Origin of the sequence: Aestuariimicrobium sp. G57, from assembly GCF_050110855.1 — a bacterium.
Lineage (GTDB): Bacteria > Actinomycetota > Actinomycetes > Propionibacteriales > Propionibacteriaceae > Aestuariimicrobium.
The window spans coordinates 358375-472129 of the sequence record NZ_JBNINW010000003.1; the positions used below are offsets into that span (position 1 = coordinate 358375).

Annotated in this window: 113 protein-coding genes (2 of these 113 running past the window's edge); 49 read left to right on the plus strand and 64 right to left on the minus strand. The window is 68.9% G+C overall.

Annotated elements, in window-relative coordinates; translation table 11 throughout:
- Nucleotides 1-377, plus strand: partial view of a neutral zinc metallopeptidase gene (locus ACQCX5_RS08740; RefSeq protein WP_434541643.1) — the end only. Its footprint begins 1027 nt before the window's first position; only the last 377 of its 1404 coding nucleotides appear in the window; its start codon lies beyond the left edge, outside the window; it ends in the stop codon at nucleotides 375-377.
- 20 nt (nucleotides 378-397) lie between these two features.
- On the opposite strand, the gene ispF is transcribed toward ACQCX5_RS08740, so the two are convergent.
- The 3 genes from ispF to ACQCX5_RS08755 all read right to left on the minus strand — a co-directional run bounded on the left by ispF (nucleotide 398) and on the right by ACQCX5_RS08755 (nucleotide 2304).
- On the minus strand, nucleotides 398-874 hold the full coding sequence (gene ispF / locus ACQCX5_RS08745; RefSeq protein WP_434541897.1) for a 2-C-methyl-D-erythritol 2,4-cyclodiphosphate synthase: 477 nt from the start codon (nucleotides 872-874) through the stop codon (nucleotides 398-400).
- Nucleotides 875-879: 5 nt separating this feature from the next.
- Nucleotides 880-1638, minus strand: coding sequence for a 2-C-methyl-D-erythritol 4-phosphate cytidylyltransferase (gene ispD, locus ACQCX5_RS08750; RefSeq protein WP_434541644.1), 759 nt, complete (start codon nucleotides 1636-1638; stop codon nucleotides 880-882).
- 180 nt (nucleotides 1639-1818) lie between these two features.
- Nucleotides 1819-2304 (minus strand): CarD family transcriptional regulator, encoded by a 486-nt coding sequence (locus ACQCX5_RS08755; RefSeq protein WP_434541645.1) that lies wholly within the window; start codon nucleotides 2302-2304, stop codon nucleotides 1819-1821.
- A 249-nt stretch (nucleotides 2305-2553) separates the two neighbouring features.
- Here ACQCX5_RS08755 and ACQCX5_RS08760 point away from each other — a divergent pair, with 249 nt between their 5' ends.
- Nucleotides 2554-3036 (plus strand): hypothetical protein, encoded by a 483-nt coding sequence (locus tag ACQCX5_RS08760; protein ID WP_434541646.1) that lies wholly within the window; start codon nucleotides 2554-2556, stop codon nucleotides 3034-3036.
- A 24-nt stretch (nucleotides 3037-3060) separates the two neighbouring features.
- On the opposite strand, the gene ACQCX5_RS08765 is transcribed toward ACQCX5_RS08760, so the two are convergent.
- Together ACQCX5_RS08765 and ACQCX5_RS08770 are read right to left on the minus strand one after the other, a co-directional pair.
- Entirely contained in the window at nucleotides 3061-3738 is a 678-nt protein-coding gene (locus ACQCX5_RS08765; protein ID WP_434541647.1) for a response regulator transcription factor, read from the minus strand.
- 20 nt (nucleotides 3739-3758) lie between these two features.
- A complete protein-coding gene (locus ACQCX5_RS08770; protein ID WP_434541648.1) occupies nucleotides 3759-4925 on the minus strand; it encodes a sensor histidine kinase in 1167 nt (388 codons plus the stop codon).
- Between the two features lie 289 nt (nucleotides 4926-5214).
- On the opposite strand from ACQCX5_RS08770, the gene phoU reads away from it, so the two are divergent.
- Nucleotides 5215-5883, plus strand: coding sequence for a phosphate signaling complex protein PhoU (phoU, locus tag ACQCX5_RS08775; protein WP_434541898.1), 669 nt, complete (start codon nucleotides 5215-5217; stop codon nucleotides 5881-5883).
- Nucleotides 5884-5956: 73 nt separating this feature from the next.
- On the opposite strand, the gene ACQCX5_RS08780 is transcribed toward phoU, so the two are convergent.
- Nucleotides 5957-6706 (minus strand): phosphoglyceromutase, encoded by a 750-nt coding sequence (locus ACQCX5_RS08780; protein WP_434541649.1) that lies wholly within the window; start codon nucleotides 6704-6706, stop codon nucleotides 5957-5959.
- 63 nt (nucleotides 6707-6769) lie between these two features.
- Here ACQCX5_RS08780 and ACQCX5_RS08785 point away from each other — a divergent pair, with 63 nt between their 5' ends.
- Both ACQCX5_RS08785 and ACQCX5_RS08790 read left to right on the plus strand, forming a co-directional pair.
- Complete coding sequence (locus ACQCX5_RS08785) at nucleotides 6770-8449, plus strand: sensor histidine kinase (protein WP_434541650.1); 1680 nt, start codon at nucleotides 6770-6772, stop codon at nucleotides 8447-8449.
- Complete coding sequence (locus tag ACQCX5_RS08790; RefSeq protein WP_434541899.1) at nucleotides 8370-8984, plus strand: response regulator transcription factor; 615 nt, start codon at nucleotides 8370-8372, stop codon at nucleotides 8982-8984. The genes ACQCX5_RS08785 and ACQCX5_RS08790 overlap by 80 nt, the downstream gene beginning before the upstream one ends.
- A 15-nt stretch (nucleotides 8985-8999) precedes the next feature.
- Here ACQCX5_RS08790 and ACQCX5_RS08795 read toward each other — a convergent pair whose 3' ends face one another.
- Complete coding sequence (locus ACQCX5_RS08795) at nucleotides 9000-9428, minus strand: hypothetical protein (RefSeq protein ID WP_434541651.1); 429 nt, start codon at nucleotides 9426-9428, stop codon at nucleotides 9000-9002.
- 186 nt (nucleotides 9429-9614) lie between these two features.
- Between ACQCX5_RS08795 and ACQCX5_RS08800 the strand changes: the two genes are divergently transcribed.
- Both ACQCX5_RS08800 and ACQCX5_RS08805 read left to right on the plus strand, forming a co-directional pair.
- Nucleotides 9615-10355, plus strand: coding sequence for an SDR family NAD(P)-dependent oxidoreductase (locus ACQCX5_RS08800; protein WP_434541900.1), 741 nt, complete (start codon nucleotides 9615-9617; stop codon nucleotides 10353-10355).
- A complete protein-coding gene (locus tag ACQCX5_RS08805; protein ID WP_434541652.1) occupies nucleotides 10352-11215 on the plus strand; it encodes a CPBP family intramembrane glutamic endopeptidase in 864 nt (287 codons plus the stop codon). The genes ACQCX5_RS08800 and ACQCX5_RS08805 overlap by 4 nt, the downstream gene beginning before the upstream one ends.
- Nucleotides 11216-11290: 75 nt before the next feature.
- Here ACQCX5_RS08805 and ACQCX5_RS08810 read toward each other — a convergent pair whose 3' ends face one another.
- From ACQCX5_RS08810 to ACQCX5_RS08830, 5 genes are all read right to left on the minus strand, one after another.
- Nucleotides 11291-11656, minus strand: coding sequence for a biotin/lipoyl-containing protein (locus tag ACQCX5_RS08810; protein WP_434541653.1), 366 nt, complete (start codon nucleotides 11654-11656; stop codon nucleotides 11291-11293).
- A 16-nt stretch (nucleotides 11657-11672) separates the two neighbouring features.
- The gene (locus ACQCX5_RS08815; protein ID WP_434541654.1) at nucleotides 11673-11936 is read right to left on the minus strand and encodes a hypothetical protein; all 264 of its coding nucleotides are present in this window, start codon (nucleotides 11934-11936) and stop codon (nucleotides 11673-11675) included.
- An 11-nt stretch (nucleotides 11937-11947) separates the two neighbouring features.
- Nucleotides 11948-13507: an acyl-CoA carboxylase subunit beta gene (locus tag ACQCX5_RS08820; protein WP_434541655.1), complete on the minus strand. Its 1560-nt coding sequence runs from the start codon at nucleotides 13505-13507 to the stop codon at nucleotides 11948-11950.
- Nucleotides 13508-13535: 28 nt separating this feature from the next.
- Nucleotides 13536-15029 (minus strand): methylmalonyl-CoA carboxytransferase subunit 5S, encoded by a 1494-nt coding sequence (locus tag ACQCX5_RS08825; protein ID WP_434541656.1) that lies wholly within the window; start codon nucleotides 15027-15029, stop codon nucleotides 13536-13538.
- Between the two features lie 145 nt (nucleotides 15030-15174).
- Nucleotides 15175-15738: a hypothetical protein gene (locus ACQCX5_RS08830; protein ID WP_434541657.1), complete on the minus strand. Its 564-nt coding sequence runs from the start codon at nucleotides 15736-15738 to the stop codon at nucleotides 15175-15177.
- A 147-nt stretch (nucleotides 15739-15885) separates the two neighbouring features.
- Between ACQCX5_RS08830 and ACQCX5_RS08835 the strand changes: the two genes are divergently transcribed.
- The 7 genes from ACQCX5_RS08835 to ACQCX5_RS08865 all read left to right on the plus strand — a co-directional run bounded on the left by ACQCX5_RS08835 (nucleotide 15886) and on the right by ACQCX5_RS08865 (nucleotide 23744).
- Nucleotides 15886-16740 (plus strand): D-hexose-6-phosphate mutarotase, encoded by an 855-nt coding sequence (locus ACQCX5_RS08835; RefSeq protein ID WP_434541658.1) that lies wholly within the window; start codon nucleotides 15886-15888, stop codon nucleotides 16738-16740.
- Nucleotides 16741-16825: 85 nt separating this feature from the next.
- Nucleotides 16826-18208 (plus strand): gluconate permease GntP, encoded by a 1383-nt coding sequence (gene gntP, locus ACQCX5_RS08840; protein ID WP_434541659.1) that lies wholly within the window; start codon nucleotides 16826-16828, stop codon nucleotides 18206-18208.
- Nucleotides 18209-18286: 78 nt separating this feature from the next.
- Nucleotides 18287-18505, plus strand: coding sequence for a hypothetical protein (locus ACQCX5_RS08845; RefSeq protein ID WP_434541660.1), 219 nt, complete (start codon nucleotides 18287-18289; stop codon nucleotides 18503-18505).
- Between the two features lie 138 nt (nucleotides 18506-18643).
- Entirely contained in the window at nucleotides 18644-20194 is a 1551-nt protein-coding gene (locus ACQCX5_RS08850; RefSeq protein ID WP_434541661.1) for a S8 family serine peptidase, read from the plus strand.
- Nucleotides 20191-20790: an RNA polymerase sigma factor gene (locus ACQCX5_RS08855; RefSeq protein WP_434541662.1), complete on the plus strand. Its 600-nt coding sequence runs from the start codon at nucleotides 20191-20193 to the stop codon at nucleotides 20788-20790. Before ACQCX5_RS08850 ends, ACQCX5_RS08855 begins: the two co-directional genes overlap by 4 nt.
- Nucleotides 20787-21284, plus strand: coding sequence for a hypothetical protein (locus ACQCX5_RS08860; protein ID WP_434541663.1), 498 nt, complete (start codon nucleotides 20787-20789; stop codon nucleotides 21282-21284). The genes ACQCX5_RS08855 and ACQCX5_RS08860 overlap by 4 nt, the downstream gene beginning before the upstream one ends.
- Nucleotides 21285-23744 carry a CHAT domain-containing protein gene (locus tag ACQCX5_RS08865; protein ID WP_434541664.1) on the plus strand — a complete coding sequence of 820 codons (2460 nt, stop codon included), beginning with the start codon at nucleotides 21285-21287 and terminating at the stop codon, nucleotides 23742-23744.
- Nucleotides 23745-23857: 113 nt separating this feature from the next.
- Here the strand turns inward: ACQCX5_RS08865 and fbaA are convergent, their stop codons facing one another.
- From fbaA to ACQCX5_RS08910, 9 genes are all read right to left on the minus strand, one after another.
- Nucleotides 23858-24892: a class II fructose-bisphosphate aldolase gene (gene fbaA / locus ACQCX5_RS08870; protein WP_434541665.1), complete on the minus strand. Its 1035-nt coding sequence runs from the start codon at nucleotides 24890-24892 to the stop codon at nucleotides 23858-23860.
- A 126-nt stretch (nucleotides 24893-25018) separates the two neighbouring features.
- The gene (locus ACQCX5_RS08875; protein WP_434541666.1) at nucleotides 25019-25600 is read right to left on the minus strand and encodes a maltokinase N-terminal cap-like domain-containing protein; all 582 of its coding nucleotides are present in this window, start codon (nucleotides 25598-25600) and stop codon (nucleotides 25019-25021) included.
- A gap of 17 nt (nucleotides 25601-25617) precedes the next feature.
- A complete protein-coding gene (locus ACQCX5_RS08880) occupies nucleotides 25618-26187 on the minus strand; it encodes a hypothetical protein (RefSeq protein ID WP_434541667.1) in 570 nt (189 codons plus the stop codon).
- A gap of 10 nt (nucleotides 26188-26197) precedes the next feature.
- A complete protein-coding gene (locus ACQCX5_RS08885; RefSeq protein ID WP_434541901.1) occupies nucleotides 26198-26776 on the minus strand; it encodes a TrmH family RNA methyltransferase in 579 nt (192 codons plus the stop codon).
- A 164-nt stretch (nucleotides 26777-26940) separates the two neighbouring features.
- On the minus strand, nucleotides 26941-28035 hold the full coding sequence (locus ACQCX5_RS08890) for a LemA family protein (protein ID WP_434541668.1): 1095 nt from the start codon (nucleotides 28033-28035) through the stop codon (nucleotides 26941-26943).
- A 118-nt stretch (nucleotides 28036-28153) separates the two neighbouring features.
- Nucleotides 28154-28699, minus strand: coding sequence for an orotate phosphoribosyltransferase (pyrE, locus tag ACQCX5_RS08895; protein ID WP_434541669.1), 546 nt, complete (start codon nucleotides 28697-28699; stop codon nucleotides 28154-28156).
- Nucleotides 28700-28728: 29 nt separating this feature from the next.
- Nucleotides 28729-29349: a sortase domain-containing protein gene (locus ACQCX5_RS08900; protein WP_434541670.1), complete on the minus strand. Its 621-nt coding sequence runs from the start codon at nucleotides 29347-29349 to the stop codon at nucleotides 28729-28731.
- 115 nt (nucleotides 29350-29464) lie between these two features.
- Entirely contained in the window at nucleotides 29465-30349 is an 885-nt protein-coding gene (locus ACQCX5_RS08905; RefSeq protein WP_434541671.1) for a class I SAM-dependent methyltransferase, read from the minus strand.
- 9 nt (nucleotides 30350-30358) lie between these two features.
- Nucleotides 30359-31174, minus strand: coding sequence for a spermidine synthase (locus ACQCX5_RS08910; protein ID WP_434541672.1), 816 nt, complete (start codon nucleotides 31172-31174; stop codon nucleotides 30359-30361).
- 88 nt (nucleotides 31175-31262) lie between these two features.
- Here ACQCX5_RS08910 and ACQCX5_RS08915 point away from each other — a divergent pair, with 88 nt between their 5' ends.
- Entirely contained in the window at nucleotides 31263-32462 is a 1200-nt protein-coding gene (locus ACQCX5_RS08915; protein WP_434541673.1) for an alpha/beta hydrolase, read from the plus strand.
- 48 nt (nucleotides 32463-32510) lie between these two features.
- Here the strand turns inward: ACQCX5_RS08915 and clpB are convergent, their stop codons facing one another.
- Nucleotides 32511-35057: an ATP-dependent chaperone ClpB gene (gene clpB / locus ACQCX5_RS08920; protein WP_434541902.1), complete on the minus strand. Its 2547-nt coding sequence runs from the start codon at nucleotides 35055-35057 to the stop codon at nucleotides 32511-32513.
- 201 nt (nucleotides 35058-35258) lie between these two features.
- Between clpB and ACQCX5_RS08925 the strand changes: the two genes are divergently transcribed.
- Nucleotides 35259-37394, plus strand: a complete 2136-nt coding sequence (locus ACQCX5_RS08925; RefSeq protein WP_434541674.1) for an MMPL family transporter — start codon at nucleotides 35259-35261, stop codon at nucleotides 37392-37394.
- Nucleotides 37395-37458: 64 nt separating this feature from the next.
- Here ACQCX5_RS08925 and ACQCX5_RS08930 read toward each other — a convergent pair whose 3' ends face one another.
- The 4 genes from ACQCX5_RS08930 to ACQCX5_RS08945 form a co-directional block, all read right to left on the minus strand.
- Nucleotides 37459-37659 (minus strand): helix-turn-helix transcriptional regulator, encoded by a 201-nt coding sequence (locus ACQCX5_RS08930; protein ID WP_434541675.1) that lies wholly within the window; start codon nucleotides 37657-37659, stop codon nucleotides 37459-37461.
- Nucleotides 37656-38177: a hypothetical protein gene (locus ACQCX5_RS08935; protein ID WP_434541676.1), complete on the minus strand. Its 522-nt coding sequence runs from the start codon at nucleotides 38175-38177 to the stop codon at nucleotides 37656-37658. Before ACQCX5_RS08935 ends, ACQCX5_RS08930 begins: the two co-directional genes overlap by 4 nt.
- 98 nt (nucleotides 38178-38275) lie before the next feature.
- A complete protein-coding gene (locus tag ACQCX5_RS08940) occupies nucleotides 38276-38911 on the minus strand; it encodes a response regulator transcription factor (RefSeq protein WP_434541677.1) in 636 nt (211 codons plus the stop codon).
- Nucleotides 38899-40803 (minus strand): sensor histidine kinase, encoded by a 1905-nt coding sequence (locus tag ACQCX5_RS08945; protein WP_434541678.1) that lies wholly within the window; start codon nucleotides 40801-40803, stop codon nucleotides 38899-38901. Before ACQCX5_RS08945 ends, ACQCX5_RS08940 begins: the two co-directional genes overlap by 13 nt.
- Before the next feature lie 132 nt (nucleotides 40804-40935).
- On the opposite strand from ACQCX5_RS08945, the gene ACQCX5_RS08950 reads away from it, so the two are divergent.
- Entirely contained in the window at nucleotides 40936-41739 is an 804-nt protein-coding gene (locus ACQCX5_RS08950; RefSeq protein WP_434541679.1) for a hypothetical protein, read from the plus strand.
- Between the two features lie 81 nt (nucleotides 41740-41820).
- Here ACQCX5_RS08950 and ACQCX5_RS08955 read toward each other — a convergent pair whose 3' ends face one another.
- The 10 genes from ACQCX5_RS08955 to ACQCX5_RS09000 all read right to left on the minus strand — a co-directional run bounded on the left by ACQCX5_RS08955 (nucleotide 41821) and on the right by ACQCX5_RS09000 (nucleotide 51906).
- On the minus strand, nucleotides 41821-42594 hold the full coding sequence (locus ACQCX5_RS08955; protein ID WP_434541680.1) for a VOC family protein: 774 nt from the start codon (nucleotides 42592-42594) through the stop codon (nucleotides 41821-41823).
- Nucleotides 42595-42678: 84 nt separating this feature from the next.
- Nucleotides 42679-42906 carry an RNA-binding S4 domain-containing protein gene (locus ACQCX5_RS08960; RefSeq protein WP_434541681.1) on the minus strand — a complete coding sequence of 76 codons (228 nt, stop codon included), beginning with the start codon at nucleotides 42904-42906 and terminating at the stop codon, nucleotides 42679-42681.
- Between the two features lie 22 nt (nucleotides 42907-42928).
- Entirely contained in the window at nucleotides 42929-44179 is a 1251-nt protein-coding gene (locus ACQCX5_RS08965) for an ATP-binding protein (protein ID WP_434541682.1), read from the minus strand.
- A gap of 99 nt (nucleotides 44180-44278) precedes the next feature.
- A complete protein-coding gene (locus tag ACQCX5_RS08970) occupies nucleotides 44279-45484 on the minus strand; it encodes an XdhC family protein (protein ID WP_434541683.1) in 1206 nt (401 codons plus the stop codon).
- A complete protein-coding gene (locus ACQCX5_RS08975) occupies nucleotides 45477-46595 on the minus strand; it encodes a vWA domain-containing protein (RefSeq protein WP_434541684.1) in 1119 nt (372 codons plus the stop codon). Before ACQCX5_RS08975 ends, ACQCX5_RS08970 begins: the two co-directional genes overlap by 8 nt.
- Nucleotides 46595-47479: an AAA family ATPase gene (locus ACQCX5_RS08980; protein WP_434541685.1), complete on the minus strand. Its 885-nt coding sequence runs from the start codon at nucleotides 47477-47479 to the stop codon at nucleotides 46595-46597. The genes ACQCX5_RS08975 and ACQCX5_RS08980 overlap by 1 nt, the downstream gene beginning before the upstream one ends.
- On the minus strand, nucleotides 47479-48072 hold the full coding sequence (locus tag ACQCX5_RS08985; RefSeq protein ID WP_434541686.1) for a nucleotidyltransferase family protein: 594 nt from the start codon (nucleotides 48070-48072) through the stop codon (nucleotides 47479-47481). Before ACQCX5_RS08985 ends, ACQCX5_RS08980 begins: the two co-directional genes overlap by 1 nt.
- 9 nt (nucleotides 48073-48081) lie before the next feature.
- Complete coding sequence (locus ACQCX5_RS08990) at nucleotides 48082-49497, minus strand: DUF1116 domain-containing protein (RefSeq protein WP_434541687.1); 1416 nt, start codon at nucleotides 49495-49497, stop codon at nucleotides 48082-48084.
- Nucleotides 49494-50996, minus strand: a complete 1503-nt coding sequence (locus ACQCX5_RS08995; protein ID WP_434541688.1) for an FdrA family protein — start codon at nucleotides 50994-50996, stop codon at nucleotides 49494-49496. Before ACQCX5_RS08995 ends, ACQCX5_RS08990 begins: the two co-directional genes overlap by 4 nt.
- A gap of 46 nt (nucleotides 50997-51042) precedes the next feature.
- Nucleotides 51043-51906, minus strand: coding sequence for an oxamate carbamoyltransferase subunit AllH family protein (locus tag ACQCX5_RS09000; RefSeq protein WP_434541689.1), 864 nt, complete (start codon nucleotides 51904-51906; stop codon nucleotides 51043-51045).
- A gap of 36 nt (nucleotides 51907-51942) precedes the next feature.
- Here ACQCX5_RS09000 and ACQCX5_RS09005 point away from each other — a divergent pair, with 36 nt between their 5' ends.
- The 19 genes from ACQCX5_RS09005 (at nucleotide 51943) to ACQCX5_RS09095 (ending at nucleotide 73386) form a co-directional block, all read left to right on the plus strand.
- Complete coding sequence (locus tag ACQCX5_RS09005) at nucleotides 51943-53685, plus strand: PucR family transcriptional regulator (protein ID WP_434541690.1); 1743 nt, start codon at nucleotides 51943-51945, stop codon at nucleotides 53683-53685.
- A 302-nt stretch (nucleotides 53686-53987) separates the two neighbouring features.
- Nucleotides 53988-55487 (plus strand): uracil-xanthine permease family protein, encoded by a 1500-nt coding sequence (locus ACQCX5_RS09010; protein WP_434541691.1) that lies wholly within the window; start codon nucleotides 53988-53990, stop codon nucleotides 55485-55487.
- Nucleotides 55488-55528: 41 nt separating this feature from the next.
- A complete protein-coding gene (locus tag ACQCX5_RS09015) occupies nucleotides 55529-56449 on the plus strand; it encodes an FAD binding domain-containing protein (RefSeq protein WP_434541692.1) in 921 nt (306 codons plus the stop codon).
- Nucleotides 56446-57012, plus strand: coding sequence for a (2Fe-2S)-binding protein (locus ACQCX5_RS09020; protein WP_434541693.1), 567 nt, complete (start codon nucleotides 56446-56448; stop codon nucleotides 57010-57012). Before ACQCX5_RS09015 ends, ACQCX5_RS09020 begins: the two co-directional genes overlap by 4 nt.
- Nucleotides 57009-59507 carry an aerobic carbon-monoxide dehydrogenase large subunit gene (cutA, locus tag ACQCX5_RS09025; protein WP_434541694.1) on the plus strand — a complete coding sequence of 833 codons (2499 nt, stop codon included), beginning with the start codon at nucleotides 57009-57011 and terminating at the stop codon, nucleotides 59505-59507. Before ACQCX5_RS09020 ends, cutA begins: the two co-directional genes overlap by 4 nt.
- A 3-nt stretch (nucleotides 59508-59510) precedes the next feature.
- Complete coding sequence (locus ACQCX5_RS09030; RefSeq protein ID WP_434541695.1) at nucleotides 59511-60209, plus strand: SRPBCC family protein; 699 nt, start codon at nucleotides 59511-59513, stop codon at nucleotides 60207-60209.
- Nucleotides 60210-60211: 2 nt separating this feature from the next.
- Nucleotides 60212-61129 carry a carbon-nitrogen hydrolase family protein gene (locus ACQCX5_RS09035; protein ID WP_434541696.1) on the plus strand — a complete coding sequence of 306 codons (918 nt, stop codon included), beginning with the start codon at nucleotides 60212-60214 and terminating at the stop codon, nucleotides 61127-61129.
- A gap of 63 nt (nucleotides 61130-61192) precedes the next feature.
- Nucleotides 61193-62326 (plus strand): ring-opening amidohydrolase, encoded by a 1134-nt coding sequence (locus ACQCX5_RS09040; protein ID WP_434541697.1) that lies wholly within the window; start codon nucleotides 61193-61195, stop codon nucleotides 62324-62326.
- Nucleotides 62327-62468: 142 nt separating this feature from the next.
- Nucleotides 62469-62954, plus strand: a complete 486-nt coding sequence (locus ACQCX5_RS09045) for a hypothetical protein (RefSeq protein ID WP_434541698.1) — start codon at nucleotides 62469-62471, stop codon at nucleotides 62952-62954.
- Nucleotides 62955-62958: 4 nt separating this feature from the next.
- Nucleotides 62959-63363: a hypothetical protein gene (locus ACQCX5_RS09050; protein ID WP_434541699.1), complete on the plus strand. Its 405-nt coding sequence runs from the start codon at nucleotides 62959-62961 to the stop codon at nucleotides 63361-63363.
- On the plus strand, nucleotides 63360-63707 hold the full coding sequence (locus ACQCX5_RS09055; RefSeq protein ID WP_434541700.1) for a hypothetical protein: 348 nt from the start codon (nucleotides 63360-63362) through the stop codon (nucleotides 63705-63707). Before ACQCX5_RS09050 ends, ACQCX5_RS09055 begins: the two co-directional genes overlap by 4 nt.
- The gene (locus ACQCX5_RS09060; RefSeq protein ID WP_434541701.1) at nucleotides 63704-64636 is read left to right on the plus strand and encodes a hypothetical protein; all 933 of its coding nucleotides are present in this window, start codon (nucleotides 63704-63706) and stop codon (nucleotides 64634-64636) included. Before ACQCX5_RS09055 ends, ACQCX5_RS09060 begins: the two co-directional genes overlap by 4 nt.
- Before the next feature lie 893 nt (nucleotides 64637-65529).
- Entirely contained in the window at nucleotides 65530-67650 is a 2121-nt protein-coding gene (locus tag ACQCX5_RS09065; protein WP_434541702.1) for a hydantoinase/oxoprolinase family protein, read from the plus strand.
- On the plus strand, nucleotides 67647-69665 hold the full coding sequence (locus ACQCX5_RS09070) for a hydantoinase B/oxoprolinase family protein (protein WP_434541703.1): 2019 nt from the start codon (nucleotides 67647-67649) through the stop codon (nucleotides 69663-69665). Before ACQCX5_RS09065 ends, ACQCX5_RS09070 begins: the two co-directional genes overlap by 4 nt.
- Before the next feature lie 27 nt (nucleotides 69666-69692).
- Nucleotides 69693-70571 (plus strand): SDR family oxidoreductase, encoded by an 879-nt coding sequence (locus tag ACQCX5_RS09075; protein ID WP_434541704.1) that lies wholly within the window; start codon nucleotides 69693-69695, stop codon nucleotides 70569-70571.
- 2 nt (nucleotides 70572-70573) lie between these two features.
- Nucleotides 70574-71509, plus strand: coding sequence for a carbamate kinase (locus ACQCX5_RS09080; RefSeq protein WP_434541705.1), 936 nt, complete (start codon nucleotides 70574-70576; stop codon nucleotides 71507-71509).
- A gap of 148 nt (nucleotides 71510-71657) precedes the next feature.
- A complete protein-coding gene (locus ACQCX5_RS09085; protein WP_434541706.1) occupies nucleotides 71658-71861 on the plus strand; it encodes a CopG family transcriptional regulator in 204 nt (67 codons plus the stop codon).
- A gap of 6 nt (nucleotides 71862-71867) precedes the next feature.
- A complete protein-coding gene (locus tag ACQCX5_RS09090) occupies nucleotides 71868-72230 on the plus strand; it encodes a type II toxin-antitoxin system death-on-curing family toxin (protein WP_434541707.1) in 363 nt (120 codons plus the stop codon).
- A 247-nt stretch (nucleotides 72231-72477) separates the two neighbouring features.
- Complete coding sequence (locus ACQCX5_RS09095) at nucleotides 72478-73386, plus strand: diacylglycerol/lipid kinase family protein (RefSeq protein WP_434541708.1); 909 nt, start codon at nucleotides 72478-72480, stop codon at nucleotides 73384-73386.
- A 111-nt stretch (nucleotides 73387-73497) separates the two neighbouring features.
- Here the strand turns inward: ACQCX5_RS09095 and ACQCX5_RS09100 are convergent, their stop codons facing one another.
- The 5 genes from ACQCX5_RS09100 to ACQCX5_RS09120 all read right to left on the minus strand — a co-directional run bounded on the left by ACQCX5_RS09100 (nucleotide 73498) and on the right by ACQCX5_RS09120 (nucleotide 77942).
- A complete protein-coding gene (locus ACQCX5_RS09100) occupies nucleotides 73498-74202 on the minus strand; it encodes a winged helix-turn-helix transcriptional regulator (RefSeq protein WP_434541709.1) in 705 nt (234 codons plus the stop codon).
- Nucleotides 74203-74637, minus strand: coding sequence for a VOC family protein (locus ACQCX5_RS09105; protein ID WP_434541710.1), 435 nt, complete (start codon nucleotides 74635-74637; stop codon nucleotides 74203-74205).
- Nucleotides 74638-74795: 158 nt separating this feature from the next.
- Complete coding sequence (locus ACQCX5_RS09110; protein WP_434541711.1) at nucleotides 74796-75710, minus strand: carbohydrate kinase family protein; 915 nt, start codon at nucleotides 75708-75710, stop codon at nucleotides 74796-74798.
- Between the two features lie 45 nt (nucleotides 75711-75755).
- Entirely contained in the window at nucleotides 75756-77090 is a 1335-nt protein-coding gene (locus tag ACQCX5_RS09115; RefSeq protein WP_434541712.1) for an MATE family efflux transporter, read from the minus strand.
- Nucleotides 77091-77099: 9 nt separating this feature from the next.
- Nucleotides 77100-77942, minus strand: coding sequence for a FadR/GntR family transcriptional regulator (locus ACQCX5_RS09120; protein ID WP_434541713.1), 843 nt, complete (start codon nucleotides 77940-77942; stop codon nucleotides 77100-77102).
- 77 nt (nucleotides 77943-78019) lie between these two features.
- Between ACQCX5_RS09120 and ACQCX5_RS09125 the strand changes: the two genes are divergently transcribed.
- The 6 genes from ACQCX5_RS09125 (at nucleotide 78020) to ACQCX5_RS09150 (ending at nucleotide 83920) form a co-directional block, all read left to right on the plus strand.
- Nucleotides 78020-79327, plus strand: a complete 1308-nt coding sequence (locus ACQCX5_RS09125; protein WP_434541714.1) for an ABC transporter substrate-binding protein — start codon at nucleotides 78020-78022, stop codon at nucleotides 79325-79327.
- A gap of 139 nt (nucleotides 79328-79466) precedes the next feature.
- On the plus strand, nucleotides 79467-80399 hold the full coding sequence (locus tag ACQCX5_RS09130; RefSeq protein WP_434541715.1) for a carbohydrate ABC transporter permease: 933 nt from the start codon (nucleotides 79467-79469) through the stop codon (nucleotides 80397-80399).
- Nucleotide 80400: 1 nt separating this feature from the next.
- The gene (locus tag ACQCX5_RS09135) at nucleotides 80401-81213 is read left to right on the plus strand and encodes a carbohydrate ABC transporter permease (protein WP_434541716.1); all 813 of its coding nucleotides are present in this window, start codon (nucleotides 80401-80403) and stop codon (nucleotides 81211-81213) included.
- 4 nt (nucleotides 81214-81217) lie between these two features.
- A complete protein-coding gene (gene dgoD, locus ACQCX5_RS09140) occupies nucleotides 81218-82369 on the plus strand; it encodes a galactonate dehydratase (RefSeq protein WP_434541717.1) in 1152 nt (383 codons plus the stop codon).
- A gap of 5 nt (nucleotides 82370-82374) precedes the next feature.
- Nucleotides 82375-83007: a bifunctional 4-hydroxy-2-oxoglutarate aldolase/2-dehydro-3-deoxy-phosphogluconate aldolase gene (locus ACQCX5_RS09145; RefSeq protein WP_434541718.1), complete on the plus strand. Its 633-nt coding sequence runs from the start codon at nucleotides 82375-82377 to the stop codon at nucleotides 83005-83007.
- Complete coding sequence (locus tag ACQCX5_RS09150) at nucleotides 83000-83920, plus strand: sugar kinase (RefSeq protein WP_434541719.1); 921 nt, start codon at nucleotides 83000-83002, stop codon at nucleotides 83918-83920. The genes ACQCX5_RS09145 and ACQCX5_RS09150 overlap by 8 nt, the downstream gene beginning before the upstream one ends.
- Nucleotides 83921-84007: 87 nt before the next feature.
- On the opposite strand, the gene ACQCX5_RS09155 is transcribed toward ACQCX5_RS09150, so the two are convergent.
- The 19 genes from ACQCX5_RS09155 to ACQCX5_RS09245 form a co-directional block, all read right to left on the minus strand.
- Nucleotides 84008-84964: an FG-GAP repeat domain-containing protein gene (locus tag ACQCX5_RS09155; protein WP_434541720.1), complete on the minus strand. Its 957-nt coding sequence runs from the start codon at nucleotides 84962-84964 to the stop codon at nucleotides 84008-84010.
- A 47-nt stretch (nucleotides 84965-85011) separates the two neighbouring features.
- Nucleotides 85012-85737 carry a response regulator gene (locus ACQCX5_RS09160; protein ID WP_434541721.1) on the minus strand — a complete coding sequence of 242 codons (726 nt, stop codon included), beginning with the start codon at nucleotides 85735-85737 and terminating at the stop codon, nucleotides 85012-85014.
- Complete coding sequence (locus ACQCX5_RS09165) at nucleotides 85737-87449, minus strand: sensor histidine kinase (RefSeq protein ID WP_434541722.1); 1713 nt, start codon at nucleotides 87447-87449, stop codon at nucleotides 85737-85739. The genes ACQCX5_RS09160 and ACQCX5_RS09165 overlap by 1 nt, the downstream gene beginning before the upstream one ends.
- Before the next feature lie 78 nt (nucleotides 87450-87527).
- Nucleotides 87528-87944 (minus strand): heat shock protein transcriptional repressor HspR, encoded by a 417-nt coding sequence (locus tag ACQCX5_RS09170; RefSeq protein WP_434541723.1) that lies wholly within the window; start codon nucleotides 87942-87944, stop codon nucleotides 87528-87530.
- Between the two features lie 2 nt (nucleotides 87945-87946).
- Nucleotides 87947-89104 (minus strand): molecular chaperone DnaJ, encoded by a 1158-nt coding sequence (gene dnaJ, locus ACQCX5_RS09175; RefSeq protein ID WP_434541724.1) that lies wholly within the window; start codon nucleotides 89102-89104, stop codon nucleotides 87947-87949.
- A gap of 49 nt (nucleotides 89105-89153) precedes the next feature.
- A complete protein-coding gene (locus tag ACQCX5_RS09180; RefSeq protein ID WP_434541725.1) occupies nucleotides 89154-89705 on the minus strand; it encodes a nucleotide exchange factor GrpE in 552 nt (183 codons plus the stop codon).
- Between the two features lie 124 nt (nucleotides 89706-89829).
- The gene (gene dnaK, locus ACQCX5_RS09185; protein WP_434541726.1) at nucleotides 89830-91695 is read right to left on the minus strand and encodes a molecular chaperone DnaK; all 1866 of its coding nucleotides are present in this window, start codon (nucleotides 91693-91695) and stop codon (nucleotides 89830-89832) included.
- A gap of 196 nt (nucleotides 91696-91891) precedes the next feature.
- Complete coding sequence (locus tag ACQCX5_RS09190) at nucleotides 91892-92596, minus strand: DUF6518 family protein (protein WP_434541727.1); 705 nt, start codon at nucleotides 92594-92596, stop codon at nucleotides 91892-91894.
- Nucleotides 92597-92671: 75 nt separating this feature from the next.
- A complete protein-coding gene (locus ACQCX5_RS09195; protein ID WP_434541728.1) occupies nucleotides 92672-93568 on the minus strand; it encodes a metallophosphoesterase in 897 nt (298 codons plus the stop codon).
- Between the two features lies 1 nt (nucleotide 93569).
- On the minus strand, nucleotides 93570-94598 hold the full coding sequence (locus tag ACQCX5_RS09200) for a LacI family DNA-binding transcriptional regulator (RefSeq protein WP_434541729.1): 1029 nt from the start codon (nucleotides 94596-94598) through the stop codon (nucleotides 93570-93572).
- Nucleotides 94599-95414, minus strand: a complete 816-nt coding sequence (locus ACQCX5_RS09205; protein WP_434541730.1) for a glycerophosphodiester phosphodiesterase family protein — start codon at nucleotides 95412-95414, stop codon at nucleotides 94599-94601.
- Complete coding sequence (locus ACQCX5_RS09210; protein ID WP_434541731.1) at nucleotides 95411-97177, minus strand: ABC transporter permease; 1767 nt, start codon at nucleotides 97175-97177, stop codon at nucleotides 95411-95413. The genes ACQCX5_RS09205 and ACQCX5_RS09210 overlap by 4 nt, the downstream gene beginning before the upstream one ends.
- On the minus strand, nucleotides 97174-98184 hold the full coding sequence (locus ACQCX5_RS09215) for an ABC transporter ATP-binding protein (protein WP_434541732.1): 1011 nt from the start codon (nucleotides 98182-98184) through the stop codon (nucleotides 97174-97176). The genes ACQCX5_RS09210 and ACQCX5_RS09215 overlap by 4 nt, the downstream gene beginning before the upstream one ends.
- Before the next feature lie 87 nt (nucleotides 98185-98271).
- Complete coding sequence (locus tag ACQCX5_RS09220) at nucleotides 98272-99357, minus strand: extracellular solute-binding protein (protein ID WP_434541733.1); 1086 nt, start codon at nucleotides 99355-99357, stop codon at nucleotides 98272-98274.
- Between the two features lie 235 nt (nucleotides 99358-99592).
- Nucleotides 99593-99742, minus strand: a complete 150-nt coding sequence (locus tag ACQCX5_RS09225; RefSeq protein WP_434541616.1) for a hypothetical protein — start codon at nucleotides 99740-99742, stop codon at nucleotides 99593-99595.
- A 126-nt stretch (nucleotides 99743-99868) separates the two neighbouring features.
- The gene (locus ACQCX5_RS09230) at nucleotides 99869-100444 is read right to left on the minus strand and encodes a hypothetical protein (protein ID WP_434541734.1); all 576 of its coding nucleotides are present in this window, start codon (nucleotides 100442-100444) and stop codon (nucleotides 99869-99871) included.
- Nucleotides 100435-100917 carry a hypothetical protein gene (locus tag ACQCX5_RS09235; protein ID WP_434541735.1) on the minus strand — a complete coding sequence of 161 codons (483 nt, stop codon included), beginning with the start codon at nucleotides 100915-100917 and terminating at the stop codon, nucleotides 100435-100437. Before ACQCX5_RS09235 ends, ACQCX5_RS09230 begins: the two co-directional genes overlap by 10 nt.
- Before the next feature lie 254 nt (nucleotides 100918-101171).
- Complete coding sequence (locus ACQCX5_RS09240) at nucleotides 101172-102245, minus strand: SGNH/GDSL hydrolase family protein (RefSeq protein ID WP_434541736.1); 1074 nt, start codon at nucleotides 102243-102245, stop codon at nucleotides 101172-101174.
- Nucleotides 102246-102285: 40 nt separating this feature from the next.
- Nucleotides 102286-102846 carry a hypothetical protein gene (locus ACQCX5_RS09245; protein ID WP_434541737.1) on the minus strand — a complete coding sequence of 187 codons (561 nt, stop codon included), beginning with the start codon at nucleotides 102844-102846 and terminating at the stop codon, nucleotides 102286-102288.
- Here ACQCX5_RS09245 and hrpB point away from each other — a divergent pair.
- From hrpB to ACQCX5_RS09260, 3 genes are all read left to right on the plus strand, one after another.
- The gene (gene hrpB / locus ACQCX5_RS09250; RefSeq protein ID WP_434541903.1) at nucleotides 102839-105394 is read left to right on the plus strand and encodes an ATP-dependent helicase HrpB; all 2556 of its coding nucleotides are present in this window, start codon (nucleotides 102839-102841) and stop codon (nucleotides 105392-105394) included. The genes ACQCX5_RS09245 and hrpB overlap by 8 nt on opposite strands.
- 26 nt (nucleotides 105395-105420) lie before the next feature.
- Nucleotides 105421-105891 carry a hypothetical protein gene (locus tag ACQCX5_RS09255; RefSeq protein WP_434541738.1) on the plus strand — a complete coding sequence of 157 codons (471 nt, stop codon included), beginning with the start codon at nucleotides 105421-105423 and terminating at the stop codon, nucleotides 105889-105891.
- 114 nt (nucleotides 105892-106005) lie between these two features.
- Nucleotides 106006-106596, plus strand: coding sequence for a DUF664 domain-containing protein (locus ACQCX5_RS09260; protein WP_434541739.1), 591 nt, complete (start codon nucleotides 106006-106008; stop codon nucleotides 106594-106596).
- 10 nt (nucleotides 106597-106606) lie between these two features.
- Here ACQCX5_RS09260 and ACQCX5_RS09265 read toward each other — a convergent pair whose 3' ends face one another.
- From ACQCX5_RS09265 to ACQCX5_RS09275, 3 genes are read right to left on the minus strand one after another with little or no spacing between them, the layout of a single operon-like run.
- The gene (locus ACQCX5_RS09265) at nucleotides 106607-107452 is read right to left on the minus strand and encodes an SDR family oxidoreductase (RefSeq protein WP_434541740.1); all 846 of its coding nucleotides are present in this window, start codon (nucleotides 107450-107452) and stop codon (nucleotides 106607-106609) included.
- Between the two features lie 59 nt (nucleotides 107453-107511).
- The gene (locus tag ACQCX5_RS09270) at nucleotides 107512-108669 is read right to left on the minus strand and encodes a protein kinase domain-containing protein (RefSeq protein WP_434541741.1); all 1158 of its coding nucleotides are present in this window, start codon (nucleotides 108667-108669) and stop codon (nucleotides 107512-107514) included.
- A 44-nt stretch (nucleotides 108670-108713) separates the two neighbouring features.
- The gene (locus ACQCX5_RS09275) at nucleotides 108714-109454 is read right to left on the minus strand and encodes a YaaA family protein (protein WP_434541742.1); all 741 of its coding nucleotides are present in this window, start codon (nucleotides 109452-109454) and stop codon (nucleotides 108714-108716) included.
- A gap of 84 nt (nucleotides 109455-109538) precedes the next feature.
- Here ACQCX5_RS09275 and ACQCX5_RS09280 point away from each other — a divergent pair, with 84 nt between their 5' ends.
- From ACQCX5_RS09280 to ACQCX5_RS09290, 3 genes are all read left to right on the plus strand, one after another.
- Nucleotides 109539-110006 (plus strand): DoxX family protein, encoded by a 468-nt coding sequence (locus ACQCX5_RS09280; protein ID WP_434541743.1) that lies wholly within the window; start codon nucleotides 109539-109541, stop codon nucleotides 110004-110006.
- 66 nt (nucleotides 110007-110072) lie between these two features.
- On the plus strand, nucleotides 110073-110798 hold the full coding sequence (locus ACQCX5_RS09285; protein WP_434541744.1) for a response regulator transcription factor: 726 nt from the start codon (nucleotides 110073-110075) through the stop codon (nucleotides 110796-110798).
- Between the two features lie 10 nt (nucleotides 110799-110808).
- Nucleotides 110809-112251 carry a sensor histidine kinase gene (locus ACQCX5_RS09290; protein WP_434541745.1) on the plus strand — a complete coding sequence of 481 codons (1443 nt, stop codon included), beginning with the start codon at nucleotides 110809-110811 and terminating at the stop codon, nucleotides 112249-112251.
- Here ACQCX5_RS09290 and ACQCX5_RS09295 read toward each other — a convergent pair.
- On the minus strand, nucleotides 112228-113592 hold the full coding sequence (locus tag ACQCX5_RS09295) for a hypothetical protein (RefSeq protein ID WP_434541746.1): 1365 nt from the start codon (nucleotides 113590-113592) through the stop codon (nucleotides 112228-112230). The genes ACQCX5_RS09290 and ACQCX5_RS09295 overlap by 24 nt on opposite strands.
- Before the next feature lie 107 nt (nucleotides 113593-113699).
- Between ACQCX5_RS09295 and ACQCX5_RS09300 the strand changes: the two genes are divergently transcribed.
- A protein-coding gene (locus ACQCX5_RS09300) for a glucosaminidase domain-containing protein (protein ID WP_434541747.1) crosses the window boundary here: on the plus strand, nucleotides 113700-113755 show its 5' end (the start). It continues 880 nt past the right edge of the window; 56 of the gene's 936 nt are visible here — the first part of the coding sequence; it begins with the start codon at nucleotides 113700-113702; its stop codon lies off the right edge, out of view.

A 113755-nucleotide genomic window follows, 5' to 3' on the forward strand; every position in this document is an offset into this window, starting at 1 on the left:
TCGAATCGGTGATGGCCCATGAATTCGGCCACGCCATCCAGGGGCGCACGGGCATCATCCCGGCGCGCAATGCCGCCGTGAAGCCGCTGAAGGAAAAGGCGGACGCCTACCGCTACGTGCGCCGCAACGAGGCCCAGGCCGACTGCCTCGCCACGATGTTCTGGAACGCCACCCAGCAGTCAATCGGGCTCACCGATGACGACAAGAGCACCATCGTGCGCAGCTTCGAGGCGATCGGCTCTGACCGCGACGGCAAGGACCGGCTCAGCACCCATCCCAAGATGGCGACCCGCAAGAACTGGGCGCAGACCGGTCTGGCCCACACCACCGTCGGGTCGTGCAACTCCTACACCGTGCCCGACGACCAGGTGGCGTGATCACCCCCTCGTCCTGATCCTCAGCCTGCCAGCGGCACGACCAGCGCAGACGCCACCGCCGCCACACCCTCGCCCCGGCCGGTGAGCCCGAGCGCGTCGGTCGTGGTGGCGGACACGCTCACGGGGCAGCCCAACGCCTCGGCCATCACCTGCTGCGCTTCGTCCCTGCGACCCGCCATGCGGGGGCGGTTGCCGATCACCTGCACCGACACATTGCCGAGTTCGAACCCCGCTGCGCGCACGCGCCGGGCGGTCTCGGCCAGGAAAGCCACCCCTGCCGCGCCGGACCATTCCGGGTTCGAGGTGCCGAAGTTGCTGCCCAGGTCACCCAACCCGGACGCCGCCAGCAATGCATCACAGGCGGCATGACAGGCGACGTCGCCGTCCGAATGGCCCGACAGGCCGGCAGGTTCGTCCGGGAAGAACAGGCCAGCACAGTGCATGGGCACGCCGGGTTCCAGCCGGTGCACGTCGACCCCGATGCCGGTGCGGGGCAGCCCGGTCACCGGTCGCGCTTCCACAGCCGCTGGATGCGCTTGCCCGAGTGGTGCCCGAACGAGGCCCGTACTTTCCACAGCGCCTTGGCCACGGTGAAATCTGCTGGCTCGGTGATCTTCATGCCCATGTGTGACCCGGGCACGATCACCACCGTGTGGCCCAGGGCCTCGACGATCGAGGCGTCGTCGGTGAAGGGCTCACCGCTGCCGGCAGCGTGGTTGTGGGCCTTCGCGACGATGTCGAGCGCGAAGCCCTGCGGGGTCTGGACGGCGCGCAGTCGCTCACGGTCGACCACGGTGCTCGACTGCTCGTCCTCACTGATCATCCGGATCGTGTCGCGCACCGGCACGGCCGGCAGCACCGCTGCCGCGCCACCGCGCACGTGGTTGATGACGTCCTCGACCACATAGGCGGGCACCATCGGGCGCACGGCATCGTGGATCAGCACGACCCCTGCCCGGCCCAGCACCGGGTCGGCCTGCACCGCCTTGAGCCCGTTGTGCACCGATTGCTGTCGGTTGGCCCCACCCGTGGTGATCGTGATGGGGATCGGGGAGCCCGCCAGGTGGGCCCGCACCTGCCCTTCGAGGTCAGGCTTGACCACCACCACGGCATGGGTGCAGCCACCGGCCGCCATCGCCTCGACCGACATGTAGATCACGGCCCGGTTGGTGAGCTTGAGCATGGTCTTCGGGGTCGGGCCGCCGTAACGGGTGCCCAGCCCGGCGGCCACGATGATGGCGACAACGGGTTCTTTCTGCACGCGCCGATTATTCCACCGGACGACGCCCGCGCGGGCATGGCAGCGCCACGGGGACGCGTGGCGGCGCCACCGGACCCGGGTGGCGGCAGTGAAGAACCCGCCCCGCTCGCGATCTGCGAGGCGGGACGGGTTCGTAGAATTCCAGCTATTGGTGTGCGAACCGCTGCCAGGAGTACCTGGTCAGGAGGCGAGCACCTCGTCGAGCAGCACTTCTGCGCGCTCTTCCTCAACCTTCTCGGCGAGTGCGAGTTCCGAGACGAGGATCTGGCGAGCCTTCGCCAGCATCCGCTTCTCACCCGCGGACAGCCCGCGGTCCTTCTCACGCCGCCAGAGGTCGCGGACGACCTCAGCCACCTTGAGCACGTTGCCCGAGTGCAGCTTCTCGAGATTTGCCTTGTACCGACGCGACCAGTTGGTCGGTTCCTCCGCATGGGGCGCACGAAGCACGCTGAACACGCGCTCGAGACCTTGTGCATCAACGACGTCGCGGACACCCACGAGGTCGAGGTTGCAAGCGGGGACACGCACCACCAGGTCGTTCTGACCGATGATCCTCAGTACAAGGTAGAGCTTGTCCTCCCCCTTGATCTGGCGGGTTTCAATGTCTTCGATGACTGCCGCCCCATGATTGGGATAGACCACCGTTTCGCCGACCGTGAACGTCATGAGCTAATACCCCTTTCGGGTGCCAATTCTAGCACGACTCGCCGGAGTAGTCCCATCTGTTCGCGCTAGCCAGACGCCACTGGCACCCTTGACACGGCCGCACTTGTGTGCCCCCGCCCAGACCCGCAAACCGTCCACCTGAGTGCCGGGCGTGCCCAAGCAGCGGTGTTTTCGCTAGTCTACCCGTGACGCGGCGTCGCCGGTCGCTGCCCCTGCGCGAGCGGGGCACCGCACGAGAGGGAGTTGCACATGGTCACCACACGTATCCGCACCGTCGCGGCTGCGGCGAGCCTGGCTGCGGTCGTCGCCCTGGGTGGCTGCGTCAGCACCTTCACGGCCCAGCCGTACACCCCCGGGGTGGGTGTGAATGCCGACGCCGGCCAGGTGAAGGCCCGCGCCCTGGTGCTGGTGCTCGACGGCCAGAGTGCCCACCTGACGGGTTCGATCGTCAGCACCGAGGCCGACACGCTCACCTCGGTCAAGGGCACGGCGCAGGATTCGTCCTTCAACGACCTCGGCGCGCTGACCTTCCCTGACGCGCGGGTGGCGATCCCGTCGAACAAGCTGGTGCCGCTCACGCCGCAGAACCTCGTGGCCACCTCGCCCGACCTGAAGGCTGGACTCACCGCCAAGCTCACCCTGACGTTCGACAAGAGCGGCACCACGACCGTGGTCGTGCCGATCGTCTCAAACGAGAACCCCGACTACACCCCGCAGCCGACCAACTCCTGAGCTGGTCGGCACCCCCCTTGGGCCTCAGCCCTCGAACTTGTAGCCCAACCCCCGCACGGTGACCACGAGCACCGGGTTGGCCGGGTCATCCTCGATCTTTGAGCGCAGCCGCTTGATGTGCACGTCGAGGGTCTTGGTGTCACCGACGTAGTCGGCCCCCCAGATGCGATCAATGAGTTGGCCGCGGGTCATCACGCGTCCGGCATTGCGCAGCAGCAGTTCGAGCAGTTCGAACTCCTTCAGCGCCAGGCGCACCGGCGAGCCGTTGACCGACACCTCGTGGCGTTCCACGTCGACGCGCACACCGTTGCCCTCGACGACATCCGGGGCCAGGTCGGAATCGGTGCCGCGGCGCAGCACCGCACGGATGCGGGCCACCAGCTCGCGGTGGCTGAACGGCTTGGTGACGTAGTCATCGGCGCCGAGTTCGAGACCCACGACCTTGTCGACCTCGGAGTCGCGGGCGGTGACCATGATCACGGCGACGTTGCGTCGTTGGCGCAGCAACCTGCACACCTCGGTGCCCGGCATACCGGGCATCATCAGGTCGAGCAGCACCAGGTCGGCGCCGTTGCGGTCGAACTCCGCGAGGCCGGTGGCACCATCCTCGGCCTCGGCCACCTCGAAGCCCTCACGCCTCAGCATGAAGGCGGTCGCCTCGCGGTACGACTGCTCGTCCTCGATGATCAGGATCCTGGCCATTCCTTCTCCCCTTGCCGCGCTCAACCGCGGGGCGCCACGGTGGCGCCCCGGCGTTCGTCGGCCTCTGCGGTGACATACGGCAGCCGCAACGTGAACGTGGAGCCCTGCCCCGGCAGGCTCCAGACGTTCACGGTACCGCCATGGATCGCCGCGATGTGCTTCACGATGGACAATCCGAGGCCCGTGCCGCCGCTACGGCGCGACCGGGCGTAGTCGACGCGGTAGAACCGCTCGAAGATGCGCTGCTGTTCCTCGGGCTTGATACCGATGCCGTTGTCAGCGACCGCGATCTCGACGTAGTCGTCGCCCGAATCGCTGACCTTGCGGTAGCTGATGGCCACCCGACTGCCCTCATCGGAATACACGATGCCGTTCTGCAACAGGTTGGCCACGGCATCGGTGATGCGCACAGGATCGCACTCGACCTCGAGTTCCACGTCGCCGGTGGTCGCGATGCTCACGTGGCGCTGCACCGCCAGTTCGCGGGAACGGTCAATCGCGGCCTCGACAATGTCTGCCACGGGCACCAGGTCGCGCCCGATCTGCGGGTCGCTCGACTGCAGCCGCGACAACTCGATGATCTGGCTGACCAGGTCGGCAAGGCGGTTCGACTCCTTCGACAGTCGCGCAGCAAAGTGCTGCACCGCCTCGGGATCGTCGGCGGCCTCGCCCACGGCCTCGGCCAGCAGCGCGATCGCGCCAATGGGCGTCTTGAGCTCGTGCGAGACATTGGCCACGAAGTCGCGACGGGTTTCATCGACGCGCAGCAGTGGCGTGCGGTCCTCGATCAGCACGACCACGACTCCCCCACCCAACGGCGCCACGCGCACGGTCAGGTGCAGCACCGGGGCACCGGCACCCCGGCTGAGTTCGAGGTCGGTGGTCGCCGCAGTTGCGGACGCACGGCAGGCACGCACCAGTTCGAGCACCTGGGGCTGGGCGATGCGGTCGCCCTTCACCAGCCCGTTCGAGCGCGCCGCGGCATTGGACTGGATGACCTCGTCATGCGGCCCCACCGCCATGCCGCCGGACTTGAGCATGCCGATCATGGCGATGAGTTGTGGGTGCACTTCGCCATAGCGGGCCACAGTCGCCCGCCGGGCCCTGCTGCGCCGTACCCCTGCGACGATGGCCCAGGTGCCGAAGCCCACGATGAGTCCGATGCCGAGCCCGAGCCAGAAGTTCACGGGCACAGTGTATTGCCGAAGACCCACTGCGCGGACCGACTGATTCCGTCCGGGTCGCCGGCCACGAGCACGGCGCACGCGCCCACAGCCCACTGATTCAGGTGTTGTTCACCATCCGTTCACCGTGGCAGCACCACGGCGACGCCGGACCCCCATAGGTTTGGCCACAGTCTGCCCCTGCGTCCCCTGGGGCCGACTGGCCACGATGTAGCATGAACTGTTCGGCGACGTTGCCTCGTCGCCCGTGACACTGAGCGAAGGAATGCTGATGAGCAGCGAACAGAAGCCGATGCGGGAGAACTACCGCGAAGAGCTGGACTCCGTCATCACCTCTCTGGTCGACATGACCGACCTGGTTCAGACCGCCCTCAAGGACGCCACCCGTGCGCTGCTGGGGGCCGACCTCACCGTGGCCGAGCAGGTGATCTCGAACGATGCCAGGATCGATGCGATGCACGACGACGTCGAGCACCGTGCCTTCGTGCTGCTGGCCCGTCAGGCTCCTGTCGCCGGCGAGCTGCGCACCGTCGTCGCGGCCATGCGCATGACGTTCGAGCTGGCCCGCATGGGCGACCTGGCCGCGCACGTCGCCAAGATCGCCCGCCTGCGCTACCCCGAGCACACCGTTCCCGAAGAGCTGGTGCCGAACTTCGAGCGGATGGCCGAACTGGGCGGCGAGATGATTGCCACTGCGAGCGCCACCCTGTCGGAGCGCAACACGGCCGGCGCCCTGAAGCTGGCCGACGAGGACGAAGAGATGGACCAGCTGCGCCGCGACCAGTTCAAGGTGCTGCTGGGCGACGGCTGGGCCCATGGCGTCGAGGCCGCCGTCGACGTGGCCCTGCTGGGCCGCTACTACGAGCGCATCGCCGACCACGCCGTCGCGCTGGGCCGCCGCATCGTGCTGGTGCTCACCGGCGAGGCCCCCGAGGGCGCCAACTGGCCCAACACCTTCTGAGCCGTCCCCACACGCACAAGACCCCCGCAGCAGCGCTGCGGGGGTCTTGTGCGTGTGCGTCAGGCGCCGAGGCTCACTTCTTGCCCTGGTTCTTGACGGCCTCGATCGAGGCGGCAGCGGCCTCGGGGTCGAGGTAGCGTCCGCCCGGGGTCACGGGGGCGAAGTTGTCGTCCAGCTCGTAGTACAGCGGCACACCCGTCGGGATGTTCAGCCCGGCGATGTCGTCGTCACTGATGCCGTCCAGGTGCTTCACCAGCGCACGCAGCGAGTTGCCGTGGGCGGCCACCAGCACCACCTTGCCGTCAGACAGGTCGGGCTTCACGTCCGATTCCCAGTACGGCAGCATGCGGGCCACGACGTCCTTGAGGCATTCGGTCAGCGGGCGCTCGTCGGCCGGGATGTCGGCATAGCGGGCGTCGTTGTACTGCGAGAACTCGTTGTCGACGTCGATCGGCGGCGGCGGCACGTCGTAGCTGCGGCGCCACTGCATGAACTGCTCCTCGCCGAACTGCTCACGGATTTCGGTCTTGTTCAGGCCCTGCAGCTTGCCGTAGTGGCGCTCGTTCAGGCGCCAGCTGCGCTTGACGGGAATCCAGTGCCGGTCGCAGCCGTCGAGGGCGATGTAGGCGGTGTGGATGGCGCGACGCAGCAGCGAGGTGTGCACCACATCGGGCAGCAGACCCTCGGCCTTCAGCAGCTCGGCTGCCTTCTCGGCCTCGCCGGCACCCTTCTCGTTGATGTCGACGTCCACCCAGCCGGTGAACAGGTTCTTGGCGTTCCATTCGCTCTCGCCGTGGCGGAGCAGGATCAACTTCGAGGTCATGGCGGGAGTCTATCGAGCCCATCCCCGGCGCGCGGACACAGGCTGGGACATAGGCTGGCAGGCATGCCCGACCGTCCCGAGCGCAGCCGAGCAACCATCCGCAGCCGCATCATCACCGTGGTGATCCTGCTGACGGCGTTCGCACTGGCCGTGTCGGGATTCACGCTGTTCGCCCTGCAGCAGTCCCAGGCCGTGAGCCGCGTCGACAGCTACCTCACCCGTGTCGAGCAGGAGCTGAAGATCCTTGCACAGACGGGCATCGACCCCGCCACCGGCGAACGGTTCACGGGTCCGTCCGAGGTGCTGCGCACCTTTCTGGAACGCAACGTGCTGGGTCCTGCCGAGGGGCAGGTCGCCGTGGTCGAGGGGCAGGTGCGCTGGGTGTCGCGTGAGGGGGTGCCGCTGCGCCCCGAGGACGATGCCGAACTCATGGACGCGTTGCTGCCGTTGGCGGGCCGTGAGGTCGTCAGCCGGGGCCGGTTGCAGACCGGCCGGGGCACCTTCGCCTACCTGGTGGTGCCGGTCAGGTTCACCGGCGTGAACCAGCAGACCGCCAGCGAGGGTGCGCTGATCCATGTGCACGACCTGAGCCAGGAACAGCAACAGATCGACCAGATGTTGCGCCAGTATGCGGCCGTCGCCCTCGGGGCGCTCGCCCTGGTCTCGGTGTTGATCTGGCTGTTCGTGGGCCGCCTGCTGCGTCCCATCGAACAACTGCGCAAGACCACCACAGCCATCGGCGAGGACGACCTAACCACACGAATCCCCGTGCTGACGAGGGACGACCTGGGTGGGCTCACCGCCAGCATCAACGGCATGCTCGACCGGGTGCAGCGCTCGGTCGACGGGCAACGCAAGCTGCTCGACGACGTCGGCCACGAGCTGCGCACGCCCATCACCATCGTGCGCGGGCACCTCGAACTGGTCGATGCGGCCGACCCGGACGACGTGGCCAGCACCAGGTCGTTGGCCCTCGACGAGCTCGACCGCATGGGCCAGTTGGTCGACGACCTGCTGCTGCTGGCCAGGGCTGACCGTCCTGACTTCATCCAGCCCGGCTGGACCGACCTCGCCATGCTGCTTGATTCGACGTTCGAGAAGGCCCGGGCCCTGGGTGCCCGCACGTGGCGGATCGAGGGCATGGCGCCGGGTGAGTTCTGGCTCGACCAGGTGCGCATCACCCAGGCCTGGCTGCAGCTGGCCGCCAATGCGGTCAAGTACTCCGAGCCCGGTTCAGCGATCGGGCTGGGCACCGCCGTCACGCGGGGCGAACTGCGGTTGTGGGTGCACGACGAGGGCGTCGGCATCGCCGCGGACGAACTCGACCTCGTGCGGCAGCGGTTCGCACGGGGCAGCGGCGCTGCGCGACGGGCTGAGGGCGTCGGCCTCGGGCTCAGTATCGTGGAGTCCATCGCGGCCGGGCACCATGGCCAGCTGCGCATTGACAGCACCGAGGGCGTCGGGTCGACCTTCACGATCGCGCTGCCCGCCGGGGCCGGCCCCGCGCAGTCCGACGACGAAGAACCTGACGATGAAGAACCTGGCGATGAAGAACCTGGCGATGAAGACCCTGGCGATGCCGGCCCGGACGAGGAGAGGACCCATGAGCACGATCCTGATCATCGAGGACGAGGCGCGGATCGCGAGCTTCATCGCGAAGGGGCTGACGGCCGCCGGGTTCACCAGCCATTCCACAACCTCTGGCCTGGAGGGCGTCGCCCTCGCGGTGCACGGAAACTTTGACCTGGTCATCCTCGACGTCGGCCTGCCGGATGTTGACGGGTTCGAGGTGCTCGAGAAGCTGCGCGGCCAGGGGGTGGCGGCGCCCGTGATCATGCTGACGGCGCGCAGCTCGGTAACCGACCGGGTGGCCGGCCTCGAGGGCGGGGCCGACGACTACATGTCCAAACCGTTCAGCTTCGAAGAGCTGCTGGCTCGCGTGAAGTTGCGGCTGCGCAGCTCGTCCGGATCGTCAACTGCAGACGCCGCCAGCGCGACGACGCTCAGCCACAACGGGCTGACCCTCGACTACCGCACCCGTCGCGCCGACGTCGACGGTCGCACGGTCGACCTGTCGGCCCGCGAGTTCGCGCTCGCCGAGACGTTCCTGCGGCACCCGAACCAGGTGTTCAGCCGCGAGCAGTTGCTCTCGAACGTGTGGGGTTACGACTTCGACCCCAGCTCGAACGTGGTCGACGTATACGTGCGCTACCTGCGCAAGAAGCTGGGCGCCGAGCGGTTCGAGACCGTGCGCGGCATGGGTTACCGACTGGTCTGAGACCCTTTCAGGAGTTCAGTCGTCGTCGTCCGGCTCTTCGGCCTCGTCGTCATCATCATCGTCGTCGTCAGCGGTGTAGACGGGCTTGGGGGGTGCCTGGGTGACCTTGCGGGCGGTGGTGCGGGTGGCCTTCGGGCGGGGTGCCTGGGTGGTGTGCTGGGCCGTCGTCTGGTGGGTGGTCGTCTGCTGGGTGGTCGTCTGCTGGGCGGTCGTGCTGGACGGGTCGCTGCTCGTGGCCGCCGGGGTGCTGGCGCCCGGGGAGGGGTCAGTGCTGCCGTCGTCCGGGGCCACGGTGATGGCCGGTCGCGGCGTCGCGCCACCCACGGTGATGGCCGGGTTGTTCGGCTGCTGGTTGTTGCCCGAGGCGGCCGCGAGCCAGACACCGCTGCCGACCACCACCAGTCCCGCCACCAGTGCTGCGATCCAGCCCCACGACCTGGTCATGTCCCACACCCCGTCCCATCGGCGCTGTTCGTCAGCGCTCCACTGGCTCCATTCGAGCAGCCGTGGATGAGGCCTTCAGGACCAGCAGATGAGAGCTCTCTCATCTGGCACTGTCGTCCCCGGTTGGCTGTCCTAGGAGTTGGCTGTCCTAGGATCGGTGCCATGAGCAACGATGTCACCGCGTCCGTGCAGCCCATCGCCCTCGTGACCGGGGCCTCGTCCGGTATCGGTGCCGCCACGGCCCGTTGGCTGGCAGGCCACGGCTACCGGGTCATCGTCACCGCACGCCGCCGCGAGCAACTGCAACACCTGGCCGATGAGTTGGGCGCGCAGGTGGTCGTCGCCGACCTCACCAGCCCGGACGACGTGAGCCGGCTCACCGCCGAGGTGGGGCCGCGACTCGATGTGCTGGTCAACAACGCGGGTGGCGCCTTCGGGCAGGACCCCCTGGCGACGACCGACCTGGCTGACTGGCAGCGCATGTTCGAGCTCAATGTCATCGCCACCGCCCGCGTCACCCAGCAACTGCTCGACCCGCTCGAAGCCGCCCGGGGCTGCATCATCTTCGTGACGTCGACCGCAGCCGATGCCGCCTATGAGGGTGGCGGCGGCTACAACGGCGCCAAGGCGGCCGAACGCATGATGACCGGCGCCCTGCGTCTCGAAATTGTCGACCGGCCCATCCGGGTGTGCGAGGTCAGCCCCGGCATGGTGCGCACCGATGAGTTCTCGCTCACCCGGTTCGAGGGCGACCAGTCGCGCGCCGACGCCGTCTATGCCGGGGTCGACGAACCGCTGGTCGCCGAGGACATCGCCGAATGCATCGGCTGGATCGCCACCCGGCCGGCGCATGTGAACATCGACCGCATGGTCGTGCGGCCCCGTGCCCAGGCCGCGAACCACAAGGTCCACCGGCGTCCGTCATGAGCGCCGCGGCCCCCGAACTTGCCGACCGGCACGCCAGCATCACAGACCCTCATGGCATCACCGCGCGTCGTCCGGGTTGGTCGGTCTCGCTGGTGCCGGCGCTGCTGGTCTCGCTGTCGGGGTTCTTGCTGTTCGCGCTCGAATGGTCGGTCGCCGGGTACGTGGCCATGGCGCTCGGCATCGGGCTGTGCATCTGGCTCGACCGGGTGCTGCTGCGTGACCTGCTGCTGATCTGTGTCGGGCTCGTCATCGTCTCGACCGTCTCGGTGCGGGCGAACGTCGCGTGGGGCAATGTCGTGCTGCTGGGCACGGTGCTGACGATGGCGGTGGCAGTCCCCTACCTGATGTCGCGGTTCGGTTACGGCGACCATGCGGTGCGGTTCCAGTGGCTCTCGGGCGAGCGGTGGAACCGGCGCATGATTGCCTACCTGGTCGCGGTGCCGGTGATCGGCTGGTTCGCGCTGCCGGCCTATTTCGTGCGCAGCGGCACCTATCTGAACTGGCCGCCGCTTGCTGACTGGACCGAGGTCGTCCGGTTCTTCGTGGGCGTGAACTACATGGGTTCGTGGGACGAGTTCTTCTTCATCTGCACGATCTTTGCCCTGCTGTCGCGCCACTTCTCGTTCTGGCATGCCAACGTGTTGCAGGCGATCATCTTCGTCAGCTTTCTGTGGGAGCTCGGCTACCAGTCCTGGGGGCCACTGCTCACGGCACCCTTCGCGCTGCTGCAGGCCTACCTGTTCATGAAGACGCGCTCGCTGCTCTATGTGTTGTGCGTGCACCTGCTGTTCGATGCGGTGGTCTTCCTGGCCATCGTCCACGCCCGTTACCCCGACCGACTGCCCATCTTCTGGTACTAGCAGCGCCCGCACGCCGCTGCGGGCGCCCCCTTGTCCGGGGACGCCCGCAGCGGACTTCGTTGCAGCAGCCGGGGTTCAGTTCAGCTCGATGAGCGCCTGCCCACCCTGAACAGCCTGACCCGGCTTCACCAGGATCGCACCCACCGTGCCCTCGTGCGGGGCAGTGATCTCGGTCTCCATCTTCATGGCCTCGAGCACCAGCAGCACGGCGCCGGCGTCGAAGGCGTCGCCCTCTTTCACCAGGATGCGCGCCACCGACCCGGCCAGCGGTGCGACCACGGCGTTGGCGCTCGCAGCGGGCATCGACGCAGTGGTCGGCGCCGCCACATTGCTGGTGGCACCACCACCGATGATGATGGCCCCGGGACGCTGGCGTTCCTCTTCGGCGACCTCGACCTCGACCTCGTACTCGGTGCCGTTGACGGTCAATTTCAGTTGCATGACTTCCTCTTCTCGATCACCGGACGTGCAGGACTTGGCGGTTGTGGACCCGTTCGCGGCCTTCCTGGGTCCAGGCGCTGGACTGGCGGAAACGGACGGCCTTCACCGTGGCCTTGTGGCCCAGGTAGGCCGCCACGGCGGCGGCGATGACGATGATGTCCTCCTCGGGAATGCGCTGGTTCTTCTTGAGCGCCCGCACCTGGCTCTCGAGGTCGGCGATCCTGGCCGTGAGGCCGTCCAGCTTCTCGCCCAGTTGCAGCAGCAGCTCGTTGTCTGACATGTCAGCTCCGATCACGCAGGGCCGAGGCCGTGCTTCTTGGACGGCCGCAGCTCACGCTTGCTGGCGAGCAGTTCGAGGGCAGTGGCGATCTCACGGCGTGTGTCGGCGGGGTCGATGATGTCGTCGACCAGGCCGCGGGAGGCCGCGACATACGGCGTCGAGAACGTCTCGCGGTATTCCTCGACGAGCTCGGCACGGCGGACCTCAGGATCGTCCGCGTTCTGGATCTCGCGCTTGAACACGACACCTGCGGCACCCTCGGCACCCATCACGGCGATCTCGGCCGTCGGCCAGGCGAACACCTTGTCAGCGCCAAGGTCCTTCGAGCACATCGCCAGGTAGGCGCCGCCGTAGGCCTTGCGCATCACCACAGTGATCTTCGGCACGGTGGCGGCCGAATAGGCGTACAGCATCTTGGCGCCGTGGCGGATGATGCCGTTGTGTTCCTGGGCGACACCGGGCAGGAATCCGGGGACGTCGACCAGGTTCACCACCGGGATGTTGAAGGCATTGCAGAACCGCACGAACTTGCTGGCCTTGTCAGAGGAGTCGATGTCGAGCACGCCCGACATCACCGAGGGCTGGTTGGCGATGATGCCGACCGTGCGGCCCACCACTCGTCCAAAGCCCACCACGATGTTCATGGCCCAGCCGGCCTGCACCTCGAGGAAGTCACCGCGGTCGACGATTTCGGCGATCACGTCGCGCACGTCGTAGCCCTTGCGACCGTCGGTGGGCAGGATCTCGCGGACCTTCTCGTTCGGCGCCACGTCGTAGTCGGGGTCGACAATCGGCGCGTCCTCGGTGTTGTTCTGCGGCAGGAAGCTCAGCAGCTTCTGCGCGATCAGCAGTGCCTGGTCATCATCGTCGGCGACGAAGTGGACGACGCCCGAGCGCTGCATGTGGGCGTCGGCACCGCCGAGGTCCTCGGCCGTGACCTCTTCACCCGTGACCTGCTTGATCACGCCCGGGCCGGTGATGAACATCTGGGCCTTGCGGGTCTGGATGATGAAGTCGGTCAGCGCCGGGGAGTACGCGGCACCACCGGCGCACGGGCCGGCGATGATCGAGATCTGCGGCACCGAGCCCGACAGCAGCACGTTCTGGTAGAAGACCTTGCCATAGCCGGACAGGGAGTCAATGCCCTCTTGCACGCGGGCGCCGCCCGAGTCGTTGATGAAGACGAACGGTGTGCCGGTCTTCTGGGCCGAAGCCATGGTCTCGGCGACCTTCACCGAATGGGCCTCGCCGGCCGAGCCACCCACGACCGTGAAATCCTGGCTGGCCAGGTGGACGGGGCGGCCGAACACAGCGCCGGTGCCCGTCACGACACCGTCGGCTGGCATGTCCGCCTTGTCCATGCCGAACGTGGTGGTGCGATTGCGCCGGAACGCGCCGGTTTCCTGGAAGGTGCCCTCGTCCAGGAAGACGTCAATGCGCTCACGCGCGGTCATCTTGCCCTGGGCTCGTTGCTTGTCGAGCTTCGCCTCTCCGCCGCCGAGTTCGATCTTCTCGCGGGTTTCACGCAGTGTGTCCAGGCGTTCTTCCATGGTGTGGACGATGTCTGCCATGGTGGTCCTTTCTCGATCTTGGTGACGGTCAGGCGGGCTCAACCTTGACGGAGTGGGTACGTCCGCCGAGGGTGATGTCGTAATTGATGGGGCCGCGCACGGCCTGGGAATTCGCGGTGGCGGCGGCCTTCTCGGCCTCGAGCTGGGCGGCGGTCTTGCCGACATTCTTCGGGCCGTCGGCGCGGGTCTCGAAGAACTTCGGTGCCACGCCCGGGAACATGGCGTTGGTCAGCACGTCCTCGTCGGTGCCGTCGAAGCCCTCGAGCGCCCTGGCATCCTCGGTCAGCTTGTCCCATTCGGGTTCGAGCAGGTCGGCCGGGCGCACCTCGATCGGGTCCTTCTTCGACTGTGCCCTGGCGATGTCGACGACCTCGGGGGTGCGTTCGCCCGGGCATTCGCCGTAGTAGCCGAGCATCAGGTCGGCGAATTCACCGGTCATCACCTTGTAGCGGCCCATCAGCACGTTGAACACGGCCTGGGTGCCCACGATCTGGCTCGACGGGGTGACCAGCGGCGGGTAACCGGCATCCTTGCGCACGCGCGGCACCTCTTCCATCACCTCACGGATCCGGTCGCCGGCGCCCTGGTTGCGCAACTGCGATTCCATGTTCGACAGCATGCCGCCGGGGATCTGGGAGTCGAAGATGTCGGTGTCGATCAAGGTGGCCGACTCGAACTCCTTGTACTTCGGTCGCACACCGGCGAAGTGGTCACGGATCCGGTGCAGGCGGTCCTTGTCGAGACCGGTGGTGTAGTCGGTGCCCTCGAGCATCTCGACGAGCGCCTCGGTCGGGTTGTGGCCGGGGCCGAGCGACATCGACGAAATGGCGGTGTCGACCACGTCGGCGCCCGCCTCGATCGCCTTCATCAGGCTGACCAGGGTGACACCGGTCGTCGAGTGGCAGTGGACGTTGATCTGGGTGCCGGGGTAGGTCTCTTTGATCGCCTTGATCACGTCATAGGCGGGCTGCGGCTTGAGCAGCGCCGCCATGTCCTTCAGCGCGAGCGACTGCGCACCCATGTCGATCAGGCGACCGGCCAGCTTCACGTAGCCCTCGACGTCATGCAGCGGGCTGATCGTGTAGCAGATCGTGCCCTGGGCGTGCTTGCCCGTGCGGGTCACCGCGGCCATCGCGTGCTCGAGGTTGCGGGGGTCGTTGAGTGCGTCGAAGACACGGAACACGTCCATGCCGTTCTCGGCCGACTTCTCGACGAAGCGGTCGACCACCCCGTCTTCGTAATGGCGGTAGCCGAGCAGGTTCTGACCACGCAGCAGCATCTGCAGTCGGGAGTTGGGCATCAACTCGCGGAAGGTCCGCAGGCGCTCCCACGGGTCCTCGTTGAGGAAGCGGATGCACGAGTCGAACGTGGCACCGCCCCAGCATTCCACCGACCAGTAACCGGCGGCGTCGATGTCGGCGCAGGCCTCGACCATGTCCTCCATGGCCATCCGGGTGGCCATCAGGCTCTGGTGGGCGTCGCGCAGGGCTACTTCGGTCACACCAATCTGTCGCTGAGTCATGACAAAACCCTATCCAGCGGCCCTGTCGCCACACAGGTCGGATGCCGTAATTCCGTACACACTGTGACAATTCCCAGTGCAGTTGTGATGCCTGCCACATTGGCGGACCGTGAACCCCTCGTGGGCGGCGACCAGCGGTGCTGTCCTAGCGCAGCACGATGCTGCGGGCGACGCGGCGCAGGTCCTGTTCAGGGGGCCTGGCATCCCAGTCCAGGCGGCGCCAGGCCAGCGTCAGGACCGACCGCCCGGGCTGCGGCGGGCGGTCGAACGTGACGAACGCGAAGTACCAGGCGTAGTCAGACCTCGAGTTCGTGTATTCCGAGTACAGCTGGCGGCCATAGGTGATGCGGGGGCCGTCGTCCCAGGCGAGGCGCTCCCCCGTCGGCAACTGGTCGAACGTGCGGTAGTGCGGTGAGGCGCCGTTGATGGGCACCTGGGTCTCGGCCTCGAAGTCGTCGGCGAACAACATCAGCCGACTGCCATCGGTGAACGCTGCCTGTGGCCACCCGCCCGGGGCGTCGGTGTTCTCGAGTGCCGCACAGGCCTCGCCGCGCACCCCCAGCGTCGGCGCGTCGAAGGCCGTCGGTTCGCAGGCGGGACCGTCGTCCCCGCCCAGCAGTTGGCAACCGGACAGCAGCACGGCACCACCGAGCGCCGCGGTCAGGCGACCACCCCGCAGCAGCAGTTCGCGTCGATTTGTGGGGTCCACCACTCAATCATCACCCGAACAGGTTCTGTCACCACCGATTCGTGCAACCTTCGGCAACTAGTGCGCACTGGTCGTAACACGCCCTTAGCGTCTTCTCAAGGTTCCTCCCCTCCTCCCAGCGGTTCCTCCCCACAGAAACGAGTGACCATGCAACTCATCGACTCACCGCTCGCCGGTGTCGTGGCCGACCAGGATGGTCGCCAGGCCGGCGTCTATGACCACGGTGCCCATGTCTTCAGCTGGCAACCCCGCGGTGCCGAGCACCCCGTGCTCTGGATGAGCGCCGCGAGCATGTTCGCCCCCGGCCAGCCCATCCGCGGCGGTGTCCCGGTCTGCTTCCCGTGGTTCGGCCCCGGACGCACCGGCGACCTGGCCCCGGGTCACGGCTTTGCGCGGCTCGCCAGCTGGACGCGCACCCAGCTGCTCGACGAGGACGACCGGCTGCTGGTGACCTACCGCCTGGACGAGTCGCAGGTCGGCGACCAGCCGAACTTTCCGCACGCCTTCACCGCCGAACTGACGGTCGAGTTCACCGAAAAGCATGTCGACCTGGCCCTCGAGGTCACCAACACCGGCGATGAGCAGTTCAGTTACGAAGAGGCACTGCACACCTACCTGGCGGTCGGTGACTCCCGTGAGATCAGCATCACCGGACTCGAGGGCGCCAGCTACCTGGACAAGGTCGCCGGCACCACCGAGAACACCCAGCAGGGCGCCATCCGCATCGAGGCCGAGACCGACCGGGTCTATGACTCGACCGTCGACGTGACCCTCGATGACCCCGTCTGGGCGCGCCGGCTGGTGGTCAGCAAGACCAACTCGGCCAACACTGTCGTCTGGAACCCCTGGGTGGCCAAGTCGGCCGCGATGCCTGACTTCGGCGACGACGAGTGGCCCCACATGGTCTGCATCGAGGCGGCCAATGCCCTGGACGAGGCCATCACACTGACCCCCGGCCAGAGCCACCTGATGAGCCAGCGCATCACCCTGCTGGACGCCTGAACCACCCACATCCCCCCGGCCTGCCCTGACGCAGGCCTGCCCCACACCTCACACCTGTGAGACCCTCGACTGAAAGGTGATCGCCATGGGCTGGATTCACGTCCTGATCGTGGCGCTCGGCATCGGATTGATGCTGTTGCTCAACATGAAGTGGAAGATCAACGCGATGCTGGCGCTGCTGCTCGGCGCGTTGACCATCGGCTTCCTCGAAATGCTCGGAACCGGCACCGGCCTGCTGCCGCCGGCAGAAGTACCCATGAGCGCCCAGGGCGTGCTCAAGACCATCACCAATGGTTTCGGCTCAACCCTCGGCTCACTGGCCATCATCGTCGTCTTCGGTGCGGTGATCGGCCGACTGATGGTCGAATCAGGTGCTGCGGCGCAGATCGCCCACACCATGATCCAGAAGTTCGGCATCGGCAAGGTCAAGATCGCCATGGTGCTCACCGGCACCGTGTTCGGCCTGGCCATGTTCTATGAGGTCGCCTTCATCATCATGGCCCCGCTGATCGTGGCGGTGGCCGTCGAGGCCAAGATGCCGTTCATGAAGCTGGCCATCCCCGCGGTGGCAGCCACCACGACGGCCCACTCCCTGTTCGTTCCCCAGCCCGGCCCGGTCGCCCTGGTCGATGCCTTCAACGCCGACACCGGCATGGTCTACATCATCGGCATCATCGTGGCCATCCCCACGGTCTACGTCACCGGCTGGATCCTGCCGAAGTTCCTGGGCAACCTCGACTATGCGACGCCCATGAACCTGAAGCCCGAGGACGAACTGCCTGAAGACCAGCGTCCCTCGTTCGGCATCTCGCTGTTCGTGCCGCTGATCCCCGCCATCATCATGATCGCTGCGACCGTCGCGAACATCTGGCTGGACGAAGACGGCAAGATCTACGACTGGGTCAACTTCATCGGGTCGTCGCCCGTCGCCATCACGATCGCCATGATCGCCGCTTTCTACTTCTTCGGCATCCGTCCCGGACGCAGCATTGACTGGGTCATGACCGAGTTCGAGCACGCCGTCAAGGCCATCGCCATGGTCGTGCTGATCATCGGTGCCGGCGGTGCCCTGAAGCAGACCATCATCGACACCGGCATCGGCGACTACATCGGCGAGATCATGTCGGCCGGCAGCCTGAGCCCGTACCTGATGGCCTGGCTCATCACCGTGCTGATCCGTCTTGCCACCGGCCAGGGCGTCGTCTCGGCCATGACCGCTGCCGGCATCATCGGCTCGGCCGTGATGACCAACTGTGTCATGGACCCGGGTGTCAACGCTGCCCTGCTGGTGATCGCCACCGCTGCCGGTTCGAACACCCTGACGCACATCAACGATGCCTCGTTCTGGCTGTTCAAGGGCTACTTCGACCTGTCGGTCAAGGACACGCTGAAGACCTGGGGCCTGCTCGAGCTCAGCAACTCGCTGGTCGGTCTGGCCGTGGTGATGCTGCTCAGCATCTTCATCTAGCCTGCAACCTGTGGGCCCCCGCCATGGGCGGGGGCCCACTGTTGTTCACGGACAGCCACCCGTGCCAGACTCGCTGCCATGGCACGTGAACTGGCCTCGGGCGACTGCCGGGGCGAATGCAACTGGACCGGCACCAACGACCAGATCGACGACCTGCAGGTGTTCGCCTGCGGCGCCTGCGGCAGTGAATGGATCCCCACCGAGTCGTGGACGCCGCGCAATGCCGACGGTGAGATCGACCCGGGTGTCGCCGCCGCCCGCGCCGCCCATCCGGTGGCGCCGTCCAGCCCCTGGTGAGCCAGACCCCCTGACCGGGGCGTCGCCTGGCACAGACCCTGTACATCCGGACGCTTCGATGATGGAATCGGCGGTATCAGGACGCCGTTGCGAGCCCTCCTCACGCGCAAAGGCCCTGCTCAACCGGAGGTTCCGCTCGTGCCACCGTCACTGCTGCGTGTGCTTGACCCCCTGACCGCCGAGCCACTGCCCAATGGGCTTGCGCCACGCCCGGTCATGTACGTCGGGGACGAGTTGATCGTGGGCAGCGCATCGCGCCGCGACGCCGGACGCAAACACGAGACGTTCGAACCACCCCTTGCCCTGCTGGCCAGGGCGGTCGAGGCGCTGGACGCCGAGCTCGTGCCCCCGGGTCACAGTGGAACGACGTCGACGATGCGGTTCGCTGCCACCACCCCACGCCCGTCCGCCCCCATGACCACGGCCGTGCGGGTGCTGCCGAGGGGCAACCGTGCCCGTCCGGTCGACGCGTGGACGGTGCTGGCGCAGGCGCACGAGTTGAACCATGAATCGGCCCGCGGGCTGCACTTGAACCACGTGCTGCAACTGGCCGGACCGGGATGGCACGGCATGCCCTACTACGCCTCGATGCCCTATTACGCATCCATGCCCTATTACGCATCCATGCCGTACTACGCATCCATGCCCTACTACGCGTCGATGCCTGCGGGCGGCTCGCCGTCCGCCGAGTACGGACGACCCGGCTCGGGCGGGCGCACGCCGGTGCAGCTCGTGCTGCCCGACCCTGCGCGGCGCGCCCGAACGCTCGACCGCCCGCCGCTGGTGGTGGTGCCGGACACCGCCCTTGGCCAGCATCCGTGGTTCGCCGACCCGGCCACCGCCACCGACGAGGTCACCGTGATGGGCCAGCGACTCGGCATCACCCCCAGCCCCCACGATGGGACCCCCCTCGACGGCCGCATCGCGCCCTACGCCGGCCACGCCACCTTCATCGCGGGGCTCGTCCGGCAGTTGTGCCCCGAGGCGCGCATCGAGGTGATCCCGGTGCTCGACGACGCGGGCACCATGCCCGAGGGTGTGCTGATCCACGTGCTGACCCAACTGCTCGAGCGCCAGCGCCGCGCGTTTGCCGGCGACGGGCCCGCCAGCGACATCATCGACGTGCTCTCACTGTCGCTCGGTTATTACCACGAAGACCCTGACGACCCCCTCGAGGACGCCCCGCTGCGGCTGCTGCTCGATGACCTCGGACGGGCCGGTGTCGCCGTGGTCGCCTCTGCGGGCAACCAGTCGACCACCGACCCGCTGTTCCCTGCCGCATTCGCGCCGCTGCCGGGCACGACCCACGAACCCGGTCGGGTGCCGCTGGTCAGCGTCGGCGCGCGCAACCCTGATGGCACCATCGCCTATTTCAGCAATGCCGGGCAGTGGATCTCGTGCCACCGTCCAGGTGCAGCCCTGGTCAGCACCGTGCCGACCGACCTCAACGGCGAACTGCAGGCGGTGGCCGGGCTGGCCAGCACTGCCGGCCCCCGCGCCACCATCGACCCCGAGAACTTCTCGAGCGGGTTCGCGACCTGGTCGGGCACCTCATTCGCCGCGCCCGTGCTCGCGGGCCAGCTGGCAGCACAGATCTGCGACCACCCACTGGTGGCCAACACCGACCGCGACTCCGCACTGACCCGGGCCTGGGCCGCGATCACCGAAGAACTTGGATGGACGCCATGACCTCGCAGGAACCCGGCACGACATTACCGCGCAGCACCTCGCTGCCGGACGTCGCTGCCGCCGCATTCGCCGACTACCGATCTGGGCAGACGGGCCGCATGAGTGACTTGGTGCGATTGGTCTCACCGGCGCTGTGGGCGCTCGCCAGGTCGCAGGGGTTGGCATCGGCCCAGGCCGAGGATGTCGTGCAGACCGTGTGGGTGCGACTGGTGCAGAAGTCAGAGACCATCCGCGACGGCCAGGCCGTGCTGGCGTGGCTGCTGACCACCACCCGCCGCGAGGCATGGCGGACTGCCCAGCACCAGGCGCCCAGTGCCCCGAGCGACATCCTCGTCCAGGTGGTGAGTGACGAACCCACCCCCGAGTCCGTCGTCGCCGAACGCGACACCAATGCCCGACTGTGGTGGCACGTGCAGCGACTGAGCCCACGGTGCCAGGCGCTGCTGCGCGTGATCGCCTTCGCCGCAGTGCCCGACTACGCCGGCATTTCCGAGGCCCTCGGCATGCCCGTCGGTTCGATCGGCCCGACCCGCGGCCGCTGCCTCGCCACCCTGCGCAAGACCCTCGCCAATGACCCGCATTGGAGCCCAGCATGACCAACCCAGCGTTCCCGGCAGCCGATGACCCGCTCACGGCTGATGACCTGTCCCTGGTCGCGGCCATCGGCAATGCCCAGCAGACCTTCGACCCGATGCCCACCGGCATGGTCGACAGGGTGCTGTTCGCCCTCTCGCTCGAACTGATGGAAGCCGAACTGGCCATCATGGCCGACGAGCAACTCGCGACCGCCCGCAGCAGCCATGCGCCGCAGGTGCAGGCCGACACCATCACGTTCACGTCGTCGAGCACGAGTCTGATGGTCGTGCTCACTGACGACAGCGATGACGACGAGACCGTGCGCATCGACGGCTGGGTCACGGGTGGCGGCATCAAGGTCACCGCACAGGCAGGTGCGCACATGCTCGAACAGGTCTCGGACGCCACCGGCCGCTTGGTCTGGCTCAACGTGCGGCACGGCCCAGTCCGGTTCCTCATCGAGTCCGACCGCCCCGGTTCACGACCGGTCGTGACGCCCACGGTCGAGGTGTAGGTGTCGCAGGCCGCACGTGAGCTGTACGACCGCGCCCGGACGATGCTGCTGGAGCACCGGCCGGACAGGGCCGACGTGTTGCTGCGTGAGGCCGAGGCCGCCTGCGGGGCGGACGACGACGAGCTGAGGCTGCGCATCGCCATTTCGGCGACCTGGGTCACCTTCGACCGCGATGGGCTGGCCCCGGCCATCGCGCAGGTCGCAGCCGCACGTCTGGCCGCCCGGCGGGCAGGTCTTGATGAGGTGGCGGCGCTGGCGGCCGTCCAGACAGGCACGTTGTACGCGAGGGTGGGCGACCTGCCGCAGGCGTGGCGCGAACTCAGCCGCGTCAACGAGGACGCGCTGCCGCCGCGCGACCTGACCGCACTGCTGCTGAACCGTGGCACCATCGCCGCCCAGGTGCAGCGGCTGGATGCGGCAGCCGGTGACCTGCGCCGGGCCGCCGAACTGGCCGCCGACAGCGGGGCTGGACAGTTGGCCTTCATGGCCCAGCACAACCTGGGCTGGGCACAGTTCCTGCGCGGGGACCTGCCCGCGGCGCTGCGCGAAATGCACGCCGCCGACGACATGGACATCTCGCTCGACCGGTCAGAGGCTCGCCTCGACCGGGCGCGGGTGCTGCTCGAAGCGGGCCTTCCCGCCGACGCGCAGCGGTTGCTGCTGCAGGTGCGCGACGCACGTCTGCCTGCCCACCAGGCGGCCGAGGTCGACCTGTCACTGGCGCGCTGTGCGCTGTTGCTCGGCGACACCCGCACCGCCCGGGAGCGTGCGGGCGCGGCAGCACGGGTGTTCAAGCGCCGCAATGAACCGGGCTGGGAGCGTCAGGCCGCGGTGATCCGGGTGCAGGCCGGCCCCCGCACCACTGCGGCACGCAGCCTGTGGGCACAGGCCCATGCGGCCGGCGACCGCTGGGTGGCGGCGCGCGCGGCCGCGTTGGCGCTGATGGCCGCGGCACACCCGGGCTCGGCCCGGCACGCCGACCTGGTGCGCGATGCCACCGCCCTGACCCGTTCGCCCACGGTCTCGCTGCGCCTGTCGGGCCTGGTCGCACTGGCCCGTACTGCCGCCGACTCCGGTGATGCGGCGAAGGCGCGCCGGTTGTTGCGACGTGCCAGCGATGTGCTGCAGCGCGCCCAGCTGGGCATCGCCAGCCTCGACCTGCGCGCCGCGGCCGCGCTGCACGGACTCGCGGCCGGCGATCTCGACCTCGAGCTGGCCGCACCGCTCGGCCCCCAGGCGATGGTCGACACCATGGAACGCTGGCGGGCCGCCACCCGGCCCGTGCCGCGGCTGACCCCACCCCCCGACGACCGGGTCGCCGACGCCGCGTCGCGGCTGCGCCAGCTGCGCGCCGAGTTCGTGCCGGATGCCCCCGACGCCCATGCCCGGCGCCGCGCCATCGACGAGGCCGAGCAGCACCTGCGGGCGCTGACCTGGGGTGCCAGCACCGAGCTGCCGCCCACCGCCCAGGTGGTGGGGGTGAAGGCGCTGAAACGGGCGGCCGTGGCCCGCCGCGCCACCCTGGTGGTGACGTTCGCGCTGCGCGATGAGTTCTCGGGCGTCGTGGACGTCTCGGCCATCGTGCTCGGCGACCACCCCACCCGCATGGTGCGCCTGGGAACCGCGGCAGCGCTCACCCGCGCCGTCGATGCCGTGCATGCCGACCTGACCGCCAGCGCCAATGTCTCGCGGGCGCACCCGCTGTCGGGCGCGGTGCGTGCTTCATTGCGCGTGAGCCTGCAGGCGTTGTCCGACCTACTGATCGCCCCGCTGGGCCCACTCGCGGAGCAGCTGGTGGTCGTGCCCACCGCAGTGCTGTCGGCGGTGCCCTGGCAGGCGCTACCCGCGCTGCGCGGCGTCCCGGTCATGGCGAGCCCCACCGCGTCGAGCTGGGTCACCGCGGCCAGCGTCGTGCCCGCGCCGCTCGTGGCGGTGCTCACCGGGCCGGAACTGCCGTTCGCCGCGCAGGAATCGGCCGGCGTTGCCAAGCACTGGGCCACGGTGGGCACCGCCGGACTCGCCGACGCCCTCGAACAGGCCGACCTGGTGCACGTCATCGCGCATGGTCGCCACCGTTCTGACAACCCGCTGTTCTCGAACCTGCTGCTCGACGGCGGCATGGTGGTGGCGCATGAGCTCGAACGGGTCAGCCTGCGGGCCAGCCACCTGGTGATGTCGGCCTGTGAGGTCGGACGATCCACGCACCGACCGGGTGAGCAACCACTGGGCCTGACGGCGCTGGCACTCTCGGGCGGCGTGGCGAACGTGGTCTCGCCGGTGGCCCGGGTGAACGACGAGCTGGCCGCCACGGTGATGGGCGCCTACCACGCCGAGCTCGCCACCGGCGCTGATGCGGCGGTGGCATTGTGCGCCGCCGTCGACTCCGACGCGGTGGACGGCGACCCGGCGGCCGGGGCCTTCGTCAGCTTCGGGGCGCCGTGGCGGGCAGTCCGGGCCTGACCGCCCCTGTGCCCGTGGCTTGCTGAAACCCCCTGACTCCTGAAACCCAGCGGGGCGACCCCGAAGGATCGCCCCGCCGTGAACTCGTCCAGGGATCTGAACTCGTCCCGAAATCACTCAGCCTTGGCGCTCACCGAGGTGCCGGCCGAACGCAGGTTCTGGCAGGCCTCGACGACACGCTGGGCCATGCCGGCCTCGGCCAGCTTGCCCCACGCACGCGGGTCGTAGGCCTTCTTGTTGCCGACCTCGCCGTCGATCTTGAGCACGCCGTCGTAGTTCTTGAACATGTGCTCGACCACGGGACGGGTGTAGGCGTACTGGGTGTCGGTGTCGACGTTCATCTTGATGACGCCGTAGTCGACCGCCGCGGCGATCTCTTCAGCGGTCGAGCCCGAACCGCCGTGGAAGACCAGGTCGAACGGCGATTCCTTGCCGTACTTGGCGCCGACGGCGTCCTGGATTTCCTTGAGCACCTCAGGACGAAGCTTCACCGCGCCCGGCTTGTACACGCCGTGCACGTTGCCGAAGGTCAGGGCGGTGATGTAGCGGCCCTTCTCGCCCAGGCCGAGCACCTCGATGGTGCGCATGCCGTCCTCAACGGTGGTGTACAGCTTGTCGTTGATCTCGTTCGAGACGCCATCCTCTTCACCGCCGACGACGCCCACCTCGATCTCGAGGATCATGCCCAGCTTGCTGGTGCGGGCCAGCAGCTCATCAGCGATCTGCAGGTTCTCTTCGAGCGGCACAGCCGAGCCGTCCCACATGTGCGAGTTGAACAGCGGGGCCTCGCCGTTCTTGACGCGCTGCTCCGAGATCTCGAGCAGCGGGCGCACGTAGCCGTCCAGCTTCTCTTTGGGGCAGTGGTCGGTGTGCAGTGCGATGTTCACGGGGTAGTTCTTGGCGACCTCACGCGCGTAGGCGGCGAGCGCGGTGGCACCGGTGATCATGTCCTTGATGGTGGCGCCCGAGCCGTACTCGGCACCGCCGGTCGAGATCTGGATGATGCCGTCCGAGCCGGCCTCGGCGAAACCCTGGATGGCGGCGGTGATGGTCGAGGACGACGTGATGTTGATCGCGGGGTAGGCGAACTTGCCTGCCTTCGCGCGGTCGATCATCTCGCCGTAGACCTCGGGAGTTGCGATGGGCATGTCGTTTTGCCCCTTTCTGGCTCATGGCCTCATGTGGTGGCCGCTCATTGCGCAGCCCCAGTCTTTCAAACTGCAGTCAGGTTTCCCAGACCGGGTCCCGGGTTGAGAATCGGTCCGGGCGCGGGCTCAGCGCAGCACGGCGAGGACGACCTCGCGGCGCTCGGCGCCCTCACCCAGCACGGCGACCAGTCGGCCCGCGGCGTCCTCGTACGGCTCGTCGGTGACCAGACCGACCACCTCGAGTTCACCGACGGGGTCGTGGCCCTCGAGCACGCCGGTGCCCCTCACGTCGATCGAGGGTGGGATCACCTCGTCGCTGCCATGGGCCTGCTTGTCGGCAGAGGTGTCTGCGTCGCGGATCACCCGCTCGAGTTCCGCCAGGAAGACGGGGTCGGTCATGCCGTCATAGACCCAGCGGGTGCCGAGCACGGAATGGTCGATCAGGCCGACGAGGTCGTCGCCGTCCGCATCGTCGCGTGGGGCACCGCGATAGGTCAGCGGCACCTGGAAGATGTCATCGCCGACGGTGAGCAACATCACCTCAAGCCCGACCTCGCCCTCGGGGTCGACGAACCGGAACCGCTCGAGCACGTCGAGGTCTGCCACATCGGTGGTGAACCATTCCTGCTGCGGCAGCCACTGCTTCAGCAGTTCGACCTTGGACGGCTTCAGGACGGCGGAGGGGTGGATGACGGAAACACGGGTCATGGGGGAAGTCTGCCAGTTCAGTCGCCGAAGATGGAGTCCATGCCGGACATGTCCAGCCCCTGCCGGCCGCCGGAATAGGCCCGCACGGCTGAGTCGATCGTGCCGGGAAGGGTGTCCAGGTAGCTGATGGGCACCTTCCAGGTCTGGTGGCCACCACCGTTGGGGAAGGTGCCGTTGACGATCAGGTCGGGCCCGGCCCCGATCTTGCGTCCGGCGACCGCGATGTCGCTCATGGCGGGCCACTCGAACCAGATCGGGTCGGACGTGCCGTCACCCACCCGGACGCCGCGGTGGTCGATGCGCACGGCCTCACCGGCGGGCACTCGTCCGAGGGACTTGCGGGCCGCACGCAGTTCGACCCACCGCCAGATCACAAATGCGAGCACCAGCGCCGCCGACGGGATGCCGCCCAGCAGCACCTGCCACAGTGACAGCTGGTCGCGCAGCCACCAGTACAGCCCCGCGGTGATCACGATGTAGATCACCACCGACAACCCGGCGCGGCGCATCAGCGACTCGGCCCGGGCGACCCGGCCTGCGGCGGGCACGGGGCTGTAGCCGACGACAAACGCTTCCGGAGTCTGCATGGGGCCTACGTTAGTGGTCGGCGGACGCATCGCCGCCCCACGCCGCGGCCGATGGGGTTGCCGCATGCTGCAGGGCCCAGTGGTACAGCGTGATCGCGGTGGCCGCGCCAGCATTGATTGACCGTGTCGAACCGTACTGGGTGATGGCCACGAGCCGCTCGCAGGCGGCGACCATGACGTCGGTCAGGCCCGGCCCCTCCGAACCGAAGACGAGGCACACGCTGCGCGGCAGCCGTGTGGTTTCGAGCGGCACCGACCCGGGCAGGTTGTCGACGCCCACCAGCGGGATGCCCCGCTGGGCGAGCCAGTCGACCAGCGAGGCCTCGTCCGGGTGGTGGTGCACGTGCAGGTAGCGGTCGGTGACCATGGCGCCGCGGCGGTTCCAGCGGCGGCGGCCGACGATGTGCACACCAGCCACGTTGAACGCGTTCGCGGTGCGCACCATCGAGCCGATGTTGAAGTCGTGTTCCCAGTTCTGGATGGCGACGTGCACGCCGTGGCGATGGGTGTCGAGGTCGGCGACGATCGCGGGCAGGCTCCAGTAGCGGTAGCGGTCGACGACATTGCGCCGGTCGCCATGTTCGAGCAGTTCGGGATCGAGGCGGGGGTCGTCCGGCCAGGGCTGTGGGTGCGGTCCGACGCCGACAGTCTCGTCGGCGCGCCAGCCGAGGCTGGGCTCGTCGGGGCCGGGCCCGCCGGGGGAATGGCTCGGGGCCCCGCTCTCACGGGGCCCCGGGCCGGTGGATTCGTCGCTCACTGCTGCGGCGGGTTGCCCTGCGGCGCCTGGTAGCCACCCTGGTTCGGCTGCTGGCCGTACTGGGGCTGCTGGCCGTACTGGGGCTGCTGTCCGTACTGGGGCTGCTGTCCGTACTGGGCCTGGTCGCCGTACTGGGCCTGGTCGCCGTACTGGGCCTGGTCACCGTAGTTCTGCGGCGGCTGGGCCCGGGGAGCCTGGTAGGTCGGGCTCTGCTGGTTCTGGGTCGGCGGGTTCTGTGCCGGCTGGTTCTGTGCCGGCTGGTTCTGTGGCTGCCACTGGTTCGCGGACGGCTGCGGCGCCGGGCTCTGCTGGTAGGCCTGCTGCTGCGGGTAGGCCTGCTGCGGTGCCTGGTACTGCTGCTGACCGGGCTGGGCGTATTGCTGCTGCGGGTAGGCCTGCTGCTGTGGTGCCTGCTGCTGGCCGAACTGGTTCTGCTGGTTGAACTGGTCGCTGCTGCCGATCGCCGGGGTGCCCTGCGACTTCTCGGGCTCGGGCCCGCGGTAGCTGATCTCGCCGAAGTTGACGTCCGGGGCCTGGCGCACGGCGGCGTCATTGACCTCGAAATAGGTCGCCTTCTCGAACTTGAACATGTTCGCGACCAGGTTCGAGGGGAACTGCTCGACCTTGGTGTTGTAGGCGCGCACATTCGCGTTGTAGAACCGGCGACCGGCGGCGATGCGGTCTTCGGTGTCGGTCAGCTCGCGCTGCAGTTCCAGGAAGTTCTGGTTCGACTTCAGGTCGGGGTAGGCCTCGACGGTCACCAGCAGGTTGCGCACGGCACCCGACAGCTGCGCCTCGACGTCTGAGCGGGCATCGCTCGGGGCGTTGCCGCCGGCCATCGACTGGGCCTGGTTGCGCAGCCGGGTGATCTCTTCGAGGGTGTTGCGCTCGTGGGCGGCATAGGCGCGCACCGTCTCGACCAGGTTCGGGATCAGCTCGTAGCGCCGGTTGAGCTCGACGTCAATCTGGCGCCACGACTCCTGGATCGTGTTGCGCAGCTTCACGAAATTGTTGTACGGACCGATGAAGAAGATGCCGGCTACGGCGGCCAGCACCAGAAGAATCACGATCAGAACGATGATGGCGTCCATGAATTTCTCCTGCTAGATGTCACCTGTCCGCGCCGCGGACGAGGGCCCTGCGAGACAGGGACACCGCCAATCTACAAGGCCACCCGGCTCAATGGGAGTGCCCCGGCCGCTGGATGGCTCAGGACAGGCCGAGGTCGTCCAGCCCGACGGCGTAGCGGTAGTCGAGGCCGAAGTCACGGATGGCCTCTTCGGCCCCCGACGCGCGGTCGACGATGACGGCGACCCCGACGACCTCGGCACCGGCCTCACGCAGCGCCGCGACGGCCTGCAGCGGCGACCCGCCCGTCGTCGAGGTGTCCTCGACCACCAGCACACGTCGTCCAGCAACGTCGGTGCCCTCGATCAGTCGCTGCATGCCGTGGGCCTTGGTGGCCTTGCGGACGACAAACGCGTCGAGACGGGCGCCGGCGGCAGCGGCGGCGTGCAGCATCGACGTGGCGACCGGGTCGGCGCCCAGCGTCAGCCCACCGACGGCGTCGAAGTCCCAGTCGGCCACCAGTTCGCGCATGACGCGACCCACGACCGGGGCGGCGGCCCCGTCGAGGGTGACGCGGCGCATGTCGACGTAGTAGTCGGCCTCACGACCCGAGGCCAGGGTGACCCGGCCATGCACGATGGCCAGATTCTTGATGTGGTCGATGAGCGCGTCGCGGTCGGTCGTCATGGGCCGAAGACTAGTGGATCAGCTGTGGATCAGCGGTTGGAGACGAGTTCAGCGAAGACCACGGCACGGCTGCCGGTCGCGACCAGGTCGGCAGCGGTGGTCAGGGTGAGCACCCCGGTGGTGGGCACCCGGTTGTCGCCGGGCACGGGGTCGAGCACCCAGGCACCGGACGGGCCGGCGTCGACATGCGCGGCAGCAGCGCGGGTGCGATAGGTGAACGTCTGTGCAGCGGTCTCAATGACGATGACCGAGCCGACGGGCAGGTCGAGCAGCTTGCTGAACGGTGCGCCGTGGGTGACCCGGTAGCCGGCCAGCGCGGTGTTGCCGGGTTGGCCGGGCAGGCCGGTGCTGGGGTACCAGCCCACGGCATGGTCGAGCTGGTCGGGGGCGACTCCCACGACCACGGGCCATTCGATGCCGAGGTCAGCCGAGCGGATGATGGCGATGACGTCCCCCTCGGCCGGCGCGGCAGCCGGGGCGCGGCCGGCGGCCCAGTCGGCGCGGGTGCTGGCGACCAGGTCGTCGGCCCGGCGGCGGCTGAGCGCATCGGTGCCGATGGTGGCCCAGCCGAGCGCGGCGGCCGCAGCAACCAGCGCCAGCAGGATCACGCCGATCGTGATGGCCAGGGCGGTGGGGCGGCGACGGGGCATGGGTCACATTGTGTCAGGTGCCCGCCCTCAGACCGGCCCCAGCCCTCGAGAGGTCACCATCTGCAGAACCCGTCGATGGGTTCTGCAGATGTCGACCTTTCGGCGGCCCGCACCCTCAGGCCGGCTTGCGTGCCACCAGCGTGAAGCTCGCCGGCAGCCGCTCGGGGCGGTCGGCCAGCCGCCACTCCCCCGCCTCGTCCTCGACCATGACGCCGGGCAGGTGTTCCCAGGGCACCGAATCGTGTTCCTCGAGCAGTTCGAGCTGCAGGCCCGCCCCCAGCACGGCCATGACCGTCTCGGCCAGGCCGTGGTTCCACTCATGTGAGTCGGGGCTGTCCAGAGTCGCCACGCCGCTGTAGGACTGCTCGGTGCGCCAGACCAGACCCTCGTCGTTCTGCCAGTAGGGCAGTTCGAGCGCCAGGGTCGACCCACCCGGGCCGGTGATCCACGGCTGCTCGTCGCGGTCCGGGTGGTGGTCGCGGACGACCATGCCGATGACCGAGTTGAGCACCGGGTGGGCGTCCCGCACGAACAACCGGCCGCCGGGCCGCAGCAGGGACGCCACCACCCGCGCCCAGTGGTCGATGTCGGGCAACCAGCACAGGGCACCGATGCCCGTGTAGACGAGGTCGAAGTCGCGCCCGGCCAGCGCATCGGGCGCCGAATACACATCGGCGTGCACGTAATCGACCTCGGCCCCTGCCCGTCCGGCCAGTGCACGGGCATGCTCGAGCGACCGGGCGGAAAGGTCGAGCCCGGTCATGCGGGCCCCCAGCCGGGCGAGGCTCAGGGTGTCGGTGCCGAGGTGGCACTGCAGGTGCAGCCCGTCGAGGCCGCGGACGTCGCCGAGCCGCGGCAGGTCGAAGCGGACGACGTCCGAGAGCCAGTCGGGGTCGTCAACCTGCTCGACGTCATAGCCGCCCTCGCCGACATGGGCATCGGCACGGGCGTCCCAGTTGGCGGCGTTCATCGTCAGGTAGTCCGAATGTGACTCTTGCATCGCTGCCTCTCAGCCGAACCAGTACGCATTGTCGGCGGGGTTGTGGGGTGAATCCTGGGCGGTGGCGTCGTGCATCGGCTGGGCGCCGCCGATCATCGAGTCGAGCACGTCACCGGACATGAGCCGGTAGCTGAACACCGCCCGCGAGGCCTCGCGGGCCAGGTCGTCGACCGGCAGTGGCGCCGTCGACCCGGCGATCACCAGGTTGCCCTTGCGCCGCCCGCGCAGCGTCGAGGGCTCGGCCGACATCGTCCGGTGCGGAAAGTACAGCCGCAGGGCGGCGAGCACCCGGCGGGTCCAGTCGAAGGGCAGCTTGTCGGTGACGTTCAGGACGACGGTGCCGCCGGTGTGCAGCACCCGGCGGTACTCGGCGAAGGCCTCGACCGAGACCAGGCCCGCGGGCACCACCATGCCCACGAAGGCATCGACGATGATGAGGTCGGCGTAGTCGTCGGGCATCGCCGCCAGCCCCGTCCGGCCGTCGACGGGGCGCACCTTGACGCCGGAGTTCCTGGGCAGCGGCGCCCGCTCCCGCACGGCGGCGGTGAGCTGCTCGTCCGGCTCGCACACGATCTGCGGCGACGTGGGACGGGTATGGGCCACGTAGCGGGCAAGCGTCATGCCCGCGCCACCAATGTGGACGACGCGCAGCCGCTCACCGGCCGGGGCATGGGCATCGACGTGCGCGGCGATGCGCTGCACGTAGTCGAACTCGAGCCGCGTCGGGTCGGCCGGGTCGAGCCAGGACTGGTCGGCACCGCCAACGCGCACGACGAACGCGCCGGGCACGTCGGGGTCGGGGATGATGCCGTTGTTCTGGTCCACGGGGGAAGGCTAGCCCGTGCAGCCGGACCGCCTGCACACCTTCTGCCGAAGCCCGGGCGGGGCCCCTGCGACGACGTAGCGTCGAATGATGTCCGGCATCGTGTTCACGAGTATTACCGCGCTGATCCTGGTGGTCGTGCTGGCGTCGCCGCGCGGCCCGGGGTGGCTGCGGCAGGCCGACATGGTGCTGGCCGCGGCCTACAACGAGGTGCCCTTCCTGTTCATGGTCCTGACCTTCGTCACTCTCGCGACCATGGTCAGCAACGGGGATGTGTTCACACCCCTGGGGTATGTGAGCCTCGTCCTGGCGGTGTTCATCCTGGTGACGCTGGCCTGGATTGCGTGGGCGCAGACCCGCGACCGTCCGGTGTTGCGACGGGCATTGGACGACGGCCTGGGCGTCGGCTGGCGCGACCGCGCGGCGGGCGCGGGGCTGGCCCAGGAGCTGGCCAACCTCGACGGCGGCACCCGCTGGGGCCGGGCGGTGTTCGCGCCGTTCAGCTGGCGACCGCGAACGGTGGCGCGGGTGGCGAACCTGTCCTACGGCCCCGCCGGACGCTCCAACACCCTCGACCTATACCACCGTCGCGACCGTCCCGCCGGGGCCCCGGTGCTCATCTATCTGCATGGCGGCGGCTATCACTCGGGCACCAAGAGCCGGGAGTCACGCGAACTGTTGTTCCGGCTGGCAGTGCAGGGATGGGTGACGATCTCGGCGAACTACCGCCTGCGGCCGCGGGCGAGTTTCGCCGAGCACCTGGCCGACGCCAAGCGGGTGCTGGCCTGGGTGCATGAGCACGTCACTGACTATGGCGGTGATGCCGACGTGCTGGTCATGACGGGCGGGTCGGCGGGTGCCCACCTGGCCACCATCTGCGGGCTCAGCCAGAACGACGCGCAGTGGCAACCGGGGTTCGAGGCGGCCGACACGTCGCTGTCGGCAGTGGTCGGGTGCTACGGCTGGTACGGCGGCTACTACGGCATCGGTGGTGCCGATTCGTGGGCCGGCCCGTTGGGACACCCCGCACAGGCGGCACCGCCGACCATGATCATCCATGGACGCAGGGATCCCGTGGCCGCCGTCGGGGATGCCCGCCGGTTGGTCGACCACCTGCGGGCCGGCTCGTCCGAGCCCGTGGTGTACGCCGAACTGCCTGCGGCCCACCACAGCTTCGACCTGTTCCATTCGGTGCGGGCCGAAGCGGCCCTGGACGCCGTCCAGGCGTTCACCGCCTGGTTGCGGACGCGCGCATCGTCCGGCATTACCGTGCAGAACCCCCGGTCGTGACCGGGGTATCTGCACATTGACTTCTATGTGATCCGCGAAGCAGTGCCGTCAGACGATCCGCAACTGGTCGTCGACCACGTCGAACGTCACCGTCGCGCCATCGCCGACCTCACCGGCGAGCACCTTGCGGGCCACCTGGTCCTCGATGGTGGTCTGCACCAGTCGACGCAACGGACGAGCACCGTAGACCGGGTCGAAGCCCGTGCCGGCCAACCAGGCCTTGCCCTCGTCGGTCACCGCGATGGTGATGCGACGCTCGGCCAGGCGCTTGTTGAGCTTCGCCAGCGTGGTGTCGACGATCCTGACCAGGTCGTCCTGCGACAGCGGGTCGAACATCACGATGTCGTCGAGCCGGTTCAGGAACTCCGGCCGGAATGATTTGCGCACCACACCCATGACCGCTGCATGCTTCGCGTCCTCGGACAGCGCCGGGTCGGCCAGGAACTGCGATCCCAGGTTGCTGGTCAGGATGAGGATGGTGTTGCGGAAGTCGACCGTGCGCCCCTGCCCATCGGTCAGGCGCCCATCGTCGAGCACCTGCAGCAGGATGTTGAACAGGTCCGGGTGCGCCTTCTCAACCTCGTCGAGCAGCACCACCGAGTACGGGCGTCGCCGGACGGCCTCGGTCAGCTGGCCACCCTCTTCGTAGCCGACGTAGCCCGGAGGGGCACCGACGAGCCGCGAGACCGAGTGCTTCTCGGAGTATTCCGACATGTCGATGCGCACCATGGCCGACTCGTCGTCGAACAGGAAGTCGGCGAGCGACTTGGCCAGCTCGGTCTTGCCGACACCCGTGGGGCCGAGGAACAGGAACGAACCAGTGGGCCGGTTCGGGTCGCTGATACCGGCCCGGGAGCGGCGCACCGCATCCGAGACGGTCTTCACGGCCTCGGTCTGGCCGATCAGGCGCTCGCCAATGATGTGTTCCATCTCGAGCAGCTTCTCGGACTCGCCCTGCAGCATCTTGCCGACCGGGATACCGGTCCAGGCAGAGACCACCTCGGCGATGTCGTTGGCGTCGACCTCTTCGCTGACCATGCGCTGTGGCGCGGCCTCGGCCTCGTCGGCAGCCTCAAGTTGTTTCTCGAGTTCGGGGATGCGGCCGTACTGGATCTCGGCGGCCTCCCCCAGGCGCCCCTCGCGAATGAGCTTGTCGGCCTCGGTACGCAGCTTGTCGATCTGCTCCTTGAGGTCACCGACCTGGTTCAGGGACGATTTCTCGGCCTCCCAGCGCGCCTCGAGGGCCCGCAGCTGTTCCTGGGCGTCGGCGAGGTCGGACTGCAACCGGGACAGCCGCGCCTTCGAGCCGGCGTCCTCCTCCTTTTCGAGCGCGAACACCTCCATGCTCATGCGGTCGGTCTGGCGACGCAGCACGTCGATCTCTTCAGGGGACGAGTCGATCTCCATCCGCAGTCGCGACGCGGCCTCGTCGATCAGGTCGATGGCCTTGTCGGGCAGCTGCCGGCTGGTGATGTAGCGGTTCGACAGTGACGCGGCCGCGACCAGTGCCTGGTCGGTGATGCGCACCTTGTGGTGGGCCTCGTAGCGTTCACGCAGGCCACGCAGGATCGCGATGGTGTCCTCGACCGAGGGCTCGCCGACGTAGACCTGCTGGAAGCGTCGTTCCAGCGCCGGGTCCTTCTCGATGCGTTCGCGGTACTCGTCGAGGGTGGTGGCACCGATCATGCGCAGCTCGCCGCGCGCCAGCATCGGCTTGAGCATGTTGCCGGCGTCCATGGCGCCCTCGCCCGAGGCGCCCGCACCGACCACGGTGTGCAGCTCATCGATGAAGGTGATGACCTGGCCCTGGGCGTCACGAATCTCGTTCAGCACCGCCTTCAGCCGTTCCTCGAACTCACCGCGGTACTTCGCACCCGCGACCATCGACGCAAGGTCGAGCGAGACGACGCGTCGTCCCTTCAATGAGTCGGGCACGTCACCGGCAACGACGCGCTGCGCGAGCCCCTCGACGACGGCGGTCTTGCCGACGCCGGGCTCACCGATGAGCACGGGGTTGTTCTTGGTGCGGCGGGCCAGCACCTGGACGACGCGGCGGATCTCGGCGTCACGGCCGATCACGGGGTCGAGCCGGCCTTCGCGGGCCTTCTCGGTCAGGTCGACGGAGTACTTGTCGAGCGCCTTCTCGCCGCCCTCGTCCTCGGCCGAGGTGACGCGGCGGTCGCCGCGGGTCTCGTTGAAGACCGACTCGATCTGCTCGGCCGTCATGCCGAGCTGGCTGAGGATCTTCTGCGCATCCGATGGGACGGCCGCCAGCGCGATCAGCAGGTGCTCGGTGGCGACAAAGGCGTCGCCGAGCTTGTCAGCGCGGGTTTCTGCGTCGGCGAGCACCCGGGCGAAGGGGCCCGACAGCGTGGGCTGGCTGACGGACGAGCCCGAGGTGCTCGGCAACTTCGAAATGGCGCCCTGGGCCGCCGACGAGACCAGTTCGGGGTCGACCCCGAGCGTCTTCAGCAACGGCCCGACAGTGTTGTCGGGCGTGAGCAGCAGGCCGTGCAGCAGGTGGCTCGGCTCGGCCGAGGGGTTGCCGTGGGTCAGGGCGCTGCGCAACGCCGCCGAGACGGCATCGCGGCTCATCGTGGTCAGCTTGTCAGTGTTCAAGGCATCGCTCCTGCGAGATGTGGGTTCAAAGTTGAGCTTACCCGACTCAACCTTGATTCACCGGGTTTTGTTCCCCCGGACAGCGCCCGTACCACCCATCACCACCCCAGTACGCTGAACCCGCGGCCGGCTGCGGTTGCGCTCGTCGTCCACGCGTTCTGCCACACGGAGGTTCCCATGTCGCCCTGGGCCCGATTCCTGGGATCTCGCCCCCTCGCCGTGCTGATCGGTTGCCTGGTCATCGGCGCGCTCGCGGCAGTGTGGGGTTCGGGCGTGTTCGGCCAGCTGAGCAACGGCGGGTTCGAAGACCCCACCAGCGAGTCCTACAAGGTGAACTCCCTCGTCAAGGAACACTTCGGGCAAGTCGACCCCGACCTGGTGGTGATCTATCACACCGACTCGGGCACCATCAACGACCCGGCGACGATCGCCAAGGTCACCGACAAGCTGAAGTCGCTGCCCTCGAGCGCTGTCGCGCAGACCATCCCGTGGTTCGCCGACGAGTCGGGTCGACTCGTCGGGGATGACGGCCGCGCCGGCATGGTGCTGGTCAACCTCTCCGGCGACCAGTCGAGCAAGCTCGACTCATACAACGAGATCAAGGACGACCTGGCCATCGACGGCCTCGAAGTGCTCAACAACGGCGCCTACCCGATGTTCAACGAGATCAACCGGCTGGCCTATGACTCGATCGTCACCGCCGAGACCATCGCCCTGCCAATCGTGTTCCTGTTGTCGGTGCTGGTGTTCGGCTCGGTGGTGGCGGCGATCATGCCGACGCTGGTGGGTGGCGCTGCCATCATCGGCGGCTTCGCGCTGCTGCGCACCGTTGGCCTGTTCGAGGACGTCAACTCGTTCGCGGTGCAGGTCGTCACGCTGCTGGGCATGGGCCTGGCCATCGACTATGCGCTGTTCGTCGTCACCCGCTTTCGCGAAGAACTCGCCAAACAAGCAGGGCATGGACGAGTTCAATCCGCGGCGGCCATCAAGGTCACCATGGCCACCGCCGGGCGCACCGTGCTCTTCTCGGGGCTGACGGTGGCGATCTCGATCGCGACGCTGCTGCTGTTCCCCATCCCCTACCTGGCCTCGCTCGGCTGGGGTGGCCTCGCCGCGGTGCTGGTCGCGATGGCGGCGTCGCTGACGCTGCTACCGGCGGTGCTGGTGCTGCTGGGGCCGAACATCAACAAGGCCGGCATCCCGGTCATCAACCGCATGCAGGCCCGGGCCGAAGAGCGGGGCGGCTGGGCCAAACTCGCGCAGGCGGTGATGGCCAGGCCACTGGCATTCATCGTCCCCATCGTCGTGGCACTGGTGGTGCTGGCCACCCCGCTGCTGCACGTCAGCTGGGGCCAGATCGATGCGGCGATGCTGCCGAAGTCGTCGCCGGTCTCGCAGTCGCTGCAGAAGCAGACCGACTGGTTCGGCGACACCGGCGGCAGCGCCGAGGTGCTGGTGACCGGCAGCGGGGCAACCGACCAGGCGGGCATCGCCGAATACACGAAGCGGCTGTCAGCAGTCGAGGGCGTGGCCGACGTCCAGGTGGCGCGGCAGTCTGCGAGCGGCGCGGCACCGGCGACGCTGATCAGGGTCACCTGGCCCGGCCTCAGCCAGTCGGAGCATTCACAGGACCTCGCCCAATCATTGCGCGACGTCCCCGGTCCGGGCGGCGCCGAGGTGCTGATCGGCGGGCCCAGCGCCTCAACCGTCGACGTGCTCAAGACCATCGGCGACATCCTGCCGCTGATGCTGACCGTGATCGTCGTGGCCATGTTCGTGCTGCTGTTCCTGGCGTTCGGGTCGGTGGTGCTGCCCCTCAAGGCTTTGCTCATGAACGTGCTCTCACTGGGCGCGGCGTTCGGCATCGTCACCTGGATCTTCGCCGACGGCCACCTCGAGGGCCTGTTGCGCTTCGATTCGCCCGGCTACCTCGACCCGACGATCCCGCTGCTGATGGTGGCGGTGCTGTTCGGCCTGTCGATGGACTACGAGGTCTTCCTGCTCAGCCGCGTCAAAGAGGAGTACGACCTCACCAGTGACAACACCGCCGCGGTCTCGCACGGGCTGCAGAAGACGGGCCGGCTGATCACCAGCGCGGCAGCACTGTTGTGCGTGGTCATCGCGGGGTTCGCGGCCAGCGAGCTGTTCTTCATGAAGATGGTCGGCTACGGCATGCTTGTGGCGATCATCCTGGACGCGACAGTGGTGCGGGCCTTGTTGGTGCCGGCGACCATGCGCCTGCTGGGCAGGTGGAACTGGTGGTCGCCGAAGTTCCTGCGGGGCATCACCGACCGGATCTCGTTCACGCATTGAGCAGCGGCGACAGTGAGTGGTTTGACGTCGGATCTGACGTCAAACCACTCAGCGTCGCCCGCCGTCAGCCGGCCTCGGGTGTGAACAGGTCCTCAATCCGGCACCCGAACGCCGCCGCCAGTCGAAACGCCAGCGGCAACGAGGGGTCGTAGCGGCCCTTCTCGATCGAGATCACCGTCTGTCGCGAGACGCCCAGCTCATCGGCCAGCCTCTGCTGCGACCAACCCGCGCGCTCGCGATGGTCCTTCAGCGAGTTCTCCATCATGCGTCCGCCCGTCGTGCCACGGCATAGGCGATCGCGAAGACGGCGACCATGAGCACCGCCACCCCCATCAGCAGCAGCCCGGCATCGGCCCGCCAGCGGGTGATTGAGGCGACCGCGGCCCCGAGGCCCACGACCGGCAGCATCACGTGGAACGTCGCCTGCGCAGCCCGGTCGTACCAGCGGTTCTCGATCGAGTCTTCGGGACGCACGGTCGCCCCGCGCACGCTCGAGCGATCCACCAGCAGCGCCCACGCGCCCATGGCCAGCACCGGCGCCGCCAGGACGAAGAAGACCAGCGGGAAGAGCAACGCCCAGGTCGTCGACAGGCCATCCGACGTGGCCTGCGCGAGCGCCGTGGCCCCGGCGGCCAGGATCGAGGCGCCGGCGACCCCCATCAGGATGCTGACCGCGACCAGCCGCCCGCTGCCGCCTCCCAGCCGGGCGGATCGACCCCACCTGGTGGGCGGCGCCTGCTGCGGATCGCGGGGCGCGGTGTGGGGTGTGGACGTGAGTTCCATGGTGCCTCTCCTGCTGACTGGTCGGTGCGGCCGATTACCACTCCGCCGATGTGCAGCAAGCTTGACAGTAAAGCTAGTTTGACGTCAAGCCCCTTTGACTACCGGGCCTCGAGATAGGCCAGGATCGCCCGCACGCGGCGGTTCTCGTCCACCGATTCGGGCAGGCCGAGCTTGGCGAAGATGCTGCTGGTGTGGGTCTCGATGGTGCGCGCCGACAGGAACATCCGGGCAGCGATCGCAGCGTTCGACCACCCCTCGGCCATGAATGCCAGCACCTGCAACTCGCGGACCGTCAGCGCATCAAGCACCGACCCGCTGCGAGCGGCGCCGACCAGGTGCGCGACCACCTCGGGGTCGAGCGCCGTGCCGCCACCGGCCACGCGGGCCAGTGCCGCCAGGAAGTCCTCGGTGTCCAGCACGCGATCCTTCAACAAGTAGCCGAATGCACCCGCCGTCACCAGTTCGAGCGTGCGCCGGGTTTCGATGTGCTGCGAGAGCAGCAGCACCGGGGTGCTTGGCTGCCAGTCCCTGATCTCGCGTGCCGCGCCGATGCCCTCGTCGTCGTTGGGCATGCGCACGTCCAGCACCACGATGTCCGGACGATGGGCGCGCACCTGGGCGACGGCCGTGGCAGCAGTGGCGGCACGGCCGACCACGACATGCCCCGACACCTCGAGCAATGCCGCCAGCCCCTCTCGGAACAGCGTCGAGTCCTCCCCGATCACGACCCGCACGGCAGCACCGCCTCGACGGTCGTGCCGCCCCGCTCCGGCGAGCGCAGCCGCAGGGTGCCACCCAGCGCCGTCACCCGGTCGGCCAGTCCGGCGATGCCACCGCGGGCCCGGGCGTGCGCCCCGCCACCGCCGTCATCGGCCACCAGCACGCGCACCTGGCCGGCATCGTCGTCCACCCGCACCGTGATGCTGCTCGCCCCCGCATGGCGCAGGGCGTTCGTCACCGATTCGGCGACGACGAAATATGCCGTCGTCGCCGTGTCGTCGGCCAGTGCCGGCAGGTCGGCGATGTGCAGGTCGAGTCGCACGTCTGCCGGCACCGTCGCCGCCAGGTCGTGCAGGGCTGCCGCCAACCCGTCGTCCAGCGCACGCGGGCGCACCCCCTGGGCAAGCAGGCGCAGTTCACCCACCGCGGTGCCGACCTGGGCGACGGCGGCGTCCAGGCCGGCTGCCGCGGCGCGGTCGACCCCGGACGAGCGCTGCAACACCCGCAGTTGCATGCCCAACGCCACCAGCCGCTGCTGGGCACCGTCATGCAGGTCCCGTTCCAGCCGACGGCGCTCCTCGTATCCGGCGCGCAGGATGCGTTCGCGGGAGGCCTCGACCTCAGCCCGCGCAGCAGCCAGGCTCGTCTGCACCCGCGCGGCGCTGACCAGTGGGGCTGCCGCGGTGACCACCGAGGCGGCGGGTGGCATCGTCCGGGCTGCCGAGCAGGCCACCACGCCCACCTGCTCGCCGTGGTGGCTGACGATGCTGCGCGGACCCGGCCGGACGCCCCGCATGGCCTCGTCGAGGGGTGCACCCGTGGCCGTGCGCAGGGTGGGATCGACCAGCCCCCGGTAGGCCACCACCAGGTCCGGGTCGGCAAGGCACGAGCGCAGCACCGCCTCGACGTCCGTGGGAACCGCCCGACCCGACTCGACGAGGGCAGCCAGGTTGGCGAGCGCCCGCCCGGCGCGCGCCCGTTCCGGATAGACGAGCAGCCCCAGTCGTGTCGTCCCGAGGCGGAAGCAAACGACGCCCACGATCGTGACAGCGGCGCTCGCGGCGACCAGGGCCTGCACCGGCCAGGCGTCGAGCGTCTGGCCCGTCGCCAGTCGCAGCACGGTCAGCCCGGCCAGCACCACCACAGCGGCCAGGCAGGCCGAGACGGCGCTCACCACCGCGCGGTCCACGTCGGCCCACGTGGGGTGCAGCAGCGCCATCGTCACCGCGATGGGCACGCCGATGTACATGGCGGCCAGCCCGAACACCACCAGGTCGACGGTGCCGAGCACCAGCAGGCTCACCCAGCAGAGCAGCAGGGTGCCGGGCACCAGGCAGGCCGCGAGCAGGTACCACCGCAGCCCCAACCGGGTCGCCTCGTCAGCCCGGCGGTAGCGACGCAGCGGGGCCACTGCGCTGGCCACCAGTCCCGCCATCAACGACACCACCAGCACCCAGCCCACGACGTCACCGGCCAGGGGGTGCGCGGCACCAAGGTCGGGACGCAGCGCCCCCACGACGGCGACCACCTGGAAGACCAGGACCACGGCCGGCAGGCCCCACGCCACGACCCGCCACCCCGGCGACGGAAGTCGTCCATCGGGGGCGGTGAGCAGCAGCAGCGCGAACGGCAGGTAGAGCAGCATCCAGGCGCCCTGCATCAAGGGACCCGAGTACATCGCAGTATCGGCGGCGACCGCCGCGGCGGCAATGAGGACGGCGGCGACCTGGCCGGGACGCCTGCGGGCGATCAGCGATGCGAGCACCAGGCAGACGACGCCCGCGCCGAGGTACAGCGCCGGCGCGGGCCACGGATGACCCACTTCGCGGGCGCGCACCAGCACCGGCAGGGCCAGCCCCACGAAGGCGCCCCAGCAACCCACCACGGCGAGCGTCGTCGCGCGCATGTCAGCAGGATAGGCCAGGCGATCCACGCGGCGGTATCCGTGCTGGCACGCAATTTCCGGCCCGTGCCGACCCCGCCCAGAAGTGCGGTCGGCACGGATGCCCGCGCGACGAGCACGGAGCACGCTCAGGGCATGACCATTACCCCTTCTGTTCCCCTCACCGGGCTCCACGACCACGAGCCCCAGGACGCCGCCGCGGTGCCCCACGACGCCGAGGCGCCCCACGACGCCGCGCCCCACGATCCCACTGCCCGATTCCGGCGCATCGCCTCGGCGGTGGCGTTGCCGCTGGGCTTCGTCGCGCAGGCCATGACGAATGTGACCTACGCGTGGGTGACCCTCGACGGCAGCAGTGATGCGACCACGGCCGAGGCGCTGGCGCTCTCCCGCGCCCACGGGGGCACCATGATCTGGGCCAGCACCTTCGCCCTGATCGGCTGCCTGCTCATCGTGGCCGGCATCCCCACAGCCCTGCGGGTGTTGCGCTGGGCCAGCCCCCGGCTGTCACTGCTGGCGGGGGTGCTGATGATCGCGGGCTATGTGTGCTATTTCGGCGTCGTGTTCACGAGCTTCGACCAGATCGCACTGGCCCGCCACAACGTCCCGGAGTCGGCCTTCGACGGCTCGCCGGCCATGACCGCCGGTCTCTGGGTCTTCCTGGTGTTCGTGGCCGGCAACCTGGTGGGCACGCTGCTGCTGGGCCTTGCCGTCATCGTGGGACGCCGTCGCCTGGCTGGGCTGGTGCCCTACTGGGCGGGGCTGCTGATCATCGGCTGGCCGGTCGGGCACGTGACCAACCTCGTGCTGAACAACGAGTGGTTCGCCGTGGCGGGCGGGCTGCTCGAGGTGGCGGGCCTGGCCTTCGTGGCCCGGGCGGCGATCCGGATGACCCGGGAGCAGAGCATGACCAGGCCCGAGTGGGTGCTGCGCGGGTAGAGGGCCGCCCGACACTGAGTGGTTTGACGTCGGATCCGACGTCAAACCACTCAGCGTCGAACCAGGTCACCGTCGAACCAGTCACTGCACCGGCGGCTGCAACACCTGGAAGCCCGCGCCCTGGTCATCGACCAGCGTCGCCACCCGGCCGAACTCGCTGTCGGTCGGGCCATCCAGCAGGTGGCCGCCCATCGCCACCGCCTGCTCGGCCGCGGCATCGGCGTCGTCCACCTGGAAGTAGACGCGCCAGTAGCCCTGCACCCCGTCGGGCAGCCACTCCCCCGCATTGCACAGGCCGGCAGCCGCCTCGGCGCCGCCGCCGTTGGTGGCGTAGCCGATCTCGCCGTCCTGCTCGGCCATGGGCACGATGTGCCAGTCGAAGACCTCTTCATAGAACTGGCCCGCGGTCTCGAAGTTGCGGGTGAACAGCTCGAACCACACCGGTGCGCCGTGGCCGTCGTGCGCCTCGTAGCCCACCCGCGTGCCGGGCTGCCACACCCCGACCGCCGATCCCGCGGCATCGACCATGAACCCCATCACGCCCTGGTCACCCACGGCCATCGTCGGCACGAGCACCGTGCCGCCCGCGGCGGTGGCCCGTTCCAGCGCCTCGGCGGCATTGGGGGCGTCGAGGTAGACCACGAACGTGTCCGTGGCATCAGGGCCCATGCGTTCGCGGTCGATCTGCATCGCCCCGCCCACCGACTTACCGCCCACCGACACGATGTGGTAGTTGCCGTAGTCAGGCCCGCTGTCGGTGAAGGTCCAGCCCAGCAGCTCACCATAGAACTTCTTCGCCTTCGCCAGGTCGGTGGTGGTCAGTTCCACCCAGTTGGGTGCTCCGTTGACGGTCATGGCTCGCTCCTTGCACGCGCTCCGCTTCTTGTGGACGAGCCTACGCGTGCGTCCGGTGGCGGGCCAGAGGGGCCGGTGGCCTGCTCAGGCGAAGGGGTCGTACTCCTCGCCCACGACCGCCTCGCGCACCGAGCCGTCGGGCATCGTGACGCCGACCCGCATGCCGTCGGCGAGCTGTCGTCCGCGGCGGGTCTCGACCTCACCGTCGACGGTGACCAGCCCGGCCTGGATCCACTCGCGGGCCTCACCGCCGGTGTCGGCCAGGCCGGTGTACTTCAAGAACTGGCCGAGCCGGATCGGGTCATCACTCATGCGCCCATCCTAGGGCGGCGCCTCACGGCCCGAGCAACGCCAAGGGCACGACCGCCACCCCGTCGCGTCTTCGATACGCGTGCACTCCAGTCGTCAGCACCACCAAGTCGACCACCTGCTCGGGTAACTGGTCACGCAGCCACAGCAGATGCTTGACGTCCGCGTCGCCAATGCTCGCTGACATCTTCACCTCAAATGCAACAATCTGGGCCTCCGGGCCTTCGACGATCAGGTCCACCTCGTGGTCGCCATTACGGGTACGCAGATGTCCGACCGTGGCTTCGGCCGCCTGGGCTGCAACCCTGACAGTCAACGTGGCCAGGGACTCGAAGAACGGCCCCGCGAGGTGCGCACCCGATGGTGAGAGCAGTGTTCTGGCCGACAGGCCCAAGGCCCGAGCGGCGAGACCTGGATCAGCTAGCTGGTGTTTGGGTGCCTGCTGCAGCCGGGTTAGAGGACTTCTGCTCGGACTCCACCCAGGAACTGGATCAAGCAACCACAGCTGCGTCAAGTGGTCGCGGTACGCGATCGTAGTGCTCTTCGCGGGTTGCGACCCATCCCCGCCACTCGCAGCATCGAGCAGCCGACTGTACGACGTCGTCGTGGACGATGCCGCAGCATAGGCATTCAGCCACCGCCGCAAGGTCTCGGGACGCCTGACGGACACGCCCAGCTCCGGAAGGTCACGGTCAACAATCCGCCGCAGGTATCCGTCGAGCAGGGCTCGGCGAAGCCTTGGGTGGGCTGTGCGGATCCCTGGAAAGCCACTCTCCTCGATCGCCGCGAAATAGTCGTGCACAGCCCAGTCTGTGGATCCCCCGACGTCTGCCTGCGCAGCATCGAGCAGTCGGGCCAAGCTCACCGTCGGACGCGCCGTCCCACGTTCGTGGATGGCCATCGGCCGCATGCGCAATGACAGGATCCGACCTGCGCCGCTGTGGGTGCCTTGCGCAGAAGCAGGCGTTGCGCTTCCTGTGAGCAGGAACCTGCCTGCCGGGGCACCCGCGTCGACCGCACGTCGCACGACGTCCCACACTTCAGGGAATCGCTGCCACTCATCGAGCAACACGGTCCCCGAAGAAACCCGTGCCATCACAGGATCCGCCTGCCAGAGCGCAGCATGATCCGGATCGTCGAAGAGGAATCGGATCGAGGCCCGACGCGAGGCGGTGTCGGTTTTGCCGACACCCTTGGGGCCGTCGATGGCCACAGCCGGGGCCAACGCCAGAAGATCGTCCAGCTCGTCATCCACGGTACGCCGCAGGTACTCCACGCCCGTCAGACTACCACGAGCACCCGACATAGACTACCTTTAGCAGACCCTATACGCTACCTTTAGCAGACTTTCTACGCTACCTTTAGCAGGGCTGCCTCACCCCAGCCCCACCCGGCCCAGCGGCTGCTCGGGTTCGCATTCGACCGGGGCATGCTCCCCAACCTGCCGGTGGATCGACTCGTCCCCGCCGACCAATGAACCACCCGGCGCCCCACTGCGTGCGGCAATCACCTGCGCCATGATCGAGACCGCCGTCTCTTCGGGCGTCTCGGCGCTGATGTCGAGGCCCACGGGGGCATGCAGCTGCGCCAGTTCGTCATCGGTCACGCCCTCGGCCCGCAGCGCCGCCTCGCGGTCGCGGGTGGTCTTGCGTGAGCCGAGCGCCCCGACGAATGCCGCCCCGCAGCGCAGCGCGACCTTCAGCGCCGGGATGTCGAACTTCGGGTCATGGGTCAACACCAGGATCACCGTGGTGCGGCTGATCCGTCCGGCCTCGACCTCGGCCGCCAGCCACCGGTGCGGCCACGCGACCACCAGCTCGTCCGCCTCGGGGAACCGTTCGGCCGTCGCGAACACCGGGCGCGCGTCGACCACGCTCACCCGGTAGTCCAGGAACTTGCCCATCCGCACCACGGCCCGCGCGAAGTCGATGGCCCCGAACACCACCAGCCGCGGCGGCGGGGCCCAGGCCCGCACCAGCAACTCCGGCTCGTCCTGTGCCACCGGCGGCTCATCGAGCGACTGCCCCGTCGTGCCGAACACTCCCCGGGCCACCACCAGCGCCCGCGCATCAACCCCGGACGACCCCAGCGACCCCACCAGCCCGTCGCCGTGCGGGGCGTCCGGCCCCACATAGGTCACCCAGCGCCCCAGCGCCGCATCACCCTCGCTGCCCGGCCGGGTGTCGACCCGCTGGATGAACACCGCCGCGCGCTGCTCGTCCAATGCCTGTTTGAGCACCCGCAGCGGCTCGGCCACGGCCTCGTCCCCCGGGTCGACCCGCGAGATCGTCACGTCGATCTCACCGCCGCAGGTCAGCCCGACGCGCAACGCGTCCTGCCCCGTCACGCCGTAATGCGTCGCGACCGCGCCACCGTCGGCGATCACCTGGGTGGCAGTCTCATAGACCGCGCCCTCGATGCAGCCGCCCGACAGGCTGCCGATGGCGGCACCGTCGCCGGTCACGGCCATGAACGTGCCCGCCGGACGCGGCGACGAGCGCCACGTGCGGGCGATGATCGCCATCGCGAACGGGTCGCTGCCTGCCAGCAGCGGGCCCAGTTCCCCTGCAATCTCACGCACCTGCCATCACCCTTCCCCCCGGACGCGCGATCGCGCGACCCACCAGGGCCAGTTCAGCCACACTGCCACCGGCCACCAATTCGTCAGTCAAAGGCAAGGCGGCGACCAGCGCCCGGGTGGCCGGCTGCCACCCTTCGACGCCCGCCCGCGGATGCACCCAGACCACCTTGTGCGCCAGCCGCGCCACCCTCGCCATCGCCGCCGCGACCTCGTGAGGTTCGCCGGTGTCCAGCCCGTCCGACATCAGCACCAGCACCGCGCCGCGCAGCGGCCCGCGCCGTCCCCAGTCGTCCACCAGGTGGTTCAGCCCGGCCGCCAGCCGGGTGCCGCCCGTCCAGTCGGGCACGCACGCACCGGCCGCGGCGATGGACGCCCCGACATCGCGCCCCGAGAGTTCGGCTGTGACCCGGGTCAGCCGGGTGGCAAGGGTGAACACCTCGGCCGCGTGGGTGCGGCGCAGCGCATGGGCGAAGCGCAGGTTCACCTCGGCCCATTGCTTCATCGACCCCGACACGTCGACCAGCACCACCACGCGGCGCGGTCGCAGCGCCCGCTCACGGTGGCGCACGTCGACCACCTCGCCGCCCCGGCGCAGCATCGCCCGGGTGGTCGCGCGCGGGTCGATGCGGTGGCCGCCGTTGGCGCGTCGCCGCACGCGGCGCACCGGACGATCAAGCTGCAGCGCCGCCACCATCGCCAGCGCCTCGTCGCGTTCGGCAGCCGCCAGATCGCGCAGGGGGCGCGTCCGCAGCCGCTCACCGCGGTGGGCGACCTCACGCGGTGGCCCGGGTTCGGCCGGCCCGACACCCTCACCGCCGTCATCGGGCACCCGCGCCTCGACCTCCACAGCCGTCGCCGGCCAGCGCAACTGTGGCACGGCGCTGAAGTATTCGGCGAAGATGCGGTCGTGGGTGGCCACGTCGTCCGGCGAACAGCACAGCGTCGCCCGGGTGGCCCCGGCGACCATGTCGCGGTCGAGCAGGTCGACCAGCCCGACGGCGCGCAGCATGGTCACCACCCGGTCGGTGGGCACGACCAGCCCCGCCTCGCGCAGGCGCTGCACGAAGCCCAGCAGCACCTCGTCGAGGCCGTGCACCTCGGGCCCGGCCACTAGTCGCCGCCTGCCCCGACCAGTGCGGCGCGTGCCGGCGCCAGGTCGTCCGCATGCTTGACCACCGCGGGCAGTGAGCGTTCGACCAGCCCGTCGTCCAGCCCGTCGGCGCCCAGCAGCACCAGCGCCCGTACCCAGTCGATCGTCTCGGCGAGGCCCGGGGGCTTGACCAGGTCGAGCGCGCGCAGCCGGGTGACCGCGTCGAGCACCTGGGCGAGCATGCCGTCACGCGCCTCGGGAACGTGGTGGCGCACGATGGCGAGTTCCTGGTCGCGGCGCGGCAGGTCGATCCAGTGGTACAGGCAACGCCGCTTCAGCGCGTCGTGCACATCGCGGGTGCGGTTCGAGGTGACCACGACGAACGGCGGCACCTCGGCGGCCACCCGCCCCAGCTCGGGGATCGTGATCGCCCAGTCCGAGAGCACCTCGAGCAGCAGGGCATCGAACTCGTCGTCGGCGCGGTCGACCTCGTCAACCAGCAACACGGCGCGGGCCCCGTTCGTGGACGCGCGCAGCGCCGCCAGCACCGGACGCTCGAGCAGGTAGCGCTCGTCCCAGACCCCGCCCGGCAGCCCCTCGCGGGCGTGCAGCAGCTGACGCGGGAAGTCCCATTCGTACAGCGCCTGCCCGACCTCGATGCCCTCATAGCACTGCAGCCGCAGCAGCGGCCCACCGAGCGCGCCGGCCATGCCCGCAGCCAGCGCGGTCTTGCCGACCCCGGGCACGCCTTCGCAGAAGAGCGGGCGTTCCATCGACAGGGCCAGCCACGCCGAGGTCGCCAGTCGCTCATCGGCCAGGTAGCCGTGGGCGGCCAGGGCCTGCTGCAGCTGCTGGGGCTCGGCAAGGTCAACAGCGTTGCCCAAGTCAGCCGGGTCGTCGTGCATCATCCATCCTTCACATCCACGTCCTGACCACCGGCCAGGTCACCGCATTCGACCAGCGCCACCTCGCGGGCGGCGAGCCAGTCCCGTGCGCCACGGTCCCCGTGCAGCGTTGCGGCCAGGTCATCCCAGTGTGCCCGCCCGACCACCACGGGGTGCCCGGGCACGCCCGCATAGGCCGCCCGGACGACGACCTCGCGCGCATTCGTCCGGTCTTCGACGGCTGCCAGCACCCGCGCCACCACGGACGGACCAATGTCGGGCAGGTCGACAAGCATCAGCACCAGCACGTCGGCGGCCAGGTCCCCAGCAACCCCGCCATCAGCGACAGCGGCCATCCCTGCCGCCATCGACGCCCCCATGCCCTGGTCCCAGTCATCGGCGACGACCACGCCCGCCCCCGCAGCCCGGGCCAGCGGTGCCACCTGGTCGGCGGCAGCCCCGGCGACCACGGTCACCGCGGTGCAGCCGCCCTCGCGCAGCACCCGTACCGTGCGGGCCACCCAGGGCTCACCGTCGGTGCCGGGCACCAGGGCCTTGGGCATTCCCATGCGGCGGCCGGCACCGGCCGCCAGCACGAGGGCGTGGGATCGCATGCCCGCAGCCTAGGCCCGCACCGCCCGGGCGGCGAGGGCCTTGATCGCCTGGGTGAAGCATTCTGCGGGCGGTGTGACCAGGCCTGCGCCGACCTGGCCCGTGCCGGCGACCGCCCCGGCCATGCCAGTGTTGATCTGCGGCAAAATGCCCGTGCGGGCCACGAGCGTGGCGTCGATGCCGTTCGGCACGCCGCGGAACTCGAGGATCGGCAGCTGCCACATCGGGTGTTCAGACTGCGTGATCTCGTACATCGTGCGCGAGGCGGTCAACGCGAACGGCACGTCACCGCCGACGAGCTTGACGATGGCCGGCGCCGCGGCCATCGCGAAGCCGCCGATGCCGGCCGTCTCGGTGATGGCTGAGTCGCCGATGTCGGGATTGGCATCGTCCGGGCCGTACGAGCCCAGGAACAGGCCCTCGGGCTTGTTGGCCGGCCCGGTGAACCATTCGTCCCCGGTGCCCGCGGTCTGGATGCCGAAGTCGGTGCCGTTGCGGGCCATCGTCACCACCACGCTCGACCCGGGGATGTTCTTGGCCGCCATCATCGCCAGCTTGCACGTGGGCATGACCAGGTTGAGCGCGAAGTGGTCGTTGGCGCCGATGAACCGGGCGACCTCGGCGACGTCGGCGGGGTCGAGGCCGCAGTTGGCCAGGTCGGGCAGCACGTCACGCAGGAACATCAGCGTGCCCGACCTGTTGCGGTTGTGGCCCTCGTCGCCCATCTGCAGCATCTGCGCGACCATCGCCAACGTGTCGATGGGCCCATGCTGGGCCACCGCCTTCGCCAGGGCCGGGCCGAGCACGCGGGCCATCCAGCCGAGTCGGTCCTGCACCTCCTGGTTGTAGGCGCCGTAACGCAGCACCTTGCCCAGACCTTCGTTCAGCGAGCAGTACGAGGTGTTGCCGTGCACGGGGTCACGCAGTTCGAACATCCACATCGACGGCGAGACCACGCCGGCCATCGGCCCGACCGCGTCGCGGTGGTGGCAGGGTTCGAGGGTGGCCCTGCCCGCTGCCAGCGCGGCCTCGGCTTCTTCGGGGGACGAGGCCAGGCCCTCGAAGATCATCGCCCCGATCAGGGCGCCCTTCATGGGGCCCGATGCCCGCTCCCATTCCAGCGGCGGGCCGGCGTGCAGGAACTGGCCCTTCTCGAGGCCGAAGACCTCGCTCGCGGGGCGCAGGCCCACGAGTTCGGCCCCTGCCGACTGGATGCGTTCGATGGCGAGCTTGTTCGCGTCCTCGCGGCGGGGGTCGGCCATGACGGCGGCCAGGTCGGCGGGGTCGATGCCGTCCATCGGCGGTCGCCAGTCGACCTCGCGCACCTCGACGCCCTGGTCGCGCAGCGAGGTGGCGAACAGCCCGGCGCCCGAGGTGACGGCGGCGGCCGGGGCCTCGAGCAGGTTGTTGAGGGTCGACTGGCTCATGCGTGGTTCCCTTCGGTGAGCAGGCTGATGGCGTGGCGGGTGGCCTGGGCGTTAGAGGTGAAGACCGACGCGCCGGCGGCGGCGAGCGCCTCGGCGGTGCGGGCCATGCCCTGGGGGTCGGATTCGGTGGCGATCAGGCTGACCACCACCGGCAGTTCGCGGCCGTCGGCTGCAGCGGCGGCACGGGCCTCGCGGATGGCCGCGGCGTGGTCGGTGGCCGGGTCGGCATGGGCTCCGTGGCCCAGCAGCAGGTCGAGCAGCAGCACACCACAGGTGGCGTCGCGGCCCTCGGCGCGCAGCCGGTCGAGGCGCAGCGACGGGTCGATCATCGGATGCGGGCGACCGCGGGTCATCTCGTCGTCGCCGAAGTCGAGCACGGCGTGCTGGTCGGTCGTCGCCGAGGCCGACATCGCGAGTGCGGGGTCGTCAGTGAGGTTCGACTGGATCGGACCCAGCGCTTCTTCGGCGATGAACATGGCCTCATCAGCCAGGGTGCCGCCGCAGAACAGGCCGCGCAGTTTGCCGGGCACGGGATGGGCGGGATCGGCGCCGGTCCAGTGCGGCCAGGTGGGCACGTCATGGCCGCCTGCCCGCAGGGCGTCCTCGGCCTGGGTGGTCAGGTCGGGCAACCCGCGGCCGAGCGTGGCCCAGGTGAGCTGCTTGCCCGACCCGGCAGCCTCGGCCTCGAGCCGCGCCAGCACCGCGGGGTCGGCGGGCTTGCTGACCACGACGATCTGGTCGGTCGACCCGTCGGCGGCCAGCGCCGCGAGGGCCTGGCTGGCCGAGCGGCCGTTGACGGTGGCGCTGAGGTCGCGCCCGCCCAGGCCCAGGCAGTGGCTGATGCCGACGCCGGCCAGGTCGAACAGGCACATCACCTGCTGGGCGCCGGTGCCCGATGCGGCCACCATGCCGATGGGGCCGCGGCGCACCACGTTCGCAAAGCCGAGTGCGGTGCCGTTGACCACGGCGGTGCCGCAGTCGGGGCCCATCACCAGCACACCCTTGCGGGCGGCGGCGTCCTTCAGCACCACCTCGTGCTCGACGCTGACATTGTCGCTGAACAGCATCACCGACAGGCCGTGGTCAACGGCGTCCATGGCCTCGGTGAAGGCGTGGGCACCGGGCACCGAGATGACGGTGTAGGCGGCCCCGGGCAGGTGGTCGGCGGCCGAACCGGTGGTGCGCGAGGGCACGTTGTCGGCCCCGGTGCCGGCGTTGCGGGCCTGTGCCCGCAGTGCTGCGAGGGCGGCGTCGAGGGCCTGCAGCCCAGAGGCGATGGCGTCGTCCGAGGCGGCGCGCAGCGCCACGACCACATCGTTCGGGGTCGCACCCTCGGGAATCACGTAGCCCGACTGCTCGAGCAGCGCCACATTCAGGTCGGTGGCCATGCCGATCTGGGCGTCATCGACTCCCCCGGCGACCTTCACCTGCTGCGAGATCTGCATCAGGCTCACCGAGTCGTAATAGGCGCCGCGGCGCAGTTCAACGTGCACGGTCATGGACGATCCCTTCGTGGGTGCAACTGGACGGGTACATGGGTGGGGCTCATCGGGTCGGGCTCCTGGGGTCGGACAGGTGGTCGAGCGCGCCGGCGAGCCCGGCGCACAGGTCGCGCCCCGAGCTGTGCCCGATGGCGTGGACGGCGGCGATGGTGGCGGCACCGGGGGTGGCGACATCGAAGCTGGCATCAAAGCTGGCGTCGACGAGCCGGACGACCTGGGGCACGCCCAACCCGGCGGCGGCGCAGCGCAGCAGACGGGCCGACAGGCTGGTGGTGCGGTGCAGCTGGTTGGCCAGCAGGCCCTCGGCCTCGTCGGTGCGCAGCCGCCCGGCGGCCACGAGGGCGAGCAGCACCCCGCAGACCAGGTCATCGCCCGACGGGGTGAGGCCCCGGCCCCAGCCGATCAGGGCGGCGAGCTGCTCGTGGGCCGCGCGGTGGTCAGGGGCTCCCCGCAGCTCTCGCTGCAGCTGCTGTGCGGTGATGGCTGCGGCGAGCTGACGCGCCCGGGCCCGCAGCACCGGGTCGGCTCCCAGCCGGGCGGCGATGCCTCGCGCCGGTACGACGCCGGTGACGCGCACGCGTACCCCGATGGGCCGGTGCCTGCCTGACAGCCCGACATCGAGGGCACCGATGCGCAGCCGCCCTGCAGCCACCTCGCCGACAGCACCCACGTCGACCAGGTGGCGCAGGTCGGGGGTGTGGCCCGGCAACCGCACGCCGATCGGCAGCTGCAGCGCCCCGGGGCGCAGCAGCGCGACGACGGCATCGTGGCGGTGATCGAACAGCAGGTAGGCGGCATGCTCGAAGACCGCGAGCACGCGGCAGACCCCGGCGAGGTCGGGCACGGCCTGCGCCGCCACCGACCCCTGCAGGCGCACCAGGCCAGGCACGCTCGTCGTCGAGATCATGCCTTGCAGGCTAGGGCGTGTGACTACTCTTCGTTCATGGCCAAAGCTGACAACCTGCAGACCGATCTACGGCAAGTCATGCCAAAGCTCGGTGGCGATGCCCCCGGCGCTGACTGGCCCAAGCAGGGCGCAGCCCTGGGGCTGACCGTCGACGAGGTGCTGCGCATCCCGGCGCTGCAGGGTGCTGCTGTGGTCGCTGGGTATGCGGGGCTCGACCGGCTCATCAGCCGGGTCAATGTCATGGAAGTTCCCGATGTGCTGCCGTGGACCAATGCCGACCAGCTGCTGTTGACCACCGGTTACCCGCTGCGCCAGGCCGGCGACCTGGCCGAGTTCGTCCGCGAACTGCACGACCGCGGGCTGGCCGCACTCGGCATCAAGCTCAACCGCTACCTCGACTCGCTGCCACCCGAGGCCGTCGAGGTGGCCGACGAGATCGGCTTCCCCATCATCTCGCTGCCTGATGGCATCGGCTTCGACGAGATCCTGAACCAGGTGCTGACAAGGGTGTTGAACCGCCGCGCCGAAGATCTCGACCGCAACGAGCAGATGGTCGGCGACCTGGTCGACATCGTCATCTCGGGCGGCGACCTGACCAAGGTCTGCGACGGCCTGGTGCAGGTGCTGGCCGACGGCGCCGTCGTCACCACCATGGATGGCCGGGTGCTCGCCTCGTCGACCGCCGACGGCCTGACCGGGGATGGCCTCACGCTCGACCAGATGCTGATGCTGCCGGCGTTCGACCGCACCGGGCGACTGCGGGTCGAGGCCGAGCCGACCGGCGTGGTCACCGTGGACGACGACCAGCGCCACCGGCTGCTGGTGCCCGTGCTCGCCCGCGGGCGTCACGAGGGCCGGCTGCTGGTGGTCAGCCGCGCCGCCCTGGGCGTGGCCGAGGTGCACATGGTCGAGTGGGCTGCCGCCGCCGCGGCGCTGGTGCTGACCAAGCAGCAAGCCGTCGCGGGTGTCGAGAACAAGTACCGGGCCGACTTCCTGCGCGACGCGCTGGTCGGCCGGGCGGGGTCGGCCGAACGCGTCGTCGGGCATGCCCATTCGCTGGGATGGAACCTTGATCGTCCACTGGTGGTGGTCGTCGCCAACGTCGACGACCGCGGCGCCGCGCCGCTCGACCCGCTCGAGGAACGCTCGCTGCAGGAACGCTTCTCGTGGGCGTGGTCGCAGGCAGTGCACGCGGCCGACCCCACCAGTCCGGTTGCCGGCTATGCGCAAGAGGCGGTCGCGGTGATCGGGGTCGACGAGCGCACCTCGACCGAGGCACTCGAGCGCACGGTCTCGCGGTTCGCGCGCGCCGTGCGTGGCGACGGCGGCGGTGGACGACGTTCATTCACCACCGGCATTTCACGGCCCATCACCGACGTCACCGACCTGCCGCGCGCCTATGCCGAGGCCGGCGAGGCCGTGGTGGTCGGGCGCCGCCTGCATGGCAACGGGTCGGTGACCCCGTTCGGATCGCTCGGGGTCTTCCGGCTGCTCTCGCAGGTCGACCCGGACGAACTTCGCGCGTTCGCGGTCGAGACCCTGGGCCCGCTGGCCACCGGCGAGGTGGCCGATGCCGACGACCTGCGGCTGACGCTGAGCGTGCTGCTCGACAACAACCTCAATGTCGCCGAGACCAGCCGCGCCCTGCACTTCCACTACAACACGCTGCGCTACCGCATCACCAAGCTCGAGCAGTTGCTCGGGCCGTTCACCACCGACCCCCACCGCCGGTTCTCGCTGGCCCTCGCCCTGCATGTCGTGCAGATGCGCGGGCTGTGAGTCGCGGCTGTGATGCGCACCTGTGACATCGCTCACACGCGTCACGTTTGCGCATAGCCCGGTGATCGTTTCGGCGTTGCACCGTTTCATGCGTTGTCAACACTGGTGCAATGCGTTCGAAACACACCTCCGCTTGCATGTGTCAGGGAGAGATACCTCACATCCGTGATTGTCATATCTCGCCAATCATCCTCGGCGCGCGTCGGCGAAACCTGCTGAATCACCTGACTCGGCAGAAGACATAGGGTTCTTGCACAACCCACAGGACGCGCTCCGCTGCCGTAGCGCGTAAGGAGACACACATGGCCATCTGGAAGCTGCACGGGGATGGGAAAACCCTCGGGCCCGATGAAGTGGTTGCACCAGGCGAACGCCTCACGTGGGGGCGCACCATCGGTCTGGGCGCCCAGCACGTCGTCGCCATGTTCGGCGCGACGTTCGTCTTCCCCATCATCATGGGGTTGAACCCCCAGCTCGCGATCATGATGAGCGGCGTCGCGACGCTGCTGTTCCTGCTCATCGTCCGGGGACGCATCCCCAGTTACCTCGGCACTTCGGCGGCCTTCGTCGGTGGCGTGGTCGCGATCCATGCGGCAGGCGGCACACCCGCCGATGTCACCGGCGCCATCTTCATCTCGGCCCTGGTGCTGATCGCGGCCGGCATCTTCATCAAGTTCGTCGGCGCCTCGGTGCTCACCAAGGTGCTGCCGCCCGTCGTCACCGGCGCGGTCGTCATGCTGATCGGCTTCAACCTGGCCCCGGTGGTGGCCTCGGTCTACTGGCCCCAGGACCAGTGGGTCGCCCTGATCGTCATGATCGTCGTGATCCTGATGAGCGTCGGCCTGCGCGGCTTCCTGGGCCGCATCTCGATCTTCCTCGGCCTGATCGTCGGCTACATCCTGTCGTGGATCCTCGACCTGGCCACCGGCAGGATCACCTCGTACAACGCCGGCACCGGCGCCGTCGACGAGCACTGGCGCGTCGACTGGACCGGCGTCAAGAACGCCGACTGGATCGGCTTCCCGCCCCAGACCGATGTCGCCAACGGCATCGTCGGCTGGCACTTCCCGCAGTTCTCGCTGAACTTCGCCCTGCTGGTGCTGCCCGCGGTGATCGCCCTGATCGCCGAGAACGTCGGCCACGTCAAGGCCGTCTCCGAGATGACCGGCGAGAACCTCGACGACAAGATGGGCGACGCGATCGCGGCCGACGGTGTCGGCTCGGCCGTGGCCACCCTGGTCGGTGGCTCGCCCACCACCACCTATGCCGAGAACATCGGCGTCATGGCCTCGACGCGCGTCTATTCCACCGCCGCCTACGTGGTGGCGGCGCTCGTGGCCATCCTGTTCGGCTTCTCGCCCAAGTTCGGCGCCATCATCTCGGCCACCCCCGGTGGGGTGCTCGGCGGCATCACCGTCGTGCTCTACGGCATGATCGGCCTGCTCGGCGCGAAGATCTGGAAGGAGAACAAGGTCGACTTCGCCAACCCGCTCAACCTGGTTCCGGTCGCCGCGGGCATCATCATCGCCATCGGCAACGTCTCGATCCAGTTCACCGACAGCTTCTCGCTGTCGGGCATCTCGCTCGGCACCATCGTGGCCGTCGGCATGTACCACCTTGCCCGTCTGGTGGCCCCGGCCGAGATGCGCAGCCGGGCAGATGGCATCGTGGCAGAAGGCACGTCCATGATCGCCGACCCGACCGGCAACGAATCGCTCGAATACCTCGGCCTCGAGGACGACCACGGACTGCTGGGCCGCCGCGCCGAAGAGGCCGGACGGCGCCCGAAGGACGACAGCTAGGCACCGCCGCCGAAGCACCCACCCGCACCACAAGGAGCATCGTGAAACCAGCCCCGTTCACCCACCACGCACCCACCACCGTCGATGAGGCACTGGCCCTGCTGGCCCAACTCGACAATGCCAAGGTGCTGGCCGGCGGCCAGAGTCTGGTGCCGGTACTGAACATGCGGCTGGCCACCCCCGACCACCTGGTCGACATCAACCGGCTGGCCGATCTGGCCCGCATCGAGGTGGACGCCGACCGGGTGCGGGTGGGCGCGATCGTGCGGCATGCCGCACTGGAACGTGACGAAGCTGCCCACCGGGCCCTGCCGCTGCTGCGGCAGGGCCTCGGCTGGGTGGCCCACCCGGCCATCCGCAACCGCGGCACCACGGTCGGGTCCATCGCCCACGCCGACCCTTCGGGTGAGATGCCGTCGATCCTGGCGATCACCGGCGGCTCGGTGCGGGTCGCCTCAACCCGCGGCGAGCGGGTCATCAGCGCCGACCACTTCTTCGTCGGCCCCATGGAATCGGTGCTCGAGCACGACGAGCTCGTGCTCGACGTCGACTTCCCCCTGTTCCCCGCCGGCACCGTGACCGGATTCGACGAACTGGCCCGCCGCAGCGGCGACTACGCCCTCTCGGGCGTCGCGGTCGCGATCACCCCGGCGGCCGATGGCACCATCGCTGCCGCCCGGGCCTCGTTCGTCTCGGTGACCGAGCGCCCCGACGTGCTCGACCTCACCCCCCAGCTCGCGGGCCTGCGCCCCGACCAGGTCGGCACCGACGTGCTGGCCACGGTCGCCGAGGCCGCCCGCACCCACGTCGACCCGGTCGACGACATCCACGCCAGCGCCGACTACCGGCGCCACCTGAGCGGCACCATCTGCCGCCGGGTCACCTCGTCGCTGCTGGCCGAGCTCGCCAACCCGTCCGCCCCCACCGCCGTTCCCAGCGCAGAGAAGAAGGTCGCGTCATGACGCCCCCGCAGAGTGCACCGTTCGAAGCAGGCGAGGCCGAGGTGTTGCAGCAGGTCACGCTGCACGTCAACGGCGACAGCCACACCATCGAGGTGCCCGCGCGCAGGTTGCTCTCGGACGCGATCCGCCACGATGTCGGCCTCACCGGCACCCACGTCGGCTGCGAGCACGGCGTCTGCGGCGCCTGCACGGTGCTCGTCGACGGCCGGCCGATGCGCTCGTGCCTGATGTTCGCGGTGGGTGCCGAAGACCTCGAGATCACCACCGTCGAGGGCTGCGGCAACGGCCCCGACGACCTGGGCCCGGTGCAGCAGGCGTTCGTCGAATGCCACGGCCTGCAGTGCGGCTTCTGCACCCCCGGCTTCATCACCACGGTCACCGCGTTCCTGGACGAGAACCCCGACCCCACCCCCGACGAGGCCCGCGAGGCCGTCTCGGGCAACCTGTGCCGCTGCACCGGTTACCAGAACATCGTCTCGAGCGTCTGCCGTGCCGCCGAGATCAAGCGGGAGCGCGCTGCAGGAACCCAGCCGGGCAGCAGCAAACAGGAGGTCGACGCATGAGCGGCAAACTGATGGGCGCCCGCGTGAACCGGAAAGAGGACCCGCGCCTGGTCTCGGGGTACGGCAAGTACACCGACGACCTCGGTGAGGGCGCGCTGCACGCCGCGTTCGTCCGCTCGCCCCACGCCCATGCGAAGATCCTCGACATCGACGTCGACGAGGCAGTCGAGGTCGCCGACGTCGTCGCGGTCTGGACGTGGGAGGACCTCGTCGGCCCGGCCGCCGAGCCGCTGCCGATGCTGCTGCCCCACCCCAGCATCGAGCACCCCTTTACTGCGTACGCGCTGGCCAAGGACGAGGTCAACCACGTCGGCGAGGCCATTGCGATGGTCGTCGCGAAAGACCGCTACATCGCCGAGGACGCCGCACAGCGCGTGCAGGTGACCTATGAGGTGCTGCCGCCGGTGGTCGGCATCGCCAATGCCCGTGATGGCGCCCACCTCGTCCACGAAGGGGCCCCCGGCAATGTGGGCGCACACTACGTGCAGAACGTGGGCGACGCCCCCGCTGCGATCGACGCGGCACCGCATGTGCTCGAGATCGACCTCGACTTCGAACGCAGCGCCTGCATGCCCATGGAGGGCAAGGCCGTGCTGGCCACCTGGAATGACGCGCTGGGCGAGCTGGTCGTCAACTCCTCGACGCAGACCTCGACGGGCCTGCGGGCCGCGCTCGCCGCCAAGTTGGGCATGCCGCTCGAGAAGCTGCACGTCAAGGTGCCCGACGTCGGCGGCGGCTTCGGCGTCAAGATCAACCACCCCTGGCCTGAAGAGGTCTGCGTCGCCGCTGCTGCGGCGCGGCTGCAGGGCCAGGTCAAGTGGATCGAGGACCGCCGCGAACACTTCATCTCGTCGGCCCATGAACGCGGGCAGCTGCAGCGGGCACGGGTCGGCTTCGACGACAACGGTGTGGTGCAGGGCCTGGACGTGACGTTCTGGCACGACCACGGCGCCTACATGCCCTATGGCGTGATCGTGCCGCTCAACACCTCGGTGCAGCTGGTCGGGCCCTACAAGCTGCCCAACTACCGCGTCGAGTACTGGTCGCTGTACACCAACACCGTCATCGTCACGCCCTATCGCGGTGCCGGACGACCCCAGGGCGTGTTCGTCATGGAACGCACCATGGACGCCATCGCCGACTACCTGGGCCTGGACCGCACCGAGGTGCGGCTGCGCAACTTCATCATGCCCGACGAGATGCCGTGGGAGGTCGGCCTGATGTTCCAGGACGGCCGCCCCACCGTCTACGACTCCGGCGACTTCCCGGCCAGCATGGCCAAGGTCAAGGCCCTTGTCGGCTGGGACGACTTCGCCGAGTACCGGCGGGCGGCCGAGGCCGAGGGCCGCAAGGTGGGGCTGGGCATCGGCTGCTATGTCGAGGGCACCGGCATCGGCCCCTACGAGGGCGGCCACATCCAGGTCGAGACCAGTGGACGAGTCAACGTGGCCACCGGTGTGACCACCCAGGGGCAGGGCCACCAGACGTCGTTCGCGCAGATCGTGGCCGACGAGCTCGGCGTGCCGCTCGCCGACGTGCACGTGACCACGGGCGATACCCGCCGGTTCGGCTATTCGGTCGGCACGTTCGCCTCACGCGCCGCGGTGACCAGCGGTTCTGCCGTGCACCTGGCCGCGAAGAAGGTGAAGGAAAAGGCGCTGAGGATCGCCGGCAATGCCCTGGAGGCTGACCCGGCCGACCTCGAGATCGTCGACGGCTTCATCCGCATCAAGGGTGACCCCGAGAACAAGATGTCGTTGGGCATGGTCTCGGTGCTGTCGAACCCGCTGCGGTATGCCTTCGACGAGACCGCCAAGGCAGCCACGCAGTTCTCACCGGCCGTCGACCTGTCGAAGCCGCCGGTCGCCCCCGGTGACGAGCCCGGCCTCGAGGGCAAGGACTTCTACTCGCCGAAGGGCGCCACCTTCGCCAACGGCATGCACGCCGCGATCGTCGAGACCGACCCCGAGACCGCCGACATCAAGATCCTGCGCTACTGCGTCATCCACGACTGCGGCACCATGATCAACCCGATGATCGTCGACGGCCAGGTGCACGGCGGCGTCGCCCAGGGTGTCGGCGGGGCGCTGTACGAAAAGATGGTCTACGACGACTCGGGGCAGCTGCTGAACGCCTCGTTCATGGACTTCCTGATGCCGTTCGCCACCGAGGTGCCCCACATCGAGACCGACCACCTCGAGACGCCGAGCCCGCTGAACCCGCTGGGCATCAAGGGTGCCGGTGAGGCCGGCACGATCCCGGCATCGGCGGTGATCGCCAGCGCGATCGAGGACGCCGAGGGCTTCCCGATCACGAAGATGCCGATCTCGCCCTATGACCTGTGGGAGTTGCGGCGCAAGCATGAGGCAGGCGAGCTGCCGTCGTTGCGCCGCGGGCAGCATGAGGATGCCGCTACCCCGACCACTGACGCCACGACTGACTCGAGCATGACCACTGACACCACGCCTGCTGAGACCAATACCGAGGAGAGCTGAACCATGCAGATCATCGGCACCGCCCACATGATCGCCCCCGTCGCCGTCGCGTGGGAGGCATTCCACGACCCCGGGGTGCTGACCCGGACGATCCCCGGCCTGCAGAGCATGGAACAGACCGGTGAGGACGCCTACAAGGCCACGGTCAGCGCCGGCGTTGCCTCGATCAAGGGCACCTACGCCGGCAATGTGGCGCTCACCGAACAGGTCGAGCACGAGTCATTCCTGCTGAAGGCCAGCGGCCAGGGCGGCCCCGGCACCATCTCGGCCGACGTGCGCGTGCGGCTGGCCAATGCCGACGACGGCGGCACCGACATCGCCTGGGCCGCGGACGCGTCGGTGGGCGGGCCCATCGGCGGTGTGGGGCAGCGGATGCTGCAGGGTGTGGCCCGCAAGATGGCCACCCAGTTCTTCGCTGCCATCGACGCCGACATTGCCTCGGGCGGTGCTGCGGGCGCGCCGCAGGCGGCCGCTGATGTCGCCGAGGCGCTGGCCGCGGGTGCGGCCAGGGCCCAGGACCCGGCTCCTGCCGCGGCAGCCGGCCAGCCCACCGCCGGGGCGGCACCCCGCGCCGTGTTCACCGCCCCCGCGTCGACAACCGCCGCACCCGGATCGTCCACGAAGGTTTTGCTGGCTGCCGTTGTCGGCGCCGTCATCGCGCTCGCCGGCGTGCTCGTCGGCGTGCTGGCCGGAAGGAAGTAACCATGAAGGCGTTCACCGCTGCCGCCGTGCAGCTCAACCCCGCCCAGGGCCCGCTGGTGGCCGCGTCGATCACGGCAAATGCCGAGCATGCCGCCCAGGTGGTGCGCGAGTGCGTGGCCGCGACGCGCGCCGAGGTCGTCGTGCTGCCCGAATCGGTGACCACGGGGTTCACCCCCGGCATCCCGGTCGAGGAACTGTGGGACCTGGTCAGCGAGGTGCCCGGCCCCATCATCGAGCCCTACCAGCAGTTGGCCGCCGACCTGGGCATCCACCTGTGCGTCGGCACCTACCGCCGTGGCCCCGAGCGGGGCGTGGTCTACAACAGCGCGGTGCTGCTGGGCCGCGACGGTGCGGTGCTGGGCGTCTATGACAAGACCCACCCGTTCTGGTCGGAATCCTCGCAGCGCGGCGGCTGGGTCACCCCCGGCACCACCGTCAGCGTCGTCGAGACCGACCTGGGCACCTTCGGCATGATCATCTGCTTCGATGGTGACTACCCCGAACTGTCGCGCATCCAGGCAGTGCGCGGCGCCGAGGTGATCCTGCGGCCCTCGGCCCTGCTGCGCAGCGCCGACCTGTGGGAACTCACCTCGCGGGCCCGCGCCTACGACAACCACGTGTTCGTGGTCGGCGCGAATGCCACCGGAATCGACCCGGCCGGGGTCATCTATTTCGGCAACAGCCACATCGTCACCCCCACCGCCAACATCATCGCCCGGGCCGCCTCGCACGAGGGTTGGGTCGCGGCACGGCTCGACCCCGAGCAGGCACTCGGCAGCCTGACCCAGGGCAGCAACATCGGTCAGGGTTTCGACCACCTGCGCGACCGCAACCTCGACCTGATCCGGGGTCACCGGGCAGAGCTCGAGGGCGAGGCGAAGACGTCGTTCCCGCACGGGTCGGCGATCCCGAGCTGCTGACTTGCTTGCGAATCAAGCGTCGACCCCATCCCCCAGCACGACCCACCACGAAAGGACGAACCCATGCCCGAAGCCATTGAGGTCCGCAAGGTCCCGCTGCACTCCGTCTCGGACGCCTCCGAGCTCGGCAAACTCATCGACGACGGCGTCTTCGAGGCCGACCGCGTCATCGCCATCATCGGCAAGACCGAGGGCAATGGCGGTGTGAACGACTACACCCGCATCATCGCCGACCGCGCCTTCCGCGAGATGCTCACCTCGAAGGGCGCCGACCCTGCCAAGGTCAAGCAGGTGCCGATCGTGTGGTCCGGCGGCACCGACGGCGTGATCAGCCCCCACGCCACCATCTTCGCCACCGTCGCCCCCGACAAGGTCGAGCCGTCGGACGAGCCCCGCCTGAGCGTTGGTTTCGCCATGAGCGAGCCGATCGCCCCTGAAGAGATCGGCTACGTCGGCATGGTCGACAAGGTCGCCGATGCCGTCAAGGTCGCCATGGAACGCGCCGGCATCACCGACCCCGCCGACGTGCACTACGTGCAGACCAAGACCCCGTTGCTCACCATCCACACCATCCGCGATGCCAAGGCCCGCGGCAAGCAGGTCTGGACCGAGCACACGCATGAGTCGATGGACCTGTCCAACGGCTGCACGGCCCTGGGCATCGCCAAGGCCCTCGGCGAGGTCACCGACATCACCGACGCCGACGTCATGCACTCCCGTGACAAGTTCTCGTCCGTGGCCTCGTGCTCGTCCGGTGTCGAACTCGACCAGGCCCAGGTCGTCGTGGTCGGCAACGTGCGCGGCATCGGCGGACGCTTCAAGATCGGCCATTCCGTGATGAACGACGCGCTCGACGCCGACGGCATCTGGAACGCCATCAAGGACGCCGGCCTCGATCTGCCCGAACGTGCGCACTCCAGCGACCTGCAGGGGCGACTGGTCAACGTGTTCCTCAAGTGCGAGGCCAGCCAGGACGGCACTGTCCGCGGACGCCGCAACGCCATGCTCGACGACTCCGACGTGCACTGGCACCGCCAGATCAAGTCGTGTGTCGGCGGTGTCACCGCCTCGGTCACCGGCGACCCGGCCGTCTTCGTCTCGGTCTCGGCCGCCCACCAGGGCCCCGAGGGTGGCGGCCCCGTCGCCGCCATCATCGACCTGGGTGACCAGCCCACCGGTTACCAGTACAAGGGCTGACCGCTCCCACCTGACCCGCACCAACCACAGCGGTGGGGGGCCCCTTCCCGGTCTGCGGTTGGGTGTCCGCTTCGGTCTTGTACCAGAGGGAACCGTTCATAGTCGAACGGTTCGGCACCGCTGCAGTCGCTAGCATCGGGGAATGGCCCCCACCAGCTCCGCGCGCCCCAAGGACCTGCGATTGATGGTCGGGCTCGTCCTGTTCTTCGTCGTGACACTGCTCGGCCTGTGGATCACCTACCGGGTCAACTTCGCGATCGGCGTCATGACGCACGACGACACGATCATGCGCACGGGTCAGGTTCAGCAGGTGGCCGACTGCGGTCCGGGCTACATCGCGTCCCGTTCATGTGCCGCTGACGTCAGCTGGGACGACGGGAGCCGGACACGAGAACGGGTCTGGGCGGCGAGCGACGTCAAGGCCGGGGATGCCGTCACCGAACACCCGTGGCGCTTCGGTCGATTCCTCGGCCATGTCGTGGCGCCGACGTCACACCCGGCCGACGGCAGCATCGGAATCTTCGGTCTGGGTGCCGCACTGTCAGCCCTGGCCGGGCTGGCCTCTGCCTTCGCGCTGGGCCGCCTGTGGCGCCACCCGGATGCACTGAGCCGGTCGTCCATAAACTGACCTGATGACCCAGGACCCCACCTCGATCGACCCGGAGCTGTGGCTGCGCGACTACCAGCGCACCGCCGACGAACTCGCGGCTCGCGCACGTGAGGCCGAGCAGAACATGCGGGCCATCCACAGCGAGATCGAGACCAAGCACGTGGTGCTGTCGGTGAACGCCGCGGGCGTGCTCGAGTCGCTCCGCGTCCGTGACGCCGGCATGGCGCTGTCCGCAGCCCGGCTCAGCGAGGCGATCATGAATGCCCATGCCGAGGCCGTCACCCAGGCGACCGCACAGATGCGCACCATTGTCGCCGGTATTTCGCCGCTGGATGGGGAACAGCCGATCGTCGACTACATGCAACGCTCCGTGCCTGCGGACGTGCAACGGCGCATGGACCAGATCAATGAGGAGCGCCGCCGGTGACCGCGTGGGACCTCGAAGAATTCGACCGGCACATCACGAAGCTCAACGCGGTGTGCACCGACATGCGCACGGCCGCCGGCACCGGCGCATCGCTGGGCGTGGCTGACGGGCTCATGTACGGCATCCTGCCGAGCCCGCTGGTGGTGCCCATCCTGTCGACGCTCAACGGCCATGTCGACGACATGCTGGCCGCGCTGGCCGAGGCGAACGAGGTGACCCGCGACGCCATCAAGCAGACCCGTGCCGACTACCAGTTCGCCGAAGAGTCGGGGGTCAGTCAGTCAAAGAAGGTCGAGGACGACATCGTCGCCACCGCCGCCCAGATCGGGGAGCTGCTGTCATGAGCATCGCCGCATTCCAGGACGCTGCCGCCGAACTCGGCAACGGCAAGTTCGAGCTCGGCGACATCACGGCCCCGGCTGCCGCGGGGCTTGGTGTGCTGGGGGCCATCGCCGACCCGGCCGGCTGGCTGGTCGGGCTGGCGCTCGGGCCGCTGCTCGACTTCCTGATGGCCAACTGCGCGCTGCTGCGCGAACCCATGGACTTCCTGGTGGGTGACGTCGGCCAGATCATGGGTCACGCCCAGAAGTGGATGGACCTGTCGGCCTCCATTGTCTCGGTGGGCAACGCACATGCTGCCGCCGTGGCCGACCTGCCCTCATGGGACTCCCCAGCAGCCGGGCACTACCTCGAAATCCAGCGCGCCCTCAACGATGCCTTCGCGCAGTCGGCCGAGGCAGCTGCGCAGGTTTCGGCGAGCATCGAGATCGCCGGTCAGGTCTGCGCCGGGGTCCGCGAGTTCATCTGGGGCATGATCAAGGACCTGTTGTCGTCGGCCATCGGCAACGCGCTCGTGGCGCTCGCCAGCGCGCTGATCACGTGCGGCGGCTCGCTGGGGGCGTTCGTGGCGTGGTTCCAGGGCAAGATCGCCGTGGTCATGTCAAAGATCAGCAAGAAGATCGCCGAACTGTTCGAGTTCCTCGCCAAGATCACCAAGAAGTGGACGAAGCTGTCCGAAGCCCTTGGGAATGCCGCCCGCTATTTCCGGGCGGTGCAGCGCAGCAACATCGGGCGCAGCGGTGGGTTCAGCACCTCGGCGGCCCGACAGAGCGATGGGTCGCTGCGCGTGAGCAACCCCACCCCGGACCTGTCCCCGCTGCCCGAAGGTGTCCAGGGCCCGGCCTCGACAGCCGGTACTGCCGGTGGTGCGGCCAACACCGCCGACGATGCGGGCACGGTGGACCACCACGGGACGTCGGTGACCGACATCTGAGGTCGGGGGGCGGCCTGCGTCATGGCAGGCGCCGGGTGCCCCACGCCAGCAGGATCATCCCGGCACAGGCTCGTCCAGATCTGAGAAACGTGCGCCCAGCAGCCGCACCGGGTGCAATAACGCCGAATTCGGGCCGCTGGCAGCACCTTTGTCAGATCACACCCGCACGAGTGCCTACCACCAGCGCACGGCGCCACCGCTGTCGGCAAGCCCACGCCCCGAACCTGCACACGTGACACAGGCGCCACAAGTGCGCGAGATTGCCCAGATTCACCGCGCGGACGAGGCACTGGTGCCACTTGTGCATGGCACCGGACGAGCCAGAGCCGAGGCAGACGTGTCGGAGTGGCCCCGCGGCGCCGGGTGCCCCACACCAGCAGGGTCGTCCGGGGCCAGGGCTCGTCCAGATCTGAGAAACGTGCGCCCAGCAGCCGCACCGGGTGCAATAACGCCGAATTCGGGCCGCTGGCTACTTCTTTGTCAGATCACACCCGGACGAGTGCCTACCACCAGCGCACGGCGCCACCGCCGTCGGCCAGACCAGGCCCGAACCTGCACACGTGACACAGGCGCCACAAGTGCGCGAGATTGCCCAGATTCACCGCGCGGACGAGGCACTGGTGCCACTTGTGCACGTCCGAGGACGAGCCAGGGCCGAGGCAGACGTGTCAGAGCGGCCCCGCGGCGCCGGGTGCCCCACACCAGCAGGGTCGTCCGGGGCCAGGGCTCGTCCAGATCTGAAAACAAGCACCCAGCAGCACCACCCCACCTCTGGGCAACATCTCACCAAACTGCCCACCCATCCGCCGTCGCTTTGGCAGATGTTGCCGACGCATCCCCCTGCCGCGCCCAGTTGAATCGTCCCCAAGCCCCAGCCGAGACGAAGGACGCACATGACGCAGCAGGCAACCCGCCGCATTCGCATCGGCATCGACACCGGAGGCACCTTCACCGACGTGGTGGCCTTCGACGAGGATGCCGGCACCCTGACCACCACCAAGACCCCCTCGACGCCGTCGAACCCGGCCGACGGGTTCATCAACGGGGTGCAGAAGGTGCTCGACCTGCTCGGTGCGACCGGCGATGACATCACCGCGGTCTCGCACGGCACCACGGTGGCCACCAACCAGCTGCTTGAGGGCAAGGTCGAGACCCTCGGATTCATCACCACCGCCGGCTATGAGTTCGTGCTCGAGATCGCCCGCCAGGCGGTGCCCGACGGCTACGGCAACTCCTATTTCTGGGTCAAGCCCGACCGCATCGTGCCCGCAGACCTGGTCAAAACCGTCGAGGGCCGCATGGACTTCGAGGGCAACGAGGTGCGCCCCTTCGACGAGGAGGGGGCCCGCAGCACCGCCCGCTGGTTCCGCGACAAGGGCATCAACACCCTGGGCGTGAACCTGCTGCACGCCTATGCCAACCCCAGCCACGAGCTGCGCATGCGCGAGATCCTGCGCGAGGAGCACCCTGACGCCGTCGTCTCGCTCAGCAGCGAGGTGCTGCGCGAATACCGCGAGTACGAGCGCTCGATGACCACGCTGGTTGACGCCGCCGTCAAGCCCAAGGTGTCGCGCTATGTCACCAACATCCACGAACGGCTCGACCGGTTCACCGGTGCCAATGACGCCGGTCGCGAGCGCATCCCCTTCTACATCATGAAGTCCAACGGCGGCGTGCTGTCGGCCTCCGAGGTGGTCAACCAGCCCATCACCACTGTGCTGTCCGGCCCGGCCGCCGGGGCGCTCGGCGCGGGCCTGATCGCCCGTCGGGCCGGCTTCGACAAGGTGCTGACCTGCGATGGCGGCGGCACGTCCACTGACGTGACGGTCGTCATCGACGGCGAGCCGGCGCTGACCACCGAGGGTTCGGTCGGCGCATTCCCGTCGAAGATCCCCATGATCGACGTGGTCACCGTGGGTGCCGGTGGCGGCTCGATCGCCTGGACCACCCCCGAGGGCCAGCTCAAGGTCGGCCCCCAGTCGGCCGGTGCCGACCCCGGCCCCCTGTGCTACGCCAAGGGCGGCACCGAGCCGACGATCACCGACGCGCACGTCTTCCTGGGCCGCATCCCACCCCACTTGCTGGGTGGTGAGATCCCGCTCGACGAGGACGCCGCTGCCGCCGGCATCGCCGAGCTGGCGGGGCGCCTGGGGCTGACCCCCGAGAAGGCGGCCACCGGCATCCTCGAGATCTCGGCCTGGAACCAGGCCAACGCGCTGCGCCAGATCTCGGTGAAGCGTGGCCTGGACGTCCGCGACTTCATGCTGGCCACGTTCGGTGGTTCGGGCTCGCTGCTGGCGTGCAGCCTCGTCGACATCCTCGACCTGGCCGGCGTCGTCGTGCCGCTGAACCCCGGCAACGTCTCGGCGTTCGGCCTGCTGACCGTCGACGTCAAGAACGACTACGTGCAGACCCAGGTCGCCAAAGACCGCAATCTCGACCTCGCGGCTATCGCCAGGACGCTGGACGAGCTGCACCACCGCGCCGCCGACGCCCTGGCCCACGAGGGTTTCGCGGCCGACGAGCACATCTTCGCCCGCAGCGTCGACCTGCGCTACTTCGGCCAGGCCTTCGAGGTGCGGGTGCCGGCCCCGGCCGGCGAGATCACCCGTGAATGGGCCGATCAGGTCACCGACGCCTTCCACGACGCCCACCGTGCGCTGTACAACTACGACTTCCGCGGCGATGAGTCCCAGCAGGTCGAGTGGGTGAACCTGCGCGTCTCGGGCATCGGCCCGATCAAGCGCCCCGAAGTGATCACGGTGGCGTCCAACGAGGGCGCTGCGGACGTCGAGAGCCGTGCCCGCAAGAGCACCCGCGACGTCGTCTTCGACGCTGACGAGGGCCGCATCGCGACCGGCGTCTACTGGCGCCCCGACCTGCTGGCCGGTGACCGGATCAGCGGCCCGGCCATCATCGAGGAGTTCGGCTCCACCATCCCCGTCCACCCCGGCTTCCACGTCCGCGTCGACGAGCACGCCAACCTGATCATCACCAAGGAGGCCGCACGATGAGCGCCACCACCACCCGCACTGATTCCGGCTCGATGCTGGGGCTGACCCCGCTCACCGGCGAGGCCCTCGAGGCCTACATCGCCGCCGAGCCCATCAACCCCGCCGGCCTGCCCACCAGCTATGAGCACGGCAACCGGCTGCAGCCCGAGGGCACCCCGGTCGACCCCATCGTGGTCGAGATCGTCCAGGGCACCCTGGCCAGCGTCGAGATGGAGGTCGAGACCGCCATCGCCCGCACCTCGCGCTCGCCGATGATCCGCGACGCGCACGACTTCCGCGCCGGCATCCATGACCGCCAGCTGCGCAAGCTGACCGGGCGGTCGTACTCGGCGCTGGTGCACCCGATCGTGCGCGACTTCCCGCTCGAGACGATGCGTGAGGGTGACGTCTTCTTCCACAACGACGTCTACGAGTCCGAGGGCGGCATCGGGCACCTGCCCGACCTGTGCGTGACGGTGCCGGTGTTCCATGAGGGCGAGGTCGTCTGCTTCGTCCAAGCCTTTGGCCACCATGACGACATCGGTGGTGCGCGCCCCGGGTCAATGCCCTCGGGAGCGACCAGCGTGCACGAAGAGGGCCTGTCGGTGCCCCCCATCAAGCTGTGGGACGCGGGCGTGCCCAACAAGGCGGCGCTGCGCATCATGACCCGCAACTCGCGCATGCCCGACTCGCTGGCCGCCGACCTGGACGCCGAGTGCTCGGCCTGCCTGATGGGCGCACGACGACTGAGCGAGCTGTTCGGCCGCTATGGACGCACCACGGTCGAGACGGCATTCGACACGATCCTGGACAACACCACCGAGATCTACCGCCGCGAGATCCTCGCGAAGATCCCCGACGGCCAGTACGTGTGGGAGGACTACGCCGAGCACGACGGCGTCGCCGAGCCGATGCTGCACACCCAGCGGATCACGCTGACCAAGACCGCCACCGGGGGCCCCGGCAACGGGCCGCGGCTGATCATCGACTTCACCGGCACCGCCGCCCAGGCCGCCGGACCGATCAACCACTGCGGTGACTACGTCGGCGGCAACTTCCTCAAGAAGTGGCTGGCGCCGATCCTGCGCAACCTGGCCGACACCCCCGAGCGCATGGGCGAACTCGACGTCAACGAGGGCATCGTCCCCCTGATCGAAATGCGCTTTCCCGAGAAGGGCACCCTGCTCACCCCGATCTACCCGGGACCGACCAACGCACGCACGTTCGTGATCCTGCGCCTGCTGGGCGTGCTCGCGGGGGTGGTGGCCAAGGCCGTCGACGGGCGCATGCCGGCCGACCAGGAGACCATCCGCTACACCGGCGTCTACGGCAAGGACCGCGACGGCAACGACTACCTGATGCGTGAGGTGCTCGGCGGCGGTTCGGGCGGGCGCTACTACTCCGACGGCGAGGACACCATCCACGTCGTGCCCGACTCGCGCAACCTGCCCACCGAGTTCACCGAGAGCCGGTTCCCGTTCCTGGTCGAGCGGCTGGGACTGGCGGTCGACTCGGGTGGCGCCGGTCGCTACCGCGGCGGCCTGGGCTACGAGAAGCACATCCGCATGCTCAAGGACGCCCACTTCATGTCGATCGCCGACCGCTCGATCCTGGCCTGCTGGGGCGTCAAGGGCGGCAAGGCCGGCAAGCCGTTCCAGGTGACCATCGACCCGGGCGGCCCGAACGAGCGCGAGCTCGAGGCGTTGGTCGACACCGAACCGGTCATGGCGGGCGAGGTCATCCGCATCCGCACCACCGGCGGTGGCGGTTGGGGCGACCCGCTGGACCGCCCGACCGACGAGGTACGCCGCGACCTGTCGTGGGGCAAGGTCTCGTTCGAGGGGGCCCGCGCCGACTACGGTGTCGTCGCCTCGGGTGACAAGGACAACCCGGTGATCGACGAGGCCGCGACCGAGGCGCTGCGCGCCGAACTGCGCGCCGCCCGCACCGGCGAGGAGCCCTTCTTCGACCGTGGCCCGGGCTTCGCCGAGCTCGACCCCGAGGGCCGCGGCGCCCCGGTCGTCGACTGGCTGTGAGCTGAGCGACCGAGGGGCTGGCAGGGCATGAGCAACGACCGATCCGCACCCGTGCTGGTGCTGGGGGTGACCGGCAAGACCGGCGCCGCGGTGGCGCGAGCCCTGCTGGCCCGCGGGCTGGCTGTGCGCGGGGTCTCGCGGGGCCCCGATGACGGTGGACGAGCAGGTGCGCGCCCCAAGCAGGACCAGCCGGGCACGGGTGCGCCGGCCGGGGTGCAGGTGGCGATCGCCGACCCGGTCACGGGGGTCGGCATGGCCGAGGCCGTGCGGGGATGCCGCGCGGTCCACCACCTGGCGCCCAACCTGTCCGCCGACGAGGTGCCCATGCTCGAGCACACCATCGCCGCCTGTCGGGCCGGGGGTGTGCGGCGGGTGGTGTTCCATTCGGTGATGCACCCGTGGGCCCCGTCCATGGCCCACCACGTGCGCAAGGCCGAGGCCGAAGACGTGCTGCGCCGCAGCGGGCTGGCCTGGACGGTGCTGCAACCGGCGGCCTACCACCAGAACCTGCTGGGTGGGGTGCGCGAGGGTGTGCTGTCGGCGCCCTATTCGACCGGGCGGCCGTTCACCAATGTCGACCTGCGCGACGTGGCCGAGGCGGCGGCGATTGTGCTGGGTGACGAGGCCCATGAGTACGGCACGTATGAGCTGGCCGGGCCAGAGCGGCTCGACCTGGTGGCCATGGCCGAGCAGGCGTCACGCGTGCTCGGTCGTCCGGTCATTGCCCAACGGGGCACGGCACCGACGCTGGCAGACGCCCGCGAAACCGCCGAACTGGCGGCCATGTTCGACCACTACGACCACCACGGTTTCACCGGCTCACCGTTCGTGCTGCGCGCGCTGCTCGGACGCCGGCCGAGGTCGTGGGCGCAGTTCCTGTTCGACACCGCTGCTGAAGGGAAATGACCATGAGAGTTCTGCTGGCCCTTGGGGGCAACGCCATGACGGCACCGGACGGTTCGGCGAGCCCGCACGACCAGCGCCGGGCGATCGAGCAGGCGATGGAATCCGTCGCCGACCTGATCGGGGCCGGCCACGAGGTGGTGATCACCCACGGCAACGGCCCGCAGGTGGGCAACCTGCTGGTCAAGAACGAGCTGGCCGCGCATGTGGTGCCCCCGGTGCCGCTCGACTGGTGCGGCGCGCAGACCCAGGGCACCATCGGGTTCACGATCATGAATGCGCTCGAGGGCTCGTTGGCGCGCCGCGGCATTGATCGTCCGGTGGCAGCGCTGGTGACCCGCACACGAGTCGATGCCGCCGACGCGGCATTCGCGAACCCGACCAAGCCGGTCGGGCGCTACCTGCCCCGCGACGAGGCCCAGAAGATGATCGCGTTCGGCCAGGACTGGGAAGACCGGGGTGACAAGGGCTGGCGCCGCGTGGTGGCCTCGCCCGACCCGCAAGAGGTGTTGGACGCGCGTGCGCTGCAGTCACTGCTGGGCGCCGGGTTCGTGGTGGTGGCTGCGGGTGGTGGCGGCATCCCGGTGGCACGCAAGGCCGATGGTGAGCTGCAGGGCGTCGAGGCCGTGATCGACAAGGACCTGACGGCGGCGCTGCTGGCCGGGCAGGTCGATGCCGATGTGCTGGTGATCGCCACGGACGTCGCCCACGCGGTGATCGGCTGGGGCACCCCCGAGGCGCGTGAGGTGGGGGTGGTGACGCTGGCCGAGATGGAACAGATCGCCGCCGAGGGACACTTCGCCAGCGGCTCGATGGGCCCCAAGGTCGAGGCGGCGCTGCGGTTCGTGCGGGCAGGTGGGCCGAAGTCGGTGATCACGGCCCTCGACAACATCACGGCGGCGGTGACCCAGGATTCGGGCACGGTGGTGGTGCCGGGCTGAGGCGTGTGCCGAAGCAAACCTGCGGACGTGGCATGGGTGCCGCGTGTGCAGCCCGATCGGCCTGAACTAGCTGCATTCGTGACGCTGGTGCCACGTTCGCAGGACTCGAACCGAATGCACATTGGTATCATCGCGATACCATGGACCCATGGCCATGACTTTGCGACTGACACCCGAGGACGAGCGCATCCTCGCCGAGCTGGCGGCCGCCGAAGGCGTCAGTCGCCAGGAAGCCACTGTCAGGGCGATCCGCGAAGCCGCCGCCCGGTTGGCGCATGCGCGTGATGTCAGCGACGCCTCGGCACGCGCGCGTGTGCGGTATGCAGCGCTGCTCGAGCGACTCGGCAAGTAGCCGCGGGTGACCCGCTACCTGGGCCTCGATGACCTGCTGGAGCTGGCGACAGAATTGGGGGTCGGCCCCGTGCGAGATCTTGGCCTGATTGATTCCGCAGCCCACCGCCCCAGAACCCATCTGTGGGGCGAGGACGCCTACCCCACCCTTGATGAGAAGGCCGCGGCCTTGCTTGAATCCCTGGTTCTGAACCGCGGGCTCGTCGACGGCAACAAGCGACTGGGCTGGTTGGCCACCGTCGTGTTCTATGACATCAACGGGCATGACCTGGACGCCCCCGATGATGCCGCCTATGACTTGGTCATCGCCGTGGCCAGCGGCAAGTCCAGCCTGCCTGAGGTAGCGCACGCCCTGTCGCTGTGGCAATGAGGACGAGGCATCTTCTGAGCCGTCCGCCGAAGCCAAACCTGCGGACGTGACATGGGTGCCGCATGTGCATCCCAATCGGCCTGAATCGGGCGCGGTCGTGGCACGCGTGCCAGTTGTGCATGGTCGCTGGTGTGGACCATGCCCGATCCTGCACCACCAGCCGCGGGCCGCAAGTCGTCCACAGTGTCGGCGACTGGCAATTCAGATCACCACCCCCACCCGCGCCCGGCCCACTACGCTCACTCTCGTGAAGACCGTCTGTGTCGTGTACAACCCGACCAAGATTGATGACCTCGACCAGCGCCAGGGCACTGCCGATGCGCTCTGCGCCGAGCACGGCTACGAGTCCCCCACCTGGATCGAGACCTCTGCCGATGACCCGGGCATCGCCATGGGCCGCCAGGCCCTCGAGGCAGGCGCTGATCTGGTCTGCGCCATGGGCGGCGACGGCACGGTGCGCCATGTCGCGGCGGCGCTGAGGGGCTCGGGGGTGCCGATGGGGCTGATCCCCGAGGGCACCGGCAACCTGCTGGCGCGCAACCTCGAGATCCCGCTCGATGACTTCGCCACTGCGTTCGAGCTCGCCCTGTCCGGACGCGACCGCGCCATCGACGTCGGGCTCGTGCAGTTCGACGACCAGCCCGAAGAGGTGCTGCTGGTCATCGCCGGGGTGGGCCTTGACGCCGACACCATGGCCAACACCAACGAGAAGCTCAAGAAGGCCGTCGGCTGGGTCGCCTATGTCGAGTCGGGCGCGAAGGCGCTGCTCAACAAGGGTTTCGGCGTGCGGGTCACCAATGACCTGCCCGGTCCCGACGGACGAAGCCATCGCGCGCGCTCGTACATGGTGTGCAACTGCGGCACACTCACCGGCGGGGTGGTGCTGGTGCCCGAGGCCGAGCCGGACGATGGCCAGCTGGACGTGCTCGTGCTCTCACCCCGCGGCCTGTTCGGGTGGGCCGGCGTCTTCATCGATGTGCTCACCGGCCACCGCCGCGGCCACAAGATGCTGCGCCACTGGACGACCCACCAGGCCGAAGCGACCTTCAGCAACCCCGTCGAGGGCCAGATCGACGGCGACGCGGTGGGCAAGGTGCGGCGCATGCGCACCGACCTGGACGAGGGCGCGCTGGTGGTGCGGGTGGCGCAGGACTGACCCTGGACTGACCCTGGACTGAGTGGGCGGGCGCCCACCCACAATTGCCCGCGAAGACCGCAGTTGCCCTAGCGCCGGCGCTAGGGCAACTGCGATCTTCACGGGCAATCCTCAGGACCCACCCGGCCCGATGTGGAACGTCGCCGCGAACCGGTCGAGCATCCCCGCATCGCCCGACACCACCCGCCACACATCCTGGGCGACGGCCTCGTCCGGCGTCAGCTCACCCGAGACGACCCGCCGGATGCCCGGTCCTGCGGCGATCACGACATCGGCAGCACCTGGGACCGGGACCCCGACCCGACGGGCGGGGTCGACCGGTCGTCCGGCGGGGGCGACCTGCACCACCTGCAGAGCCGCCCCATCGACGACCGCCCGCAGCACCACGTCGGCGACGTGCAGTTCGTAATGAGCCGGCTCCAGCCCCGCGGCCACTTCAGGCCGGAAGGCCGTGTGCAGCGCCACCGTCAACGAGTCCGCGGTCACGGCGTCGTCGGGGCCGGGGTCGCCCATCTGCTGGAACCCCCACCGCCCCAGCGCCAGCACGATGGGCTCGAGCTGGCGGCCATAGTCGGTGAGTTCATAGACCAGACCGCAGTTCTTGAGCGGCACCCGGCGGACGACGCCTGATTCCTGCAGCTCTTTCAGACGCGTCGACAAGATGTTGGTGGGCACCTTCGCCAACCCCTGCTTGAGGTCGGTGTAGCGGCGGGGGCCGACGAGCAGGTCGCGGATGATGAGCAACGCCCACCGCTCCCCCACCTGCTCGACGGCTGTGGTGACCCCGCAGTACTGCCCATAGCTGCGGGCCGCCATTCAGGCCTGCGCCCCAGCCGTGGCCGGCTCGGCCGAGGCCAACTCGTCCTGCGGCACCAGGTAGAGGAAGTCAATGCCGTTGCCGTCGGGGTCTTCGAGCGCCCGGGAGTACATGAAGCCGTAGTCGGTCGGCTCGCCGAGCTGGCGGCCACCGGCGGCAATGCCGGCCTCGACGATGGCGTCGACGGCCTCGCGCGAGTCGCGGCTCACCGAGAGCAGCGCCATGGCGTGGGTCTTGGGGTCACAGACCTGCTTGTCGGTGAAGGTGGCGAAGAACTCCCTTGTCAGCACCATGAAATAGATGTTGTCGCCCCACACGACGCAGGAGCCGTTGTCGTCGGTGAAGTCGGGGTTGAGGGTGGCACCCAGGGACGTGTAGAACGCCTTGGCCCGATCCAGGTCACTGGTCGGGATGTTCACGAAGATGTGCGTCATTGCCGTGCTCCTTGTCGCATGGGGGTCGGACGAGGGGTCCGACCTGCCTTTAGCTTGCAAAAAACAAGCATGCTTGTCAATAGCAAGCCGTCAAGTGCTCAACATTGATCGATCCGGCACCTCAGACGGTGCTGGATCGACCAGAGATGCCGTGGTTTTCAGGCCTGCAGCTCGTCGCGCGTCGGCGCATAGGCACCGCGTCGGGTGACCGTCAGCGCCGAGGCGGCCACGGCCCGGTCGAGTGCTGCGTCGATGCCGGCGCCCGCACCACCAGCCGCCGCCAACTGCCCTCGTCCGGCCCCCAACAACCCCGCATCGAGCAGCCCCGAGACCAGCCCCGCCATGAACGAATCACCAGCGCCGACCGTGTCGCCCACGCTCACCCGCCGTGGCGCCACCGCGACCACGTCATCACCCCGGACGAACGCCGCGCCCTCACCGCCGCGCGTCATCACCACCAGCCCCGCACCCAACCCGGCCCAGCGCTGCAACACCTCACCGGCGTCCTGCCCCGGGTAGAGCCAGGCGATGTCCTCGTCCGAGGCCTTCACCAGGTCAGCCAGCGCAATGATCTGCTCGACCCGATCCCGAACCAGCTCCGGACGACCCATTAGCGCTGGCCGCATGTTCGGGTCGTAGCTGATCGTCGCACCCGCCGCCACCGCCTGCCCCAACGCGTCAAAGACCTTGTCAGCCCCCGGAGCCAGCACCGCCGCGATGCTGCCCGTGTGCACATGCACCACGCCCGCCAGGTCAACCGGCGGCAGGTCCCATTCGATGTCGAACCCATAGGTCGCCTGGCCGTGGGCGTCCAGCGTCGCGGCAGCCGTCGCGGTGCGCGCCGCGGACTCAGACCCCGCAGCCATCGCCACCACATGGTCGGCCAGCCATTCCCGAATGAGGTCGCCATGGTCGTCCTCGGCCACCCAGCACGCCAACGTCGTCGGGTGCCCCAGCCGCGACAACCCGCCCGCCACATTCAGCGGACTGCCGCCGACATGCTCGGCCACCGACCCGTCAGGCGAATGGACGACATCAATCAGGGCCTCACCCAGACACAGCACCGTGTTCATGACTGCGAGCCTAGCGAGCCCACTGCCCCAGCCGCAGCCGGCTTCTCAACCACCCAGCCGCATCCAGGCGTTGGTGCGCACCCGCCGCCCCAGCACCACCGCCCGACCCAGCATGAACACGCCATAGAGCACCCACAGCTGCCACAATGTGGGCCCCATGGCGTCCAGCGCGAACACCAGCGGCACGTGCACCAGCGCCACCAGCGCCCCGCCGATCGCGAGGTAGCGGGCATCGCCCGCGCCGATCAGCACCCCGTCGAGCACGAACACCACCCCGGCCAGCGGCTGCATCAGCCCCACCACCAGCAGCGCCGCCCCCAGGGGCGCGTGGACGGCCGGGTCGCTGGTGAACAGCGGCATGATGAGCGGCCGGGCGGCGATGATGACCGCGCCGAGCACGGCACCGCCGAGCACTCCCCAGCGAAGGACGGTGCGCATCACCGCCAGGGCGGCGCGCACATCGCCCGCGCCCAGGTGGCGTCCGATGATGGCCTGGCACGCGATCGCCAGCGCGTCGAGGGCGAAGGCCAGGAACGTCCACAGCGAATAGGTGACCTGGTGCGCAGCCAGCCCGGCAATGCCCAGGTGCGTGGCCACCACGGTGGTGGCGGTGATCGAGGCCTGCAACGAGGCGGTGCGCAGCAGCAGCCAGACTCCTCCGCGGGCGGCCGACAGCACACCCTGAGGGCGCACGCGCAGGCTCGCATGTTCGCGCCGCGCACCGCGCAGCACCACGCCCGCGAGCACGGCTGCGGCAATGATCTGGCTGGTCAGCGTGCCAATGGCAGCGCCGAACAGCCCCAGCCGGGCGCCATAGACAAGGGCGAAGTTCAACCCGATGTTCAACAGGTTCACCCCTATGGCGACGTACAGCGGCGTGCGGGTGTCCTGCAGCCCGCGCAGCACACCGGTCGAGGCGAGCATCACCAGCAGCGCGGGCAGCCCCAACGACACCACCCGCAGGTAGGTCAACGCCTGCCCGGCCACTTCGGGTGCCGGGTCGTACCAGCCGATGATCACCGGCGCCGCGAACTGCATCGCCACGGCGAGCACCAGGCCCAGCGCTGCCGCCAGCACCATGCCATCGAACCCCTGCGCCAATGCCTCGCCACGTCGTCCGGCACCCAGGTTGCGCGAGACCTGCGCGGTCGTGCCATAGGCCAGGAAGATGCACAGCCCGACCGTGACCCCCAGGATGTTGCCGGCCAGCCCCAACCCGGCAAGGCTGTCGGTGGCCAGGTGGCCGATGATCGCGGAATCGGCGATGACCAGCAACGGTTCGCTGACCAGCGTCGCGAACGCCGGGATCGCCAGGGCCAGGATCTCGCGGTGGACCGAGGGGGCGCGCGTCACCGGGTGCTGGGCTGGCTGCTGGGTCACCGGCCCACCCTAGCCGGGTAGGTCCGGGGCGGGCAGTTTGGCCAGTTCGAGCATCTCCTGCGCCGAGGCCGCCACGATGCTGCGCGCCGACGCGATGGCCGCCACCGTGTCGCCGGCGACCACTGCCAGGCCGAGTTGCTCATGCCAGCGCAGCGCCCACTGGGCCACCTCGGAGGGCATCAGGCCCTGGCGGTAGCGGCTCTCGAGCAGCCCTTCGACCACGCGGTGCATCTGCCCGAACATCCGGTTGTGGCCGCTGGTCATGACCAGGGTGTGAAACTGCTTGTCAGCCTCGTGGAAACCGGGAATGTCCCCCGAACGGCCCGCCGTCAACAGCACCTCGAGGCAGGCACCGATCGCGGCCCGCTCGGGCTCGGTCGCGCGCAGGGCCGCGAGTTCGGCGGCCGCCGGTTCGATGGACGAGCGCAGCTCGGCCAGCTCGAGCACCTGGGCCGCCCTGCCGGGTGAGTTCAGGCGCCAGCGAATGATGTCGACGCTGAACAGTTCCCAGTTCTCGGGTGGCTGCACCACCGTGCCCACGCGGCGTCGGGAGACGACCAGTCCGAGCGAACTCAGGGCCCCACAGGCTTCGCGCACCACCGGCCGCGACACGCCGAAGCGCGTCGCCAGCTCGTCCATGTTCAACACGGTGCCGGGCAGCAGCAGACCGGCGCAAATGCGTTGGCCAATCACTTCGTAGACCTCGCTTCGCCGCTGCGAACCTGGCTCTGGCGAGGGAAAATACCGACGCAGCGAGGGGTGGGCGAGGTCGTGGATGGGCTCGTCGTCCAATCGCACGACGGCTGGCACCGACGGACCGTCAACCGTCACCATGTCTCGATTCGGCATCATTGCCCGGCCACCCCCTTGCATAAGTATGACTTATTCCTCCATCCTAGTGACAGGGCGACGATGCCCACCCTGCGAAGATGCAGGTTCTCACGGAGGAAATCCAAGTGAAGCGTAGAACTGTCCTGGCGATCCCTGCCGGTGCCGCTGCCGTGGCCGGCCTGTCGGCCTGTGGCTCGGACTCCGGGTCCTCGTCCACCGAGGTCAAGGTGACCCTGTCCAACCACCCCTGGACCGAGGCCATCAAGAAGGTCATCCCTGACTTCGAGAAAGAGACCGGGCTCAAGGTCACCATCACCCAGCTCGGCGAGGACCAGCTGTCCGACCAGTACAACGTGAAGCTCAATTCGGGCACGTCTGACATCGATGTGCTCATGTACCGTCCGCTGCAGGAGGGCAAGCTGTTCGCCCGCAACGGCTGGCTCGCCGACCTGTCCGAGAATGTGAAGTCGGGCGACTTCGACCACGCCGACTACCAGCCCGGTCCCGTCGAGGCGACCAGCTATGAGGGCAAGGTCGTCGGCGTGCCGCTGACCACCGAGCGCGAGTGCCTGTACTACCGCAAGGACGTGCTGGCCAAGATCGGCGCCTCAGCCCCGCCGAACACGATGGACGAGCTGTACGACATGGCCAAGAAGGCCAAGGAGCAGGCCGGCATGGCCGGCTTCGTGGCCCGCACCGGCAAGTCGGCGGCCGTCACCCAGTTCTCGAGCTACCTGTACAGCTACGGCGGTGACTTCCACAGCGAGGACGGCAAGACCGCCACCGTGAACACCCCCGAGGCCAAGGCCGCCTACGAGATGTATTCCAAGCTGATCCGCGAGACCGGCCCGGCCAACGTGTCGACCGACATGTCGTGGCCCGAGGCGATGGCGATCTTCACCCAGGGCAATGCCGCCTTCTACACTGAGGCCGACGTGCTCTACCCCAACGCCACTGACGCGTCCAAGTCGAAGGTTGCCGACAACGTCGGCTTCGCGCCCTTCCCGCAGGGTCCCGCCGGCCGCAAGCCCTTCAACATCCCGTCGTGGGGCCTGGCCGTCAACGCCAAGTCCGAGAACAAGGACAACGCCTGGAAGTTCATCGCCTGGGCCTGCTCGAAGGCCAAGACCCTCGAGCTGCAGAAGGGCGGCATCATGAGCGCCCGCCAGTCTGCCTGGAGCGACGCCGCCGGCACTGCGGGCTTCCCGAAGGACCTGGCTGCGGCGATCAACGAGAACGCGAAGGCCGGTGTCGGCCATGACCGTCCGCTGGTGATCCAGGTCGCCAAGGCCCGCGAGATCGTCGGGCAGCCCATCGTTGACGGCATCACCGGCAAGGACCTCGCCGGTGCCATCGACAAGGCGCAGGCCGATTTCCAGAAGTTCCTTGAGGACGAGGCGAAGTAAGTCCGCCCTGACCTGACAGCGGGAACCGCCCACGCCCTCGCGGCGATGGCGCGGTTCCCGCTGGCGAGCGCGTGCCCGCACGCCCCGCATGCCCCGGCATGCCCCTGCACTCCCCGACCACTCCTGCTGAGGAGACTCCATGACCGAGCTCGCGACCCGCGAACGCTCCTATTCCGCACGGGCGACGCCCGGCTGGGCCAAGTGGGCCAACAAGCACCGCAAGTGGCTGTTCGCCGCGCCGGCGATGGCGTTCACGGTGATCATGATCATCTTCCCGCTGGCGTGGACGGCCTACCTGAGCTTCACCAATGCCCAGGGTTCGGTGCAGGCCGACCGCAAGTTCATCGGCCTCGAGAACTTCACCGACATGTTCGCCGACACCGACCGCTTCTGGCCCGCCGTGGGCCGCACCGTACTGTTCACGGTCGTGGTGCTGGTGGTCGAGGTCGTGCTGGGCATGTGCATCGCGCTGCTGCTGCGCCGCCCGTTCCGCGGCGAGCGCTGGGTGCGCGTGGCGATCCTGCTGCCGCTGGTGGCCACCCCCGTGGCTGTCGGCATGATGTGGCGCCTGATCTTCGACCCCAACATCGGCGTGGCCAATACCATGCTCGGCTGGGTCGGCATCCCGCCCCAGCCCTGGCTCGCCGGCGAATCCACCGCGCTGTGGACGACGATGTTCATCGACATCTGGCAGTGGACGCCCATGGTGGCGCTGATCCTGTTGGCAGGCCTCAGCTCGCTCTCGGACGAGCCCGACGAGGCGGCCCAGATCGACGGCGCATCGACCTGGCAGCGGTTCTGGCAGATCACCCTGCCGCTGATGCGCTCGACGGTCATCGTGGCGATCCTGCTGCGGGGCATCGACGCGCTCAAGACGTTTGACATCCTCTACTCGACCAAGGGCCGCGGCGGTGGTTCCTTCCACGAGGTCGAGACCCTCAACGTCTATGCCTATGGCCTGAGCTTCGACTACAACGAGTACGGCCTGGCCTCGGCGGTGTTGATCTTCTTCTTCCTGCTCATCGTGATCCTGATGTTCGCGCTGACCCGCGGCAACAAGAAGGCGGCCTGACATGACCACCACCGGCTACAAGGTCTTCCGCGTCCTCGCGCTGATCGCCATCGTCTTCTTTCTGCTCGCGCCGCTGATCTGGATGGTGATCGCGTCGTTCAAGACCACCGTCCAGATCTTCGACACCGAGAACCTGTTCGCGTTCTCGCCCACGCTCGAGAACTACCGCACGGTCTTCCAGCAGGCCAACTACGGCGAGTTCGTGTGGAACAGCTTCGTCGTCGCGTTCCTGTCGACCGCACTGTCGCTCGTGATCGGTGTGCCCGCGGCCTATGCCATGAGCCGCTTCACCATGAACAAGTCGTCGGTCGTGGTGCTGATGGCCCGCATCATCCCCGGCGTCTCGCTGCTGGTGCCCTGGTACTACGTGTTCAGCCTGCTGGGCCTGGTCGGCGGCTATTCGGTGCTGATCCTGTCGCACATGTTCGTCTCGCTGCCACTGATCGTCTACATCATGATGGGCTTCTTCGACGGCCTGCCGACCGAGATCGAAGAGTCGGGCGAGGTCGACGGCCTCACCCCCATCGGCGCGTTCTGGCACCTGACCCTGCCGCTCGCCAGCCCCGGCATGGCGACCGCCGCGATCCTGGCGTTCATCTTCAGCTGGAACAACTTCATGTTCGCGCTGGTGCTGAGCGACTCGAACACCAAGACGCTGCCCGTGGCCATCTTCGACTTCATCGGCTACGCCAGCATCGACTGGGGCGGCCTGATGGCGGCCACCACGGTCGTCACGTTGCCGATCATGATCGGTTCGCTGTTCGTGCAGAAATACATCGTCAGCGGCCTGACCGCCGGCGCGACGAAGGGCTGAGTCCGTGACAGACACCATTTCGCGCGTGGAAACCTTCCTCGTGTCGCCGCGCTGGCTGTTCGTCCGCATCGAGACGACCGACGGCATCGTCGGCTGGGGCGAGGCGACCTGTGAGGGCCGTTCCGAGACGGTGCGCACCGCCGTGCACCAACTCGCCGAGATCGTGCTGGGCCAGGACCCGGGACGCATCGAACACCTGTGGCAGCTGATGACCAACGGCTCGTTCTACCGCGGTGGGCCGATCCTGGCCAGTGCCGTCTCGGGCATCGACCAGGCGCTGTGGGACATCCTGGGCAAGCGGCTCGGCACCCCGGTGCACCAGCTGCTCGGCGGTGCGGTCCGTGACCGCATCCGCGTCTATGGCTGGATCGGTGGCGACGAGCCCTCGGGCATCGCCGACGCCGCTGCGGCCGCGAAGGCGTCCGGGCTGACCGCGGTGAAGATGAACGCGACGCCGGCGTTCGGCAAGCTCGCCACCCGGGCCGAGGTCAGCGCCGCGGTCGCGCGGGCCGAGGCCGCGCGCTCGGTGATGGGCGACGACGGCGACGTGGCGGTCGACTTCCACGGCCGGGTGTCGCTGCCGGCAGCACGCCAGCTGATCCATGCGCTCGAGGATGTCTCGCCGATGTTCATCGAAGAGCCGGTCGTCCCCGAGAACAGCCACCTGTACGCCGACCTGGTCGCGCACACCCACCTGCCCATCGCGACCGGTGAACGGCTGTACTCGCGACAGGAGTTCCTGCCCGTGCTGGCGGCCGGCGTCGCCGTCGTGCAGCCCGACCTCTCGCACGCTGGTGGCATCACCGAGACCCGCAAGATCGCGTCGCTGGCCGAAGCCCACGGCGCGTTGCTGGCCCCGCACTGCCCGCTCGGCCCGATCGCGCTGGCCGCGTGCCTGCAGGTCGGGTTCGCGACCAGCAACCACGTCATCCAGGAACAGAGCCTCGGCATCCACTACAACCGCGATGCCGACCTGCTCGACCTTGTCGTCGACCAGTCAGTGTTGGCGAGCAGCGACGGCTGGATCACCGCGTGGGACGCCCCCGGCCTGGGCATCGAGCTGGACGAGCAGGCCATCCGGGCAGCCGACAAGACCCCCCACAACTGGCGCGGGCCCATCTGGACCCACCCCGACGGTTCCTTCGCGGAATGGTGACTGCAATGAGCAATGAAGAACAGTTCCTGACGACACTGCACGAGACCGGGCTGGTGGCGATCATTCGCTGCAAGGACGCCGGCGTGGCCGCCCCCATCGGGCGCACACTGATCGCCGCGGGCGTGCGTCTGCTCGAGGTGACGCTGACCACCCCGGACGCCGTCGAGGCCATCGACGAGCTGGCTGTCGAGGCGCCCGACGACGTGTGGGTGGGCGCCGGCACGGCCATCACCGCCGACGATGTGGCAGTGGCCGTTGGCGCCGGGGCCCGGTTCGTGGTGACCCCGGGGGTGTGCCCCGCCATTGCTGCGGCCCACGCCCAGGATGTGCCGAGCGTCGGTGGCGCGTGGACCGCGTCCGAGGTGATCGCCGCGCACGCGGCGGGTGCGACGGTCGTGAAGATCTTCCCGGCCAGCGACGGTGGCCCGGCGCACCTGAAGGCGCTGCGCGACCCCCTGCCGAACGTGCCGCTGGTGGCCGTGGGCGGCGTCGGCCTGGCCGAGATCGAGCCGTTCAGGGCTGTCGGTGCGGTCGGGTTCGGCATCGGCGGGCCGCTGGTGGGTGACGCCGCGAAGGGCGGGTCGCTGGACGAGCTCGCGGCGCGTGCGCGGAAGTTCGTGGAGGCGTGCCGTGCTTGAGGTCTGGACGTTCGGCGAGGCCATGGTCAGCCTGCGGGCGGCGGCCCCGGTGGCTGCCTCACCGGCCTGGACGACACATGTGGCCGGCGCCGAGTCGAACGTCGCGATCGGGTTGGCCCGGTTGGGCCATCAGGTGGCGTGGTCGAGCCGGGTGGGCGATGACCAGTTCGGACGACTCGTGCTGGCGCAGGTGCGCGGGCAGGGGGTCGAGACCTCAGGTGTGGTCGTCGATGCCGGGCACCCCACCGGGTTCATGCTGCTGGCCGCGCAGGCGTTCGGCGCGGCGGTTGACTACCACCGCGCAGGTTCTGCGGCGGCGCAGCTGGACGAGTCGGTGGTGGCCCTGCTCGAAGCGGCGGCACCCCGGGTGGTGGTGCTCTCGGGCATCACGGCGGCGCTGGGCGACGGGCCACGGCGGGCGGTGCTGGCGGTGGCCGAACGGGCCCGGGAGCTCGGGGCCACGATGGTCTTTGACGTGAACCACCGGTCGCGGTTGTGGTCGGCGGACGCTGCGGGGCAGTTCCTGGGCGACGTGCTGGGGTTCGTGGATGTGGTGATCGGCTCGCCGGACGAAGTCGGGCTGGCGGGTGGGGTGGACGCTGCGCTGGGCCGGGGCGTCGGCGAGGTGGTGCTGAAGCTCGGCGCCGAGGGCGCACGGCTGCACACGGTGGCTGGCGCTGTGACCGCCGGTACCGAGGCGCTGGCCGTGGTCGACCCGGTGGGCGCGGGTGATGCGTTCACGGCGGGGTACGTGTCGGGCCTGCTGGACGGTCTGGAACCGGTGGAACGGCTGCGGCGCGGCAACCTGATGGGCGGTGCGGCGGTGTCACACCGCGGCGACTGGGAGGGCCTGCCGACGCGTGCTGAACTGCTGGCACGTGAAGCCTCGTCCGGGGTTGACGTCGCCCGCTGAACCGGCCGGATTGCCCCTGAACGCAACAGTTGCCCTGGTTCCGGAACCAGGGCAACTGTTGCGTTCAGGGGCAATGAGGACAAGCTCTCAGGCGATGACGTCGTACTGGTAGAAGTCGTAGCCGATCATGCGCGCCTGACCCCACCTGCCGCCGCCCAGGTTCTTGTAGACGTACAGCGGGGCCTTGTCCTCTTTGGCCGCGTCATTGCCGCCCGTGGGGTTGCCGTACTTGTCGGGGTTCGTGAGCTTCTTCACGCCGACAAGGTCATACAGGCCGTCACCGTCCATGTCGCCGGGGAAGAAGACGTGCGAGAAGTTCGTCCAGCCGCGACCACACTGGCCGGTGTTCGAGATGTGGCCACCGCCGCGCGCCTGGAAGCACCACAGCCCGCCCTGCTTGTCAACCGCCATCAGGTCGTGCAAGGCATCGCCCATCATCTGCCCGGGCGACATGATGAAGTCGAAGTTGCCCCAGCCTCGTCCGATCTGGCCGGCATACGACAGCGAACCGTTGGCGGCCATGCGGTAGGCGTACAGGTTGCCGCTGACCACCTGCCGGGCGATGACGAACTGCGTCGAGTCGCCGTTGAGCGCCCCGGCGAAGGTGATCTGGTCCATGCCGCCCCAGTTGTTGCCGACCTGCGGGCCCTTCGAGAAATGCCCATTGCCAAGGTTGTAGTACAGGTGGAACTGGCCGTCCATGCGCACCAGGAAGTCGGCCTTGCGGTCACCGTTGAAGTCGACCGTCGGCACCATCGCCGAGGCCCACATCAGCATCTTGTGGTCGTCGGTCACCTTGACCAGGTCCATGAACCAGTAGGTGCCGTTCGACGGGAAGTAGTCGGTGGCGCCGCGCCGGGGATTGGACTGGCTCCAGCGCGTGGGCGAGACGACGGCGATCACGTCGGCGCGGCCGTCACCAGTCAGGTCACCGAGGACGCCGGAATAGTCGGCGTGCGCCCGGGTGGCACTGCCGACGAGGGGGACGAGGGCTGTGGCAGCGGCGACGGCGCCGAGGACGAGGGTGCGCAGCAGCTTCTTCATGGGGGATGCCTTTCGAAGAGGGGTCGGCAGGTCCCACTCTATGGTCCTCACTCATCGCCCGGACGGATCACCCCGTTCTCGTAGGCGAAGACCACCACCTGCACCCGGTCGCGCAGGCCGAGCTTGCGCAGCACCTCGGCGACATGCGACTTCACCGTTTCGGTGCTGACGATCAGCTCGCCGGCGATCTCGGCGTTCGGCAACCCACGGGCCAGCAGGTCGAACACCACCCGCTCGCGCGGGGTCAGCGTCGCCAAGGTCGCCGCGGCGCGTCCGTCCGCCGTCGATTCCCTTGTCAGCGCGACATCGCGGACGAGGCGCCTGGTCACACTCGGGCCCAACAACATCGAGCCGTCGGCCACCAGCCGCACGGCGTCGACCAGCCTGCTGGCGGTGACATCCTTGAGCAGGAACCCACTGGCGCCCGCCCGCAGCGCGTCATAGACGTATTCATCAAGGTCGAAGGTGGTCAGGATCAACACCCGCGTGCCCACCCCGGACGCCAGCAGTTCACGGGTGGCCGAGATGCCGTCCAGTTCGGGCATGCGCACGTCGACAACCGCCACGTCGGGCTGGTGGCGCAGTGCGAGGCTGACCAGTTCGCGGCCATTGGCGGCGGTGCCGACCACCCGCATGTCGGGCTGCGCGCCCAACAGTGCGGCGAACCCTGCGCTGATCATCGGGTGGTCGTCGGCGATCGCGACACTGATCGGACGCCTGGCCTGGTCGTCGGGCGTGCGCAGCGGGGTCATCGGCAGGCTGTCCGGACGCATCACAGGTTCACCTCGACCCGGAACTCGTTGTCGCGGGTGACCTCGAGCCGGCCGCCCAGCGCCTCGACCCGCTCGCGCATGCCGATGATGCCGGTGCCGGCTCCCTGTGTGGCGCGACCGGGACTCGCGGGCAGCGTGTTGGTGACCACGAGTTGTGGTGCCTCATCGGACAGGATCACCAGCACCGGCTCGTCCGGCGCGTGGCGGCGGGCATTGGTGAGCGCCTCTTGCAACACGCGGTAGATGACATGCCCGCGGCTCGAGGCATAGACAAGTTCGGTGTACGGGCCGCGCTGGTCGGCCAACGAGATGGTCATGCCGGCAGCCAGGTTGCGCTCGACGAGCGGGACGAGATCACCGCCGCCCGGCAGGGGTGCGGTCTCAGCCGTGAGCGCTCCGGCGTCCCCACCCTCGAGGTCGGAGCGGCGCAGCAGGCCGAGCACGCCGCGCAGCTCGTCGAGGGCCTGGCGCGCATCGGTGGCGATGTCAGCCAGCAGTGCGCGTCCGGGGGCGTCAAGGGTCGGGTGGGTGTACGGCGCGGTCTCGGCACGCACCGCGATGAGCGACACATGGTGGGCGACGACATCGTGCAGGTCGCGGGCGAGCCGGGCACGTTCACTGACCTGCGCCTCTCGCGTGGTCAACACGGTGGACCGCTGCTTCAGCGCCACCGAGCGAGAGATGTGCCAGCAGATGAACAGGCTCGCGGCCAGCACCATGGCGTGCACTACGTAACTCGGCCACAGCTTGAGGAACAAGTCGTACCAGGCACTTGCGCGGCGCAGCCCCCGGCCGTCCTTGACCGTGACGACATAGCGCATGAACATGGCTCCCCAGTTGAGATAGAGCGCGAGGTGCAGGGCGACCACGCTGCCCCAGCCCAGCCAGGCCACCCACCGGTGTCGATGATGGGCGACGGCCGCCACCATGATCAGCACCACTGTCGCCATCTCGGGCCAGGCATGGGAGCCGGCCAGCCCCGGGTTGTGGCTGGAGGGAGCGGTCAGCACCGCTGACGACCCGACCACGACCAGCAGGGTGCCGGCCAGCGCCACCCGTGGCATGACGATGGCGAGCAGGGGCATCAGGAACAACACGTTCACCCAGGAATCCATCCGCGGGTTGTCCGCGACGCCCCACATCGACCCCATCCCCCGCCAGTAGGCGTAGGCGACACCAGTGAGGGCCAGCACGGGAACCACCCATGAGCGCTGGTGGTCATCGAGCAACCGACGACCGGGCTGGTGCTTGGTCGCGGGCACCAGCAGCCGCCACCACCACGGCCAGGCGGCCAGCAGCAGCACGGCCGGGACGAGCCTGACGTCGCCGAAGATCACCGGTGTGGCGGCGATGCCCACCACCAGGGATGAGAGGGCCATCGTGGCGCCGATGAGCACCAGCGCCAGACCGGGCAGCCACCAGGACATTGCCACCGCGATGGCCAACAGCATGGTCACGACCTGGGCGGGCATGGAGTGGGCCATGGCCTCAACCATGAGCGGGTCGACGTTGGTGAGCTGGTTGAGCTGGGGGCCGGCGGCCACCACCCCTGCGGCCACTCCCAAGGCGGCCAGTCGGACCGCCCACGGGGTGTCGCGGCGGCGGTCGACCGGGGATGCGTCGAGGAAGGGTTGGAGCCGCTCAGTGAGCCGGCTGCCGGCGTGGCGGGCGAACCGGCCTGCGCGGGGAAGCAACGCGAGGGTCGAGGTCATGCCCCCACTCTGGCCGTTGGGCGACCCGTGCCACCACCCCCGCGCGGGGGAAGTTCCGATCCCCCGGGCGGGGAAGGCTCAGCCGCGCCCCAGTGCCAGCTGTCCGCGCCGCACCCGCCCCAGGTGCACCGCACCCGAGGTCTCGGCGGTGAACACCCGCGCCCTGGAAGCACGGGCCAGTGCATCGTCCCGTTCGTCGATCGCCCGCGCCAGCAACCCGCGCAGGCGTTCATTCTCGGCATCCATTTCGAGGATGCGCTGGATGCCGTTGAGGTTGATGCCCTCTTCTTGCGACAGGTGCTGGATCAGCCGCAGTCGTGCCACGTCGCGTGGTGAGTAGCGGCGGCCGCGTCCCTTGGCCCGGCGGGGTTGGACGAGCCCCAGCCGGTCATAGGTGCGCAGTGTCTGGGGGTGCATGCCGGCGAGGTTGGCCGCCACCGAAATGGTGAAGATGGCGGCCTCGGGGTCGATCACCTGGATCTGTGCGTTTGCCATGGTCAGCCCCCGAACAGCCCGGCGCGGGGGTTGCTCTCACCCACTGCCTTCGCGTAGTCGTCCAACGCCTTCCTGGCCTCGTCACTCAGGTGGTCGGGAACCTCGACCTCGACGGTCACGAGCAGGTCGCCCTTGGTGCCGTCGGCCTTGGTCGAGCCCTTGCCCCGCACGCGCAGGGTGCGTCCATTGGGGGTGCCGGCAGCCAACTTCAGCTTGACCGGCGCACCGTTCAGGGTGGGCACCTCGATGGTCGCGCCCAGCGACGCCTCGGCAAAGGTCACGGGCACATTGATGGTGAGGTTGTCACCACTGCGTCCGAAGATCTTGTGCGGACGCACGTGCACGACCACATACAGGTCGCCTGCGGCACCACCGTTTTCGCCGGGGCCGCCCTTGCCCTTGATGCGGATGCGCTGCTTGTCGCTGACACCCGCCGGGATGCGCACCTGCATGGTCCTGGACGAACGCCCACGACCGGAGCCGTTGCACACCTCGCAGGGGTCGTCCACGATCATGCCGCGGCCACGGCAGTCCTTGCAGGGTTCGGTGACCGAGAACACTCCCCCGGCCTGGGACGCCTGCATGCCCGAGCCCTGGCAGGTCGGGCAGACCCGCGGCATGGTGCCGGCCTTCGCACCGGTACCCCGGCAGGCCTCACAGGCTTGTTCCGAGATCATCTGCACGCCGACCGTGGCACCGCTGATGGCATCGGTGAAGTCGATCGTGACCTCGCCCTCGACATCGCTGCCGCGTCGCGGGCTGCGTGTGTTGCGCCGCGGTGCGGGACCGGTGCCGAACAGGTTGCCGAAGATGTCGCCCAGGTTCGAATCCCCCGTGGCGGTGGCGTGACGGAACAGGTCGTTGACGTTCGTCGAGCCACCGCCGGTGGCGCCACCCGCACCCGGGAAGCGGAAGCCACCCCCACCGAACAGGCTGCGCTGCTGGTCGTATTCCTTGCGCTTGGCAGGGTCGCTCAGGATCGTGTTGGCCTCGGAGATCTCCTTGAAGCGCTTCTCGGCCGACTTGTCACCCTGGTTCTGGTCGGGGTGGTTCTCGCGGGCGAGTTTGCGGAAGGCCTTCTTGATGTCTTCCGGCCTCGCGTCCTTCGAGACGCCGAGCACCTTGTAGTAGTCCTTCTCAAGCCAGTCCTTGGTGCTCATGGTCGTCTCCTCCTCGGGTGCGTGGTGATCAGTGTTGCGTGGATGGTGGTCAGGCCGGGTTCGCGACGCCGACACGGGCCGGACGCAGCACGCGATCACCCAGCATGTAGCCGGGCTGCATCACCTGCGAGACGGTCGGTTCGTCGACTTCGGTGCCGTCGGGCAGCGGCAGTTGCATGAGCGCCTCGTGCAGGTTGGGGTCGAAGGCCTCGCCGACCTCGCCGAACCCGACCAGGCCGTGCTTGACGGCCACCCTGTTGAGTTCATCGGCAACCAGCCGGAAACCCTCGCCGAGGTCTTCGTGCTGGCGGGCCAGGGCGATGCTGTCGAGCACCGGCAACAGGTCCTGGACGACCGATTCAACGCCGGCCTGGCGGCTCTGCAGGCGGTCGCGGTCGACGCGCTTCTTGTAGTTCACGTATTCCGCACCCAGTCGCTGCAGGTCAGCGGTGCGCTCCGCGAGCAGGGTCTCGAGTTCGGCGACGCGGTCACTGTCGGTCACCGGGGTGGGCTCCTCGACGATCTCGCCGGTCGCGATGTCGTCCTCGGGTGTCGCTTCGGGAGTGACCTGGGCCTGCTCGTCAAAGTTGTTCTCGGTCATTCTGTTTCTCTCTTCGCTGTCTGGTCGTCAACGTCAGGATGTGGCCCGGGGGGCCGGCCTCCGTGCTGGACGCCGGCCCCCGCGGGTGGTGGGTCCGGGGTGCCTGGTGGGCCAGGCGGCGAACTCAGTCCTTCTTGTCCTCGTCAACGATCTCGGCGTCGACCACATCATCGTCGGACGAGCCCTGGTCACCAGTCTGCTCGCCGGCTGGGGCATCGGCAGCGTCCTCCGCCTGGGCGGACTGCTGCTGGGCGGCCTGTGCGGCGTAGACGGCCTGGCCCATGGCCGAGGCCTTGGTGTTCAGGTCGTCCATGGCGGTCTTGACCTCGTCGTCGTTGTCGGTGCCCTTCAGGGCCTCCTTCAGCGTGGTGAGCGCCTCTTCGACAGGGGTCTTGACGTCAGCGGGGATCGAGTCGGCGTTGTCGGCGAGCAGCTTCTCGGTGCGGAACGCCAGGGCGTCAGCATCGTTGCGCATCTCGACGGCCTCGCGGCGCTTGCGGTCCTCTTCGGCGTGCGACTCGGCCTCCTTGACCATGCGCTCGATGTCGTCCTTGTTCAGGGCCGAGCCACCGGTCACGGTCATCGACTGCTCCTTGCCCGTGGCCATGTCCTTCGCCGAGACGTGGACGATGCCGTTCGCGTCGATGTCGAAGGTGACCTCGATCTGGGGCAGGCCACGCGGGGCCGGCATCAGACCGGTGAGCTCGAAGTTGCCGAGCGACTTGTTGTCGCGGGCGAAGTCACGCTCGCCCTGGTAGACCTGGATCATCACCGACGGCTGGTTGTCCTCAGCGGTGGTGAACACCTCGGAACGCTTGGTCGGGATGGTGGTGTTGCGCTCGATGATCTTGGTCATCACGCCACCCTTGGTCTCAATGCCAAGGCTCAGCGGGGTGACGTCGAGCAGCAGCACGTCCTTGACCTCACCCTTGAGCACACCGGCCTGCAGCGAGGCACCGAGTGCCACGACCTCGTCCGGGTTGACGCCCTTGTGGGGCTCCTTGCCGGCGAGTTCCTTGACCAGGTCGGTCACGGCGGGCATGCGGGTCGAACCACCGACCATGATCACCTGGTCGACCTTGTCGACACCGATCTTGGCGTCCGAGAGCACCGCGTTGAACGGCGCGCGGCAGCGGTCGAGCAGGTCCTGGGTCATGCGCTGGAAGTCGGCGCGGGTCAGGTCTTCGTTCAGGTGCAGCGGGCCCTCTGCCGATGCGGTGATGTAGGGGATGTTGATCGTGGTCTTCTGGGCGCTGGACAGCTCGATCTTGGCGGCCTCAGCAGCATCGCGCAGACGCTGGCTGGCCATCTTGTCCTTCGACAGGTCGACACCGTTCTTGTTCTTGAACTGCGTCACCAGCCACTCGACGACCTTGGCGTCCCAGTCGTCACCACCGAGGCGGTTGTCGCCCTTGGTGGCCTTCACCTCGAAGACACCGTCGCTGATCTCGAGCAGCGACACGTCGAAGGTGCCACCACCGAGGTCGAACACGAGGATGGTCTGTTCGGTCTCTTTGTCGAGGCCGTAGGCCAGCGCGGCGGCGGTGGGCTCGTTGATGATGCGGTCGACGGTCAGACCGGCGATCTCCCCGGCCTCCTTGGTGGCCTGGCGCTCGGCGTCCGAGAAGTAGGCGGGAACGGTGATCACGGCGTTGGTGACCGACTCGCCCAGGTAGGCCTCGGCGTCGCGCTTCAGCTTCTGCAGCACGAAGGCGCTGATCTGCTGGGGCTTGTAGTTCTTGTCGTCGATGTTGATGCTCCAGTCGGTGCCCATGTGGCGCTTGACGGAGCGGACGGTGCGATCGACGTTGGTCACGGCCTGGCGCTTGGCGACCTCGCCGACCAGCACCTCGCCACCCTTGGCGAAGGCAACGACCGACGGGGTCGTGCGGGCGCCCTCGGCGTTGGGGATGACGGTGGGTTCGCCGCCCTCGAGGACTGCGACGACGGAGTTGGTGGTGCCGAGGTCGATACCGACTGCACGTGCCATGGTTTTCCTCCAGTGGGATGGTGTGTTCGTGTGACGTTGTTCTCGCGACCCGCGGGGGACGCGGTGCTTGAGCTTGACGGACTCAACGTTAGTGCTTGAGCCCCGCAGACTCAAGGTTCAAGTTGAGTGTACCCGACTCAACCATGGTTTTCTCAGGGTTATTCCTGATCAGGCCAGTTGGTCTTCGGCCGCCAGATCACTGGGGTCGAGGTGATTGACCCCGACGAGCCCTGAGCAGCACCCGCACCGACGCCGCCAACCCCACAGCCACCAGCAGCATGCCGCTGACCGCGCTCGAAGCGCTGTCCGGCCACGGCAGCATCGCGGGTGTCGCGAACATGCCCCGCACGAAGGGTTCGGCGATGGCGCCCAGGGGCACCACCAGCGCCGCCAAGGTGCCGAGCGGGCCGGGACGACGCATCGCCGCGCCCACCAGGCCAAGTGGCGCACCGAACAGCGCCGCCGCGAGCAGCCAGATCTCATTGCCCTGGATCACTGAGGTCGGGGCGTGCATGAGCTGGCCGAGCAGGTAGTGGCTCAGCAGCGCCACCTCGCCGGCTGCGACGCCTGCCACGGCGGCCTGTACCGGGCGGCGGACGAGCCAACCCGCCAACACCGAAACACCGGCCCAGACGACGCCGGCGTTGGCCAGCTTGCTGATGGCGAACCGGGCGGCGAGCAGCACGGGTTCGTCGCCGGAGAGCTGGGCTGTGGTGGTGAGGTTCGTCAGCAGGGCCAGGCAGCCCAGCCAGACGGCCCAGGACATGGCCCGCACCCAGCGGTTGGCGGCATCGGATGTGACAAGCGGGTGTGGCGTCGCCCGGCGTGTCGCTGCCTGCCCGTCCCCCACCCGTGCCTCGTCCATGATCACGAGCGTACGAGCCGGTTCGGGCTGACACATCGGCCCAGGGTCCTCGGCGGGTACGACCAGCGCACACGTTGCGCGGGTCGGCGCTCGGGGACGCCGAGCCGATCCTCACCTGGCGAAGAGCTCGCCCCGGCGCGGTGCGAGGGCGACGCCCTCCTCGGCCAGCATCCTGGTGGTCGACAGCTCGTCCACCACACGCCCGACCCGGACGCCCTCATCGATCGGGATGACCGAGTGCAGGACCGTGCTGTCGTAGACGCTGACCAGGTTGAGGGCCTGGGCGGCGTCCCGTCCGGCGGTACCGCGCCCCGGCATGAACAGGTCCTGGGTGTAACAGGTCGAGGCGGCCACCGAGACCGGGATACCGGCGAACGTCGCGAAGGTGGAGTAGTGCACGTGACCCCCCAGGATCGCCCGGACGTCGCTGCCCTCCAGGATGGGGCGCAGTAGTCGCTGGTCGCGCAGTTCGACGGTGATGGCGAGGTCCTGCACGCACGGCACCGGGGGGTGGTGCATGGCCAGGATGGTTCCCTGAGGGGCAGGCTCGGACAGCACCTCGGCGAGCCAGCCGCGCTGCCTCTCGGTGACCTCGCCCCAGTGGTGGCCGGGGACGGTGCTGTCGAGCACCACGATGCGCAGCCCCCCGACCCATTCCACCCGGTCGACCTCGCCGTCAGCGCTCGCCTCGCCCATCAGGCCTGCCCGAAAGGCACCGCGGTCGTCGTGGTTGCCCATCACCCAGATGACCTTGGCGCCCATCGCCTCGGCGGCAGGATCGACCACCTCGCGCACCATCGCATAGGCGTCGGGCTCGCCACGATCGGCGATGTCGCCGCTGAACACCAGTGCCTCGGGACGAAGTCCCGTCTGCGCCAGCCGTGACATGAGGGTCTGCAGTCGCTCACGGGCGTGCAGCGTGGCGGGGTTCACCTGCTCGGCGGCGAAGTGGGTGTCGGAGACGTGGACCAGCAGGTGGTCGGGGTGGGGGTATTCAGACAGGCGCAAGTCAGTTCTCCAGCGGGTGATGGGGTCCCGAGGTTCGGCCCGGCACAAGGGTGCCGGCCACCTCTTCGTGGACGACGGAATCGATGTCGCCGGACAGCAGTCCGACCAGGTTGGTGATGGCGCGGTGGGCCAGGTGCTCGACGGCCACCCGAAAGGTGGTCAGGCCGATCAGGTCCAGACCGGGCATGATGCCATCGCAACCGGTCACGCTGACATCGTCCGGGGCCGACAGTCCCCGGCCCTGCAGTGCCCGCAGCACGTCCAGGGCACGGGCATCGGATGGGCACATGATCGCCGAGACGGTCCCCCGGGCGGCAAGGTCGACGGCCGCCTCGACCTGGTCACCGACGCGGCGGACGGGCAGGGTGACAACCTCGGCGCCGCCGGCACCGAGCGCCTCAGTGATGGCGGTGGCGCGCACCCATTCGGGGTAGGACTCGTCAGCCTCGGTGTGCAGCACCGCGACCCGCCGGTGGCCCTGGCCGGTGACGAGCGACCCCAGTCGGTGCCCGGCGTCCACCTCGTCGTAGGAGACCGCGTGAACGCGCGTCGTCGGTTCGGGACGCCCTGCGCGGATGATCGGCAGCCGGGAGCGGAACGGATCGAGCTGGTCGCTGGTCACGCCACCAGTCGCCACGATCAGCGCCGAGACCTGCATACCGATCAGGTGGTCGAGCGCGGCCACCTGTTTGTGGCCGCGATGGTCCTCGGCGATGGTCATCGAAATGATGTCGAGACCCGCCTCATGGGCCTCGCGCTGCAACCGTGTGAACAGCAGGCCGTAGGCCGGGTTGGCGGCGTCGCGCAGCAGCAGACCGACGGTGCTCGAGCCGCCGGACGCCAGCCCCGAGGCGATCCGGTTCGGTACGTAACCGAGCTCGTCGGCAACCTCGCGCACCCGGCGGATGGTCTCTCGGGACACCTTGCTCTGGCCCAGGAAGACCCGCGAGACCGAGGTGCGCGAGACGCCGGCCGCGAGGGCTACGTCGTCCATCGTGGGTTGGCGGGGTTCCCTGCTGTCCGCGGCCACTCATTTCTCCCTTCGGCGGGTGTCACGGTAGGCGGTGAACAACCAGGGGAAGTCCGTCTGGACGTAGTCGAAGCCCGTGTCGATCAACATACCCCAGCCCTTGTCGGGGTGGTCGAGCACCGAGACCTCGTCGTCGTGGCCCAACCACATTGGGCTGCCGACGACCTCGGCGTTGACCATCGCCAGCGCCCCGGCCGCGTGCACCCGGCCGATCAGGTCGGCGTCGTGGATGTCGTCGCAGCCCCGCGAGACCAGCTCGATGATGCGCACCGGCAGCGGCGCGGCCAGCGCCCGGGCGACGTCGTCGATCGAGGCGCAGATGGCAGCGACGGTGAAGCGCGGGACCATCGCCTGCAGCGCGGCCAGGTGCTGCGTCGAGGCGGGGGTCTTGATGACGACCTGGTCGTCCATGTCGAGACCCTGCAGCACCGGCAGCACGTGCGCCCACCAGGGCCAGGCCCGGTCGACGTGCACCTCGGCGCCACTGCCCCGCAGGGCCCGCAGTACCGTGGCGAGGGACTGCACGTGGACGGGCCGCCCGGCCAACTGTCCGCGCATGTAGGGCACCTGCCCCACCTGGGCCGCGGTGAGGGTGGTGATGTTCTCGACGATGCCGAGTTGTTCGCGCTCCAGACCGTCGTGGAAGGCCAGCACCGCCCCGTCGGTGGTCACCGACACGTCGACCTCGATGGCGTCGGCCCCCGAGCGCAGCGCCACCAGCGCAGAGGCGGCGGTGTTCTCGGGAACCAGCCCACCGGGTGTCCCCCGGTGGGCGACGCAGCGCACTGTCGGGGCGTCCGTCGCTGACAGGGTCATCGGGCGGGCCCTTCGCTGGACCGGGCGCCGGTGCGGCCGTGGACCAGCCACATGATGGAGCCCGTGATCAGCATGAGCAGCACGGTGTAGACGAAGACATTGGAGGTTGCTTCAGGGCCGACCGTGCCCGTCGTGTTGGACTGGATGACCAGGCCGAGGGGCTGGTACAGCGGATGGGCCAGGAACACGGCGGTGTCGTAGTCGTCCAGCAGGCTGTTGAAGTTCAGCGCGGTGACTGCGGCGGCCGCGGGCAGCACGGCCGGCAGCAGGATCCTGCGCAGGATGGTGAGCTTGCCGGCCCCCATCAGCGAGGCGGCCTCTTCGAGCGAACCGTTGATCGAGGCGAACGCTGCCTTGAGCATGCGCAGGGTGAAGGGAATCTTCACGATGACGTAGGCCAGCAGCAGGATGATCGGGGTGCCGGTGAGCACCAATCCCCCCATGAGTGGGTTGGCGTGGTCATAGCTCATGATCAGCCCCAGCGCGATCATGGTGGCCGGCAGGATCCACGGGATGTGCAGCAGGTATTCCAGCGCCACCGTCAGCCAGTTGCGGTAGCGGCCGGCAATCCAACTGACCAGGATCATGCCGGCCGTCACCACCAGCGCGGCAAGTCCGGAATAGACGATGCTGACCAGGAACGGGCGCAGGGCATCACTCTGGGTGAGCACCCGCTGGTAGTTCTGCAGGCTCATGGCGCCGAAGTCGAGCCGGCCGGTGCCGGCCGCCTCGGGGGGCATGAACGAGAGCAGCACAATCAGCACTACCGGCAACACGTAGAGCACCCACAGCAGCCACGCCACCACGTGCACCACGGCGTTGGCCACCGGGTTGGCGATGCGCTGCTTGACGAGCCGGCTCGACACCTTGGCCACGGAGAAGTAGGTGCCCTTGCGCTCGACGCGCATCAGCACCGCCAGCAGGACGATGGTGGCCAGGCCCAGCACAATCGCCAGCAGCGCCGCGATGTCGCGCGAGGTGGTCGAGCTTGAGAAGGTGAGGATCATCGGGGCAATGGTCTGGAACTCGCGTCCACCCAGCACCTGGGGAGCCGACAGAGCACCCAGACCGGTCAGGAACGACAGGATCGTGGTGGCGAACAGCACCGGGCGCATCATCGGCAGCACGATCCGGCGCAGTACCGTCCACGTGCTGGCACCCATCATCCGAGCCGCCTCGAGCATCTGCCCGTCCAGCCCCGAGACCGCGGCGCTGACGAACAGCAGGTGGTTGGTGGTGGTGGCCAGGGTCATCGTGAACAGCACGGCGGGGAGCCCGGTGAACCAGTCGGCGCCCAGGCCTGGAATGACCTCGGCGACGAAGCGTCCGATGACGCCATCGCTGCCGTAGATCAGCTTGTACGCGGCGGCCAGCACGATGCCGCCGTAGATGAAGGTGGTGGCATAGCCCAGCCACAGCACCCGGGCACCGCGGATGGCGAAGAAGCGGGTGACCAGGACGATGAACACGCCCACGATGTTGGTGCTGATCGACAGCAGTACCGCCAGCAGGAAGCTGTTGCCGAGCGCCTTCATGGCGCGCGGCGAGCTCGACAACCGTTCGACAGCCGACCAGCTGAAGTGCCCGTCCTGGACGAAGGTTGCGACCAGCATGTTGAGGTTCGGCCAGACCAGCAGCGCCACCACGAACCAGCTGGCGATGACCATGACGACCAGCACCAGCGGTGAACGCAGCATCGCGACCACGCTGCGCGGGTCTCGATTGCGACGGGGGGCAGGTACCAGCGGGGGCAGGGTGCTCATCGGTCCTCCTGCGCGGGCGGGTACTGCAGCACGTCTGCGGGGCGGATCCACACCCGCACCTGGTCGCCCTGATCGCGTCGCATGCCGCGATCGAAGCTCATCACCCGCAAGTACGTGTCGTGGGCCTGCACGGTGTAGGTGGTGTGGGTGCCGTGGTAGGACGCCAGTTCGACCTGCGCAACAACGGGCACGGCATCCGACAGCTCGACCATGCTCGCCCTCTCTTCGCGCAGGAACGCGGGTCCGGCCAGCTGGGCGCCTGGGAAAAGCACCTGCAGCAGGTCGGCGCCCAGCGGGGAGGACTCCCCCACAAAGGTGCAGACGAACTCGCTGGTGGGCTGGTCATAGACCTCTTGAGGGGTGCCGACCTGTTCGACCCGGCCGCGGTTGAACACGGCAATCCGGTCAGACATGGCCAGCGCCTCGTCCTGGTCGTGGGTGACGTAGACGGTGGTGATGCCGACCTCGGCCTGCAGCTTCTTGAGCTGGCCGCGCATCTGCTGGCGCAGCTTGGCGTCCAGGTTCGACAGCGGCTCGTCGAGCAGCAGAATCTTGGGTTGCAGCACCAGCGCGCGGGCGATCGCAACCCGTTGCTGTTGCCCACCGGAGAGTTCGTCGAGGTTCTTGACGAGTTGGGCCTGGCTCAGTTCGACCAGGTCGGCGGCCTCGCGCACCCGCTGGGCGCGTTCGTGCCTGCCGTCGCGGCGCACCCGCAGCCCGAACTCGATGTTGTCGGCGACGTTCATCGAGGGGAACAGCGCGTAGTTCTGGAAGACCATGCCGATCTGCCGCTTGTCGGGCGCCAGGGTGGTGACGTCGCGTCCCTCGATGCTGATGCGTCCGGCGCTCGGGGTGGTGAGCCCTGCCAGGCTGCGCAGCGCGGTCGTCTTGCCGCAACCCGATGGCCCGAGCAGCGTGAAGAACTCGCCCTTGCGGATGGTCAGGTCGAGTTGGGGGATGGCAGTGAAGGTCCCGTAGGTGACTTCGACGCCGTCAAAGGTGATCATGGCTGCAACTCCTTGCGGGATGCGGCGGGGTGGTCGCGTGGGCGAGCACCCCGCCGCCGGTGTGTCAGCGGGAACTGGTGCCCCGGCTCACTTCATGTACTCGAGCTCGATCTTCTCGATCCACTTCGACATGTTCTCGGTCGCGAACTTCCAGTCGATCTGCTGCGGGGTCAGGCCGTTGTGGAACTCGACGATGGCCGGGTCAGTGGCCTTGACAGCCTCGCTGTTGGCCGGCATGGAGTTGAACTCCTTGGTCCAGGCGCCCTGCACCTCGGCCGAGCCGAACCAGTCGATGAACTTCTTGGCCTGGTCCTCGTTCTTGCTGCCCTTGACCAGCGAGACCTGCTCGACGGCGAACGGGACGCCGACGGCCGGCCTCACCACACCGGCCTGGATGCCGTAGGTCTTTTGGAACTTGGGCAGGCCCGAGGACCACATCTGACCCATGTCGACGGTGCCCTTCTGCATGCGGGCGAACAGGTCGACGCCCTTCTCAGCGGGGTTGCCGTTGTCGAAGTAGCCCTTGATCTGCTTCCAGCCCTCGTCCGAGACACCCAGCTCGCCGTTGGGGTCCTTGTAGCGGGTCAGGATTCCGGCGAACACGAGCTGCGTGGTGGCTCCGCCCAGACCGGTCTCGGTCTGGTAGCGGCCCTTGAACTTCGGGTTGTTCCACAGGTCGAGCCAGTCCTGCGGGGCGTCGGCGGGGGTCTTGTACGCGCCGGAGTTGTAGGTCAGCAGGATGCCCTGTTTCACCACCGGCCAGTAGGTCTTGCCCTCGTCGTCGTCGCCGAGCTTCGGGTCGACATGGCCCGACCATGACGGCGTGTAGTCGGTGAGCACCTTGGCAGCCTCGAGCTGCTCGAAGTACATGTTGTTCAGCCCGAACACCACATCGGCAACGGGGTTGTTCTTCTCGGCGATCAGCTTGTTGGTGGTGTCGCCGCCGCCCTGGCCAACGACCTGGATGTCGAAGCCCGCCTTCTTGGCCTGTGCGGTCAGCCACTCGGCGCGGCCGTCGGCGTTCGAGTTGGTGTAGACGACGAGCTTGCCGCCGACAGCGGCTGCAGGGGTGGACGCGGGGTCGGCAGCCTTGCCCGACCCCGACGAGCAGGCGGCCAGAGACAAGGACAACAGGGCAGCAACAACGGCGGAGGCCGTGCGCATCTTCGTCATGGGGGGTCCTCTTGTTGGTGTGACGGTGAATGAAGTGCCTAGTCAACGATGGGGGGAGCGCTCCCCCCAGGCATCATCGTGACCGACGCCCGTGAACATGACAAGACCTCGGGGCAACACCAAGGTGAACTCTCAGTGCAGGGCATGCCGATGGCCCGCCCGGGCGTGGCCCAGGCGGGTGTCGGAGCGGGTATCAGATGATCGAGCTGGTGAAGACGCCTCAGACGACCGCTGGTCAGGCGATCTGGGGTACTGCAGCGGTGCCGTGTTTCGGCAGGATCCGGCCGGTCGGGTCAGTGATCATCCAGGACTGGCTCGGGGTGACCAGGTAGCCGAACCCCAACGGCGAGGTCCACAAGAACACCCCCGACGCGGGCTGGGTCAACCGCCACCCGCCATGGGTTTTCGCCCGATTCACCCGCCGCGACAACGGCCCCAAATTGTCGGTCCTGGTCAACGGCTGCCCCACCACACCCTCACCGGCACCGACCGGGGAACCCTGCTGGTCGACCTACGCCCGCCTCGACGACTCCCACGGCCTCGTATGGTCCAGGTCCAACCCGAAACTCACCCGCTTCGCGAACGGGAACACCTCGTGCGGGCTCCGCAAGCCCACCACCCGCCGCATGCTCGCGGGCACCTCGTAGGAATCCACTGGTGCCACCCCGTCCGGGTCCAACACCGGACGCACGGTCACCCGCGCATGCCCCACCAGGTCCTTCACCCACCCCGCCAACAACGGACCCGCCGCCAACCGCCCCGGCCCCGACGTGGTGCACCGCGCCAGCCCCTCACCCGACGCGAGGGTCTGGTCGGTGAGGTGGACGACCAGCTCGACCTTGGGCAACAACCGGTCCGGGTCCACCGCCACCTGCCCACACACATGCCCCCGCTGCCCCCGCGCCGGGCACCCGGGGTCAAGACCCTCCGGCAACTCCTCGGTCAGGGAGGCCTGCAACAACTGCAACGCCCGCGCCGGCGAGGCCAACACCCCCAACGCCACCGCCCGCCGCACCTCCAGACTCTCGGCACTCCCACCCTCGCGCAGGATCCCCGCAATCCGCGACAACTGCGCATTCAGGAACACCGCATCACCCGCATCCAGGAACCCCACCACATCGGTGATGCCGTCCTCCGACTGGCCGAACTCGACCCGACGCCGGCGACGACCCGCTGCATGGGCGCCCGCAGCCCCTTCTCCAACCGCGACCACGGCATCGGCCCCACCAACGCCGACAACTCCTCATCCACCCGGGCACACACCGCCCGCGACAGCTGGTGGGTGATCGCCGCTGCCTGTCGGCCCTGCCACACCCGCAACCGACCCGCCATCACCAACTCATACGTCCGCGGCAACCGGTAACGCAGATCAAGCGCAGACGCCATCGTCGCCCGCACATAATCCGTGGTCAACCCCAGCACCGGCGCCACCTCAACCACACAGAACTCAGCCACCAACGGCACCCCCTCACCACCCAACGCCTCCAGACGCTCCCCAGCCAGCACCGACCCCGACCCACCACCGGGCACCACGAAATACAACCCCGCCACCTCAGTCATCAACCGGAACGACTCCGCCTCAGCCCGCCACTGCGCCACATGAGCCTCACGCAAACCAACCACCATCGCCCGCTTCACCGACTCAGAAACATCCTCACGCTCCACTGCGTCACCACCCCATCCCGCAACCGTTGATTCGAACCCGCGTTCCAATTCTAGACGTTCGCCGGGCGCAACAAAAGCCCCGCGACAAAGAATTCCGGACCAATTTTCCCGGACTCCCTGACAGCGAGGCTTTGGTTGCTTTCAGTCGATCACCGATCGGCAGTGATCGGCCCAGTGGTGGTCAGCACCTTCTTCGCGGCAAATTGTGCGTCAAGCGCATGCAGCTGCTTGACCGCCTGATTGGCCCGGGCCTTGTTGCCTGAACGCAGCGCGGCATCCAGTTGCTTGATCTGGGCCACCGAAATGCCAGCCCGCTGCGCCTTCACCAGATTCTCGGACGACGCCAGGTCAGGCACCAGCTGACTGGCCTGCTCGGCCGTCAGCTCGCTCGTCCCCACGCTCGTCGACGCAGTCGTCACCGCGTAGGTGGTGCGTACACCCAACTTGCCGCTGACCAACTGGGCATAGGCGACATTGCCGGCGGCATTCGGGTGGTAGCTGTCCGTGAGGTTCCAGGTGAGGCCGTTGATCCAGGCCTGGCTGTCGCACCATGCGTGACCCGTGAACGCGACCCGCGGATCGGAGTACGCAAACCCCTTGTAGCCCGCCTGCGCACCGGTCACGACGTTGAGCCGGTCCGCCAGCGCGTTGGTCCGCGTCATCTCGGCGGAGCTGAAGAAGGTGAGGATATTGCAGTCCGTGCCGTTGAACAGGCGCGGATAGCCCACCACGACCACCTGGGCATTCGGCGCTTTCGTCCGAATCTCGCCGTACAGCACCTTCAACCGCCCGGGCAGGGTGTTGTTGATCAGCGATTCGGTGTAGTCGATCTTTGCATCGCAATTGCTCATCCAGCCCGGCTTGGCGCATTCGGTCAGCGTGTCGGCGAAGCCGATGTCATTGCCACCGACCGAGATGGTGATTTTGTTGGTCGTTGACGAGACGCCCGGCAATTGCTTCGTCCGCACGTCGTTGACGACGGCACCTGAGCATGCGCGGTAGTCGAGCACCCACCCGGTGGACGACGCGATCAACGCCGGGTAACCCTTCTGGGACTGGTAGCAGTCGTTGATCGAACCGCCGGCACCGACGCCGGCGGAATAGGAGTCACCCAGCGCGGCATAGCGCAGGGTGGCGGCATGGGCAGGCGCTGCGAACAGCGTCGTGGACACCAGCAGGATGGCTGTCGCCAGCAGCCCGAGGAGGCGGTGTTGAGGGGACACGAGTGACAGCATGCCCCGCCCACGGACACCTGTCAGGTATTCACTCGAGCGAGTCACCGGCCAGCAACAACATCACGATCATGCCGATGAAGGCGCTCACCACCGAAACGACGATGAATCCCACACCCTTGACCCACGACAACCAGGTGACCGGTGCGCCGGGCATCAACCGCAGGGCTGGTGGCCTGTCCCAGAACCCCGACTCCGCGACGACAACCCAGCGCCAGCCCTGGCGCACCGAGGTCATGAGCGTGCCCCATCCCCTGCCCGGCAAGGCCCAGATGCTCACTCTCGCGCCATCCAGCGCGACGCTCTTGGGACCGGACACCGTCCGCACCCACAGCACTGAGCCCTGCACCGTGGCCAACGAGCCCGAGCCAATGGGCAGCACCAGCAACAGGAATACCGCCCCCAGAATGAATCCCATCAGTATGAGGGCGTCGTAGCTGGCCGGCATGACCGCGCCGTCATCCCGCGGCACTCCCGGCCAACCTTTGAAGACGTACCGGCACACCAGCGCGTAGACAGGTGCACCCAGGAGCAGGGCGCGCCCCGACCAGAGCAGCAGCAGGGCAATGAAGCGGCGCACGTCGATGTACACCCCGACATCGTCCCATCACCGGATCACCGCCCCGCGACGACCCTGCCAGACTGGACCCGTGGCGCTGACTCCCTTCAACCTGTCTGCAATCGGGCACGGCCTGCCCGTGGCCGCCGCCATCACACCCCTCAACGCCGCACTCGACCAGACCTCGACGGCAGTCATCCAGGCCCCGCCCGGCACCGGCAAGACCACCCTCGTGCCCCCCGTGCTCGCCAACCGGGTCGCCGGGCGCGTCGTGGTCACCCAGCCCCGCCGGGTCGCCGCGAAGGCCGCTGCCCGCCGGCTGGCCGAGCTCTCCCGGACGAACCTGGGCCACGAGGTCGGCTATGTGGTGCGGGGCGACCAGCAGGTCAACCGCGACACGCGGGTCGAGTTCTGCACCGCCGGTGTGCTGCTGCGCCGGCTGCTCAGCGACCCCGACCTGACGGGCATCGATGCCGTCGTCCTCGACGAGGTGCATGAGCGCGCCCTGGACACCGACCTCGCGTTCGCGATGCTGGTCGAGCTTCGCCAGCTTCGTCCAGAACTGCAGCTGGTGGTCATGTCGGCCACCCTCGACGCAGACCGCTGGGCGGCACTGCTCGACGACGCGCCGGTGGTCGCGGTGGCCGCCGACCTGCACCCGCTCGAGGTCACCTGGGCCCCCAGCCCAACCCCACGACTCGACGCCCGCGGCGTCACCCCCGCCTTCCTCGACCACCTCGCCACCCACGCCGAACTGGCCCTGGCAAGCCAGGATGCCCCCGATGCCGCCGTCCTCGTCTTTGCCCCCGGCGCCCGCGAATGCGACCAGGTCGTCCAGCGCCTGCGTATACGGGGCGTCACCGCCGAGGCCCTGCACGGCTCGCTCGACGTCCGCGCGCAGGACCGGGTGCTGCACGGCGCCGGTGAACGCCGCGTGGTCGTGGCCACCTCGGTCGCCGAATCGTCGCTGACCGTGCCGGGCGTGCGCGCGGTGGTCGATTCGGGCCTGTCCCGCGAGCCCCGCTTCGACGCCGGTCGTGGCATGACCGGGCTCGTCACCGTCAGCGAGGCCCGCGCGTCGGCCGAGCAGCGGGCCGGACGCGCCGCGCGCCTCGGGCCCGGGCTGGTGGTGCGGTGCTTCCCCGAATCGGACTGGGCCGGCATGCGCCGCTTCACCCCCGCCGAGATGCTTACCGCCGACCTCACCCAGGCCGCGCTCGACCTGGCGGTGTGGGGCTCCCCCGGCGGGGTCGGCCTGGCCCTGCCCGACCCGCCCCCGGCAGCTGCGTTGGCCGCCGCCACCGAGACCCTCACGGGGCTGGGCGCCCTTGACCCCGACGGTGGGGCCACCGACCTTGGACGACGCCTGGCCTGGATGCCGGTGGAGCCCCGACTGGGCCGCGCGCTGTTGACGGCAGCCCCCCAGGTCGGTGCGCAGCAGGCGGCCGAAGTCGTGGCGCTGCTGGCCTCGGATGTCCGGGCCGAGGGCGCCGACCTGGTCGCGGCCTGGCGCGCGGCACGCTCGTCCGGGCCGGCGGGGTGGAAGCACGAGGCGAAACGACTCGCCAGACTGGTCACCGACTCGCCGCGCACGACCGGGATCGAGGACGACCAGGTGGTCGCACGCGTGGTCGCGGCCGCGTTCCCCGATCGGGTGGCCAGGCGGCGTGGCAGCGGCGATGACTACCTGCTGGCCTCGGGCACCGGCGTCGAACTGCCCCGGGACTCCCGGCTGCGGGGACAGGAATGGCTGGCGGTGGCCGAGATGTCCCGGGTCGGCGAACGGGCACTGGTGCGTACGGCGGCACCCATCACCCAGGACGACGCACTCCCGGCGGCCGGGGCACTGCTGGTCGACGACACGACGGCAACCTGGGTGAACGGCAAGGTGGCGGCACGGCGGGTGAAGCGACTGGGAGCCATCGTGCTGACCGAGACGCCCATGCGACCCGACCGCGCACTCGGCCGCGCAGCCGTCCGGCATGGGTTGGCAGAGCAAGGATTGCAGGTGGTACTGGGCTGGGACGATGCGGTCGAAGCGCTGCGCCGGCGGCTGGCACTGCTGCACCAGGTCATCGGTGACCCCTGGCCCGCCGTCGACGACACCTCGCTGCTGGCCAGGGCCGACGAGTGGCTGGGCCCAGAACTCGACCGCCTGGCCGAGGGCACCCCGGCCGAACGGCTCGACCGGGTCACCGCGCTGCGCCGGCTGCTGCCCTGGCCCGCGGCCGGACGCCTCGACGAGCTGGCGCCTGAACGACTCGAGGTGCCGTCCGGGTCGAAGATCAGGCTCGACTACCCGGCCGACCCGCACGACCGGGTGGTGTGCGCGGTCAAGCTGCAGGAATGCTTCGGCATGGTCGAAACGCCACGCCTCGTGGATGGCCGCGTGCCGGTGTTGATGCACCTGCTGTCGCCAGCGCGTCGTCCGCTGGCAGTGACCGACGACCTGGCCTCGTTCTGGGTCAACGCCTACCCGCAAGTGCGGGCCGAGAACCGCGGCCGCTACAGCAAACACCCGTGGCCCGACGACCCACTGACCGCCCCACCGAAACGGGGTACGAAGAACTCGGGCCGCTGAGGGCCGGCGGTGGCAGGATCGGAACCATGAGTGACGAACCAGCAAAGAAGACGGCGGCGAAGAAGGCGGGCACGGACGACGGCAGCTTCAGCGCCGAGGAACGCGCGGCCATCAAACAGGCCGCCGCCGAGAAGCGCCGCACCGCCAAGGGTAAGAACACCGAGGACGACGTGCTCGCCGCACTGGCGGCCATGGACGACAGCGACCGCGCCATCGGCGAGGGGCTGCACCGGATCGTCAAGGAGGTCGCACCGGACGTGACCGCCCGCACCTGGTACGGATTTCCCGCGTACGGCCGGGGCAAAGAGGTGACGATCTTCTGGCAGTTTGCGGGCAAGTTCAAGAGCCGCTACGGGCACATCGGCTTCAACGACACCGCCCAGCTCGACGACGGTTCGATGTGGGCGACGGCGTATGCCATCACCGAGTGGAACGACGAGAACGAGGCGCGTGTGCGCGAACTGGTCATCCGGGCGTTGGGCGTGGGTATGGAGTAGGTGTCACCGGTGCGCGAAGTTTCGTGCACTCACACAGGGAAAACTGCGGCCTGGACGCAGATTTCCCCGTTTGATTGCACGCTGCTTCGGGGCGACCCAACGTAGCGTGGGGTCATGGCAGACCAAGAACGACCCGACCCACCGAAGACCCCCGTCTGGGAACCTCCCCTGGCCGGGTCGGACGCCCAGCACCTGGCGGGCATGCTCGACCGGCTGCGCTACACGTTCCGCTGGAAGGCCGACGGGCTGACCCGCGAACAACTGGGCCAGACCCTGCCGCCGTCGATGCTCAGCATCGGCGTGCTGCTGAAACACCTGGCCGTGTGCGAGGACGACATCTTTGCCTGGCGCATCAACGGCGAACCGCCCGAGGCATGGCTCAGCGCACTCGACGACGTCGACCCCGCCGTGTGGCAGTTCACCCTCACCGACGACGACACCGCCGAGCAGCTCTACGACCTGTACGACCAGTCGGTCATACGTTCACGACGACGGATGGCCGAGATCATCGCGGCGGACCGGCTCGACGCCCAGGCGCACCAGGAGTGGGACGGCGTGCACCTGAGCGTGCGGCGCTGCATCAGCGACTTCATCGAAGAACTCGGCCGCCACACGGGGCATGCCGACCTGATCCGTGAGGCAGTCGACGGACGGGTGGGTGAAGACCCGGACGACGAGTGGACCCCGCCGGCGGCGTGGGCCTGAGCCGCTACATCTAACGTGCCGCCAACACCTGCTTCAACGTCAGCGGCTCACGCCCCGTGATGTCGTGCACCGCCGTCGAGACCGCCGCCACCTCACCCGCAGCGATCGCCAGGTAGGTCGAGACCCACGCCTCGACCTGCCACGCCGGGGCCTGCAGCCGGGCGCGTGACCGATGGGCCTGTTCGACCGACTCCCGCACGTACGTGACGTGGCGCCCCGTGCTCTGGCTGATGATCTGCGCCGCCTCGTCGAGCGTCAACGCCTCGCGGCCGGTGAGGTCATATGCAACGTTGTGGTGAGCTCCCGGGTCACACAGCACCTGCGCTGCCACCCGGACGACGTCCGCTCTGGCCACGGCCGCGACTCGACCGTCGCCCGCCGGCCCCCGGATCACCCCGGACTCGTCGGCCAGGTGTGGCAGGAAGTCGAGGTAGAAGCTGTCCCGCAGAAACGTGTACGCCATGCCCGAGTCGCGGATTGCCTGCTCGGTGGCCCAGTGGTCACGGGCCAGGGTGAAGGTCGCATCCGGGGCAGCGCCCTGGAACGAGGTGTAGACCACATGCCGAACCCCCGCCTCGGCGGCGGCCGCCACGAAGGACCGATGCTGGGTCAACCGGTCGGCGCTCTCGGAGGCCGAGACCATGAACAGCAGGTCAACGCCCCTGAGTGCCGTCACCGCTGCGGCGTGTTCGCCGTAGCCGGCCCCGCGTACGTCGCGCACCCCTGGCAGGTGCGGCATCCGGGGGCTCGTGGGGTCGCGCACCACCAGGCGCGGTGACAGGCCGGCGTCGTCGAGCTGGCGCGCGACCTGGCCACCGAGGTATCCGGTGGCACCGGTGATCGCGACGGTCGTCATCTTCCGATTGTGCCCCTCGGCGCAGCCGTCGGCAGCACCCCTGCAGATTTGCGCCCGGTTCAGCGGCGGAAGAACCGCTTCCAGCCATCGCGACCCGCCGCACGACGCTCGGCCTGTGACATCAGGTCATCAGGGGCGATGGGCGTGGCCTGCGAGGACGGAGCCTGTGGGGTCGGTGCCTGCGGGGTCGGTGCCTGCGGGGTCGGTCGATAGATGGGCCGGTGCGCCGGGTTCGTCGACGCGAACGGTGGGCGCGGTTGGCCCACGGGGCGACGGCTGGTGGTCCGGTCCGCCGGGTCCGCCGGGTCCGGCGGTGCCGCAGGCGTCGATTCGGCGGGGGTCGCCGCCAGCGGGCTGTGCGGTGAGTGTGGGTCGGCCAGCCCCAACAACGCCGTCTCGATGCGGGTCAATCGGGCTGCCACCTGCGTCGCCGAGGGACGCAGCTCCGGCCGCTTCGCCAACATCTCGCCGAGCAATTGCGCCAGTTGCGGCGGTGTCTCGGGCCGGGCATTGGTGATGGGCGGCGGCACGTCCATGGCATGCGCGCGGGCGACCTCGATGGGGTCCGGGTTCACGAACGGTGGTCGTCCTGCCAGCATCGACGTGAGCAGGCAGGCCAGGGAGTAGATGTCGCTCGGCGGCTGCACCAGTCGCCCGCGGGCCTGCTCGGGCGACATGTAGGCCGCTGTGCCGATCGCCATCGCCGGCGAGGTCAGCGACAATGCCGTCGCCTGGTTCTCGAGCCGCGCGATGCCGAAGTCGACGATCTTGGTCACCCGGTCATGCAGCATCACATTGCCGGGTTTGATGTCGCGGTGCGTGATGCCGATGGCGTGCGCTGCCGCCAGTCCGCGCGCCACCTGCGCCCCCATGTGGACGACCTTGTCGAGTGGCAATCGACCGCCCGTCGCGGGCGTGTCGGCGATCATCCGGGCCACGCTGGGGCCGGTGAGCAACTCCATGACCATGAACGCCCGGTCGCCCTCAGACCCGGCGTCATAGATCGAGCAGACGTTCGGGTGCGACAGGTTCGCCATCGCGGTCGTCTCGCGCTGGAACCGCTTCAACGCCACGGGGTCAGCCTGTCGCGCGCCGCCCACGACCTTCACGGCGACCTCGCGCCCCAGCACCTCATCGGTGGCCTTCCAGACCTCGCCCATCGACCCGCGACCGACCACCTTGGTCAGGCGGTAGCGCTGGGCAAGCAGGGAAGTCATGCCCCCAGTCTGGCACGCCCCGGAACAGCGACCCCCCGCGAAAGCTAGTGCTGCGCCGCGACGGTCAGCGCCCAGGGCTGTCCCGGACGACCCGGGGCCACCAGCTCGGCGCCGTAATTGGCCAGCAGGTCGACGAGGTGCTGCGGCCGGGTCGGTACCTTCCCTGCCTCGCACAGCCGCCTGGCCACCAGGCCGCGCGTGAACTTCGCGAAGTGTGAGGCGCCGGGCACGTCGACGGTCACCCACGCCGAGGCCGTCACCGGACGCCACCACGACCTGTAGCTGCCCGAGCGCAGGTCGACCACCAGGCGGTCGTCGGCCTCGCTGTCCATGACAGCGGCAAGCTGGGCGCGCCACACGCTGCGGACGACCCCCAACCCCGGCAGCTGCACATCCGGCCCGAGGCGATAGGGCGCGATGCGGTCGGTCAGCCGCACCATGCCGTGCAGCGGTGAGCTGATCCGTACGCTCGACCGGGCCCTGCGCAGCGCCGTCCCCTGCAGTCCGGCCACGTCGAAGGCGTCGAACAACACGCCGTCGTAGACCTTCTCGGCGGGTGCCGCCGGCGCGGTGCGCCAGTCCAGGTTCGCGGCGACCTCGGCGCCCAGCGACTCCCCCACCCCCAGCACGTGCAAGGCATCGGGCGCCGCGCTGACCTGGGCCAGTGCATCGGCCACCGCCAGTCGCGTGGGCGTGAGGGCCGGCAGACTGAGCGCGTCCCAATCGGTCGGACGACCGCGCCGCACCACGGCCTTGCCCTCGGACGGAGGTAACAGGATGAACACGCAGACAGCGTAGTGGCGGCACGACGGGGCGCCGTGTCCTACCGTGGAGCCACGGGCCGGTACGCCAACCAGACGGGGGCCGAAATGCGTCAATTCATCCGCACGGTGCAGGACTTCGCGCTGCTCGTCGCCCGGTTGGTCGTGGGTGCGATCATGATCGTCCACGGGGTGCGCAGATTCCAGGCCGGGCCGGACGCGATCGCCGACAAGGTCGAGGCACTGGGCCTGCCCTGGGCAGAGGTGATCGCCTGGGCGACGATCGGCTTCGAGGTGGTCGGCGGCATCCTGCTGGTGTTCGGCCTTGTCACCCCGTTGATCGGCGGCCTGCTGCTGGTTGAACAGGGGGTGCTGGTCTTCGCCCAGAAGTTCGGCAACGGTTTCGACGTGATGGACGGTGGCTACGAGTACAACATGGCGCTGGCGGCGCTGGGCCTGCTGCTGATGGCCTTCGGGTCGGGGCGCGCCGGCATCGACGTGCTGCTGGGCGGCAACGCCAACGACGACCGCGAAGAATCCGAGGAGCGGTTCATCCGCGATGCTGATCCGGCATGATCGCTCACAGCCCATTCACAGCATCCGCACAGCGGGGACATGGCGCGCGATGACACGCTTGGTTCCATGACCACTCCTGCGCGCGAACAGCTGCGGCGCCCCGATGGCAGCGCGATCACCGTGCTCGCCGTCGACGACCAGCCCAGCATCACTGAACTGCTCGGCATGGCGATGCGTTACGAGGGCTGGCAGGTCGTCACCGCCGCCTCGGGCCGCGAAGCCGTGAAGCAGGCCAAGGAGTCACGCCCCGACCTGGTCATCCTCGACTGGATGCTGCCCGATTTCGAGGGCCCCGAGGTGATGAGGCGCATCCGCGTCGACCAGCCGGACGTCCCGGTGATCTTCCTGACGGCCCGGGACGCCGTGAACGACCGCGTCGCCGGTTTGACCGCCGGCGGCGACGACTACGTCACCAAGCCGTTCAGCGTCGAAGAGCTGATCGCCCGGGCGCGGGGGCTGCTGCGCCGCAGCGGTGCGACCGCCGCCCAGGACGAGTCGGTGCTGACGGTGGGCGACCTGGTGCTGAACGAGGATTCCCACGAGGTGTACCGCGGCGGCGACGAGATCCACCTGACCGCGACCGAGTTCGAGCTGCTGCGCTACCTGATGCGCAACCCGCGCCGGGTGCTGTCGAAGGCGCAGATTCTCGACCGGGTGTGGGCCTATGACTTCGGTGGCCAGGCGAACGTGGTCGAGCTGTACATCAGCTACCTGCGCCGCAAGATTGACGCCAACCGCGACCCGATGATCCACACCATGCGCGGCGCCGGTTACGTGCTGCGCCCGGCATGAGGGGCAGGCCATGAAGGGCCCACTCACGCGGCGGCTGACCTGGCAGGTCGCGCTCGTCGTGGCGCTCGTGGCCGCTGCTGTCGCCGCGGTCGCGTGGCTGGCCATGCGCAATACCGTCATGAACCAGGTCGACACCTCGCTGCACCAGGCCGCCACCCGGCAGTTGCGCCCCGGCCCGGGCGACCAGGACCCGGCCGGCGCCAATGAGCTCGGCAACCCCATTGGCACGATCTTCGTCGAGCAGGTGCCGGGGGTGCTACGGGTGGGCATGGTCGCCGAGGGTGAGCTGAAGGTGCCCAGCACTGAGGCCATCCAGACACTGCTCGACCAACCGCGCGACGGGCAGCCGCATACCGTCGAACTCGCCGGCCTGGGTGACTACCGGGTGCTCGCCCAGACAGTCACGTCCCAGGACGGCCGGTTCGAGATCGTCAAGATCACCGGCCTGCCGCTGGGTCAGACCGACCAGCTGTTGGCACGGGTCGCCCTGGTCGAGGTGGCGCTCGTGCTCGCCGCGGTGGTCATCGCCGTCATCGCCACCCGGCTGGTCGTCACCCGGGCGCTGCGACCCCTTTACCGGGTCGCCGCCACCGCCCACGAGGTCTCCCAGCTCGAACTCGACCGCGGCGAGGTGGTCGTGCCCAACCGTGTCAGTGACTCCGATGCCGACCCCTCTTCCGAGGTGGGGCAGGTCGGCCAGGCGCTCAACCACCTGCTCGGCAATGTCGAGGGGGCCCTGGCGGTGCGCCAGCAGTCCGAGACCAAGCTGCGCCGCTTCGTCGCGGATGCCTCGCACGAGCTGCGCAACCCGCTCGCTGCGATCCGCGGCTATGCCGAACTGACCCGCCGCGACCGTGACACCCTGCCGCAAGCCACGGCCCATGCGCTGTCACGCATCGACGCCGAATCGGCCCGGATGGGCCTGCTCGTCGAAGACCTGCTGCTGCTCGCACGTCTGGACGCCGACCCCCAGCTCACGATCGGGCCCGTCGACGTCGTCGAGCTGGTGCTGCAGGCCACCAGCGATGCCCGCGCCGCCGGCCCCGACCACGACTGGCACCTTGCCCTTCCTGACGAGCCCGTCGCCGTCAGCGGTGATGCCCACCGGATCACCCAGATGGTCACCAACCTGCTGGGCAATGCCCGCACCCACACCCCTGCCGGCACCCGCGTCACCGTCTCGGTGGCACGCGACGGCGACCGCGTGCTGGTGCGCGTGCATGACAACGGCCCGGGTGTCGACCCGGCCATCATCGACCAGGTCTTCGAACGGTTCGCCCGCGCCGACACCGCGCGGGCGCACACCGACGAACCGAGCACGGGGCTGGGCCTGGCCATCGTGGCGGCCCTGGCCCAGGCGATGGGTGGCCGTGCCAGCGTGCAGAGCACGCCCGGCGACACCACGTTCACCCTGGATTTCGCCGCAGCGTCAGCAGTATTCCCGGGTGCCTGACCAGCAGGATGCCCAGATGTAGACCGAGCCGGCCTCATTGCCCTGCACCGTCGACCGTGGGTAGTAGTCGACGATCTGGCCGTTCACGAACTCCAGCCCGCCGGTGCGCTCGTCCTGCTTGCCCATCCAGGTCAGCACGGCGGTACCCGTCTCTTTGTTGAGCTCGGGCAGCACCTTCTTGGCCTCGGCCTGGAACGCCGGGCGCCCGACACCGGCCTCTTTGCTGACCGCACGCACCGACAGCCGTGCCAGGCCATTGCCCTCGGGGGCCTCGATGAACGTGATCAGGTAATCGACATTGTTGGCCGACTTGGTGCAGCTGTTCAGCGTGCCCCGGGCCGTGCACTTGTAGCCGTTGGCCGTGAGCACCTTGTCACGGTCGGCGGGCTGCACCTCGAAGTAGCGGGGCTTGACGTCCTGGGGCACCCAGTCCTCGATCCACATCACCACACTGCCGCGCTTGTTGCCGCGGTAGCGAACATCCCCGAGCTTGTCGTCGGAGGTGTAGCCGGGAGCGGCACCCGCGGCGATGCGCGACTTGATGGTGGCCGCCTGGTCGGTGGTGGCGAACTGCTCGATCAGTTCGTCCGAGACCTGCTTGGCGATCGTTGCCTGCGCATCCTCCTGCACCTCGAGCGCGACTCGTCCAAGACCCCCGGACGTCGTCGCCCCCACATAGGCGATCATGTACGGCGCCGCCCCGAAGTGGGTGCAGATCGTCGACTGGATGCCCGAGGTGCCTTCTTCGGTGCAGGTGAACTTGTTGGCCTTCAGGTAGTCGATGGCCGTGTCATAGGTGCCCTCGCCCGGGGCCTTGACCGTCGGGGTCGGCGACGGCGTGGGAGCACCTGTCGTCGCACCCGTGGTCTGACCCGTGGTGTCCTGGCCGGACGAGCCCCGGTCGCGGCTGAGCACCAGCCCGGTGGCCACGGCCGCGATGAGTGCCAGTCCGACGCCGCCGGCGATCAGCGGGGTGAGGTTCGACTTCTTCTTCGGCGGCTGGTTCGACGGCTGGTAGGGCGCCTGGCCCGGGCCGGTCTGGTACCCCGTCTGGTACCCGGTCTGGGGACCCTGCGGGCCCGTCTGGTAACCGGTGTTGTTCCAGGTGCCGGTGGTGTTCCAGCCGGCGCTGGCGGGCGACGAACTGCCCGGCGACGAGGGGTACTGCGGCGCGGACGTGGGACCACTGGGCGGCTGCTGCCCCCAGCCGCCGGTGTTCTGGCCCTGGTTGGCCCACGGGTCGGCCGAGGGCTGGTTGCCCGGCTGTGTCCAGGGGCTGTTCTGGGTGTTGTCCCAGCCCCCCTGGGGGTTCTGACCGTAGTTGCCGCCGTTGTTGCTCACCGCACCAGACTACGTGGCATCGGGCCCATCGCTGATATCCCCGAGCCCTCGAGTGCGGGTTGAGGGCAGGGTTGGCACATCACGCGCCCACGGCAGACGATGGGGCCATGCGCCTGCCCCGATTGCGTCATTCCCTCATCGGACTGGTCAGCCTCGCCCTCAT

Coding starts and splice junctions, on each gene's coding strand:
- ACQCX5_RS09060 (WP_434541701.1), top strand. CDS start 63,704: ATGAGCATCGCCGCATTCCAGGACGCTGCCGCCGAACTCGGCAACGGC.
- ACQCX5_RS09035 (WP_434541696.1), top strand. CDS start 60,212: ATGAAGGCGTTCACCGCTGCCGCCGTGCAGCTCAACCCCGCCCAGGGC.
- ACQCX5_RS09120 (WP_434541713.1), bottom strand. CDS start 77,942: ATGATGCCGAATCGAGACATGGTGACGGTTGACGGTCCGTCGGTGCCA.
- dnaK (WP_434541726.1), bottom strand. CDS start 91,695: ATGGCACGTGCAGTCGGTATCGACCTCGGCACCACCAACTCCGTCGTC.
- ACQCX5_RS09235 (WP_434541735.1), bottom strand. CDS start 100,917: ATGACTGAGGTGGCGGGGTTGTATTTCGTGGTGCCCGGTGGTGGGTCG.
- ACQCX5_RS09110 (WP_434541711.1), bottom strand. CDS start 75,710: ATGAACACGGTGCTGTGTCTGGGTGAGGCCCTGATTGATGTCGTCCAT.
- ACQCX5_RS08890 (WP_434541668.1), bottom strand. CDS start 28,035: ATGGACGCCATCATCGTTCTGATCGTGATTCTTCTGGTGCTGGCCGCC.
- ACQCX5_RS08875 (WP_434541666.1), bottom strand. CDS start 25,600: ATGACCCGTGTTTCCGTCATCCACCCCTCCGCCGTCCTGAAGCCGTCC.
- ACQCX5_RS09040 (WP_434541697.1), top strand. CDS start 61,193: ATGCCCGAAGCCATTGAGGTCCGCAAGGTCCCGCTGCACTCCGTCTCG.
- pyrE (WP_434541669.1), bottom strand. CDS start 28,699: ATGACGACCGACCGCGACGCGCTCATCGACCACATCAAGAATCTGGCC.
- ACQCX5_RS08995 (WP_434541688.1), bottom strand. CDS start 50,996: ATGACCGTGCACGTTGAACTGCGCCGCGGCGCCTATTACGACTCGGTG.
- ACQCX5_RS09170 (WP_434541723.1), bottom strand. CDS start 87,944: ATGGCAAACGCACAGATCCAGGTGATCGACCCCGAGGCCGCCATCTTC.
- ACQCX5_RS08905 (WP_434541671.1), bottom strand. CDS start 30,349: ATGCAAGAGTCACATTCGGACTACCTGACGATGAACGCCGCCAACTGG.
- ACQCX5_RS09010 (WP_434541691.1), top strand. CDS start 53,988: ATGGCCATCTGGAAGCTGCACGGGGATGGGAAAACCCTCGGGCCCGAT.
- ACQCX5_RS08835 (WP_434541658.1), top strand. CDS start 15,886: ATGCAACTCATCGACTCACCGCTCGCCGGTGTCGTGGCCGACCAGGAT.
- ACQCX5_RS09105 (WP_434541710.1), bottom strand. CDS start 74,637: ATGACGCACATCTTCGTGAACATCCCGACCAGTGACCTGGATCGGGCC.
- ACQCX5_RS08825 (WP_434541656.1), bottom strand. CDS start 15,029: ATGACTCAGCGACAGATTGGTGTGACCGAAGTAGCCCTGCGCGACGCC.
- ACQCX5_RS09255 (WP_434541738.1), top strand. CDS start 105,421: ATGAGTGACGAACCAGCAAAGAAGACGGCGGCGAAGAAGGCGGGCACG.
- ACQCX5_RS09210 (WP_434541731.1), bottom strand. CDS start 97,177: ATGAGCACCCTGCCCCCGCTGGTACCTGCCCCCCGTCGCAATCGAGAC.
- ACQCX5_RS09165 (WP_434541722.1), bottom strand. CDS start 87,449: ATGACCTCGACCCTCGCGTTGCTTCCCCGCGCAGGCCGGTTCGCCCGC.
- ACQCX5_RS08780 (WP_434541649.1), bottom strand. CDS start 6,706: ATGACCTCGAAGTTGATCCTGCTCCGCCACGGCGAGAGCGAATGGAAC.
- ACQCX5_RS08755 (WP_434541645.1), bottom strand. CDS start 2,304: ATGACGTTCACGGTCGGCGAAACGGTGGTCTATCCCAATCATGGGGCG.
- ACQCX5_RS09260 (WP_434541739.1), top strand. CDS start 106,006: ATGGCAGACCAAGAACGACCCGACCCACCGAAGACCCCCGTCTGGGAA.
- ACQCX5_RS09065 (WP_434541702.1), top strand. CDS start 65,530: ATGACGCAGCAGGCAACCCGCCGCATTCGCATCGGCATCGACACCGGA.
- ACQCX5_RS09180 (WP_434541725.1), bottom strand. CDS start 89,705: ATGACCGAGAACAACTTTGACGAGCAGGCCCAGGTCACTCCCGAAGCG.
- ACQCX5_RS08930 (WP_434541675.1), bottom strand. CDS start 37,659: ATGATGGAGAACTCGCTGAAGGACCATCGCGAGCGCGCGGGTTGGTCG.
- ACQCX5_RS09145 (WP_434541718.1), top strand. CDS start 82,375: ATGAGCAATGAAGAACAGTTCCTGACGACACTGCACGAGACCGGGCTG.
- ACQCX5_RS08805 (WP_434541652.1), top strand. CDS start 10,352: ATGAGCGCCGCGGCCCCCGAACTTGCCGACCGGCACGCCAGCATCACA.
- ACQCX5_RS09080 (WP_434541705.1), top strand. CDS start 70,574: ATGAGAGTTCTGCTGGCCCTTGGGGGCAACGCCATGACGGCACCGGAC.
- ACQCX5_RS08980 (WP_434541685.1), bottom strand. CDS start 47,479: ATGCACGACGACCCGGCTGACTTGGGCAACGCTGTTGACCTTGCCGAG.
- ACQCX5_RS09270 (WP_434541741.1), bottom strand. CDS start 108,669: ATGACTTCCCTGCTTGCCCAGCGCTACCGCCTGACCAAGGTGGTCGGT.
- ACQCX5_RS09155 (WP_434541720.1), bottom strand. CDS start 84,964: ATGAAGAAGCTGCTGCGCACCCTCGTCCTCGGCGCCGTCGCCGCTGCC.
- hrpB (WP_434541903.1), top strand. CDS start 102,839: ATGTACACCCCGACATCGTCCCATCACCGGATCACCGCCCCGCGACGA.
- ACQCX5_RS09085 (WP_434541706.1), top strand. CDS start 71,658: ATGGCCATGACTTTGCGACTGACACCCGAGGACGAGCGCATCCTCGCC.
- ACQCX5_RS09160 (WP_434541721.1), bottom strand. CDS start 85,737: ATGCGTCCGGACAGCCTGCCGATGACCCCGCTGCGCACGCCCGACGAC.
- ACQCX5_RS08950 (WP_434541679.1), top strand. CDS start 40,936: ATGACCATTACCCCTTCTGTTCCCCTCACCGGGCTCCACGACCACGAG.
- ACQCX5_RS08945 (WP_434541678.1), bottom strand. CDS start 40,803: ATGCGCGCGACGACGCTCGCCGTGGTGGGTTGCTGGGGCGCCTTCGTG.
- ACQCX5_RS08760 (WP_434541646.1), top strand. CDS start 2,554: ATGGTCACCACACGTATCCGCACCGTCGCGGCTGCGGCGAGCCTGGCT.
- ACQCX5_RS09220 (WP_434541733.1), bottom strand. CDS start 99,357: ATGACGAAGATGCGCACGGCCTCCGCCGTTGTTGCTGCCCTGTTGTCC.
- dnaJ (WP_434541724.1), bottom strand. CDS start 89,104: ATGAGCACCAAGGACTGGCTTGAGAAGGACTACTACAAGGTGCTCGGC.
- ACQCX5_RS08935 (WP_434541676.1), bottom strand. CDS start 38,177: ATGGAACTCACGTCCACACCCCACACCGCGCCCCGCGATCCGCAGCAG.
- ACQCX5_RS08765 (WP_434541647.1), bottom strand. CDS start 3,738: ATGGCCAGGATCCTGATCATCGAGGACGAGCAGTCGTACCGCGAGGCG.
- ACQCX5_RS09005 (WP_434541690.1), top strand. CDS start 51,943: ATGGCCAAAGCTGACAACCTGCAGACCGATCTACGGCAAGTCATGCCA.
- ACQCX5_RS08880 (WP_434541667.1), bottom strand. CDS start 26,187: ATGCAGACTCCGGAAGCGTTTGTCGTCGGCTACAGCCCCGTGCCCGCC.
- ACQCX5_RS09125 (WP_434541714.1), top strand. CDS start 78,020: ATGCAGGTTCTCACGGAGGAAATCCAAGTGAAGCGTAGAACTGTCCTG.
- ACQCX5_RS08855 (WP_434541662.1), top strand. CDS start 20,191: ATGACCTCGCAGGAACCCGGCACGACATTACCGCGCAGCACCTCGCTG.
- ACQCX5_RS09285 (WP_434541744.1), top strand. CDS start 110,073: ATGACCACTCCTGCGCGCGAACAGCTGCGGCGCCCCGATGGCAGCGCG.
- clpB (WP_434541902.1), bottom strand. CDS start 35,057: ATGAGCCGCGATGCCGTCTCGGCGGCGTTGCGCAGCGCCCTGACCCAC.
- ACQCX5_RS08810 (WP_434541653.1), bottom strand. CDS start 11,656: ATGCAACTGAAATTGACCGTCAACGGCACCGAGTACGAGGTCGAGGTC.
- ACQCX5_RS08990 (WP_434541687.1), bottom strand. CDS start 49,497: ATGAGCCAGTCGACCCTCAACAACCTGCTCGAGGCCCCGGCCGCCGCC.
- ACQCX5_RS09050 (WP_434541699.1), top strand. CDS start 62,959: ATGACCCAGGACCCCACCTCGATCGACCCGGAGCTGTGGCTGCGCGAC.
- ACQCX5_RS09070 (WP_434541703.1), top strand. CDS start 67,647: ATGAGCGCCACCACCACCCGCACTGATTCCGGCTCGATGCTGGGGCTG.
- phoU (WP_434541898.1), top strand. CDS start 5,215: ATGCGGGAGAACTACCGCGAAGAGCTGGACTCCGTCATCACCTCTCTG.
- ACQCX5_RS08960 (WP_434541681.1), bottom strand. CDS start 42,906: ATGAGTGATGACCCGATCCGGCTCGGCCAGTTCTTGAAGTACACCGGC.
- ACQCX5_RS09280 (WP_434541743.1), top strand. CDS start 109,539: ATGCGTCAATTCATCCGCACGGTGCAGGACTTCGCGCTGCTCGTCGCC.
- ACQCX5_RS09205 (WP_434541730.1), bottom strand. CDS start 95,414: ATGACCCTGTCAGCGACGGACGCCCCGACAGTGCGCTGCGTCGCCCAC.
- ACQCX5_RS09215 (WP_434541732.1), bottom strand. CDS start 98,184: ATGATCACCTTTGACGGCGTCGAAGTCACCTACGGGACCTTCACTGCC.
- gntP (WP_434541659.1), top strand. CDS start 16,826: ATGGGCTGGATTCACGTCCTGATCGTGGCGCTCGGCATCGGATTGATG.
- ACQCX5_RS08915 (WP_434541673.1), top strand. CDS start 31,263: ATGTCCGGCATCGTGTTCACGAGTATTACCGCGCTGATCCTGGTGGTC.
- cutA (WP_434541694.1), top strand. CDS start 57,009: ATGAGCGGCAAACTGATGGGCGCCCGCGTGAACCGGAAAGAGGACCCG.
- ACQCX5_RS08785 (WP_434541650.1), top strand. CDS start 6,770: ATGCCCGACCGTCCCGAGCGCAGCCGAGCAACCATCCGCAGCCGCATC.
- ACQCX5_RS08820 (WP_434541655.1), bottom strand. CDS start 13,507: ATGGCAGACATCGTCCACACCATGGAAGAACGCCTGGACACACTGCGT.
- ACQCX5_RS09020 (WP_434541693.1), top strand. CDS start 56,446: ATGACGCCCCCGCAGAGTGCACCGTTCGAAGCAGGCGAGGCCGAGGTG.
- ACQCX5_RS08845 (WP_434541660.1), top strand. CDS start 18,287: ATGGCACGTGAACTGGCCTCGGGCGACTGCCGGGGCGAATGCAACTGG.
- ACQCX5_RS08860 (WP_434541663.1), top strand. CDS start 20,787: ATGACCAACCCAGCGTTCCCGGCAGCCGATGACCCGCTCACGGCTGAT.
- ACQCX5_RS09130 (WP_434541715.1), top strand. CDS start 79,467: ATGACCGAGCTCGCGACCCGCGAACGCTCCTATTCCGCACGGGCGACG.
- ACQCX5_RS08955 (WP_434541680.1), bottom strand. CDS start 42,594: ATGACCGTCAACGGAGCACCCAACTGGGTGGAACTGACCACCACCGAC.
- ACQCX5_RS08815 (WP_434541654.1), bottom strand. CDS start 11,936: ATGTCAGACAACGAGCTGCTGCTGCAACTGGGCGAGAAGCTGGACGGC.
- ACQCX5_RS09000 (WP_434541689.1), bottom strand. CDS start 51,906: ATGATCTCGACGACGAGCGTGCCTGGCCTGGTGCGCCTGCAGGGGTCG.
- ACQCX5_RS09075 (WP_434541704.1), top strand. CDS start 69,693: ATGAGCAACGACCGATCCGCACCCGTGCTGGTGCTGGGGGTGACCGGC.
- ACQCX5_RS09135 (WP_434541716.1), top strand. CDS start 80,401: ATGACCACCACCGGCTACAAGGTCTTCCGCGTCCTCGCGCTGATCGCC.
- ACQCX5_RS09265 (WP_434541740.1), bottom strand. CDS start 107,452: ATGACGACCGTCGCGATCACCGGTGCCACCGGATACCTCGGTGGCCAG.
- ACQCX5_RS08900 (WP_434541670.1), bottom strand. CDS start 29,349: ATGCCCCGTCGCCGCCCCACCGCCCTGGCCATCACGATCGGCGTGATC.
- ACQCX5_RS09290 (WP_434541745.1), top strand. CDS start 110,809: ATGAAGGGCCCACTCACGCGGCGGCTGACCTGGCAGGTCGCGCTCGTC.
- ACQCX5_RS08985 (WP_434541686.1), bottom strand. CDS start 48,072: ATGCGATCCCACGCCCTCGTGCTGGCGGCCGGTGCCGGCCGCCGCATG.
- ACQCX5_RS08925 (WP_434541674.1), top strand. CDS start 35,259: ATGTCGCCCTGGGCCCGATTCCTGGGATCTCGCCCCCTCGCCGTGCTG.
- ACQCX5_RS09190 (WP_434541727.1), bottom strand. CDS start 92,596: ATGTGTCAGCCCGAACCGGCTCGTACGCTCGTGATCATGGACGAGGCA.
- ACQCX5_RS08795 (WP_434541651.1), bottom strand. CDS start 9,428: ATGACCAGGTCGTGGGGCTGGATCGCAGCACTGGTGGCGGGACTGGTG.
- ACQCX5_RS09030 (WP_434541695.1), top strand. CDS start 59,511: ATGCAGATCATCGGCACCGCCCACATGATCGCCCCCGTCGCCGTCGCG.
- ACQCX5_RS09045 (WP_434541698.1), top strand. CDS start 62,469: ATGGCCCCCACCAGCTCCGCGCGCCCCAAGGACCTGCGATTGATGGTC.
- ACQCX5_RS09100 (WP_434541709.1), bottom strand. CDS start 74,202: ATGGCGGCCCGCAGCTATGGGCAGTACTGCGGGGTCACCACAGCCGTC.
- fbaA (WP_434541665.1), bottom strand. CDS start 24,892: ATGCCCATCGCAACTCCCGAGGTCTACGGCGAGATGATCGACCGCGCG.